The organism is Rhodococcus sp. NPDC127527, from assembly GCF_042672245.1.
GTDB lineage: Bacteria > Actinomycetota > Actinomycetes > Mycobacteriales > Mycobacteriaceae > Rhodococcus_G.
Window position 1 is genome coordinate 1 of sequence record NZ_JBHXVP010000012.1, and the last position, 114,623, is coordinate 114,623.

Sequence of the window (114,623 nt, forward strand, 5' to 3'; positions counted from 1 at the left end):
ACGCCCGGCCCCATTCCGAACCCGGAAGCTAAGCCCTCCAGCGCCGATGGTACTGCACTCGACAGGGTGTGGGAGAGTAGGACACCGCCGAACATACGTTGCGAATGCCTCGCACCACGATCTCGAAAGAGATTGCGGTGCGAGGCATTTCGCATTTCCGGGGCAGACGCATCGCCGGCCCGAGTGTGGGGCGTCCGTCGAGTGCGCCGAGTCGCCGGGGCGCCGGGTGGCCCACGCCACTGACCGATCATGGCCTCGGGGGCTATAGTTGCGTAATGCAACACGATCGGAGCGGGGCCGTTGCTCGGGTACACGAGGAGATGGTCAACCTGCTCCGCGAAGTGATGACCGGCGAACGGCCCTCGGACGGAGTGCCCACCTTCGCCCAGCACTCGGTGCTGTCGTTCATCGCCCGCCACCCCGGCTGCCGCGCGACCGACATCTCGGACGCGTTCGGCGTGCATCGCTCGACGGTGTCGAGGCAACTGCGTCAGTGCGTCGACGGGGGCTGGGTGCACGCGGAGCCGGGACCGGTCCGCCAGGGCCACCCGCTCACCCTCACCGACGTCGGGACCGGCGTGCTGGCCGACGCGGACCGGCATCGCCGCGCGGAGGTGGACGCGCGCGTTCGCGACTGGCCGACCGATGAGGTCGAGGAGTTCGCCGCCCTCCTGCATCACTTCCGTTCCAGTACCACTCCTGCCCGCAGGGACGCCGAGACCACCGGAGATGACCACAGTGCGTGAGTACGCGACCAACGCAACCTTCACCATCGCCGCCGACGACGCCCTCGTCCGCTCGGTGTACCGCCACGCTCGCGAGACACCGGAACTGGTGCTGTTCTCCCGGCCCGACGGGGACGGCTGGCGCGACGTCACGGCCACCGAGTTCGCCGAGTTGGTGTCCGGGGTGGCCAAGGGCCTGATCCGGCGCGGTGTCCGGACGGGGGATCGGGTGGTCCTGCTGTCCGCGACCCGTTTCGAGTGGACCCTCTTCGACTTCGCGATCTGGGCCGCCGGCGCGGTGTCGGTGCCGATCTACGACTCCTCGTCCCCGGACCAGATCCGTTGGATCGTCGAGGATTCCGGAGCCGTGCTGGCGATCGTGGAATCCGCCGGCCATGCCTCGTCGTTCGCGGACCTCGGTGTCGAGGCGCTGGCGATCGAGGTCGACGCCGTCGATGCGCTGCTCGCCGAAGGGCACGATCTCGACGACAGCGCGGTCCAGGACCGGATCGCCGACATCCGGGCCGACGAGCTCGCCTCGCTGGTGTACACCTCGGGTACCACCGGTCGTCCGAAGGGCTGTCGCCTCACCCACCGGAACTTCCTGTCCGAGGTCCGTGGGATCCTCACCGCCAGCATCGGCGACGTGGCCCGGCCCGGAAATCGCATGCTGACCTTCCTGCCGCTCGCCCACGTGCTGGCGCGGGCGGTGTCCCTGGCGATGTTCGAGGCCGGCGGGACCCAGGCGCACTGGTCGAACTTCGGCACCATCGTCGGCCAGTTCGAGCGGTTCCGGCCGCACACCATCCTCGGCGTGCCCCGCGTGTTCGAGAAGGTCCGCGACTCGGCCGCCCATTCCGCCGCACAGGGCGGGACCGTCCCGAAGGCCGTGTTCGGGTTCGCCGAGAGGACCGCGATCCGCTACAGCGAGTCGCTCGACGAGGGTGGTCCCTCGCCGATCCTGCGACTGAAGCGCTGGGTGGCGGACCGGCTCGTGTACTCGAAGCTGCGGACCGCACTCGGTGGCGAGTGCTGGTGGGCGATCTCCGGTGGTGGCGCCCTGATGCCGCGGCTTGGACACTTCTTCCGCGGTGTCGGCGTCCCGATCTACGAGGGCTACGGTCTGACGGAGTCGACCGCGGCGCACTGTGTCAACGTTCCGGGCGCGCAACGGATCGGCAGCGTCGGGCAGCCGATGGGCGGCAACACCGTGCGCATCGCAGAGGACGGGGAGATCGAACTGTCCGGTGGTGTCGTGTTCGACGGTTACTGGCACAACGAGCAGGCCACCGCCGACGCGTTCGACGGAACCTGGTTCCGCACCGGTGATCTCGGCGCCCTCGACGAGGACGGCTACCTGACCATCACCGGCCGGAAGAAGGACCTGCTCATCACCGCGGGCGGCAAGAACGTCTCGCCCGGCCCGCTCGAGGACCGGATGCGCTCGCATCCGCTGGTGTCGCAGGCGGTTGTCGTCGGCGACGGGCGTCCGTTCATCGGCGCGCTGCTCACGGTGGATCCGGAGGTGCTGGCGCACTGGAGTTCCGAGCACGGCAAGAACGGATCGTCGATCGCCGACCTGCGAGACGACCCCGACCTGCGCGCGGCGCTGCAGGAGGTCGTCGACGACGCGAACACCACGGTCTCGCACGCCGAGGCCGTGAAGCGGTTCGCGATCCTCGGCCGAGACCTCACGGAGGAAGACGGCGAGCTCACCGCGACCCTGAAGATCAAGCGGAACGTGGTGGCGGAACGGTTCGCCGACGAGATCGACGCCTTGTACCACTGAACGTTGCGGTGTGCCGGGAAGTGAGCACGACGACCTGCGCGCGGTGGCCTGCACGTAGTGTGGACCGCAGAGCCGAGTCGTGTCTGCGTCACCCGTCGCCCACTGCTCTCCCATTTGTACGGGTCGAGCGCAACGGACGGTCACGCACACCATGGACAACACCGCCAGCCTGGGCATTCAGGCATTCATCACCGAGGTCGCCCAGCGGGGCGGTCGAGCAGTCCGGTTGACCCATTCCCGACGGAACCCGGTGCAGGTGCGGGGCGTCGACGGCTCCCTGCACGTCGTGCGGGTGCGGACCAAACTGGAGGGGGACTGGCGGGCGCGACGGCAGGACGGGTCGCTCGAGACCGACGACACCGGTTCGCAGTTCTGGGTCTTCGTCGACCTGGCCGGCAGTCAGCCCGAGTTCTTCGTCCTCCCGTCCGATGAGGTCGCAGCCGACATCCGGGGAGAGGTCGATCTGTGGGTGCGCGAGGTGCCGGGGCGCACGCGAACCGGCGCGCACACCATCGCGGTCGAACGGGTCGCGCACGGACGGCTGCGGTGGGACCTGCTCGGGCTGTCGGCGACCAGGGACCCGAGCCGCATCCCGGAGGTCGGTGCGGTCGAGGAGGCCGTCGTGCGCAGGCGACCGGTCCCGGTGAAGCAAGCGGTCGGCGAGGTGGACGACGCGCGCCTCCGCGTCGTCGCCGACTTCGAGGGCTATCGCCTGGTCGGACGGTACGACGAGGCGACGCGTCGGCTCGAGGTCACCCGTGGGCCGATGGAGGGCAGGCGTTTCGACGACCCGACTGCGGCCGCGGTCGCGGTGGCCAGCCACATCAGCGGCGACGTCGAGGTGGCGGACGGCTGGAGCTTCTGGCGCGTCGACTGCCCGGAGCGGACCCCGCTCGGTGAGCGGGCCGGGACGAGCTGACGGGCGAGGGCCGGCCGGCTACCAGAGTCGGAAGGCGTTGTCCGAGACGGTGAATCCGTGTCCGGCGGTCTCGCAGGTGACACCGGTGCGTTCGTCGACCGTGCAGGTGAATCCCTGAACCCGCAACGGAGAACCGTAGGGTAGGACCTTCGCGGTGCCGTCGAACCGGTGGAACGCCGGGTCGCCCGCGGAGAAGAATTCACCGGGCCTGTCCGCTGCCACCCTGATCGAATTCGGAGTCACGGGACCGGGAGCCCCGGAACCTTTCACCTGAGGGGCGTTGGGAGGGAACGCGCCGTGGCAGCCCGCCACCGGTTGCCGTGCGGTGACGATCGCGCACTCGAACTTCGAGCTGGGGCTGGTGAAGTAGTACGAACCCGCCTGGGTACCGGCGTAGTCCGCGACCTGTGCGGCGGGGACGGCCTTCGTCGTGGTGGGCGCTGCGGTCCGCGTCGGCGGTGTGGCCGGAGGGGTGCTCGTCGCCATCGGCTCGGCGGTCGGAGAGGCGTTGCCACCGACGGTGGTGCCGCACGCGGCCGTGAGCACGACGGCACCGCACGCGACGAGCATCAGACCCCAACGCGGAACTCCCATGCCCGTCATCGTAGGGAGCCGGGTCGGTGTGGCCGGTACTGCCCGGGTGCGAGCCACCGGGGTGCGGTCGGATTCGCGTCCCGGAGCGGCGGGGCCAGCCTTGGTACCGTGGCGAAGGACGTGTGCCCAGGCAGTAGGAGGCTTCCGTGCAGAGCGAGCAGGACGTGATCGCGAGCCCGCCGGAGACGCTCCGCGTCGACACACCCGACGGTGCCGTCCGTGGCTACGCCGACGGCGGGGTGTTCGTGTGGAAGGGAATCCCGTACGCCACCGCCGGCCGGCAACGCCGGTTCCGCTCGCCGCTGCCGCCGACACCGTGGGACGGCGAGCGCGACTGCCGCGAGTTCGGGCCGATCGCACCCCAGGCCAAGGCGATGCAGGTGCCGATGGACCCGGGCATGGTCGCCGACGAGGACTGCCTGTCGGCGAACGTGTGGGCGCCGCGCCCGGGCGGCGAGCCGCGACCGGTGATGGTGTGGGTGCACGGCGGCGCGTACTGCGTCGGGTCGTCCTCGCAGACGGTGTACGACGGCAGGCGGCTGGCCGAACTGGGTGACGTCGTGGTGGTCACCGTCAACTACCGGCTCGGGGTCCTGGGTTTCCTCGACCTCTCGTCCTGCGGGGACGGGTTCGAGGCGAACGTCGGGCTGCGGGACCTGATCGCGGCGCTCGAATGGGTGCGGCGCGGCATCGCGGCGTTCGGCGGCGACCCCGGGAACGTCACCGTGTTCGGTGAGTCCTCCGGGGCCGGATCGATCACCACCCTGATGACCTCGCCGCGGGCCGAGGGGCTCTTCCACCGCGCCATCGCGCAGAGCGCCCCCGCGACGTCCGTCTACGGCGCCGAACGCGCGGCCACGGTCGCCGCCCGCTTCCTCGAACTGGTCGGGGTCGCCGCGGGGGAGCCGGACCGGCTGCTGGAGTTGCCGATCGAGAAGCTGACGGAGGCCGGCGACGAGCTGCTCGACGAGGTGACCACGACCGTCCCCGGAACGCTGGCGATGGCCCCGGTGGTGGACGGCGACCTGGTGCCGCGGTACCCGGTGGCGGCTTTCCAGAAGGGCCATGCGCATCGCATCCCGTTGATCATCGGGACCAACCGGGACGAGGCGTCGATCTTCCGGTTGACCCGCTCGCCGATCCTGCCCGTCACCGCCGACACCGTGAACCAGATGTTCACCGCGATCGCCTCGGACCACCCGAACCTGTCCGCGGCCCGCGTCGCGGAGATCATCTCCGCCTATCCCGACTGGTCGAAATCGACTGGTGCGATGGCTGTGTCGAGAGACGCCGCATTCCGGATGCCCTGTCTGTGGATCGCGGACGCGCACAGCAGGCACTCGCCGACCTGGGTGTACCGCTTCGACCACGCGACACCGATGCTCAAGGCGGCCAGGGTCGGTGCGAGCCATGCCACCGAGTTGCCGTACGTGTTCGGCAATTTCGGCACCCTCAACGTGGACCCGACGTTCTGGCTCGGCGGCCGCAAGACCGCGCTGGAGGTCTCGGGCCGGGTGCAGCGGCGCTGGCTGGCGTTCGCCCGCTACGGGGTGCCCGCGGCGCTGGACGCGTCGAAGCACTGGGCGCCCTACCTCGAGGACACGCGGTCGACGCTGTTCATCGACAAGACGGACACGCTCGCCCCCGATCCGGACCGGGACCTGCGGGCGGCGTGGGGCGACGAGGTTATGGGCTTCAGCTGATCGGTCTGTAGCGTCAGGCGCATGAGCAAGCTGGACGAGGTCGGCGAACGGGAATCGTGGCGCTGCTGGTTGTGCGACGAGCCGGTCGACCCGGACATGTCGGTCAACGACCCGCGGGGCCCGAGCATCGACAGCATCTTCGCCGCGAAGAAGGGCAAGGGCGGACCGGAGCGGCTCGCCCACCGGGCGTGCAACACCAAGAAGGGCGCGATCAAGCCGGTCGTGCCGTGGTCGGACGCGCTGTTCGTGATCGACCCCGCCCCGATCATCGGGGTGGTCGAACAGCTCACCCGCAAGCCGGGGCGGGTCGCGGTCGCGCGGTGCCCGTCGAAGCCCGACGCCGAGGACGCGGCGGCCTGGCTGCTGGACCGGTTGTCGCGGCTGGCGCCCGAGCTGAGCCTGGACACCAAGATCGAGCCGGGCGGCGGCGGATTCCTCCTGGTCCTCGTGCGCTGACTCCCGCGAGGCCGCCTCAGGCCAGGGCGTCGAGGCGTCCGCGCAGGAAGCGGCGTTCGGCCGCGTTGTCCGTCACGGCCAGGGCGGCCTCGTATGCGTGTCCGGCCTCGGATTCGCGGCCGAGGCGCCGGAGCAGGTCTGCCCGCACGGCGTGGAAGACGCGGTAGCGGTCGAGGCCGAGCGCGTCGACGAGCTCGAGCGCCGGACCGGGACCGTCCACCTCCGCCACCGCGACGGCCCGGTTGAGCGCGACCACGGGACTCGGGGCGACCGCGAGCAGGTGGTCGTACAGCACGACGATCTGTGGCCAGTCGGTCGCGGCCGCGGTGGGTGCTTCGCTGTGCACGGCGCCGATGGCGGCCTGAATCTGGTAGGGCCCCGGACGGTTTCGCCGCAGGCATCGGCGCACCAACCCCTGCGCCTCGGCCTTCCGGTCGCGGTCCCAGCACGACCGGTCCTGATCGGCGAGCAGCACCGGCTCGCCGTCCGCGCCGACGCGCGCCGCTCGTCGCGACTCGGCGAACAGCATCAACGCGAGCAGCCCCAGCGTCTCCGGTTCGTCCGGCATCAGCTCGGCCAGCAGCCGGCCGAGCCGGACCGCATCGGTGCACAGGTCCTCGCGGACCAGCGTCTCGCCCGCGCTGGCGGCGTAGCCCTCGTTGAAGATCAGGTAGACCACGGCGAGTGCCCCGCGGAGCCGGTCCGGCAGGTCGGCCTCGCTCGGGACGCGGTAGGGGATCCGCGCGTCCCGGATCTTGCCCTTGGCGCGGACCAGTCGCTGCGCCATCGTCGCCTCCGGGACGAGAAATGCGCGGGCGATCTCCGCGGTGGTCAGGCCGCCGAGCAGTCGCAGGGTCAGCGCGACCTGAGCTGCGTCGGACAGCGCGGGATGGCAGCAGGTGAAGACGAGGCGCAGCCGGTCGTCCGGCACGACGACCTCCTCTCGGGCGGTGCCTGCGTCGGTCTCGTCGAGCAACGCGCGCTCGGACACGGCGCGGGCCTGCCGGTCCGCCCGCGACGACTCCCGGCGCAGCCGGTCGATCGCCCGATTGCGGGCGGTGGTGACGATCCAGCCGGCCGGGCTCGGGGGCAGTCCCGTCGCCGGCCACCTCGCCGTTGCCTCGGCGAACGCGTCCTGAACGGCCTCCTCGGCGAGGTCGATGTCGCCGAAGCGGCCGACCAGGACCGCGACCGCTCGGCCGTACTCGCGGCGGAAGACCGCATCGATCTGTGCGCCGGTCGCGGTCATCGGCGTCAGCCCTGGAAGGGGCGGACCTCGATCGGGAGGGTGGTGGCCCGATTGAGCTTTCGGCCCCACTCGAGCGCGTCGTCGAGGTCGGCGGCATCGACGATGGTGAAGCCGCCGAGATGCTCCTTGCCCTCGACGAACGGTCCGTCCGTCGTCAGGACGTCGTCGCCGCGGGCGCGCAGCACCGTGGCGGTGCTGGGCGGATGCAGCCCGCCGGCGAACACCCACGCGCCCGCCGCCCGCATCTCCTCGTTGAGGGCGTCGAGGTTCTCGGTGATCGCGGCCAGTTCCGCCGGCTCCGGCACGGGACCGTCGGGCTGGTACACGCTGAGCAGGTAGTGCGGCATGGTCTTCCTCCTGTGACGACGTCCCGGCTCGGCGCGGGGACTCTCACCCTGTAAACGAACGAGCCTCCTCCGGATCGACATCGCGGGTGTCCAGTTCCCGCAGGGCGGGCAGCCCGAAACAGACCGCGGCGATCACGCACACCGGGATCGCCAGCACGAAGAACGTGGTCTCGATGCCGACGGCGTCGATCAGCGGTCCCGCCAGCAGGTAGCCGAGCGGGCCGGCGGCGTACGCGGTGGAGGTCATCACCCCGACCACCCGTCCGCGCATGTGCTCGGGGCTGCGGGTCTGCATGGCGTAGTTCGCGATCGGTCCGACCGGGCCGAACACCAGCCCGACCATCAGCGCGAGAGTGAGCGTCACCCACAGCGGCGGCAGGAATGCCATCCCGACCATGCATGCGCCGAGCGCCGACATCGCCAGCAGCATCAGCGTCCGGCGTCGCACGCGCGCGGCGAGCGCGCCGTAGGCCAGCGCACCGACGACTCCACCCACGGCCATCGCCATCAGCACCCACCCGAGCTGTGCCGGCTGGCCGAGCTCGGTGAAGTAGGTGGGGAACAGGACGCTCTCGACGGGCATGTACAGCGCGACGACGGCCATGTCGACGAGGGCGAGAGTGCGCAGCAATCGGTTGTGCCACACGAACTTCAGGCCCTCGAGTGTGCCGGACCACATGGACTCGGGCCGGGTCCGGCGGTCGGGCACGCCCGCGCCCTCGAGTCGCAGGAACGCGATCGTGACGATCGAGGCGGCGAAGCAGGCCGAGGTCACCCACAGGGTGTTCACCGCGCCGACCGTCGCGATCAGGACGCCGCCGACGCCGGGACCGATCAGGTACGCGACGTTGTAGTTCGCCTCGTACAGGCTGTTGGCCCGGTCCAGGGACCAGCCGGCGTCCTTCGTCGCGGCGGGCAGCATCGACTCGCGGGCCGAGATGCCGGCCGGGTCGAAGGCGGCTCCGAGCGCGGCCAGCACCGCGAGCAGCGGTACCGACAACCCGGCCGTCGCCGCCATCACCGGAATCAGCGCCACCGAGATCCCGGACAACGCGTCCGAGACCAGGGAGGTGCGACGACGGCCGAACCGGTCGACCACCGTGCCGGAGAACAGGCTCGACAGCAGCAACGGCAGGGTGGCGGCACCGGCGACGATGGCCGCGTCGGTGGCCTTGCCGGTCTGCTGCAGCACCAGCCAGGGCAGCGCGACGACGGTGATGCCGTTGCCGGTCGCCGACAGCAGGGTGGCCAGGTTGATCAGGACCAGCGGGCCTCGGCGTCGGTCCGGGGCTACCGTCGGCGCGGTCACGGTTTCGGTCCTTCGGTTCGGCGGGGCAGTCATTCGACGCTAACAGCGCACTTCGGTCGGGCGCGAGCGAATTTCCGGCAGCGATGAGTTCGGGGCGTCGGGGAGGTCGACACTGAGAACAGTCGTGCATGTCCGCCCGAAGAAGGAGAACGCGATGCTCGATCTCGAACCGGCCGCGCGCCAGATGATTCGACTGCTCGAGGGTGTCACCGACGACCAACTGTCGGCGCCGACACCGTGCGAGGAGACCACCCTCGGTGCGCTCGTCGACCACGTCGGCGGGCTGTCGACCGCGTTCACCGCCGCCGCACGAAAGAATCTGGGCCCCGAGACCGCCGCGGCGCCCGCCCTGGACGGAAGCCGGCTGCCCGCCGACTGGCGGCTGTCGATTCCGGCCCGGGTCGCCGTCCTCGCCGAGGCGTGGCGCGACGGTGCCGCGTGGACGGGAACGACCCAGGTCGGGGGCGTCGACCTGCCCGCGGACGCCGCCGGGGCGTTCGCGCTCGACGAACTGGTGATTCACGGATGGGACATCGCCCGCGCCAGCGGACAGCCGTTCGACTGCGACGACGCGGCGCTGTCGGCGTGCCTCGAGTTGGTCGCTGCCACGCCGGACGCGGCCCGGGACTCGGGGGGATTGTTCGGACCGGCGGTCGCGGTGCCCGACGCGGCACCCGCCCTCGACCGGCTGATCGGGCTCGCCGGCCGGGATCCTCGGTGGGCGCCGCGGGCGAGTCGCTAGCCGGGCGCCGGGCCCGTGCCGGCCAGCGCCGCCAGCGTCTCCGACAGGGCGGTCATCGCCGCTAGCGCGCGCGACAACTCCTCGCGCCCCATCGCGTCGGCGAGCCGTCGGGCGAAGGCGGCGTGCCCGGGGTTGATCTCGGCGATCGTGGCCAGTCCGAGTTCGGTCGGGGCGACCAGCTTGGCGCGTCGGTGCGCCGGGTTCTCGCGGTACTCGGCCAGCCCGCGCTCGACCAGCAGGTCGGCGATGCGCTGCACGCTCTGCCGGGTGATGCCCATCTCGCGGGCGATCCCGGCGACCGGCAGCGGGGTGTGCAGCACCGCGCCGAGCACCTGCCACCATGCGGCGGTGATCCCGGCTGGCCGGGCCAGTTGGGCGGCGACGTCGAGGAACTGGCCGTTGAGCTTGAACGCGGTCAGGGCCGCGCCGCTGAGCAGGTCCGGGTCGGTGTCCATCAGGACGTCGTCAACTCGTAGAAGCCGGCCGGATCCTGGTTGCGGTAGAGCTTGAACCACGACTCGAGCACGCTCGGTTCGAACACCTCGAGACGCGCGAGGATCGCGCGGGCGAACTCGACCGGTGCCGTCCCGCTCGCGGTGATCAGGCCGCGGTCGTCGACGGCGGGCTCGTCGCGGTAGCGCTCGCCGCCCGCATAGCCCGTCCCGGCCAGGAACTCGGCCGCGTTGCTGGTGTGCGCCCGGTCGTCGAGCAGCCCGGCGAGGGCGAGCCCGCCGGTGGAGCCGCAGATCGCGGCGACCGGCACGCCCGCGGCCAGGAACTCGCGCGCCTTGTCGGTCCAGGGCACGAACTGCTCGGTGTGCCAGATCTCGTTGCCCGGCAGGATCAGCATCGCGCTGTCGCGCGGGTCCAGGTCGGCGAGCGCGAGGTCGGGCAGCACCTTCATGCCGCCCATCGTCGTGATCGGCGCGGTGCTCGCCCCGACCGTCGCGGTGGCGAAGCGGCCGGGGGTCTTGTGCCAGAGCGGGTTGTTGATGTGGGCGGTGGCGTAGCCCATCTCCCAGTCCGCGAGGGTGTCGTATGCGGCGACGTGCACTGTTTCAGTCATAGACAGCACACTGTCATATCGACAGTGTGCTGTCAATGAACTATCGGGTTCGGCGCATCACCGTTCGGGTCGGCACGGCGATGGCCAGGACACCCAGCAGCACGGTGATGCCGATGATCGCGCAGTAGACGACCGGCGAGATCGTCGGCACGGGCCGGCCGGAGACTCCGATGCTCACCCCCACCAGGGGCGGTAGGGCGATCAGGGTGCCGACCACCGCCGCGATCGTCACCACGATCACCGACTCGGCGCGCATCATCGCCCGCACCTGTCGCGGACCGGCACCGATCAGGCGCAGCAGCGAGAACTCGCGAGCCCGGTCGGCGGTGGCCATCACCAGCGTGTTCACCACCGCGACGGCCAGGTAGCCGAGCAGCACGGACAGTGCGATCAGGCTGGTCCACGACTGTGCGTCGCGTTCGTCCTCGCCCGCGGCACCCAGGGCGGCGCGATCCGCGGCGACGAGCCCGGCCGCCGCCAGTTGCTCTCCGACCTCGCCCGCGCGGCCGGGCCGGGCCCGTACCAGGATCGAGTCGTCGAGCCCGCTGGTGGTGTGTGCCCGCACCGCCTCGTTCGACATGGTGACGTCGCCGAAACCGAGCCCGCGTCCGTACGTGGCGACGACGGTCGCGGTGACCGGGGTGCCGTCGCCGAGGTGCAGGTCGACGGACCCGCCGACGCGGGACCCCGTGGTCTGCGCGGCGTCGGTGCTCAGCGCCACGGTGTTCGGCGCCGCGAGCCCGTCGAGGCTGCCGGCGACGACGTCCAGGTCCAGCGTGTCCGGCGCCGCCGCAGGATCCACGCCCTGCAGGGCGTACGTCTCGGTCGTCGCACCGTCGCCGGTCGAGCGGGTGAACAACGCCTGGCTGCGGGCCACCGGGTTCGCCGCGCGCACACCGGGAAGCGAGGAGAGCGACTCCGCCAGGGTGGGAGACAGGCCGGAACCCGGTGCGGTGACCAGGAAGTCGGCCGTGACGCCCTGCCGGGACTGGTGGGTGGCCTCGGCGGCGACGGTGGACTGCGCGAAGATCTGCACCGAGCCGAGCCCGATCGCGAGCGCCAGCGGCGTGATCGCCGAAGCCAGCCGGCGGGCGTTGCCGCTCGTGTTGGCGGCGGCCAGGAACAGGGATGCGCGCCCCGAGCGGCGCAGCGGGGCGCCGATCGCCGACACCGCACCCGCGACCAGTCGCGGTCCGAGAAGTCCAACCGAGATCATCAGCAGCACAGCAGAACTCGCCGCTCCGGCGACCGCGGCCGGGCCGTGCAGGAACACCGGCACCATCGACGCGCCGAACCCGAGGGCGCCCAACGCCACGCCGGTGACCGTCCGGCCGCGACCGAGCGTCGACGGCGTGGTGGCCGCCTCCTGCAGGGCCTCGACCGGGTTGATTCGCGCCGGGCGCCGCGCCGCGATCGCGGCGGCGATCCGGGCGGTGAACAGGCTCGCCGCCACGGCGACGACGGCCGGCAGCGGGCTGTAGGCGAGCGCGAAGTCGTGCGGCAGTAGTCCGACCGCGGCGAAGCGCGCCCGCAGCACACCGGCGAGCAGGTACCCGGGGATCGTTCCCACCAGGGCGGCGACGCCGCCGACCAGCAGTACCTCCCGGCCCACCAGGCGATGGATCTGCGCCGGGGTGGCGCCGACCGCGCGTAGCAGGGCGAACTCGCGTCGGCGCTGCGCGATCGTCAGCGACAGCGTGGTCGCGACGACGAACATCGCGATCAGCACCGCGGTGCCGGCGAAGGCGATGCCGATCTGCGCCAGTTCGTTTCGGGCGCCGCCGGAGTCGAGGAACTCGGCGTCGCCGCGGGCAGATCCGGTGTACACGTCGAGGCCGGGGAAGGCGCGCCGGATCTGGTCGACCAGCGCCGCTGCGGTCGTGCCGTCTGCCGCGTCGACCCCGACCGCGTCCACGGTGTCCGGGTGCGGCGACAACGCCGCGGCCCGCGCATCGGTGAGGAAGACGTGCGCCGACCGGTCCGGGGTGGCCCCGTCCCGGGCCGCTGCGATGCCCACGACGACGTAGTCGTCGCCGATTCCGCCGTGTGCCAGCGGGATTCGATCCCCGATCCGGGCAGGCTGATGCGCGTCGACGACCACCTCTCCCGGGCCGGCCGGCGCCCGGCCCTCGCGGACCTCGTACGGAGTCAACGTCGCCGAGGTCCATCCGTGCGCCTCGACCGGGCGGCCCGACCAGGTGAGCGGCACCGTCCGATCGGGCACCGCGCCCGCGACGCCCGGCAGGGCGGCCAGTTCGGCGACCGTTCCCGCGGGCAGGAGTGCCCGCTCCGGGAAGGGGCGGTCGAAGTCCTCCTCGACGTCGAGACTCTGGCGGGCGCCCACGATGACGTCGGCACCGGCGTAGCGCTGCGGTCCGACGCCGCCGCGGACGCCGGACTCGATCAGCACTCCCAGGCCGGTCACCAACATCGCGGCACACAGCACCGCGACGAACATGCCGACGAAGCCGCCGCGGTGCTCACGAATGCCTGCCCTGGCAAGTGATCTCATGCTCACCACTCCCCGAGATGAGTCATGTGGTCGGCGACCTGCTGCGGCGTCGGGCGGTCGAGGTGACCGACGAAGGCGCCGTCGGCGACGAACACCACCCGATCCGCGTGCGCGGCGGCCACCGGGTCGTGGGTGACCATCACCACGGTCTGCTCGAGTTCCACCGCGGTCCGCCGCAGCAGGTCGAGGACCTGTCGGCCGGTCCGGGAGTCGAGCGCGCCGGTCGGCTCGTCCGCGAAGACGGCGTCGGGCCTGGTCACCAGGGCGCGGGCGATGGCGACTCGTTGCTGCTGGCCGCCCGACATCTCCGCCGGCTTGCGTCCACGCAGGTCCGCCAGGCCGACCGCGCCGACGACGAATTCGAGCCAGCCGCGGTCGACCTCCCGGCCGCCCAGCAGCAGCGGCAGTGTGACGTTCTGTTCCACCGTCAGCGCGGGCAGCAGGTTGTAGGCCTGGAAGACGAAGCCCACGTGGTCGCGCCGGAACGTCGTGAGCGCCTTCGGTTTCAGTCGCGAGATGTCGGTCCCGCCGAGCCACACCGACCCGCTCGTCGGGCGGTCGAGGCCGGCCGCGCAGTGCAGGAAGGTGCTCTTGCCGGATCCGGAGGGGCCCATCACCGCGGTGAACGAGCCGCGAGCAAGGGTGAGGTCGACCCCGCGTAGGGCCGTGACGCGGGCGGCGCCGGAACCGTAGGTCTTGGTGACGGAGTCGAGGCGGACGGCGGTGGCCGGGGGACTGAGGGTGGGGACCGCGGTTCGTGTCTGCATGCCGTCGAACGCTATGGACGCCGGCGCGGCGCGACGATCCAGTGCGCTACCCGATTCGGGGTATAGCTGGCTGTATCCCGCGGTCGCCCGGTCGTGCGGCATGCTGTGGGGCATGACGCTCAGGAGGAGGATCGGCGCGTGGTGGCGCGCCGTCGTGTTCCTGGTCGTCGAGGGCGTTGCGGGCCTGGTGTCGATGGCGCTGTTGCCTGTCGGCATCCTGCTGGTCGCCTTCACCGTGCTCGGACCCGGCTTGTTCGTCGCGCCGTGGGCGGTGCGGGTGCTGCGGTGGTGGACCGGCCGGGCCCGGACGCACGTCGGCAGATACCTGGGCGAGTCAGTGCCCGAACGCTATCCGCCGCTACCGGCCACCCCGACGTTCGGCGACCTGCGTCGACTGGTGACCGCGCACTCGACCCGCCGCGACGCGGGGTGGGTCGGCCTGCACGCCCTGCTGGCGCCGTCGGCGGGAGTACTCGCGGTCGGGCTGCCTGCTGCGGCGGTGAACGCGCTGTTGGTCCCCGCGTACTGGCAGGCGATGCCGGCCGACCAGCCGGTGACCAACCCGTTCCCGGTGACGTCCTGGTGGACCGCGGCGGCGATGCCGCTCGTCGGGGTCGGGTACGCGGCGCTCGCGCTGTGGCTCACCCCGGCGATGGCGCGCGCCGAGTCGTCCGTTGCGAGAAGGCTCCTCGCTCCCGCCCGGGAATCGGAACTGGCCGTGCGGGTGAGCGAACTGACCGCCAGCCGCGCCGCCGCCCTGGACGCGCACGCGGCGGAGTTGCGCCGCATCGAACGTGATCTGCACGACGGTGCGCAGAATCGGCTCGTCGGGGTGGTGATGATGCTCGGACTGGCCGAGCGGTCGCTGACGGTGAACCCGGAACAGGCACTGCCGCAGGTGCTTCGGGCGCAGGAGGCGGCCTCCGACGCGCTCGCGAGCCTGCGCACCGTGGTGCACGACATCTATCCGCCGATCCTCGACGAACTCGGTCTCGACGGCGCACTGTCCGCACTGGCCGGCCGGTGCCCGGTGCCGTGTGTGCTGGACGCCGAGGGGTTGGTGCGGGCACCCGCAGCGGTGGAGTCCGCGGCCTACTTCGTGGTCGCGGAAGCGCTGACCAACGTGGTCAAGCACAGCGGCGCGACGCACGTCACCATCGCGGTGCGCAGTGCCGCGGCGAGCGTCGGTCAGGTGCTCGGCATCGAGATCGTCGATGACGGCAGCGGCGGAGCGCTCGAGCGGGACGGCGGCGGACTGTCCGGGATACGCCGTCGCACACAGGCGTTCGAGGGAACGGTCACATTGCGGAGCCCGGTCGGCGGGCCGACGACGTTGAGAGTGGAGCTGCCGTGCGGGTCGTGATCGCGGAGGACGATGCGCTGCTGCGCGAGGGCCTCGCGCTGCTGCTGCGAGGGGAGGGGTTCGACGTCGTCGCCGCGGTGGACAACGCGGAGGCCTTCCTCGAGATCCTCGACTCCGTCGACGCCGCGGTTCTCGACGTCAGGATGCCGCCCACCTTCAGCAACGAGGGTCTGCGCGCGGCGGCGGAGGCGCGCCGCCGTCGGCCCGGGTTCCCGGTGCTCGTGCTCTCGGCGTACGTGGAGGACCGGTACGCCAGCGGGCTGCTCGCGGACGGTGCGAACGGCCTCGGCTACCTGCTCAAGGAACGCGTCGGGCGGGTCGCCGAGTTCACCGACGCGTTGCGCCGGGTCGCCGCGGGCGGCACCGTGATGGACCCCGAGGTGATCTCTCAGCTGATGAGCAGGCGTCGGGCCGACGACCCGGTCCGGTCGCTCACCCCGCGCGAGTCGGAGGTGCTCGGTCTGATGGCGGAGGGCCTCGACAACGCGACGATCGCCGCCCGCCTGGTGGTGAGCGAGACCGCGGTGAGCAAGCACATCGGCAACATCTTCGCCAAGCTCGGGCTGTCGGCGTCGGACGCGGGCCATCGGCGGGTGCTCGCCGTGCTTGCCTACCTACGGGCGTGACGGCACCTACTGTGGAGCCATGTCCGAGCACAGCGATGCACGTTCGTACGGGGTCGGTCACGGCAGCACCCGGTGGGCGCGGCTGCGTCACGAATGGCATGCCCGGCTCGACCCGAGCGAGCAGTCGGCGGTGATCTCGTGGGGTGCCTTCACCACCACCTTCGTGGCGGTCCGCGCCCTCACCCACTGGATCCGAGCGGGGCACGGGCCGAAGGGCGGTGGGATGAGCCTGGGCGGGAGGCACTTTCACCACTACAACATCGGGATCGCGCTACTGACCGCGGTCGGAGCCGTCGCGATCAGGGGTTCGGAGAAGAATCGTCGACATCCCGCCGTCGCACTCGCGTACGGGTCCGGCGGCGCGCTGATCGTGGACGAACTAGCGCTGCTGCTGGACCTCGAGGACGTGTACTGGGCGAAGCAGGGTCGCACCAGCGTGGACGCGGCGGTCGGCGTCATCGCCGCCGGTGCAACCTTCTTCGCGGGTCTGCCGTTCTGGCCGGCGGCGATGCGGCTGCGCCGCAGTGGTGCGGTTGTGGAGTGCGGACCCTCCACAACCGCACCACTGCGCGTCAGCGCATGACGGTGGCGATCTCGCGGGCCGTCACCTTGGCCAGTTCGACGAAGAACGGGATCCGCTCGTCGATCATCAGATCCACCGGCCCGCGCAGGCCGAGCGCGAACCGGGCGCATCCGCCCGCACCGAGCACCGGCACCCCGATGGTGCGGAAACCGGGCGCGAGCTCCTCGTCGTTGAAGGCGTAGCCGCGCTCGCGGGTCAGCGCCAGCTCCTTGCCGAGCTCCTCGGGCCCGGGAACCGAACGCGCCGTACCCGTTTCGTAGGGCAGTCGGCCCAGCTCGTCGTCGGTGGCCTCCGACCAGGCGAGCAGCGCCTTGCCCAGTGCGCTCGCGTGCAGCGGCAGCCGGACACCCTGCAGCTGGTGCCCCTCGGCCTCGCGCCAGCGGCTGGTGCCGAGCAGCACCGCGTCGTTGCCGTACCGGGTGGCGATGGAGGCGCTGGCGCCGGTGGTGGTGGCGAGCTGCTCGAGATGCGGTTCGGCGAGGTAGATCCGGTGCTGCCGGTACGCGATCTGGCCGTACTCGGCGAGCGCGCCACCGAGCCGGTACCGGCTGGACTCGGCGTCCTTGTCGAGGAATCCCGCCTCGACGAGTGCGCTGAGCAGCCGGTGGGTGGTGCTCACCGCGAGACCCTGCCGGCGGGCGACCTCCGAGACGCCGAGTTCGTCGCCGCCGCGGAAGCAGCCGAGCACCGACAGTGCTCGGGCGACGGTCTGCACGCCTGGGGAGTCCACGCGAGCGACGCTAACACAACCGAAGCAGTGCGTTGCTACAGTCGCTTTCCATTATTTGGAAAGGTGGCGCCCGGAGTGGGAGTGGCAATGACTGAGAACGTGGGCTGGCTCCGAAGGCTCGCCCCCTACCTGCGGCCCTATGCCGGCGCGACCTGGTGGGCGCTGGGGCTGGCCCTCGCCGGACAGGGCGTGCTGGCGCTCATCCCGCTGATGCAGCAGGTCATCGTGGACGACGCGATCGTCGCCGGTACGAGACCTCTGACGCCGTGGGTGATCGCGCTGGTCGCGGTCGGTGCGGTCACCTTCGTCGCGCACGCCGTGCGCCGGTACCTCGGCAGCCGCGTGGCCGTCGACGTCGAGCACGACCTGCGCGTGCAGGTGCATCGGCACGTGCACCTGCTGGACGCGCGCAGTCACGACCGGATCGCCCCGGGGGACGTCCTGTCCCGCGCCGTGTCGGACCTGAATCTGGTGCAGCTGTTCCTGTCCCAGGTGCCGCTGCTGGTGGCGAACGTCAGCCTGCTGGCCGTCGCGCTCACCGTCATGTTCTGGCTCTCGCCCGCACTGTTCGCGGTGGTCGCGGTGTGTGTGCCGGTGCTCGGCTACCTGACGCACCGGCTGCGCGCGCGACTGTTCCCGGCCTCGTTCAGCGACCAACTGCTGGCCGGGCAGGTCGCCAGCGCGGCCGAGGAGAACATCGCCGGGGTGCGGGTGGTGAAGGCCTTCGGGCAGGAGGGTGCGCAGCAGGATCGGTTCGCCGCCCGGGCCCGTGCCCTGTTCCGGTCGCGGCTGCGCACCGCGCGGATCTCGGCGCGAGGCGGTGCCGCGATGGCCGCCGTTCCGATGTTCGGGCAGCTCGCCGTCCTCGCCCTCGGCGGCGCCCTCGCCCTGCGCGGCGACATCACCGTCGGGGTGTTCCTGGCGTTCGCGTCGTACCTGATCCAGCTGATCGTCCCGATCCGGTTGCTGGCCGGGATGATCGCCACGACCCAGGCCGCCCGCGCGGGGGCCGAGCGGGTGTTCGCGCTGCTCGACATGCAACCGGCGCTCGTCGACGCACCGGGCGCCCCCGACCTCCCGACGCCGGTCGGCGCCGTCGAGCTGCGCGGGGTCGGCTTCGGCTACGGCGACCACCCGGTCCTGCGCGGGGTCGACCTGCGCATCGAGCCCGGCGAGCGGGTCGCGCTGGTCGGACCGTCCGGTTCCGGGAAGACCGCCCTGGCGATGCTGCTCGGCCGGTTCTACGACCCGGACACCGGGTCGGTCGCGCTCGGCGGCCACGACCTGCGCGGGGTGAGCCTGCGGTCGGTGCGCGCGGCGGTGACCCTCGTCTTCGACGACAGCTACCTGTTCTCCGGAACCATCCGCGACAACATCGCCTTCGCCCGGCCCGACGCCACCGACGCCGAGGTGATCGCGGCGGCGACCGCGGCCTGCGCCCACGAGTTCGTCGTCGGCCTGCCCGACGGCTACGACACCCCCGCCGGCGAGCGAGGGCTGAGCCTGTCCGGCGGCCAGCGTCAGCGGATCGCCCTGGCCAGGGCCTTCCTCGCGGACCCGCAGGTGCTGATCCTCGACGACGCGACCTCCGCCGTCGACGCCCGCACCGAGTCCGACATCTACGCGGGCCTCGAGACGCTGATGCGCGGACGCACCACGATCCTGGTCGCACACCGGCCCTCGACCGTGCGCCTCGCCGACCGGGTGGTCGTGCTCGACCGCGGCGCGGTGGTCGCCGACGGCACGCAGGCCGAGCTGCTCGACGGCGCGCCGATGTTCCGCGAGCTGATGCTCGGCCCGGACTCGGAGCGGGTGCGTGCCCCGGGCCGGTCGATCGAGGCCGTCGACCCGGCGGCCTGGCCGCTCTCGCAGGAGTACGGCGACGGGGACCCGGCGTTGCAGGCCCGGATCGGGGCCGCGGACGGGATGAGCGGACGGCAGCTCGACGCGCTCGCGGGCCAGCTGCGCGACGGCATCCGGGCCCTGCCCGCGCTGCGCGGCGAGCCCGACGCGGCCCGTCCCGACGATCCCCGGCCGTTCACGTTCGGCAGGCTGCTGGCCCCGTTCGCGGCGGCACTCGCGGTGTGTGCGGTGCTGGTCGGGATCGACGCGGGCGGCGCGCTCGTCGGCCCGCTGATCTTCCGGTTCGGCCTCGACGACGGCGTCACCGCGGGTTCCGCGGCGGCGCTGACGCTCGCGTGCGCCGGCTACCTGGTGGTGCAGGTGGTGTCCTGGGTCAACGCCTGGGCCATGGAGTTCCAGACGACCCGGACCGCCGAGCGGATCCTGTACGGCCTGCGGCTGCGGGTGTTCGAGCACCTGCAGAAGCTCTCCCTCGACTACTACGAGCGGACCGCGTCCGGGCGCACACTCACCCGCCTGACCACGGACGTCGAGGCGCTGAACCAGCTGCTGCAGCAGGGGCTGGTGACCTCGCTGGTGAGCCTGACCACCTGCGCCGGTGTGCTCGTCGTGCTGGTGGCGGTGGACTGGCGGCTCGCCGGCGCGGTGCTGGTGGTGCTGCCGGTGCTGGCGATCGCCGTCTGGGTGTTCGTGCGGGCCTCGCGCTCGGCGTATCTCGAGGCCCGCGCGAACGTGTCCGCGCTCAGCGCGCAGCTGGCCGAGCACATCACCGGCATCCGGATCACGCAGGCGCACGGCAGGCAGGAGCGCAACCAGCAGTCGTTCGCGGAGGGTTCTGTGCGCTACCGAGATTCACGCCGCCGATCGATGCTCTACATCTGCGTGTTCTTCCCGTTCATGAACTTGCTGGCGACGATCGCCAAGGCGGCGGTGCTGGTGCTCGGTGCGCGACTGCTCGGCGCGGGCAGTCTGACCACCGGGGTGCTGGTCGCCGCGCTGCTGTACGTCGACCAGTTCTTCGCGCCGATGCAGCAGCTGTCCATCGCGGCGGACCAGTGGATCCAGGCCCAGGTCTCGCTGCGCCGCATCGGCGAGTTCCTGCGTGCGCGGCCGTCCGTGCCGCCACCCGCGTCCCCGCGCCGGCTCGAGCGACTCGACGGCGAATTGCGTTTCGAGGACGTGCGATTCGGCTATCCGGGCGGCACCCCGGCGGTGCGCGGGGTGAACCTGACCATCGCGCCGGGCGAGACCGTCGCGCTGGTCGGCACCACCGGCGCAGGCAAGTCCACGTTCGCGAAGCTCGCGTTGCGGTTCTACGACCCGACCGAGGGTGCGATCGCCGTCGACGGGCACCGGCTCGACGGCCTCGACCTGCACGACTACCGCTCCCGGGTGGGCTACGTGCCGCAGGAGCCGTTCCTGTTCGCCGGCACGATCGCCTCGAACATCGCGCTCGGCAGGCCCGGTGCCGCGGACCTCGACGTCGAGCGGGCGGCGCGGGCGGTGGGGGCGCACGAGGCGATCGCGGCGCTGCCGCTGGGCTACCGGACCCCGGTGGCAGTGGGTGCGCGGTCGCTCTCGGCGGGCCAGCGTCAGCTGGTGTGCCTGGCCCGGGCCGAGCTGATCGGCCCGGCGATGCTGGTGCTCGACGAGGCCACCGCGAACGTGGACCTGGCCGCGGAACGGCAGGTGCAGGCGGCGCTCGAGCTGCTCGCCCGCGGGCGGACGACGCTGCTGATCGCGCACCGGCTCCGGACCGCGGCGCGGGCCGACCGGATCGTCGTGATGGGTGAGGGCCGAATTCTCGAGGCCGGCCCTCACACCGAACTGCTGATGCGCGGCGGTCACTACGCCCGGCTGTGGGACGCGCACGGGCGATCTGTCAACCTTTCCAATCAACGGAAAACTATAGCTAGTCGGTAGGAATTGCGGACTCTAGGTTTGGGGCACTGAACGTCACGTCCCTCGACAGGAGTCCCGAACATGTCCCGCATCCGCCGACTGCCCCGAGCGCGCGCCGCGCTCGCGATCCTCCCCGTCGTCGCGCTGGTTGCCGCATGCGGCTCCGGCGGAGACGACGCGAGCGCGGCCGCACCCGGCGGCGAACCCACCTTCGTCCTCAAGGTCACCGACGGCGGCAACGCCGGACCGCTCGCGGTCGCCAAGCGGGACGGCACCTTCGACGAGGCGCTCGCCCCGCTCGGCGCGAAGGTCGAGTGGGTCAACGCCCCGCCGGCGTTCAGCGCGAACCTCAAGCTGTTCAACGCCGGTCAGCTCGACGTCTCCGGCGGCGCCTACAGCCCGGTCGTCGGCGCACTGTCCAAGGACGTCGGCGTGCGGATCATCGCGGTCGCCGACCCGGTCGACCAGGACCAGTCCGGCATCCTCGCCTCGCCCGGCTCGGGGGTGAAGGAGGTCAAGGACCTCGTCGGCAAGCGCATCGCGGTCAACCCGGCGGGCAAGGGGGAGTACATCACCCTCAAGGCGCTGCGGAAGGCCGGCGTTCCGTTCGACAAGGTCGAGCGGGTGCCGCTGCAGCCGTCGGACGCGGCCTCGGCCTTCTCCACCGGCCAGGTCGACGCGTGGGCCTCGTTCAACGACCCCTACCAGGAGGCGAAGGCGCGCGGTGGCGTCGAGATCGCCACCGAGGCGAGCATCGACTCGAAGGACAACACCATCGTCGCCTTCCGCACGGAGGTCCTCGACAAACGGCCCGACGTCGCGGCGAAGTACCTCGAGACGCTGCAGCAGCTGACCGAGCGTCAGCGCAGCACCCCGGAGGACTTCCAGAACGTCTTCGAGAAGGCCGGTCCGCGAGCGCTGTCCGGTGACCGGCTGGCGCGCGCGGTCGACCTCGGCCGCCGCGCGTCGGTGCCGCACTACCCGACCGACGCCGACGCCGCCGACCTGCAGGAGGTCGCCGACCTCTTCTTCCAGAACGGGGTGACCACCCGCGCGCTCACCGCGCAGGACGTCTTCTACCCGCTGCAGTCGAAGCTGAACACGACGGGCCAGGTCCAGTCGGCGCCCACTCGGGGGAACTGACGTGGCCCTGCTGGCCCCGCCCCGGAGGCGGGACACCCGCTCCGCCGGAACCGAGACCCTCGAGCTCGAGGAGCCGCGCTACCGGGCGGGCCGTCGTCGGCCGCGCTGGGTCTCGGTGCCGCTGCGGTTCCTGGTGCCGGCGCTGATCGTCGCGGCGTGGTGGATCGGCTCGGCCACCGGACTGATCCCCGAGGAGATCCTCGCCGGACCGCCGAAGGTGTGGAGTGCGTTCGCCGAGCTGTACCAGACCGGGCAGCTCGTCGACTTCTCCATCGCCTCGTTCAAGCGGGCGGCGCTCGGGGTGCTGTTCGGCGTGCTGATCGGACTGCTCCTCGGTGTGCTCTCCGGACTGTCCAGCCTCGGTGAGGAACTCATCGACTCGACCATGCAGATCAACCGGGCCATCCCGTTCCTCGCGCTGGTGCCGCTGTTCATCGCCTGGTTCGGCATCGACGAGACCTTCAAGGTGCTGCTCATCACGGTCGCCACCGTCGGCCCGATGTACGCGTACACCTACCTCGGCGTGCGCAACGTGGACCGCAAGATGGTCGAGGCCGCACAGAGTTTCGGCCTCCGGGGCTGGCGCCTGGTGTTCGGGGCGATCCTGCCCGCGGCGCTGCCGGGCGTGCTGATGGCGCTGCGGATCTGCCTCTCGATCTCCATCACCGGACTGATCGCGGCCGAACAGGTCGGCACCCGCGAGGGCATCGGATACCTCGTCACCCTCGCGCAGGAGTACAACCGTACCGACTACATGGTGCTGTGCGTGGTGCTCTACGCGGTGCTCGGCCTGATCTTCGACGGCGTCGTGCGGATCATCGAGAAGTTCGCGATGCCCTGGCGGGCGCAGGCGGCGGTCCGGTGAGCGCCCCGCTGCCGCCCCTGGACAGCCGGGAGCGGACCGCGACGACCGCCAGCGCCCGTCGCGCCGGGGAGCCGGTCGCCGTCTCGATCACGGGACTGCGCAAGTCCTTCGGCGACAAGACGGTGCTCGACGGGGTGGACCTCGAAATCCACCGAGGCGAGTTCGTGGTGCTGCTCGGGCCGAGCGGCACCGGCAAGACGACGCTGCTGCGACTGCTCACCGGGCTCGAGAAGGCCGACGCCGGAACGGTTCTGGTGCCCGGTCAGCGGACGACGGTCTACCAGGAGCCGCGGCTGATCCCGTCCAAGCGGGTGCTCGCCAACGTGACGGTCGGGCAGCGGCGCACCGCGGAGACCAAGGCCCGTGCCGCGGAGGCGTTGGCGGAGGTGAACCTCGAGGCCAAGGCCCGGCAGTGGCCGGCCACCCTGTCCGGCGGCGAGGCACAGCGCGTCGCGTTGGCCAGGGCGCTGGTCCGCGAGCCGGAACTGCTGCTGCTCGACGAGCCGTTCGCCGCGCTCGACGCGCTGACCCGCCTGCAGATGCAGGACCTGGTCGGCGACCTGGTGGCCCGGCACCGCCCCGCGGTGCTGCTGGTCACCCACGACGTCGACGAGGCGGTGCGGCTGGCCGACCGGGTGCTGATCCTCAACGAGGGCCGCTTCGCCGTCGACGTGGACATCGACCTGGCCCGTCCCCGCGACCGGACCGATCCCGCCTCACTGCGCTACCGCGCTGCCTTCCTCGCCGAACTCGGCGTCGGCCGAACCAGTTCTTCCACAACCACCCAGGAGTCCCGATGACTGTCACGTCCGAGACCGCACTCGACACCCTCTGGTACACCCGCTGCCCGGTGCCCACCGCGAGCGGCCTCGCCCTCAGCCTCGGCTGGCTCGGCGAGGCAGCCGAGGGTGCGGGCGTCAGCCTCGGCGTGCTGCAGGACGCCGGCCCCGAGCTGGCCGTGCGCCACTTCGACCACCAGCTGCTCGGCCTCGTCCGCGAGGGCGGCAACGTGCCCGCGATCGCGGCCCGGGCCCAGGGTTCGCCGACCCGGCTGATCGGGCTGACCTGGATCGACGAGGCGCAGGCCATCCTCGTCGGACCCGACAGCGCGGTCGCCGGCGCCGCCGACCTGGCGGGCCTGCGGATCGGCGTCCCCGCCTGGGCACAGGACCAGGCGCGCAGCTTCCCGCGCGCCATGGCCCTGCACGGCTTCGCCGCCGCGCTGCGCCTCGGCGGGCTCACCCTCGCCGACGTCACCGCGGTCGAGGTCGAGGTCGAGCGGAACCCGCAGGTGCGCAACGCCGTTCGCGACAACCCGCGCGTCACGACCTGGGGCGTGGACGAGTTGCTGCGCGGCGAGGTGGACGCGATCTACGTCAAGGGCGCCCGCGCCCAGGAGGTGGCCCGCGAGCACGGCCTGCGGGTCGCGGTGGACCTGGACGCCACCGACGCCAAGCGGTTGCGGGTCAACAACGGCACCCCGCGTCCGATCACCGTGCACGCGGACCTGCTCGAGTCGCGGCCGGACCTGGTCGTGAACTTCCTCGCGCAGTCCCTGCGCGCGGCGGACTGGGCGGCGGGAAATCTCGACCAGGTGCGCGAGGTGCTGCAGCGGGAGACCCTGTCCGGTCCCGACGGTGTCGTCGCCGCCTACGGCGCGGACTTCCACAAGGACCTGCACCCGTCGCTGTCGGACGAGCGGGTCGAGCTGATCGGGATCCAGAAGCAGTTCCTCTACACGCACGGCTTCCTCGCCGCGGACTTCGACCTGGAGTCGTGGGTGGCCCGCGAGCCGCTCGAGCGGGCGCGGGAACTGGTGGCGAAGAACGGGGGCGCGTCATGACCGAGTTCGTCTGGCGGCTGCCCTCCCGCGGTGACGGCAGGCACGCGGCGCCGGGTGCGCGCAACCGCGGCGGCTTCGGCGGCCCGCGGGTGCCCACCCCGGCAACGGACCTGCGGCCCGGCAACTTCGGGCCGTTCGACGAGTTGTCGCAGGTGGTGCTCGCCGCCGAACTGTCCGGGCTCGACGGGGTGCTCGCGCCCTACGACCCGCTCGGCGAGGAGTCCTGGATCGTGGCGGGCGGCGCGCTGCGGGAGACCCGGCACGCCGGGGTGATCGTGGAGTTCCATCCCGCGTTCGGCACCCCGGTGTACGCGGCGAAGGTGTCCGCGACGCTGCAGCGACTCTCGGCCGGCCGGTTGTCGTGGCGACTGCACGTCGAGGCCGACGAGGCCGACGCCCGCTCACGCGGCGACCGCGTCACCGGGGTCGACCGCTACGCCCGCGCGGCGGAGTTCCTGTCGGTCGCCCGCGGCGTCTGGAACGAGGCGCCGGTCGCCGGGGCGGGGTTCGCCGGCACCGACTTCCAGTTCGCGGGGGAGTACTTCGACGTCATCGACGGCGGATTCCGCGGCATCCTGTCCGGGTTGCCGTTCCCGACCGTCCACCTCTCCGGATCCTCGGAGGAGGCGCTGGACCTGTCGGCGCGACACGCGGACGTGCACGTGTTCACCGAGACGGTCGACGGTGTCGCGGCGTCGATCGACTCGCTGCGTCGGCGCGCGGCCGCGGCCGGCCGCACCGTCCGGGCCGGGCTGGAACTGCCGATCATCGCCCGCGAGAGCGAGGACGAGGCCTGGGCGCGGGCGCAGCGGCAGTGGCAGGAGGTGCACTCCGGCGGCGTCGGCGCGCGCTCCCTCGACCTCGGCGACGGCCGCTGGGCCGGCTTCGCCGAGATCGGCTACGACCAGCCGATCGGCCTGGTCGGCAGCTACGAGCAGGTGGCGGGGCAGCTCTCGGGCTACATCGAGGCCGGCATCGAGACCGTCGTGCTGTCCGGCCACCCGCACATCGAGGAGGCGCACCGCGCCGGCGAGCACCTGCTGCACCTCGTCGACCCCGCCGGCCGCACCCTCGGCCACGCGCCCCGTCACGGTCAGGAGGCCACCGCATGAGCATCGACTTCTACTGGCGCGTCGGGATGGAGGGCGACCACGCGTCGCTGCGCACGCCCCGTCGCTACAACCGCGGCAACGCGAACGGCTACGGCCCCGGCAACATCGCCCCCGCGATCCGCGGCGGCGAACTCGACGGCTACAGCTACGTCGACCACGTCGCGGCGGTGGTGCGGGCGTCGGAGTCGGCGGGGTTCGTCGGTGGTCTGCTGCCCTCGTTCCCGGTCACCGAGGACCCGTGGGCGCTCGCGTCGGCACTGGCCCGCGAGACCAGCACCTACCGGTTCATGGTGGCCTTCCAGCCCGGCTTCCTGCATCCCGTGCAGGCCGCCCGGATGTCGGCGAGCCTGCAGCGGGCCACCGGCGGCCGGCTGGTCTACAACATCATCAGCGGCGGCGGGGGACCGGCGCAGCTGTGGTGGGGCGACAAGGTCGACCACGACGACCGCTACGCGCGCACCAGCGAGTTCCTGGACGTGCTGCGCGGGGTGTGGGACGGCGACCCGTACGACCACGACGGCCGGTTCTTCCGGACCGACGGGGCCGCGCTGCCGCCCGGACTGGCCGGTCAGCCGTTCCCGGAGGTGTACTTCTCCGGCTCGTCGGCCGCCGCGGTGAACGCGGCCGGGCTGCACAGCGACTACTACCTGTCCTGGCTCGAGCCGTTCGCGGACCTGCGGGCGAAGTTCGACGGCGTCCGCGCGCACGCCGAGAAGCTGGGGCGGACACCGAAATTCGCGGTCCGCATCGACGTCGTCGCCCGGCACACCGAGGAGGCGGCCTGGGCGGAGATCGAGAAGGGCTGGGCGTTCGTGGACCGCGAGGCCGCCAACCGCGCCGCCCAGGGCGACTCCGTCGGCGCCGCGCGGATCGCGGGCTGGGTGCCCGAGACCATCACCGGCTACCGCGACCTCGAGGTCCAGCCGAACGTGTGGTGCGGATTCAGCCTGATCCGCGGCGGTCCGGCCTTCGGGCTGGTCGGCAGCTACGAGCAGGTCGCGCAGCGCCTCGACGAGCTGCGCGCGCTCGGCGTCGACTCCTTCATCCTCGCCGGCAACCCGCACCTCGAGGAGGCCTACCGCGTCGGCGAGGAGGTCCTCCCCCTACTCCAGGCGGCTCCGCCGCCCGTGCGCGCTTCCCGGGTCCAGGGACTCGACAACCGCGCACGGCTCCTCGTTCCCTGACCCACATTCGACATCACCAGGAGAGACACCATGACCACCACCGAATCCCGTATCAGCGAGACCATTTCCGCCTTCGTCGACGCCACCGCCCTGGACGCACAGAAGGCGTTCCGGGTGTTCCGGGAGACCGGCACGGTCTCCGCGAACGGCACCGTCAACTTCGTCGAGCGGGTGCCCGGCGAGGAGATCGCCGTCGCACTCAACGAGCCCGGCCCGTGGGCCGACGACCCGATCGCGCGGCCCGTGGTCGCGACCTTCGACGGCGAGGTGCTCGCCGGCACCGGCTCGGCGGGCTTCGTCACCGCCTACGCCGACCTGTTCCGCCGCCACCCCGAGATCACCTCGGTGGTGCACGTGCACACCCCGTGGCTGGGCGGGTTCGCGCAGACCCACCAGTCGCTGCCGATCCGGTACGCGGCCTCGCAGCGGCTCACGCTGTCCCGCTCGATCCCGCCGCACATCGATCGCAGCATCGGCGCGGGCGAGTTCATCCTCGGCGAGCTGCAGCGCGATCCCGACCTGGTCGCGATCTTCGAGGCCAACGGCGGCGTGAACGTCATCGGCCGCCACGGACTGCTCGAGCTGGCCAAGTTCGTCGTGCTGCTCGAGGAGGGTGCCCAATACCAGGCGATCGGTGAGTCCGTCGGCGGCACCGTCGAATTCGACCCGACCAACCTCGTCGCCCAGTGGGGCCGCAGCGGCCTGCTCGAGCGGGCCCGCGAGCGCGGCCTGGTCTAGGCGGCTCCGCCACCCGTGCGCGGTAGACGAGTCCCTGCACTCGCCAACCGCGCACGGGCGCGTAGCGCCTCCACCCGACAACTTTCGAAGGAGACTCCCGACAATGAGCATTCGCATCGGCTACTTCCCGCACAACAACTCGCTGTTCGTGCTGCGCCACCGCGGCATCCTCGAGCGAGCCCTCCCCGACGTGGAATGGGTCGACCTGCGCGCACTTCCGGAGGCCGAACCGGTGGACGTGACGGCCGCGCTGCCGAGCTTCCACTCCGACTGGCTGTTCACCGACGGCGGCTACGACGTCATCGGCACCGGCTTCACCCCGCCGATCACCGCGCTCGCCGAGGGCCACGACGTGGTCTACCTCGGCGTCTCGGGTCCGCGCATCGAGAACGGTCGTCTGGTGGCTCTCGCCGACTCAGGCATCGAGACCGTCGCGGACCTGAAGGGCAGGCGGGTCGGCATCGCGCACGGCTCCTGGCAGACCAGCCTGCTGCTGATCGCCCTGGACCAGGTCGGACTGACCTGGGCGGACGTCGAGCCGATCGACACCGGCGTGCGCGAGGGCGGCGCGGCGCTGCTCGCGGGCGAGCTCGACGCCTGGGTCGGCTCGTACCCCGGACTCTACGCGCTCGAGACCGACCACGACGTGCGCACCCTCGTCGACACCGAGTCGCTGTTCAGCCACCCGTCGTTGTGGTTCACCAGCCGGGAGTTCGCCGAGACCAACCGCGAGGCCATCGAGGCGGTCGTCGCCGCGCTGCAGGAATCCGACGCGTGGGTCGATGCGAACCCTCGGGAGGCCGCGCAGTACTTCGTCGACGACACGCTCGCCCGCGGCGGGAAGGCCGACCTGGACCAGTGGGAGAACGCGCTGCGAGGCCGGCCGTGGGGAGTCGACCCCGTCGGCGAGTCGTTCCTCGACGAGCAGCAGCACACCGCGGACCTGTTGGCCGCCAACGGTTTGCTGGCGCGCACGGTCGACGTGCGCTCGGCCGTCCTGCCGTGGATCGGTGAGGTCGTCGAGGCGAGCAGGTCGGGCGCGAGCGCCTAGCTCTGCCAGCCCTGTTCGCGCGGAACGGGAGCCTGGCAGTATCGAGGCATGGACGAGGTGAAGTACGCCGAGGACCTGACGGTCGGTGACGTGATCGATTTGGGCTCCCATACGGTCACCGAGGCCGAGCTGGTGGACTTCGCGACCGCGTGGGACCCGCAGGACTTCCACACCGACAGTGCCGCGGCCGAGCAGGGCTACTTCGGCGGTCTGATCGCCAGCGGCATGCACACCCTGGCAGTGTTCCAGCGACTGTCGGTGCTCGGCGCCTACCGGCACTGGAGCGTGATCGGTGGCCGCGGGCTGCGCGACGTCCGGTTCCTGCGGCCCGTTCGTCCCGGCGACGTGCTGACCGGGCTGATGGTTCTCGACAGCGTCGAACTGGACGATCGCGGCCGCGGCCTGGTGACCACGACCGGTGAGCTGGTGGACGCGCAGGGCCGGACGGTGTTCAGCCTGCTCACGGAGTCGTACCTGCGCCGCCGACCGTGACCGGTGCGCCGCGCGTCTGCCCGTCCGGACTGCGGGGCCGCGTGTGATCCGCGACGATTGCCGGAGGTGACGGGCACGGGAGGTTGGTATGCCGGGAGACGAGCCTGGGGCGATGCGGCCGCGGGTCGGCACCGTGGCGACGGCGGCCGTGACGGCCGTGGTCGTGGGTGCGCTCGCCCGGCGGTGGTCCGCGACCGGGCCCGGCGGGGCCCGCGCGCCTCTGCTCACTCCCACTCCGACCGCGTCCGTCCCGACACCTCCGCGCGTGGAACCGCTCGACCAGGAGCTACCGGACGCGGCCGAGGTGCAGGTCGCCTACCTCGGGGTGCGCAGGCAGTTGTGGTCCGGACTGCTGACCATCCCGTTCGTCGGTTTCTGGATCGCCGCGCTGGTCGTGTGGGTGGCCACGCCGCCCGGTGAGATCGCGAACGAGGACTCGACTCGGGCGATCGTCCTGGAATGGCGATCGGGCGTTTCCGGGCTGATCACTCCCGCCGACTCCCTGACGTTCGCCGTGGCCCTGCTCGCAGTCATCGCCACCGTGAACATCGCGGTGAGCTTTCCGGCGCCGCGCAGTTCGGTGATCGACCAGGTCGCGACCATGTTCTGGAGCAATGCGCTGCGGGTGTTCACGTTCTGCGCGGCCGCGGTGGCCGTCGCGTTGGCGCTCGTGAACTGGGCGTCGACACCGCATGCGCGGTCGTCCGTCGGCGTGCTGGTCGCCGTGAGCGTGATTGCCGCCGGATGCGTCGTGTTGTCCGCGACGATCGGGATCGGCAGTGAGAACGCGGCCCAGCGACGTCGTTCGTTGAGCCAGATCGAGGGCAGGCTCGAGCAGGTCGACGCGCGCCTGGAGCGGGCACTCGGATTCCGTTCCACCGCAGCGCATGTGGTCGCCGCGCCGGCCCGTGGGTGGGCGCCGCTGCGCCACGCCGGACACGTCCTCGTGGCGGCGGTGGGGGCCGCCGTGATCACGGTCGCGATCAGCGCGACGGGCACGGGCGTGCTCGGCGCGGGGGAGGGCTGGCGGTCGCTCGTGATCCCGTCGGTGATCTGGATGGTGCTGGTCACCTCGGTCGTGTGGTACTTCGGCTACCTGCGCTGGACCGGGTACCACCGGCGCGAGCAGTGGAGCCTGCGAGTGAGTCCGTGGATCTTCCGGGCGCTGTGGCTCGGGCTGGCGCTGATGCTCGCGATCGTGGCGGGCGACGGCGCGGACTCGAAATCCTTCGACGCAGGCGTCGTCCTCACCGCGCTGACCCCCGCGATTCCCATCGCCCTGTTCGCGCTCGGCAGGCCCGACCGGCACGCCCCTGTGCTCGGATGGGCGGCCCGGCCGGTGTGGGGCGCCGTCGTTCGGTCGCTCGAGTCGAGGCGAGCGGAGCTGACCGAACGACGGCGCGAGAAGCTGCAGGGCCTGCGATCGGACTGACCGTGCTGTCGGGTCGCTCGAGGGCTGGAGCCCGGCGATTCCCTCAGCGCTGTCCCGCCATGATCAGCCTGGCGGTGACGTCGAGACGCTCGGCGATCTGCGCGTAGGACTCGTAACCCATGCCCGCACGAACGAGCGCCCCCGACCAGGCGATCTCGAGCGCCTCGAGCACGTCGGGATCCTGCCGGGGGCCGAGCGCCTCGTTCAGGCGGGCTCGGATGTCCCGCCCGATCCGGATCCGGAGGTGTTCGACGTCCGGGTCGTCGCCCATCATGGCGGTGGTGACGGCCGCGGCGAGTTCCGGCTCGTCCGAGACGAGCAGCGCGACCTCGCGGAGCACCGTGCAGACACGGTCGGCGGGGTCGCTGTCCTCGGGGGCCTCCCGCGGAATCGCGTCCAGGCGCCGCCAGAACACCTCCGCGACGAGGTGGCTCTTGGATGAGAAGTAGGTGTACGCGGTCGCCGCGGCCACGCCCGCCTCGGTGGCCACCAGGCGCACGGTCAGACCCGAGAAACCGTGTGTGCGCAGCACCGCTACCGCCGCCGTCGTCAGTCGGTCGACCGTCTCGGCCTGCTGCTCGGACAGTCGCCTGCGGGTGGACTCGAACTTGGCTTTGGTGGACACGTGTCCAGACACTACGGGAATCGGCAGATGCGGGCAAAGCGGGGAAGCCGGCTCAGCGGGTGAGTCGCCGATCTGCTGCCCGGAGATCCGGGGCAGCCCGACGAGTGGAATCTCCCCGTTTCGCCCGCTGCGACCGCTAGCATTCGTCGAACTGAACGGTGGGCTCTCGAACAGGAGATTCAGATGGGTGCAGGCAGGACGTTCCGTCGCCGGATCGGCTGGGGTGCATCGGGTTTGATGTTGGCGGCCGCGGCGGTCGGCATGTCCGTCCCGTCCGCGTCGGCGGTCACCTCCCCCGACGGCATGTTGTCCCTGGATGCCTCCCCGCCGCCCGGCGGATACGTCGTGGGCGTGCAGGCGGCCATCGGTGGGATGGTGGTCGGCTCACTGTTCGACACCCCTCAGGCGCGGGTGGTCTTCAGCGACAACGGAACCTGCTTCAACTCCCACTACCCGGGCATGGATGCGGCAGGACTCAGCGTCTGGTGGACGCCGACCACGGCCGGTACCCACACGATCAGTCTCACCCAGTACGGCAAGACGGTGTCGGAGACCGTCACGGTCAACCCGGCTCCTGACGGCACCCCGGTGCCGACTCCGGAGACCCCGGGGTGCCAGGGTGGCGGCAGCATCGACAGCGGCAGCCTCGGGTTCTGACCGTCCGGGCGGCGAACAGGTGCCCCGCCCGACCGTCAAACCGCTGCGCTGCAACGAGTCCGGGCTCGGTGACGCCCGTCGGGACGGGGATTCTCCGGCTCCAGGGCCCCGCGAACCGATGCGGGTGGGTGTTGCGGGTGCGGTAGGCTGGCGCGACCAGGGCGATCGATAGGTAGGCGCAGATGACCTCGTCAGCGTTGGACGCGTCCGTGGCCGCGGCGCCGGACTGGCGTGAACTCCGGCCGCTGGAACTGACCCCCATCCTGTCGGCAGCGCTCGACGCGTTCTACGAGAACGGCTTCCACGGCGCATCGGTGCGCGACATCGCCAAGCGCGTCGGCGTGACGGTCCCTGCCCTCTACTACCACCACGAGAACAAAGAGGGACTCCTGCTGGCGTTGCTGGAACTGAGCACCCGGGACGTGCTCGCCAGGGCCGACGCCGCCGATGCCGCGGGCGGTGACGATCCCGTGCAGCGGCTGGCCAACGTCATCTACTCCATCGTGTTGAGGATGACGAACCGTGCGCGCATGGTGTCGCTCGAGAGCGAGGTCCGGTACCTGAGCGCCGACAATCGGCAGCATCACAGCGCGGTGCGCAAGAACATCGAAGAGTTGGTCCTGGCCATCGTCAAGGACGGCGTCCGCGCCGGGGTGTTCTCGGCGGACGATGCGGCGGAGACGACGCGTGCGGTCCTGGGTATGTGTCAGTCCATTCCGCGCTGGTACCACGCCGAGGGCAAGTTGTCGCCGGAGTCGGTGTCGAACAAGTACGTCACCATCGCACTGAAGGCCGTGGGCTGCAACGCAACGGTCCGGCCGATTCGGGCGCCGCGCCGCAGGAAAACCGAAGCCGGCTAGGAATCGCTGCTCGGACCGGCTGAGCTGTTGACCCCTCGGTGTCCGCCGTGTTACACAATTTAGCGATCGTTAGGTAAGCCGATCGAAGGGAATTGCATGACCAACGCCGTCATCGTCGACGCGGTCCGCCTCGCCTCCGGCAAGGGCAAGCCCGGTGGGGCCCTCTCCGGTACCCATCCCGTGGAGCTGCTCGCGCACGTGCTCCGGTCCATCACCTCACGCAACGGCATCGACCCGGCCCAGGTCGACGACGTGATCGGCGGCTGCGTGCAGCAGGTCGGCGAGCAGGCGCTCAACATCTCCCGCACCGCGCTGCTCTCGGCCGGCTTCCCGGACTCGGTGCCCGCGACCACCATCGACCGGCAGTGCGGCTCGAGCCAGCAGGCCGCGCACTTCGCCGCGCAGGGCGTCATCGCCGGCGCGTACGACATCGTGATCGCGTGCGGCGTGGAGTCGATGAGCCGCATCCCGATGGGTACCTCGCCGATGGGCCAGGACACCGGCGGTCCGGGCATCGCCGCCAGGTACCCGGAGGGCCTGGTCCACCAGGGCATCTCCGCGGAACTGATCTCCGCGAAGTGGAAGCTCGACCGCGACACCCTCGACGCCTTCTCCGCGCAGTCGCATCAGCGGGCCGCCGCCGCGATCGCGAACGGCGCCTTCGACCGCGAGATCGTGCCGATCGACGTCGTGAACGCCGACGGGCAGACCGTCGCGCACACCGTCGACGAGACGGTGCGCGCGTCGACCACGGCCGAGGGGCTGTCGGGTCTGCGTCCCTCGTTCCGCACCGACGCGTTCGCGGCCCGCTTCCCGGAGGCGCCCTGGCAGATCACCCCGGGCAACTCCTCGCCGCTGACCGACGGCGCCTCCGCCGTGCTGATCATGAGCGAGGAGGCGGCGACCAGGCTGGGCCTGACGCCGCGGGCCCGCTTCCACTCGTTCTCCGTCGCCGGCGACGACCCGCTCTTCATGCTCACCGCGCCGATCCCGGCCACCCGCAAGGTGCTCGCCCGGGCCGGCCTGAGCATCGACGACATCGACGCCTACGAGGTCAACGAGGCCTTCGCGCCGGTGCCGCTGGCCTGGGCGCACGAGTTCAACGCCGATCCGGCCAAGCTCAACCCGCGCGGTGGCGCGATCGCGCTCGGGCACGCGCTCGGCTCGTCCGGCACCCGACTGCTCGCCACGCTGGTCAACCACCTGGAGACCACCGGCGGCCGCTACGGCCTGCAGACCATGTGTGAGGGCGCGGGCATGGCCAACGCCACCATCATCGAACGTCTCTGACCCACAACCCCATTCGAAAGGCATTCAGACATGCAGATCAACGACAGCGTCGCCCTCGTCACCGGCGGCGCGTCCGGCCTCGGCCTGGCCACGACCAAGGCCCTGCTCGCCGAGGGCGCCAGCGTCGTCATCCTCGACCTGCCGTCGTCCAACGGCGAGGTCGTCGCGAAAGAACTCGGCGACCAGGTCCGTTTCGCGGCGGGTGACGTCACCGACGAGGCGTCCGTCGTCGCGGCACTCGATCTCGCCGAGTCCCTCGGCCCCCTGCGCGTCACGGTGAACTGCGCCGGCATCGGCAACGCGATCAAGACCGTCGGCAAGAACGGTGCGTTCCCGCTCGCGGACTTCAACCGCGTCATCAACATCAACCTCGTCGGCACCTTCAACGTGCTGCGGCTGGCCGCCGAGCGGATCGCCAAGACCGAACCGGTCGACGGCGAGCGCGGCGTCATCATCAACACCGCCTCCGTCGCCGCGTTCGACGGCCAGATCGGTCAGGCTGCCTACTCCGCATCCAAGGGTGGCGTCGTCGGCATGACCCTGCCGATCGCCCGCGACCTGGCGTCGCTGCTGATCCGCGTCGTCACCATCGCGCCGGGCCTGTTCAAGACCCCGCTGCTCGCCGGGCTGCCGGAGGCGGCGCAGGCTTCCCTCGGCCAGCAGGTGCCGCACCCGAGCCGCCTCGGCGACCCCGCCGAGTACGGCGCCCTCGCCGCGCACATCGTCTCCAACCCGATGCTCAACGGCGAGACCATCCGTCTCGACGGCGCCATTCGCATGGCGCCGCGCTGACCCGAGTGCCGGTGGGGGAGGGGCGATGCGGGCGCGGCCCGCTCGCCCCTCCTCGGCATCTGGACCAATACTTGGACGTCCTATAATATTGTCGGACCGGCGCCGAGTCAGCGTGCTCGCGCGCGTCTGACCCCAACGGCCGCAAGCGTTCTCGAATCGCGGGCGGTGCGGGCCGACCACCCCTGTTCACGACAAGAGGATGACCATGGCGAGCAAGCACGTACCGAGCTGGTTCGACGACGAGGTCGCGGCGGTGTCCGAGCTCGCCGCCGGCTTCTTCGAGCGGGAGGTGGTCGCGCACAACGAGAAGTGGGACGCCCAGCATCGCATCGACCGGGAGGTGTGGCTCAAGGCCGGCGAGCTCGGGCTGTTGTGCTGCTCGATCCCGGAGGAGTACGGCGGCGGTGGCGGCACGTTCGCGCACGACCTGGCCGTGTTCGAGGCCCAGGGTTACGCGGGTGACCTCTCGTTCGGGGTGTCCGTGCACTCCGGCATCGTCGCGCACTACATCGCCGAGTACGGCTCCGAGGAGCAGAAGCGAACGTGGTTGCCGGGCATGGCGACCGGCGAGATCCTCGGTGCCATCGGGATGACCGAACCCGGCGCCGGGTCGGACCTCAAGGCGATCAAGACGTCCGCGATCCGTGACGGCGAGGAGTACGTGGTCAACGGGTCGAAGACGTTCATCACCAACGGGTCGTCCGCCGACGTCATCGTGCTCGCCGTCAAGACCGACCCGAAGGCGGGCGCCAAGGGCGTGTCGCTGCTGATCGTGGACCTGCGCGAGTGCCCCGGTTTCGCGGTGGGGCGGGTACTGGACAAGGTGGGCCAGCAGGGCGCCGACACCTCGGAGCTCTCGTTCACCGACGTGCGGGTGCCGGTGTCGAACCTGCTCGGTGACGCCGAGGGGCAGGGCTTCGGGCAGTTGATGGCGCAGCTCGTGCAGGAGCGCCTGATCATCGGGGCCCAGGCGTCGGGCGCGATGAAGCGGGCGGTGGCCGACACGGTCGCGTACACGAAGTCGCGGCAGGCGTTCGGGCACAGCCTGTTCGAGTTCCAGAACACGGCGTTCGAGCTGGCCGAGTGCCAGACCATCGCACGCACCTGCGAGGTGTTCCTCGACCACTGCATCCAGGCGCACCTGCGCGGCGAGCTGGACCCGTCGGAGGCGGCGATGGTCAAGTACTGGCTCACCGACAAGCAGTGCGAGGTGATCGACCGGTGCGTGCAGGTGCACGGCGGGTACGGCTACATGCGCGAGTACCTGATCGCGCGGATGTACGAGGACGCGCGCGTGCAGCGGATCTACGCCGGCGCCAACGAGGTGATGAAGGGGATCATCGCGAGGGCGCTGTAACCCCAGCGCGGCACCGCCGTTCGCTCAGTTCGACGCCGCGATCAGGTCGGCCGCCCTCTCTCCGATCACCACGCAGGGCGCGTGGGTGTGCCCGCGGATGATCGTCGGCATGATCGACGCGTCCGCCACGCGCAGCCGGTCCACCCCGCGCACCCGCAGCTGCGGATCGACGACGCTCGCCGCGTCCTTGCCCATGCGGCAGGTTCCCGTGGGGTGGTAGAGGGTGTGCGAGGTGCGCTCGAGGGCGGCCTCGAGCACCTCGTCCAGCGGCGGCCGGGAGGTCAGGGCGGGTCGGACCAGCTCGCCGAGCAGCGACTTCAGTGCAGGGGCGGAGGCGAGGGAATCGCACACCCGCAGGCCCTCGAGCATGGCGCGGCGGTCCACGCCCGCAGCGTCGCTGAGGTAGCGCGGATCGATGACCGGCTTGTCCGTGTGGTCCGCCGATCGGAGCGTGATCTCGCCTCGGCTCTCCGGCTTGAGCAGGATCGTGCCGAGGATCACGGCGTGCTCGGTGGCGGGCACGAGGCCCTCGTCGAAGAACGGGGCGGGCGCGAAGATCATCTCCAGGTCGGGGAGCGCGAGTTCCTCACGGCTGCGGGTGAATCCGTAGGCCTCACCGACGTTCGACGTGAGCATCCCGCGGCGCCGGACCAGGTAGTTGGCGAGCTCGGGGAGCTTCTCGGCGGTGAGGAGCGTGTCCGATTCGACGCGATAGCCGAGCATCGACACCAGGTGATCGGACAGATTGCGGCCCACCTCGGGAAGGTGGCGTTGCACCGCGATGCCGTGGGCACGCAGCTGCTGCTCGTCGCCGATCCCGGACAGCATCAGCAGCTGCGGGGTGTTGATCGCGCCGCCGGCGAGCACCACCTCCTTGCGGGCGCGGACCGTGCGGCGCACGCCTGCCCGCACGTACTCGACGCCGACGGCGGCCGATCCCTCGAACAGCACCCGGGTCGCGGCGGCCTCGGTGAGCACCGTCAGGTTGGCGCGCTTGCGCGCGGGCACGAGGTAGGCGTCGGCCGTGCTCCAGCGGGCGCCGCGCCTCTGGGTGACCATCGTCTGCGAGAAGCCCTCGGGCTGGGCGGTGTTCGCCCGCTCCACCGGGAATCCCGTCTCGCGCGCCGCCTCCAGGTAGGCGCCGGTCAGGGATCGGGGGGAGCGTTGCCGGCTGACTGTCAGCGGGCCGGTGGTGCCGGCGTCCTCCGTGGCGGCGCCCTCCACGTTCTCGATCCTGCGGAAGTACTCCACCACCTTGCCGAAGGACCAGGAGTCGTCGGCGAGCTCGGCCCACTCGTCGTAGTCGGCGGCGAAGCCACGCACCCACATCATGGCGTTCATCGACGACGATCCGCCGAGCATCTTCCCCCGGGGCCAGTAGATGCTGCGGCCGCCGAGTCCCGGCTGCGGCTCGGTCAGGTAGTCCCAGTCGAGCTCGCTGCGGAACAGCTTGGAGAAGGCCGCGGGAATGTGGACGAACTTGTCCTTGTCCTTCGGGCCGGCCTCGAGCAGGACCACCTCGTTGCGCGGGTTCTCGCTGAGCCGGCCGGCCAGTGCGGCGCCGGACGATCCCGCGCCCACGATGACGTAGTCGGCCGTTGACGATTCTTCGATCATGCGTTCATCTCCACATCGGGAAGAGTTGGGTGGGCGTGCTTCTCGCGGTCGGTGTCAGCCGCGCAGGGCGGAGGCGAAGATCGCGGGCAGTCGCGTCCAGGACGGCTTGCCCGCGAACTCGGTCAGCAGCCGTCCGGTGCCCGCCGCGGTCTTGTTCGTGAGGAACCACGGCGGCTTCGGCGAGATCGACCACTCCCGGTGGACCAGCGAGCGCGGGGACGGCCGGAACGGGCCGCGCACCACGGTGCGCTCGGGCCGGTCGATCAGCAGGGCGTTGTGGACGACGCCGATTCCGCTCTGCACGTCGCCGAGCGTGTGGCCGGGGAACGCGCCCCAGGGCGCCGCGGCGGTGAGGAATCCGAACGCGGTCCACGCGTTCACGGCGATGGTCCCGTACCGCAGGGATTCGAGCAGCGTGTCGAAACGACCGCCCATCGCGTCGATGGTGCCGGGTTCGGCGATGATGTTGACCCCGAGCGTGCCGACGAACTGGTCGTTGACCACCTCGGCGGCCCGGGTCGCGAAATCCGTTCCCTCGTGCGGCAGTTCGATCACACCCAACACCGGCCCGAAGTACTCGGTCTGCAGCAGCGGGGCGAACTCGTCGGGTCGCAGGCCCGACACCAGCACCCGGCCACCCTGCTCGCCCAGCCGTTCGGCCTTCGGGTACGTCTGCGCGGCCGCGGCGACCCGGTCGTCGCTGCCCGGGTAGTAGGCGGGCCGGGCCGGGGCGCGGTCGACGGCGGCGCGCAACGCCGCGACGAACTCGTCGCGCTGCGGCCACTGCGAGGACAGCACGACCACCTGCGAGGCGATGCAGTTGTAGCCGCCGTTGTGCAGGCGCTGCGTCGCGATGTGCTCGGCCTGGAACTCGATGTCCGCGCGGCTCCAGGTGCCGGGCAGCACGATGGTCGGCGACACCCCACCCAGTTCGCTGGTCATCCCCTTGTCGAGAACCGGCTCGCCCGCGGCCTTGCGGCGGGCGCCGTCCTCGCCGGTGCCGAAGACGATCGCGTCGTGGGTGAGCGCGCTGCCGGTCATGTGCACGTGGTCGACCAGGCGGTGCCGGGTCAGGTACGCGCCGACCTCCGCGCCGCCGGTGAGCAACCGGACCGCCCCGATCTCGATGAACGGCGCGAGCACCTCGGTGAGGACCGGCAGCATCCGGTCCATGATCGGGTTGAGCTTGAGGGCGACGACGCGGTTGTGCGCGAACAGTTCGTACAGCGCGTCGAGCGGCGCGATGGACGTGATGTTGCCGGCGCCCAGGACCACCCCGACGCCCTGCGTCCGGGTCGGGTCGAGTTGGGCGAGGCCCGCCTCACGCTGTGCCGTCGCACGATCGACGCCCGGCTGCAGCCAGACGTCGGCGCTGAACCCGCTCAGCAGCAGCCTGTCGAAGACGTTCATCGGCAGCGCCCGCACCGTGGTGCGGCCGCCGGGGGCGGTGCCGAAGGTCGCCCCGGCGAGCGGGCTGGTACCCGATTCGAGCTTCTCGAGGCTGGCGGACAGCGCGGTCGTGGCCGTGGCCATCGGGTAGGGCCCGGACAGCCACTCCTCGCCGACCAGGGGCGAGTCGGGGTCGAGTCGCTTGATCTCGACCGCCGCCGCGACCCATTCGGCCGCGTGTTGCACCGTGAGCTCGCCGACCCGCTCGAGCAGTCGTCGGCGTTCGCCCAGGGACAGGCCCGCCCAGACCTTCTCTCCCTCGACGAGGTCGGCGAGTGCCTCGTCGACGGCAGGGTGGCTGCTGGCGGCGTCGTGATCGGACATTGGGCAACTCCGTTCGATTCGGGGCAGGCGCGGGCCGGACCCGCCGGGTCTTCTACTGTGATCCTCGTCGCATCGAGGGGTGGTGCGCCATGGGCGAGCGGCGCCGATGTGGGCGAGCCGTTTGTGCCGTCGCACAAACGGCTGTGGCGTGGATCACCTCCGGGTGGCTATCCTGGGTGGATGGTCGTCAGCCCCGACATCGCTCCTCCCACGCCCGCCGACCTGCTCTGCGAGATGCGCGCCTCGGTGGACGAACTCACCGACGAGCTCGTCGCCCGCATCGTGGCGGCCGAGCAGGACTACGCCGACGCCTCACTGCTGACGCCGGAGCAGCTGCGGTCCGCGTGCCGGGACAACCTGTCGTCGATGCTCGCGAACCTCGACGGCACCGCGCCGGTCCGGCTGGAGTCGGCTCGGGCGGCGGGGCGGATGAAGGCCGAGCAGGGGGTGTCCTTAGCCGCGCTGCTGCACGCCTTCCGGCTCGGTGGCCGGCTGATCTGGGAGGAGCTGATGGCTCGCTCGGACGGTCGCGCGAGCAGGTGGCTGCTGGACATGGCCGCGCAGGTGTGGGCTCTGGTCGACGTCTACTCCGACGCCGCCTCCGATGCCTACCGGGTGGCGGCCGACGTGCGCGCGCGGGAGGACGCGGAGGCGCGGCGCCTGCTGGTCCGGACGCTGTTCGCCGACCACGGCGCCAACCCGGCCGGCGCCGCGGACGCGGTGCGAGCGTTCCGGATTCCCGACCGGGCCGCCTTCGCGGTGGTGTCCGTCGAGGACGCGCCGTCGTGTCCCTCGGCGGAGGCGCTGCAGTCCGAGCTGCGCACGGCCGGCGTGGACTCGGTGTGGGACACCGAGGTCGACGGCCGCATCGGACTGCTGTGGGCCGGGACGGCGGCCACGCTCGACGCGGGCGTCCGTGCGCTGGGCCGGCTCGGGGCGGGGCGTGTCGGTGTGAGCCTGGACTTCGGCAGGCCGGGCGGCATCGGCGAGGCGGTGGACCAGGCCCGGCAGGCCCGCCGGTGTGTGCTCGACGGCGCGGCGGCGACGCGATACGACTCGGTTCCGGTGCCGCTGTTGATGATTCGGCAGCCCGATGCGGGTCAGCTCGTCGCGCGGCAGGTACTCGGGCCGGTGCTCGCGCTGCCGTCCGGCGACCGCGAGAGCCTGCTGACGACCCTCGAGGCCTGGTTTGCCGCGCGCGGGTCCACCACCGCGGCGGCGGCGAGGCTGCACTACCACCGCAACACGGTGCTCTACCGGTTGCGCCGGATCCAGGAGCTGACGGGACGCGACTTCGCCGACCCGGTCCACGCCGCCGAGCTGTACGTCGGCCTGTGCGCCCACCGGCTGCTCGGGGCCGGCCGGGACTGACCGCGGCAGCGACGGTGGGGCGACACGGCCGCGCTTACCCGCGTGCCGCCGGTTGCTCGGCCCGCAGCTCACGCTTGAGGAGCTTGCCGCTCTGATTGCGCGGCAGCGCCTCCACGAACCGAATCTGCTTGGGCACCTTGAACGGCGCGATCCGCTCCTTCACGTACCCGATCAGTGCCTCGGCCGTCACCGGGTCGTGGTCCTCGCGCAGCACGACGACCGCGGTGACCGCCTCGATCCACTTCTCGTCCGGGGTGCCGACGACCGCGACCTCGGCGACCGCCGGATGGGTGTAGATGGCGTCCTCGACCTCGCGTGAGGCGACGAGGATGCCGCCGGTGTTGATGACGTCCTTGATGCGGTCGACCACGGTGATGAAGCCCTCGGCGTCGCGGGTGACGAGGTCGCCGGAGTGGAACCAGCCGTCGCGGAAGGCCTCCGCGGTCGCCTCGGGGTTCTCCCAGTAGCCCTGGCACAGCTGCGGCGACCGGTACAGCACCTCGCCGGCCTCGCCGTCCGGGACGTCGTTGCCCTCGGCGTCGACCACCCGGGTCTCGACGAAGAACACCGCGCGCCCGCACGACGACGGTCGGGCCTCGTGCTCCTCCGGCTGCAGCACGGTGGCGAGCGGCCCGATCTCGGACTGGCCGAAGCAGTTGTAGAAGCCGAGATCCGGGTACCGCTCGCGCAGTCGGTTGAGCACGGTGACCGGCATGATGGACGCGCCGTACTGCGCCTTCTTCAGCGACGACAGGTCGCGGGTCTCGAGATCGGGATGGGCGGCCAGCGGCACCCAGACGGTCGGCGCGAGGAACAGCGAGCCGATCCGGTCGGCCTCGACGCGGCGCAGGATCTCCGGGATGTCCGGTGTCGCCATCAGATTCACGGTCGCGCCCACGGAGAGGTAGGGGAGGGTGAACACGTGCATGCCCGCGGAGTGGTACAGCGGCATGCAGATCAGCGGGTTGTCCGCAGCGGCCAGGCCCAGTGCGATCACCGAGGAGACGTACTCGTGCACGAGTGCGCCGTGGGTCATCATGGCGCCCTTGGGCTTCGAGGTGGTGCCCGAGGTGTACAGCAACTGGGCGAGGTCGGTCGAGGCGGGCGCGGGCGGCAGTGCGGGAACGGGACCGGCGGCCGCGCGGTCGAGCAGGGAGCGGTCGGCGTCGCGCAGGGGCAGCACGTGCTCGACGGTGAGGTCGGGCAGCACCGAGTCCAGGGTGGCCGCGAGCGCCGGGTCGACCAGCACCGCCCGCGCGCCCGACTGCGAGACCAGGTACCGCAGCTCGTCGCCCTTGAGGGCGTAGTTCACCGGGACGTGCACCAAACCCGCTCGGGCGCAGGCGAGGAAGGCGATCGCGTACGCGTCGGAGTTGGTGCCGTACGCGACGACGCGATCGCCCGCCCCGAGCCCCAGCGCCAGCAGGTGTCCGGCGGCGCGGGTGACCGCGTCGTCGAGCCGTTGGTAGGTCCAGTCGCGACCGTCGAAGGTCAGCGCGGTGCGGGTGGGGTACTTGGCGGCCGAGCGGCGGAGCACTCCGTCGACTGTGTTGGTGCGCGGATCCTGACTCATGGACGTCAGGTTATCGGACGTCCAACTATTGCGGTAGGGGTTGCTTTTCCGCGCCGATTGTGACCCAGGTCACGCCGCCGTGGCCGTTCATTCCGGTCGCCGGCCGAACCGCTCGTACTCGGCCCGCAGCGCCGAGAACGCCTCGGCGTCGGCGAGGACGTAGTCGGTCGACTTCGCATCGCCGAGATAGATCGGGTCCGCGACGAGCCAGGAGTCGCGCCGCAGCGCCGGCTTGTCGATCTTGCGGGTGGCGGTCACCGGCAGGGTCTCGGTGATGCGGACGATCCGCGGCGCCCACTTGACGCCGAGATCGGGCTGCTCGGCGAGGAACCGCCCGAAGGCGGCCGGATCGAAGTCCGCTCCCTCGTCCATCTGGATGGTGGCCATCACCCGGTCGCCGGTGCGCGGGTCGGGCACCGGGTACACCGCCACCAGGCGGATACCGGGGAAGCGGGCCAGGATTCGTTCCACCGGTGCGGCGGAGAAGTTCTCGCTGTCGACCCGGATCCGGTCGCCCGACCGGCCCGCGAAGTAGAAGAAGCCGTCCTCGTCCCGGTAGCCGAGGTCGCCGGTGCGGTAGGCCGCGCCGTCGATCCGCTCCGCGGTCGCCTCGGGGTTGTTGTAGTACCCCTCGAACATGGCGGCGCCGGTGGTGTTCACGATCTCGCCGATCGCCTCGCCCGCGTTGACGAGCGCGCCGTTCTCGTCGAACACGGCGCGCGGGCATTCGCGTCCGCCCCCGTCGTGGATCTCGACACCCATGAACTCGGGTGCCCGGCCGAGCGCCTGCGGCGGCGAGTCCGGGGTCAGGCTGATGATCACCGCGCCCTCGCTCGAGCCGTAGCTCTCGACCGGCCGAACGCCGAATCGCCGCTCGAACTCGTCCCGGTCGCGCGGTGCGGCCTCGGTGCCGAACACCGTGCGCAGCCGGGTGTCTCGCTCCAGCGGCGACTCGGGTGCGCTGAGCAGGTAGGCGAGGGACCGGCCGACGTAGTTGAAGAACGTCACGCCGAACCGCCGGACGTCGGGCAGGAACCCGGAGACCGAGAACCGGCGCTGCATGGTGAAGGTGGCGCCGGTGAACACCGAGGGCGCCCAGCAGGCCATGATCGCGTTGCCGTGGAACAGCGGCATCGCGTTGTAGGTGACGTCCGCGCGGGTCAGCGAACTGTGGTTGATCGCGCCGAGTGCCGCGAGCCGGCCGGTCGTGCAGATCACGGCCTTCGGCGCGCCGGTGGACCCGGAGGTGAACGTGAGCAGCAGCCGGGTCGACGGATCCGTCGCCTCGGGTGCGACGGTGATCGGATCATCCAGCGCAGCTTCCACTTTCGTGGTCCACGCCGGATCGTCCACCGAGATGATCCGCTCCGGGGCCACCCCGGTGTGGAGGCCGTCGAGCAGGGGGCGTTGCTGCGGATCGGTGAGGACGAGGTCGCAGTCGACGCCGCGGATGTCGGCGGCCAGCTCCGCGCCCCGCCGCGTCGAATTGATGCCGATCAGGGTGGCCCCGGACAGCGCGGCGGCCCCGATCAGGAAGATGTACTCGGGCACGTTCTCGAGCAGCACCCCGACGTGGAACTGCTCGCCCGGCCGACGCAGGGCGGACAGCGCCGACGCCCGGGCGTTGCACTCGCGCACCACCTCCCGCCACGTCCAGCGCTCGTCCTCGAACAGCAGTCCGGGGTGGTCGTCCTCGGCACGCATCAGCAGGATGTCCGCGAAGGTCATGCGGCGTGCCGCCACGACATCGGGTGTCAGCCGGGGGATCTCGGAATCGGAGTGTGGCGTTGCAGTGTCGGGCACGGTTGCTCTCCTCGGGGGTCGTTGCCGAATCCTGCTCCAGGACGTGGCGGTGTCGCACCCGACACGCGTCGACTCTTCGGCGCGCCGTGCCCGACGAACGTATCCGGACCGGGCTCGCGGTCGGCGGTGACATAGTTCGTCCGGGGGAGTGAGATCCTGCTCGGTACCGGGTCGCGGCACGCCCCGGTGCCGAGCAGAACACGACGAAACGGTGGACCACCATTGAGCAACGAGCAGCTGAGAATGTCCGGTCTGGGGTCGGACTCGGTGTCGGTGCTGCGGATCATCTCGTACTTCGACGCGTTGGGTGAGTCCGCGGCGAACGCGGACACCATCGTCCGGTCGGCAGCCCTGCTCGCCGAGTGCCCGGTCGGTGCGCGATGGGCGGCCGGCTCGGTCATCAGGTACGACGCGCTGGGCGCGCCGCTGGACGAGTCGCGTCCCGGGTCCTCGGCCGGCTCCGATCCCGAGGTGTGGCTCGAGCGGGCCGGTGCGGAGCGTCCGCTGGACTCGGTCCTGCTGGACCGGCTGCGGCACACCCTGCGGGTGGCCGCCGCCCAGTCCGCGGGGGTGCGGACGGTGTCGCAGATGGGCGATCCCGCGCTGCTCGAGGTCGTGCTCTCGGACAAGGAGCGGCGTGAGGACCGGCTGCGCGCGGTGCAGTTGCTAGGGCTCGATCCGGCGCAGCACGTCCGGGTGCTCGCCGTGTCGGCGGTGTCGATCGGTCCAGCAATGGAACTGGTCTCGCAGGCCTGCCCGGGGCGGCTGGTCCGCTCGGTCGCGGCGGGGAACCTGACCGCCGTGCTGCTGCAGGACGCGTCGGACAGCCGCACCCTCGCGACGGAACTGCACGCCGCGATCGCCGCCCGGTACCCGTCGCCGTCGCCGTCGACCATCCGCGCCGATCGCGGGCCGTGGGTGGGGATCGGCGAGCGCATGAGCGTCTACGCGGCGCCCGCGTCGTGGAAGCAGGCGCGGCGCGCGCTCCGCTTCGCGTCGTCCACGCTCTACGGCCGCCGGGCGGTCGCGTACGCCCCGTTGAGTTCGCTCCACCTGCTGGCCGAGCTCCCGCTCGAGCGTCTGCTCAACGATCCGGATGTCGCCCGGCTCAACGCGTTGGCGACCTCGGCCACCGGCGAGCAGGAGGTCGCCACCCTCGAGGCGTTCTGCGTGTTCGGGTCGCTGCGCCGCACCGCGGCCGAACTGCACGTCCACCACAGCACGGTCGCGGCGAGGCTGGCGCACCTCGAGGCCGAGATGGGCTGGAACCTGGAGGAGGCCGTCGACCGGTTCATGGCGACCCTGGTGCTGATGATTCGTCGGATGGCGCTGACCTCGACGGAGTTGGCGGCATCCGAGGTCTTCGGGCCACAGGGCTGAGGCGTGCTCCCGACGGTCGGCGGGAGAACTCGCGGAAATGGTCGACGCTTGTCGGGTGAGACCGCGGTGTGTCCTGGGTCACCATCTGAGGGACCTCGATTTCCCCCTGCAGACAGGACACCGGACATGGCCGTCATCGACCCCACCCGCACGTGGGAGCTGCTCGAGCAGCGCCTCGCCGTCACCACCAGCGAGCGTCAGCGGGTGGTACTCAACGCCGTGATCACGCACATGAAGGCGGAGGCCGAGCCCGACCTGGACGGTCTGATGGCGACGCTGAGCCCGACGCCCGACTACCACTTCTGGAATGACGGCCAGGACGTCGGTCCCAAGGGGACCGATGTCGTGCGGGCGTACTACGCGGCCTTCGTCGAGTCGCGCTCGAACGTCCTCGAGTACGCCATCGACCGGCTCGTGGTCGACGACGACTGCCTGGTGACGGAGGGTTTCCTCAAGCAGATCTACCCGGGTTCGTACGCGGCGCAGATCGGGATACCGGTCGACGACGAGTCGGCCGACTACCTCATCGTGTTCCGGCAGCTGATCCTGTGGCCGGTGGACGAGAACGGGCTCATTCAGGGCGAGGACTCGTACCACTCGGGTCCGAGCAGCATCACCAAGCTGTCCTTCGACGAGCTTCCGCAGGAGTACATCGACCTGGTCCACACGCCCGCGACCTGATCGCCGAACCCCGGTCCGTGGCCGGTCGTTCCTGTGGAACGGCCGGCCACGGTTCGGCTAGCGCCGCGCGAACACCGCCGGCTCGTGGCCCGGCACCTGGGCGACCTGCTCGCGCGCGACGAGGTGGCGCAGATGCGCGGCCGCCTCGGACAGCGCCATGCCCTTGGCCATCGGGTGGAAGTTCTCCCACGGCCGGTACCACTTCATCCGCTGCGCGACCTCCCACACGGTGATCCGATCGTCGCCGAACGCGTCGAGCAGGTGGGTGAGCCGCTCCTCGTGGTGGTCGATCAGCTCGCCCGCGCGGCCGGCGACGTCGTCGATGGGCAGCCCGTGCGCGCCGAGGCCGCGGGTCACCTCCATCGACTGCACACGTCGCAGCGAGTCCAGGAACTCGGCGAGCGCGTCGCGTTCCTCCAGCGGGTAGACGAAGTTACCGACGTGCGGGGTGGTCTTCTGCAGCACGTGGTCGCCGGTGAACATCACGTCCGCGTCCTCGAGGTAGAAGCAGGCGTGCCCGGGGGTGTGGCCGGGAGTGAAGACGACCCGCAGCCCGCGGCCGGTCAGCGCGATCACCTCGTCGTCGGTGAGGATTCGATCGGGAGTCGACTCCGGGCCGGCCGGGGCCTTGCCCTTCGCGACGGCCTCGAATGCGTCGAGGTCCGCCTGCGCGGCGCCCGCGCGGATCAGGTTTTCCTTCTGGTCCGCGAGCCAGGCGTCGTCGCGGCTGGTGGACATCTTCGCGAACATGTCCATGTCGTCGGCATGCATCGCGATCCATGCCCCGGACGCCTCGCGCACCCGCCCGCACAGGCCGGTGTGATCGGGATGGAAGTGGGTGAGGACGACGCCCTCGACGTCGGAGATCGAGTGCCCGACGGACTCGAGTCCGCCGGTCAGGCCCTCCCAGCCCTCGTCGCCGTCCCAGCCGGCGTCGACGAGGACCAGCCCGCCAGGCGATTCCATCGCGTAGACCAGCGTGCTGCCCAGGGGGTTGTGCGTCATGGGAACGGAAATCTGGAAGATGCCATCACCGATGGCTGCCGCGTCGACCATCTGACTACCTCGAAACTAGTGAAATTGGTTTCAACTCTTTGAGAACATCCTTACCGGACGTCCTCGAGGCGGTCGACACCCGGTCCCGGGCAGCGGAACCGATCGCGGTCGCGGCCGTCGTCAGGCCGAGGTCACCCCCGGTTGCGTTCGACGACCCATGCGGCGACCTGCGCGCGCGACGTGAACCCGAGTTTGGTGAGGATGTGCTCGACGTGTCCCTCGGCGGTGCGCCGCGAGATGACCAGTTTCGCGGCGATCGCGCTGTTCGTCAGCCCCTGCGCGACGAGATCGGCGACCTGCGTCTCGCGCCTGGTCAGGCTCACCGCACTCGCGTCGGTCGACGGCCGGGCGGGTTCGGAGGACTCCGACAGCGCGTAGGCGACGGCCTTTCCGAAGCTCATCGACAAGCCCTTCCGGTACGCCGCGTCGTATGCCTTCGACCCGAGCGTGCGCCGGACCCGCGGTTCGAACTCGTCGTGGTTCGCCTGCATGGTGGGCAGTGCCATCTGCGGGAGGCGCCCGACGTGCCGCATCGCCTGCGCGGCGCCGAACAGCACCGCGCACCGGGTGGCGTCGCCGTCTGACGCGGCGATCCAGGCCATGCATTCGAGGGCCGGAGCGGACCCGTAGGCGTCGCCGATCGTGCGGAGCAGCGTCAGCGCCTGCTTCAACAACAGTGCTGCCCGCACGCGGTCGGCGGACCAGACCGACACTCCCTGGTTGCGCAGGGACAGGGCGCGGAAGACGAGTTCGCCGCGCGACTCGGTGATGCGCAGGACCTGGTCGAGGCATTCTGCAGCTCGCTCGGCGTGTCCCAGCAGTCCGTGTGCGAGCTCGGCGCCGATCAGGTTGATCGTGCGGAGCAGGGTGGCATCGGGCGGGCAGAGGGCGAGTGCCTCGTCGAAATATGCTGCTGCCGCGGACATGTCGGTGTACATCGCACGGTTGCCGGCGGCGTAGAGGACCAGTACGTCCGAGACCGTGTCGTCGACCTCGGCCACCGCCTCGCGTGCCTGCTCGAGCAGTGAGTCGGCCCGGTCGCCGTGGCCCTGGATGCCGATGAGGACGATGCCGAGGGACGTCGCCTTGATCCACTCCCTGCCCCGGGGCACGCCGTCGACGGCGAGCGCGCGTGCGATCCAGAGCGCACCCTCGTCGACCCAGCCGCTGGCGAGCCAGAACGGGTACAGCGCGCCCGACAGTCGCAACCCCGCGACCGCCTTTCCGGTCACGGTCACGCAGGTGTTCAGTGCTGCGCGCAGGTTCTGCTGGTCCAGCTTCAGACGGGTCATCCAGTCCAGCTGGCGGGGCCCGATGAACTCCTCCTCCGCCCGCACCGCGAGCCTCACGTACCAGTCCCGGTGCCGCAGCCGGATCCGTGAGTGCTCGCCACGTTCCTCGAGCTTCTCGAGGCCGTACTCGCGCAGGGTCTCGAGGATCCGGTACCGCGATTCCTCCCGGATCAGGATCGACTTCTCCACCAGCGACGCGATCAGGTCGAGCAGCGCTCCCGGGGCCAGGCCCTCGCCGCAGACGTGTTCGACCGCGGAGAGTTCGAACGTGCCGGCGAAGACCGACAGCCGTGCCCACAGTTGCTGTTCCTCCGGTGTGCACAGGTCGTAGCTCCAGTCGATGCACAGCCGGAGCGTCTGCTGGCGGGACGGGGCGATGCGGCTGCCGCGGGTCAGGAGGGTGTACCGGTCGGTGAGTCGCTGCAGGATCTGTTGGGGTGACAACGCCTGCAGTCGCGCGGCCGCCAGCTCGATCGGCAGCGGCAACCCCTCGAGTCGATGGCAGATCCCGGCCACGGCGGCCATGTTCTCCTCGGTCACGGCGAATCCGGGAAGTACGGTCGCGGCGCGTTCGGCGAACAGGGTCACCGCGGCGAAACTGGGCAGACCGTCGAGGGTGAGATCGCGGTCGGGACTCGGGACGTCGAGTGACGGAACGCGCAGTGTCGCTTCCCCTCCGATGCCGAGCGGCTCCCGACTGGTCGCGAGGATTCGTACCTCGGGACACCCCCGCAGCAGGGTCGCGGTGAGTTCGGCCACCGCGTCGATCACGTGCTCGCAGTTGTCCAGGACGAGCAGCACCTGTCGGGTCGCGAGGTACTCGGCGAGGATGGTCTCGGCCGGGTCGGGCGAGAACGCTCTGATCCCGAGCGTGGTGGCCACGACGTGAGCGAGCAGCGATTCGTCGTGTAGTTCACCCAACTCGATCAGCCACGTGCCGTCCCGGAACGCGCGTTGGACACGGGTGGCGATCCTGATCGCGAGGCGCGTCTTCCCGACGCCCCCGATGCCGGTCAGTGTCACCAGCCGGGCGGTCGAGAGCAGCTCCTTCGCCTCGGCCAGTTCGGTGCGGCGGTTGATGAAGCTCGTCAGCTCCGAGGGCAGGTTTCCCCTCGTGCCGAGCGTGGACGAGCCGGTGTCCGGCGGGCGCTCCCGCGCGGCGGCATCCGACTTGGACGGCGCCCGGTTTCGCAGCGCCATGTCGTCGACCGGCAAGCCGTGACGGAACTGGATCTCGCGCAGGCTCTCGCCCAGGCGTGCGGCGGACTGCCGGTTGCCGGGGTCGCTGGACATCGCGTTCTCGATCGCGGCCGCGACATCGTCGGGTATGTCCAGTTCGCGCAGGTTCGGAATGGGTTCGTTGGTGATGCGCAGGAACTGCGCCACCACCTGCTCGCCGCTGCGCCGCGCGAACGCCGCGTGGCCGGTCAGTGCGCAGAACAGCGTGGCCCCGATGCCGTAGACGTCCGCGGCGGGAGTGGGTGGTTCGCCGCTGAGGATCTCGGGTGCGGTGAAGGCGGGGGTCGCGGTGAAGGCGCCGGCCGTGGTCTGGAATCCGCCGGAGACGTGGGCGATGCCGAAGTCGGACAGTGCGGGCTCGCCGTAGTCGGTGAGCAGGACGTTCGCGGGTTTGATGTCGCGATGCAGGATGCCGAGCCGGTGCGCCGACTCGACCGCGCCGGCCAGCTTCACCCCGAGCTGCAGCGTCTCCTCGAGCGGCAGGGGGCCGTGGTCACGGATGCGGACGTCGAGCGAACCGTGTTCGCAGTAGGGCATCACGAGATACGGGTGACCGCCGGCGGTGGTGCCGACCTGCAGGACGTTCACGATGTTGGGGTGCCCGGTGAGCCGACCCATCGCTTGTTGTTCCCGGACGAACCGCTCGCGGTTCTCCTCGTCGAACGCGGCCGTCAGCACCTTCACGGCCACGGTTCGGTCCAGGACGTCCTCCGTGCAGCGGTAGACGACGCCGAAGCCGCCCCGCCCGATCTCACTCGCGTCGGTGAAGCCGGCGGCATCCAGTTCCGATGTCACCGACGGGGGAACCCCGCGCTGAGTCACGAACGGATCGTCATCGACCATCGGTCATGCCGATCCGTCGCGGTGGTCGCGTCCTTGGCGATTGCGGCACGGCACTCACCTCACAGGCAGATCCCGAAACGTCGTGGCCAACCGGGACCCCGCCGGTCAGGTTCTGGACCTCCATACTGCCACCCGGCGGTTCGGTGTGCGCACCACCGAGCGGTTCGACCGGGGGGATCAGGCCGCGTCCGGGGTGGCCCGGCAGGCGACGTGTATCTCTCGGCGAATTCGTTCAGTGGCCCCGCGGCCGGTGCGACAATATCCGCTATGGCGATCGCCGGATTCGTCCCGAAGCGCCTTCGATCGTCGCGGGGCGCCCGCCGCCCGCGAATGGGCGGGTTCTCCCTCGCATTGACTGTTGCGCTGGTGTGTTCGGCCTGCGGTGGGCTCGGTTCTCCGGGCGATCCGACATCGGCGACGACCGCCATGCATCCGCCGGCGCAGTTTGTGGAGGGTCCGTGCCCACCCACGCCGGAGCCGGTGCCGATGCTGGAGAAGGCCCGCTGTGGGCAGCTGGTCGTGCCCGAGAATCGGAGCACGGCCGGCGGGCGGTCGCTTCGCTTGGCGGTCGCGATCATTCCTTCGGAAGCGCAGCCTCCCGCCGCCGATCCGATCGTGTTCCTCACCGGTGGCCCGGGAAGCGATGCGATCCTGGCGCCTCCCGTCCCGAGCGATGTGGGCCTCAACCGCAACCGTGATCTGATCCTGCTGACGCAGCGCGGGGACCATTCGTCACAGCCGGCGCTGACCTGTCCTGAGATCGAGGAGTTCTACGCGCGCCGGGTCGGTTTGGTGTACGGCGCAGCATCCACCGGCGATCTGTACGTGCAGGCGGCGAAGGCGTGCCGCGACCGCCTCGCTCCCGTCGCCGATCTCGCGGCGTTCAACTCGACCGAGAGTGCCTACGATCTCGTCGACCTGCGGAAAGCGCTGGGTATCGAGCAGTGGAATGTGTATTCGCACTCCTACGGCACCGACCTGGCGCTGATATACATGCGTCAGGACGCCCAGGCGATCCGGTCGGTGACTCTCGACGGGGTCACGCCGCCGTCGGTCGCCAGTCCGGGCTGGACGTGGAGCAGTGCGAAGGAAGCCTTCGACGCCATGACGCAAGCCTGCGCCGCCCAAGCCGAATGTCAGGCGCGTTATCCCGATCTGGCGGGGACATTCACGAAGCTGGTCAATCGGCTCGAGCAGCACCCGGTCACGACCACGGTGGATGTGCCCGGAGTCGGAGACACCACGGTGGTGCTCGACGGCAATGCGCTGCTGAACTGGTTCGTCCCCGTGGCCACGCACCTTCCGGCCGAGTTTCCAGCCGCGGTAGACGAACTGGCGCACGGCAATCCGCAGCGGATCGCACAACAGTGGGCCGCAGCCTGGGTGCATCCCGCCACGGTCGGAATGTTCGGGTGGGGTCTGGCACTGAGCGTGTGGTGCAGCGAATGGGTCCCGTTCGAGTCGACCGACGACCAACTCCGCAAGGCGCAGGAGGCATTCCCCGCGTTTCCCGATTCCGTCCGGGCCCATGCGCCGCAATTGCCGTTCCTGCGCGAAGCCTGCGCCGCATGGGACGTGCCCAAAGCCCCCGAGTCCATCCGATCGGTCACCGAGAGCGCCGTTCCGACGCTCGCCCTGTCGGGCAGCTTCGACGGACAGACCGGGGCGCAATGGGGAAGTTATGTGGCGCAAACGCTTCCGCGAGCCACCGTGGTGTCCGTTCCCGGCGTCGCGCATGGGGCGTACACGGATCCGTGCGCAGCCCGGGTGGTCGCGTCGTTCTACGACGATCCGGAGGCTCCCGACACCAGTTGCGTCAGCTCGACACAGCCACCGCCCTTCGACATCATCCCGCCCTTCCCGTGAGCGTCGAGTACCGTTCGCCGGACGCCCGAGGGGTGTCGCGTCGCGCCGTGCTCGGCGGGGCCGTGGCCGGTGTTGCGGTGCTCGCGTTGGAGGGGTGCTCGCCCCGGCCCTCGTCCGTGCCCGGAACGACCGGTCCGGCGACCGCGAGCGGCGCGGCGTTCGACGAACTCGATGCCAAGATCGACGCCGGCATGAAGTCCTACGGGATTCCCGGGGTCGCGGTCGGCGTTCTGGCGAACGGTCAGGAGTACGTCAAGGGGTACGGGGTCACCAATGTCGACCATCCCGCGCCTGTCGACGGCGACACCGTGTTTCGGATCGGATCCACCACCAAGACCTTCACCGGCACGGCGATCATGCGATTGGTGGATCAGGGCAAGGTGGACCTGGACGCGCCGGTGCGCCGTTACCTGCCCGACTTCGCCGTCGCCGACCCGGGAGCGAGCGCCACGGTCACAGTGCGCCAACTCCTGAACCACACATCGGGCTGGTTGGGCGATGACCTGCAGGACTTCGGGCGCGGCGACGACGCGCTGGGCCGCTACGTCGCGTCGATGGCCCGATTGTCGCAGCTGACTGCCCCGGGCTGCGTCTTCGCCTACAACAACGCCGGTCTGGTCGCGGCCGGCCATGTCATCGAGGTCGTCACCGGTTCGTCCTACGAGGCAGCGGTGCAGGACCTGTTGCTGGATCCACTCGAACTGAGTCACACGCGGTTCTTCTCCGACCAGATCATCGGCCTGAACGTTGCCGCGTCCCACAATGTGGTCGACGGCAAACCCGTTGTCGACACCGGGTTCTGGCCGTTCCCGCGCAGCTGCAACCCGACCGGTTCGTTGATCTCCAGCGTGCGGGATCAACTGCGTTACGCACGCTTCCACCTCGGCGACGGTACCGCGCCGAACGGCACCCGGCTGTTGAGTCCGCCGGCGCTCCTGGCCATGCGCTCCAACCCCGGCGCGGGCGGCACGCTGCAGGTGGAACTCACGGGCATGGGCGTGGCGTGGATGCTGCGCCCCTCCGCCGAAAACGAAACGATCGTCCAGCACGGTGGAACGTGGCAGGGCCAACGCTCGGGGTTCTTCATGGTGCCCAGCCGCAACTTCGCCATGACCCTGCTCACCAACTCCGAGGGCGGCGCGAAGCTGACCACCGACCTCTTCGCCGACGACTGGGCCCTACGCCGATTCGCGGGTGTCAGCAACCTCCCCGCGACAGCCCAACGTCTCGACGCCGCCGATCTCGCACCCTACGAGGGGCGATACGTGGCCGAGCAGATCACCGAATCCGGCGGCCTGGACAAGGCAGTCATCGACTTTCGCGGCAGCAATGGTCAACTGCGCGGCATCGTCAGCGACGCGGCCGATGCCGGCACCAACCCCGACGAGGACACGAGCCCACGACTGGGCCTCGCGTTCTACCGGCACGACTTCGGGTTGGACCTCGGCCCGGACGGCGCACCGGTCGGCACCCGATCCGACTTCGTCCGCGACCCGGACGGGAACGTGGCGTGGTTTCGCAGCCACGGGCGCTTGTACAAGCGACAGTAGACGGAGGCGTCCGTCCACGCCGCGGTGCCGTCGGAGCGCTGTGGTAAGCCTGTCGCACGTCGACCTCCGCCGGTCGGCGCCCACGCACGGCGACAGGGGGAACTGGGTTGCTGACGCTGCACCGGGCCGAACGCACCGACACGCTCGCGACCGCGCTCGCCGGCGTGCTCGCGACCCCGCTGGCGGACCCCTTCGCGCGCGAGGTGATCGCGGTACCCGCCAAGGGCGTCGAACGCTGGCTCACCCAACGCCTCTCGCACACGCTCGGTGCGGCCGTCCCCCGCGACCGGGAGGTACCCCCAGGGGACGGGGTGGCGGCGAACATCGAGTTCCCCTCGCCGTCCCGGCTGGTGGCCGAGGCGCTCGCCGCCGCAACGGGGGTGAGCGCGGACGACGACCCGTGGGAGACCGGCCGGGTGCTCTGGACGCTGCTGGCGGTCGTCGACGAGAGTCTCGACGAGCCCTGGTGCGCGGTGCTGGCCCGGCATCTCGGGCACGGCGCCGACGACTACCGCGCCGGTCGCCGCTACGGCACCGCCGCGCACCTGACCGAGTTGTTCCGCAGTTACGGGGTGCAACGTCCGGCGATGCTGGTGGACTGGGCGGCCGGACGCGACACCGACGGGGCCGGCGGACCGCTCGACGACGACCTGCTCTGGCAGGCGCGGTTGTGGCGTCGGCTGCGGGAGCGGATCGGCGGCCCCAGCCCGGCGGAGCGGCTCGCGGGTGCCTGCGACCGGCTGCGCGCCGAACCGGCACTCGTCGACCTGCCCGCCCGGCTGTCGCTGTTCGGGCCCACCCGGCTGACCACCGACCAGCTCGCCGTGCTGGCCGCGCTCGGCGCGAACCGCGATGTGCACCTGTGGGTTCCGCACCCCAGCCCGGCGATGTGGTCGACCCTCGAGGGCGTCGATCCGCCCGCGACCCGGGCGCTGGACGAGAGCGCGCTGTCGGTGCGAAACCCGCTGCTGGCCAGCCTGTCCCGTGACGTCCGTGAGCTGCAGGCGCGGCTCGCCGGGCTGGGGGTCGAGGACGTCCGTCACGACGGACCGCCGGCTCCGACGACCCTGCTCGGGCGGCTGCAGGCCGACATCGCCGCCGACCGCGTGCCCACGGAGGCCGCGGCGCCGGACGGCTCCGTGCAGGTGCACTCCTGCCACGGCCCGGCCCGCCAGGTGGAGGTGCTGCGCGAGTGCCTGCTGCACCTGTTCGCCGACGATCCGACCCTCGAACCCCGCGACATCCTGGTGATGTGCCCGGACGTCGAGACCTACGCCCCGCTGATCCGGGCCGCGTTCGGTCAGGACGTCCTCGGACATCCCGGCCACCGGCTGCGGGTCCGCCTCGCCGATCGCGCTCTGCACCAGACCAATCCGGTGCTCGCGGTCGTCGGGACGCTGCTGCGGCTGGCCGACGCGCGCCTGACCGCGACGCAGGTGCTGGACCTGGCCGCCGCCGACCCGGTGCGCCGCCGGTTCCGGCTGCGCGACGACGACATCGAGCGCATCCGTGGCTGGGCGGTCGCGGCGGGCGCCCGTTGGGGCATCGGACCCCGTCAGCGCGGCGCCTACGGGCTCGACGGGTTCAAGCAGAACACGCTGGGCGCGGCGATGGACCGGATCCTGCTCGGCGCGGCCGCGGACGAGTCGGAGGGCTGGCTGAACCTGGCGCTGCCGCTCGACGACGTGGACAGCAACGACATCGACCTCACCGGCCGGCTCGCCGAGTTCGTGGACCGGCTGGACGTGGCGCTGCGCGGGCTCGCCGGGCCGCAGCCCGCGACCGAGTGGGCCGCGAACCTGGCCCGCGCCCTCGACCTGCTCACCGACGTCGCCGCGGCCGATGCCTGGCAGTCGGCGCAGGCGCACCGCGAGCTGGCCGAGGCGCTCGAGCACGGCGACCGGGCGGTGCTGCGGCTCGCCGACGTCCGGTCGATGCTCGCGACCCGCCTCGCCGGGCGCCCGACCCGCGCGAACTTCCGCACCGGGGAGCTGACCGTCTGCACCATGGTGCCGATGCGGTCGGTGCCGCACCGGGTGGTGGTGCTGCTCGGCCTCGACGACGAGGTGTTCCCGCGCGGCTCCGGCGTCGACGGCGACAACGTGCTCGCCCGCACACCCCTTCTCGGGGAACGCGATCCGCGCAGCGAGGACCGCCAGCTGCTGCTCGACGCCGTCATGTCCGCGGGCGAGAAGCTGCTGCTGCTCTACACCGGGAAGGACCCGGTGAACGGCTCGCACCGGGCGCCGGCGATCCCGCTGGTGGAGCTGCTCGACGCGGTCCGGGCCACCACCGGTGCGGCCTCGTACGCCGAGGTGGTGACCGAGCATCCGCTGCAGCCGTTCGCCGCCGAGAACTTCCGGCCGGCCGCGCCGTTCAGCTTCGACCGGGCCGCGCTCGCCGGCGCGCGGTCGCTGCGGCGCCCACCCGTCGCGGTGCCTGCCCTGCGGGATGCGACGTTCGAGCCCCTCCCGTCCGGGCCGGTGCAGCTGGCGGACCTGATCGCCTACCTGGCCAACCCCACCCAGGGTTTCCTCAAACAGCGTCTGGGACTGCGGATCCCGGAGCTGGACGAGGACATCGCCGACGCCCTCGACCTCGAGCTCGACCCGCTCGTGACGTGGGGCGTCGGGCAGCGGATGCTCGACGCCCGGCTCGCGGGCGCGGACCCGAACGCGGTCCGGGACGCCGAGTGGCGCCGCGGCACCCTGCCGCCGTTCGAACTGGGCAAGAACGTGATGAACCGGGTCGTCAACCAGGTGGAGGCGCTGGTCGCGGCTGGGCGGGAGGTGCACGCGGGCCCCGCCACCACCGTCGACGTGGACGTCGACCTCGGCGGACGCCGGCTGACCGGCACCGTCGGCGGCGTGCGCGGCGCGGTGATCGCGAGCACCGGCTACTCGAAACTCGCCGCCAAGCACCGGCTCACCGCGTGGGTGCACCTGCTCGCGGCCGCCGCATCGGACACGACTGATCGAGACTGGCGAGCCGTCACCATCGGCCGCGGGTCGGGCCGGGACCCGGTGGCACGCTCCACCCTGATCGCCCCCGCCGACGCCCGCGACCAGCTCGCGCGCCTGGTCGAGCTGCGCGAGCGCGGACTGTGCGCCCCGCTGCCCATCGGCACCAAGGCATCCGCGCGCTATGCCGCGGTCCGGGCCGGTGGCCGACCCGTCGAGCAGGCGCTCGCCTACGCGGAGAAGGAGTGGGGCGGCGAGTTCGGTGAGTGCCACGACCGGCACATCGGCTTCGTGTACGGCCCCGCGTCCGGCCTGTCGGTCCTCACGCGCGAGGCCGCGGACGGCGAGGAGCCGACCCGGTTCGGCGCGCTCGCGCGGGAGATCTGGGATCCGCTGCTCGCCGCCGAGACCCTGGAGAGGCAGTGACGATGACGAAGCCGATCACCGCGTTCGAGCTGCTCGGCCCGCTCCCGAAGGGCACCACGGTGCTCGAGGCCAGTGCCGGCACCGGCAAGACGTACGCCATCGTCGGGCTGGCGGTCCGCTTCGTCGCCGAGGTCGGCGTCGACCCGTCGGACCTGCTGCTCGTCACGTTCAGCCGGGCCGCGACCAAGGAGCTGCGCGAGCGGACCCGGGACCGGTTCGCCTCCGTCGCACGGGCATTGACCGACCCGTCCGTCGTCGACACGGACCCGCTGGTCGCCCACCTCGCGGCCGGCAGCGCCGAGGAGGTCGCGACACGGATCCGGCGGCTGCGCCAGGCCCTGTCCGACTTCGACGCCGTCACCATCGCGACCACGCACAGCTTCTGTCAGCGGGTGCTCGACGGCCTCGGCTTCGCGGGCGAACGCGACCCGGACACGGAGATGCTGGAGGAGGCCACCGACATCCGGGACGAGGCGATCGGCGACCTGTACCTGCGCACCTTCGCCCGCGACGCCACCACGCCGATGACGCCGCCGCTCGCGCGCGCCGCCGCCCGCAGCGCCGTCTTCGACCCGCACGCCGCCCTCGCCCCGCAGAACGACGAGGGCACCGAGGCCGGCGAGGCCGTCGCGTTCGCCGCCGCGGTCCGCGCGGAGATGGTGCGCCGCAAGCGCTCCGCCGGGATCCGCGACTTCGACGACCTGCCCGCGCTGCTGCACGGGGTGCTGGCCGACCCGGTGCACGGCGAGGCCGCCTGCCGTCGGGTGCGCGATCAGTTCGCGGTGGTGCTGGTCGACGAGTTCCAGGACACCGACCCGCTGCAGTGGGGCATCCTCGCCCGCGCCTTCCACGGACACTCGACGCTGGTGTTGGTCGGGGACCCGAAGCAGGCCATCTACGCGTTCCGCGGCGCCGAGGTGCTCAGCTACATCGACGCGGTCGGCGCCGCCGACAGCTACCAGGAACTGATCACCAACTGGCGCAGCGACGCCGGGCTGCTCGACGCCCTCGCGCACCTGCAGGTCGGGGCCAGGCTGGGACACCACCAGATCGTCGTCAACCCCGTCGACGCCGCCGCCCGCGACCCGGAGCGGCGGCTGGCGGGCACGCCGCCGATGCGGCTGCGGGTGCTGCCCCGGTACGGGGCGGGGCGGCTGAACCAGAGCGGGATGCCCGCGGTGGGGCAGCTGCGGTCCCGGGTCGCGCGGGACGTGGCCGCGGACATCGTCGCGCTGCTCGACGGCGACGCGCGCCTGACCCTCGGCGACGGTGGGCCGCGGCCCGTGGCACCCGGGGACGTCGCGGTGCTCGTCAAGGTCAACAACCAGGCGCTGAGCGTGCACGCCGCCCTGACCGCCGCCGGCATCCCGTGCGTGCTCGCCGGGGGCACAAGCGTTTTCGTGACGCCCGCGGCGCGGGACTGGCTGTGGCTGCTGCAGGCTGTCGAGCAGCCGCACCGAGTGGACCGGGTGCGGCTGGCCGCGCTGACCCCGCTGCTCGGTTACACCGCCGCCGACCTCGACGCCCGCGGCGAGGAGATCGTCGGGACGGTCGGCGGTCAGCTGCGCGACCTCGCCGCGACCCTCGCGCGGTCGGGGTTCGCGGCGCTGTTCGAGCGGCTCGCCGCGATCGGGTCGCTGGAGTCGCGGCTGCTGTCCCGGCCGGCGGGGGAGCGCACCCTGACCGACCTGCGGCACATCGCGCAGCTGCTCAACGCCGCCGCCGTCGAGCAGTCCCTCGGCCTGGCGTCGATCACCCGCTGGCTCGCCGACCGGATCCAGGACCCTACGTCGGGTGGCCTCGACCGCAGTCGCCGGCTCGACAGCGATTCCGCGGCCGTGCAGATCTCCACCGTGCACGCCAGCAAGGGGCTCGAGTACCCGATCGTCTACCTACCGTTCGGCTGGGATCCCGGTCGCAGGCCGAGCCCGGACACCCTGCTGCTGCACGACGACAGGGGCGGGCGGATCCGCGACGTCGGCGGCCCGAGCGGCAACGGCTACGCCGAGCGGCTGCGCCGGCACCGGGAGGAGGAGGCCGGCGAGGAGCTGCGGCTGCTGTACGTCGCGCTGACCCGGGCCAAGTGCCAGGTGGTCGCGTGGTGGGCGCCCGGCTTCACCACGGCAGGCTCGCCGCTGCACCGAATGCTGCTGGGCCGCAGCCCCGGCGGCGCGGAGGTCCCGGCCACTGCCGCGGTGCCCGACGACTCGGTGATCGCGTCGAGGCTGACGGACTGGGCCGCCGCCACGAACGGCCGGATCGGGGTGGAGTTCGTCGGCCCGGACCCGATCCCGGACGCGATGTGGGCCAGGGCGGGCGAGGCCGAGGGCGAGCTGGACGCCGCGCGGTTCGAGCGGCAGCTGGACGCGGCGTGGCGGCGGACGTCGTACTCGGCGCTCACCGCGTCCGCGCACGACGCGCCCGGGGTGGGCAGCGAGGTGGAGGACGAGGGCAAGACCGACGAGCCCGCCGAGCCGCCGCCGTTGGCCGTCGTCGAGTCGGCCGGGCCCGGGCTGCCGTCGCCGATGAACGGGCTGCCGGCCGGCGCGATCTTCGGCACCCTCGTGCACGCGGTGCTCGAGGTGGTCGACACCGCCGCGGGCGATCTGGAGGCGGAGCTGCTGCGCTGCTGCGAGCAGGAGGTGGGGGTCCGGCTGTCGGAGGTGGATCCGGCGGCGCTGGCGGCCGCGCTGCTGCCGGTGCTGCGCACGCCGCTGGCCGACACCGGCCGCACCCTCGCCGCGATCGCGCCGTCGGACCGGCTGCCGGAGTTGGAGTTCGAGATCCCGCTGGCGGGCGGGGACACCCCCGCGGCGGCGACGGTGATGCTCGACGGGCTGGCCGGGCTGCTGCGCGAACACCTGCCCGAGGGCGACGCGCTGGCCTCCTACGTCGATCACCTGGCGACGCTGGAACCGACGCCGCTGCGCGGGTACCTGACCGGCAGCATCGACGCGGTCCTGCGGCTGCCAGGCCCGCGGTTCGTGGTGGTGGACTACAAGACCAACCGGCTCGCGCCCGGCGACCTGACCACCGACAACTTCACCCGCGAGGCGATGGCCGCGGAGATGATGCGGGCGCACTACCCGCTGCAGGCGCTGCTGTATTCCGTTGCCCTGCACCGGTACCTGCGCTGGCGGCTGCCCGGCTACGACCCGGCCGTGCACCTCGGCGGCGCGCAGTACCTGTTCGTGCGCGGCATGGTCGGCGCGGACACCCCGGCCGGCTGCGGCGTCTTCGACTGGAATCCGCCCGCCGCGCTGGTGACCGGGCTGTCGGACCTGCTGGCCGGGATCGGGACGGACGAGACGACGGGGGTGACGGCGTGACGGACGTGCGGGTTGCGCAGCGAGGCAAGGGCGCGCTGCGCGAGTTCAACGAGGCCGGGGTGCTCGTCGCGGCGGACGTGCATGTGGCGCTGCGGCTTTCGATGCTGGCCGGGGAACAGTCGGAGGCGGTGCAGCTGGCGACGGCGCTGGCGGTGCGGGCGGTGCGGCTCGGCTCGGTGTGCCTGGACCTGGCGCGGATCCGGGAGGTGCACCTGGACGAGGCCCGACTCGACGACAGCGGCGGCGACGACGGTGCGGCGGTGGACCTGGCGACGCTGCCCTGGCCGCGGGACGAGGACGTCGCGGCCGCGCTGCGGGCGAGCCCGCTGATCGTCGGCGGCGTCGCCGGGCCGCTGCGACCGCTGCGGCTCGTCGAGTTCGACGACGGCGGGGGCGACCTGCTGTACCTGGAGCGGTACTTCCGGCAGGAGGAGACGATCCGGCGGGTGCTCGACGAGCGCGCCGGCCTGCACCCGGTGGTGGACGAGGACGCGCTGTCGCGGGGTCTGGCGGAGCTTTTCGTGGACCGCGACGGCAGTCCGACCGCGGCCCCGGACCGGCAACGCGTCGCCGCGGCGGTCGCCGCCACCCACGCGACGTCGGTGATCGTCGGCGGTCCGGGCACCGGCAAGACGCACACGGTGGCGCGGGTGCTCGCGCTGCTCACGCGTCAGCCGGGACCCGCGCCGCGGATCGGGCTGGCCGCACCGACCGGCAAGGCCGCGGCGCGGCTGCAGGAGTCGGTGCTCGATCAGGCGGACGAGCTGGGCCTGCCGCGGGACGTCGGCGCGATGACGCTGCACCGGATGCTCGGCTCGATGGGCGGATCGCGATTCCGGTTCAACGCGTCGAACCACCTGCCGTACGACGTGATCGTGGTCGACGAGACGTCGATGGTGTCGCTGACCATGATGTGCCGGCTGCTCGAGGCGCTGCGCCCGGACACCCGGCTGGTGCTGGTCGGCGACCCCGACCAGTTGACCTCGGTGGACGCAGGCGCGGTGCTCGCCGACCTGGTGAAGCGCCCGGTGACAGGGGCGCAGAACCCGGCGCTGGCCCGGGTCGTGGGTCCGGACCTCGAGGCCGTCGGCGGGCCGGCCGAGGAGTCGTTGAGCGATGGTGATCGGGACAGCCTGCGGGGTGGGGTGATTCGGCTCAGCCGCGGTCGGCGGTTCGGCGGGACGATCGCCCGGTTGGCGGATGCCGTGCGCGACGACGACGTGAACGAGGTGCTGGCGATCCTGCGGGACGGGTCGGACGAGGTGTCGTTCGTCGGCCCCGACGAGCTGGCCGCCCTGCGAGCCGACGTGGTGAGCACCGCCGCCGCCGTCACCGAGGCCGCGGTCGCGGGCGATGCACGTGCGGCGCTGCGCCATTCGGAGACGCACCGGCTGCTGTGCGCGCACCGCGCCGGGCCGCACGGCGTGCAGAGGTGGGCGCGGCAGGCGATGGACTGGATCGGCGACGCCACCGCGACCCGCCTGGACCCGGAGCGCTGGTACCCCGGGCAGCCGCTGCTGGTGACCGCGAACGATCACGAGGCGGGAATCTACAACGGCGACACCGGCGTCGTGGTGCACCGCGAGGACGGGACCTTGGCCGCCGCGTTCGCCCGCGGGCAGGAATCGTTCCTGCTGAACCTGAGCTATCTGTCCGCGGTGCAGACCGTGTACGCGATGACGATCCACCGCAGTCAGGGCAGTCAGTACGACACGGTGTCCGTCGTGCTGCCGGGGGAGGAGTCGGCGCTGCTGACGCGGGAGCTGCTGTACACCGCGATCACCCGGGCCCGGAAGCGTGTGCGGATCATCGGAAGTGAGGACGCGGTGCGGGCCGGGGTGGAGCGGCAGGTGTTGCGGGCGAGCGGGCTGCAGCGGGGGTAGGGACCGGCGAGGCCGTCAGTTCGACGCGGTCGCGCGCAGTTGCCGGAGCGACTCGGCGGAGGTGCCGAGTTCGGCGACGATCGCGCTCCACGAGTGGCCGGCGTCCCGCGCCGCGGCGAGGCTGGCCGCGAGGTCCTTCTCGGCCTGGGCGTGGGCGCGCGCGGCGGCGCGGAGCACGGCGAGCGGCGTGGGCTCCAGGTCCTCGGGCTCTACCTCTGCCTCGGGCTCTACCTCTGCCTCGGTCTCGGGCGGTGATTCTGGCTCGGACTCGGACTCGGACTCGGATTCGGGCTCTGGCTCGGCCTGGCCGTCGGCGACGGCGTCGGCCTGTGCGTCCGCATCCGCGTCCGTGGCGTCGGTGGTGTCGGCCGCCTGGTCGGCGTTGTCGGCGTTGTCGGCCTTGGCCTCGTCGGCCTCGTTGGCCGCGGTGGTGTCGGGCAGGTCGTCGGCCTCGATCAGCTCGCTCCAGTCGGCCGGAACGTCACTCTCGAACCGCTGGGCGAACTCCGCGGCGCGGTCGAAGATTTCTTGGGTCGATCGGTTCAACTGGGGGCACCTCGGGAGTACGGGTCGGCAACGTCGCGGGGAGAGAAGGCGCATTCGTGCCGCGTTGACCACGGTGCCGACGTCCTGTTCGGTGGCGCGATCGCGATGACCGTCCCCGACCCCCGCCGCAAAGTTACCCTGCCCCCGCGTCAGAACAGCGTGGGCTCCGCCAGCGCCCCCTGCCGGGCCTCGCGCAGTCGCGCGCTCCACCGCTGCACGAGCCACATCTCGATCAGTTCGGGGCGGGTGTTCGCCTGCGCCGCCCAGTCGCCCAGCAGGGTGACGTACCGGTCGTAGCGGCGGAGGGTGAAGCCGCTGACCGACGGATCCTCGAGCCAGCCCTCGTGGATCAGGGTGGAGACGCCGTACTGGTCGATCAGCTGGGCCCGGCCGCTCGACGTGCCCGCCTCCACCGCCCACAGGTACGACGCCAGCAGCGACACCCCGACGCCCGGCGTCTCGGGCCAGCCGGACCACGATCCACTCGCGGCGTTCGGGAGGGAGCGCTCGCGCGCGCAGTGCTTCAGGACGGCCCGGATCCGGGCCAGCGGGTCCTCCCCGACGCGGGCGTGCGGGTTGACCACGTCGGGGAAGCGGCGCTTGAAGCGGCGGTGAGGGTGCGCGCCCTGCCAGGCGGCGCAGAGGAACAACAGCCCCAGGCTGTCGTCGTCCGAGTCGACGAGGTCGCTGCCGCGGCGAAGGTCGTTGCGCTGCACCACCGCGATGCCCTCGGTGACGATGCGTCCGTCGAGATCGCGTCCGCGCAGCCGAATCTCGTGCCGGGCCTGTGCGAGGTGCCCGTTCCACCAGTCCAGGTCGACCTGGGCGCCGTCGTCGAGGACGTGCAGAGGGTAAGACCGGGTGCGGCACCACTGCACGCACGCCTCGGGCGGCTCGAAACCCTCGTCACTCAGGTGCATGAGGGGAAGGATGCCAGGCCGCACCGACAGCTTGGTGACACGTATGACGGGCGTGTCACGCCAGTGGCTGCCGGAGTGGTGAATTGACCTGCGTTGCAACAAGGCCGGGCCGCCTCGTATTGGGGCGACCCGGCCTGGTCCTGTTACCTGGGGTTACTTGGCGGTGATGCCGAGGTCGCCGTCGGCCGGCTCGGCGTCGTGCCCGCAGGCGCAGTCGTCGCCGCAGCCGCCGCCACCGCACTCGCCGGCGTAGCTGTCGTCGTCGGCGTCGCAGTCGAGGCTGCCGCCGAAGCGGGCCGCGAAGTCGTCGTCGAGGTCGTGGGTGAGGTCGTGCACCTCGTCGATCAGGTTGAGCAGGTGCTGCGGCGCGAACGGGTCCGCGTCGAGGAGGGTGGAGACCAGCAGGTGCTCCTCGCTGAGCGTGAAGCGCAGCCGCGGCCACTCCTCCGACAGCTCGACCAGCTGGGTGGTGGCCTGCGCGCGGTCGCTGATGCCGGTGAGAATGGAGGACCACACGTGCAGCTGCGGTCCGTCGTCGGCGACCGTCACGTAGACGGCGAAGCCGTGCACGGGGATCGCGATGTCGCCGTCCTCGTCGGTGTCCGGCTCGGAGCCGAGCAGCTCGGCGAGAGTGCGCACGCACAGCGAGTGCAGCTGGTCGCGCTCGTCGGTGACCACGGCGAGGGCGCCGTCGATCCGAAGCGGCTGGTCGTCGGTGGTGTCGTGGTCGGTCATCGGGTCCTCTGTCCTGCGCGGGGATGTGTGCGGGTCCACGGTAGCGCGGGGGAGTGACAGGGGGTTGTCGGGCGGGTGATTGACCGGTGACAACGGAGGCGTGAATCCCGGGAGGGTGGTGCTGTCGGTCGACACGGCCGGAACGGGCTTGTCAGCCCAGTGCTCGTCGGTTGGATACACCGATATCGCGAGCATCGACAGGTAAGGATCTTCTCGCATTCAACGAGTAGTGGGCTCGGTTCCCGGCGATATCGGTCGCCCGATGGGATATGGATGACCGTGGTTTGTTGAGGTGACTCGGCGGATTGTTCGCCGGACGGCTTCGGATAGCCTGCCATTTGTCGAGTGGTGAGCGTGAGGAGTGCGAGTGGCGGCGATGTCGAACGGCAGTGGGGCAGACGATTTCGACACCCGACTGCGGCGCGAAGCAATGGCTTGGCTGACCGTGCGTACAAACGACGGAATCGACTCCATCAACAGGCAGGAGCTGCTGGATTTCACCATCGACGCTGGCATGTTCCGACTGATGGATCCGACGCGCGGAATCCGCAAGCCGCGTCAGCTGACATCCGCACTGTCGATCAGCACGACGTACCGCCCTGCCGGCGCGGAGCGTCCCTACGAAGACGAGGTCGGTGCGGACGGCTTCCTGCGCTACAAGTGGTCCGGCACGGACCCCGACCACATGGACAACCGCGGCTTGCGCGCCGCGATGGAACAGGGAGTGCCGCTGATCTGGTTCTACGGGGTCGGGCCCAGCCGATTTCAGCCGATCTTTCCCGTGTACATCGTTGCCGAGGAACCCGACAAGCATCAGTTCGTAGTCGCGACGGACGTGGCGCGTGACCTGCACCGTCCCGACTCCCCGGCCGAATCGCAGCTCCGACGCTACGTGATCGCGGAGACGAAGCGCCGGCTGCACCAACCCGTTTTCCGGGCAACCGTCATGCGCGCATACGGGACCCGGTGCGCAGTCTGCGCTTTGGCTCACGGAGAGCTCCTCGACGCTGCGCACATAGTTGCGGACTCGGAAGAGGCCGGGATCGCGTCGGTGACCAACGGTCTGGCGATGTGCAAGATCCACCATGCCGCCTACGACGCACACATCCTCGGTGTCACTCCGGATCTTGTGGTCGAGATCAGGGCGGACATGCTCGAGGAGATCGACGGGCCGATGCTCGAGTACGGGCTCAAGGAGCGGCACGGGCAGAAGCTGATGACGGTGCCGAAAGCACGAGCGGAGCGTCCCGATCCGGGCCTGCTCGAGATCAGCTACAAGAAGTTCCAGGCGGTGGGGTAGCCGAGTACGGCGTTGGCCATACCTCTTGCCATCGACTGCTTCCATGACCGTCGTCGCGATGGCCCTATGTCCACTCACAGGACTGTCGGTGACGCGTGAGTGCATCGAGGTCTGGGTGACTGCTTGGATCGTGCGGTAGTTGGAGTCCCTTCCCGTGCAATAGTTTGTATTCGCTGTCCAAGAGCCAGGGGCGAGTAGGACAGTCAGTGCGCCGGAGACGGTTAGGTGCCTGAGGTCGAACAGTGTGTGGATATCGGACCGCGGGAGCAGCCCGTTGGTGACGTGGTTGGTGTGGTCGCCGTAGTAACGGTCGATGTGCGCGGCTTCGAGAACCGATGTGACCGTCGATCCGGTGACGGCGCACAGCCCGCCGTAGGCTTCGATCAGGCGGTTCCGGAATCGTGCCTGACCTCGCCGCAACGTGATCTGGCGTTCGGCACGTTCCCGCATGTCGACACCGGGCGTGTACGACACTGGAACGTCGACGAAGGCGACGTCCGTCTGTTCGCCGAACTGCGCACGCAAGAACACCTCGGCATTCGGCTCGACAATCTCGTTCGCTGGAGACTGCGCCGCATACTTCTTGCCTCCGGCTGTTCGGAGCTCTTCCCATGCCGCGAGGTGGGGAACATCTTCGCTGACTACTTCGATCTCGAAGCGATGCGTGTAATGACCGAGGTGGTTGTCCACCCAGCGAGCAGGCCGGGAATGGGGGCCGATCGGGTACAGCGATGATGTCGCCCGCACCCACGACACAAAACCGGTCTTCGAGAGCCAGAAATAGATGTCGTCGCCGGGTTCGATTCTGGTGAAGAATCCGGGCCCCCGAACGTCCCATAGTCTGTCGTCTCGCGCGAAGTCCCAATGTTGTGGGGTGTCTTCGCCAATCTTGACAATCCAACTTGTCAACGCCCATGCGCCTATCCGGTATCGCACCGGGTGGAGGCGTGTCCTGTCGCGGAAGCCTGTCGGGCTGTGCTCGTTTGGTGTGTTGGTCGGTCCCGCTAATCGATCAGCGGGATTCGTCGATCAATGCGCGGAGCACATCCCTTGTCTGCTTGTCCGTCGAGTAGATGAGGGTGCCGACCATGCCTCGGGTCAACAGGACCTTGTAGACGTTGCGGACCAGCTTGTCGAAGCGGGCGTCGCTGATCTTCTTCGAGTTCTTGAAGTCGGGATCTCGGTTGGCGCCGCGGACCGTGGTGAAGCGGCCGTCGCGCCACACCAAGTCGGGGCCGAGGATGACGCCATTCCAGTCGTACTCGAAGCCCTGCGCGGTGTAGACACAGCCGACCTGGTCGAAGCCGCCGTCCTCGGTGGCCCATAGCGGTGCCGGGGGAGCATCGCCGATACGCCTGTCGCTCTTGCTGTTCCACGGACGTGCCCAGTCGTCGATAACGACGTCGGGGACGAGCGTGCCGTCTTTGCGGGCATCGCTCCACGGCCAGCAGTAGCCGGCGGTGATGCGCGCGCCGTAGCCGCGGTCGATCTGTTGGCTCAGTACGTGTTCGAGTTCCTGCGGGGTGTCGGCGACGCGGACGTCGAACTGAGGATCGCCCTTCCACGGCACCGGTCCGCCTTCTTCGAGGCCGAGGAGGCGCTTGACCCAGAGCACGTACTCTTCGCTGCCTCCGCACCGGAACTGTTCGCCGAGATGCACGTGCTGGACGTCGAGTCCGAGGGACTGGGCGTGCTGCTGGAGCTGCTCGAGCGAGCCCATCTCGCCGGGGCGCACGATTTGATGTTCGTCGAGCAGGAACACCGGCACGCGCGCGGCGGCGATCAGCTCGTCGATCTGCGGCCGGTCGGTGCGGAGCTCGGCCTTGGTGTAGCGGTCGACGGAGGTCTCGCGGATGCGATGGGCCTCGTCCAGCACCAGGACGTCGAGACCGTTGCGTTCCGCCGTCATGAATTGGTTGAAGTACTTGAACATCTTCTGCACCCGCGGCGCTCGGTAACCGGCGACCTTGCGGAGCGTCTGCGTGAAGGAGCGGGAGCCGGTGGCGTGCAGCACGGTTCGGCCTCTGCGGGCGAGCTCGCCGACGAGGGACAGGGCGATGACGCTCTTGCCGCTGCCCGGGCCTCCGGTGACGACCACGATCCGCTTGCTGTCGGAAGATCGTGCCTGCTCGACCGAATGCAAGACGAGGTCGACTGCCAGCTGCTGGTTCCCGAGCAGGTGGAACTGGGGACGGTCCCGGACCTCCGCCGCGGCAACTTTGAGCAGCTGCTGGGACGGCGCAACCGCGGACCGCATCAGGGTGTCCCCGGCCGCGTGGCCGGCGGAGTCGCAGGACAGCCGCGCCTGAAGGAACGCGAACATGTCCGCACGGTCGGCGCCCGTGAACAGCCGACCGGTGACACTGGTCGGGAAGCCACGAAGGTCGGACACCATGGATGGATCCGTGGCGTTGTGCAGGTATGCCATGCCTGCCAGCGCATCCGGTTGATTCTCGATCGCTCTCGCGAAGTCAGCGAGGTAGTCGCAGTACCCCTTGACCTGGGCAACGGGGTGCAGCTTCGGTCCGCCGGGCATGCCGGGAACCTCGACGAGCTCTTGGCTGCCCTCGAAACGGTAGGCCGATGACCACTGTTTGAGCTCGACCACCACGTACGACGGGGCGCCGGTGTTGGGGTGGACCCCGGCGAGCACCACGTCGGCACGCTGAGACGTCAACGGCAGGTGGTATTCGATGAGCATCTCGACGTCGCCGAGGCCCGCATCGACGAGATCTCGAGCGAAGACGGGGAGGCTCCGGCCCCACGACTTCTGCTCAGCTTCGCTCGGTCGGCGTCCGGTAGTGAACAGCATCTGCTCCAGAAGTTGCTCGACCAGCGAATCAGAGTGAGCGATGCCGGCGACGCGTTTCGCCGACGTACGAAGCAAGGTCACAGTGGGGTCCCCCGGGCAGCACGAATCCAGTCGTGCGGGTGGGGGCATGTCCGTGGCTGTGAATCACAGCGGAAGTCCGTCGGGCCGCGTTCAGCAGAGTATCGGAGACGGCCGACAGTCCATCGTCACGGTCACTTCGTGGCGAGCAGTTCTAGGACGTCGAAACGCTGACGATCCGTGCCTGGGCCCGGATCACGGTCTCGGCCCCCGGAACGTTGACCGACCGTGCGGCCAGCGAGCGACGCGCCAGCGCTTCGGGAAGCGCAGCCGAGAACTTCAGGCCCTGGAGAGCCTTCTTGTCGATGGCGGGCGTCGGGCGGTCCCGGCCGTCGCTTCGGAGGGCGGCCAGTCCGTTTCGAATGTCTTCGACCTACAGATCGCTGTGCAGGCGGATGGATTCCGCTCCGATGCGCTGCCGGGCGGGGATGAGGCCCTGAGCCCGGGCAGCGAGAGTCCGGTTGGCCTTCGCGCCAGCCCATGTCCACCAGCGCCAGTCGTCACAATAGTCCGACCAATTTCCTTGGCGGCCTCTGAATCGGTGATTGCTGAACTCACGCGTATCGGGCTCAAGCAGGCAGGCGACACGCCGTTGTCGTCAGCCCAACGGATGACGGTGGGGCGTGTGCTTCACATGACGGGTAACTCGGCCCTGAGGCACAATTTCCGGATGCGAGTGACCGTTCGCCCCGCGGCGAGGTCCCGCAACTCCGTCCGCATGCGGCCACGTTGGATGCCCTGCGCCGTGACACCCAGCTCCTCCAACGGCACGACGGTCAGGTCTTGCGGTACGAGGCAGGGAACGTGCGGTTGACACACTGCAATCGTCCAGTCCTAGACACATGCCCATTACTTCAGAGTCGCAGCAGCGCGTGAGTGCCTGCCAACGGCATCCCATGGGGCGGTTAGAGTTCGCATCGTGACGTCCTCGGTGAATCTCGCCTCCGTGACCCGTTCCGCCGTGCTGCAGGCCATCTCCGAGTTCGACAACCTGGGCCAGTCGGAGTTCCTGCGGCGGAGAGGATTCGCCGAGGCACGCAACTTCCGCCTGGTATACGAGGGCCGCTTCTACGACTCGAAGGCGATCGTCGGTGTCGCCCACGGGTATGCCACCGGCCGGTTCGTCGACAGCTCAGAGTTCTCGGGAGGGCTTGCGACCGTGGCTGACTGCCTCCGCGGCTTTGGGTTCGTCGTCGACCACGGCGGCAAACATGCACGGGGCGGACTGCTGTGGGATCTGGAGAACACCAAGGTGTTCACCCGTGGGAGCAAGAGTGCGGCATACAAGTTCGTGGTACTACGGTGGGCGGTCGATGGCCCCGACTCGCAGTGTGGCCCGGTTCCGCTGTCCAAGGTCCGCGCCGAACTCGCCGACTTGCTCGCGCCGTTCGCGGTCGCCGACTCCGCACCGAATCCTGCCGATCCGTGGGTGGCCTTGCGGCACAGCGGATGGTGGACGCTGGAACTACCGGACGGAGTCGACGGCGGTGCGCTCAACCATCAGCAACTCCGCACCCTCGCGACGGGGGAGGACCTCGCGGCCGGCCTGAACGATGCCGTGCGCGCGCAACTTCGCGATCTCGATTGGCGCGACGAGGCCATCGCCGTGCTCACCCGCCGCATCGCTGAACTGTCGCATGGAGTCGGCCCGGCGCCGCAGGCATGAGGTGACCGGCTCGCCCGCTCCGCCCGGCGATCGTCAGTGCACTTGAGCCAGCGACTGCGCCAACTGCTTGCGCGCCCGATGGATTCGCGTCTTCACGGTGGCGACGCTGACCTGCTGGTGCTCGGCGATGTCGGCGTAGGGCAGGTCGGCGTACTCGGCGAGGACGATGGCGACTCGGAAGTCCTCGGGGAGTTGACGGAGTGCGTGCTGGACGGCGTCGGAGGTCACGACCTGCTCGTCGAAACCGCTGCCGTGGTCGGTGAGGTCGATGCCGGGGGAGTCGTCGTCGGTGTCGTCGAGGCTGGTGGTGAGCTTGCGGCGGCGGACCACCTTGAGGGCGGCGTTCGTCGCGATGCGGTGCAGCCACGTGTTGAAGCGGGCCTCGCCGCGGAACCGGTGCAGGTTCTGCCACGCCGCGGTCAACGCGTCCTGCAGCGCGTCCTCGGCGTCGTGGGCGTTGCCGGTGATCTGCAGGCACACATGCCAGGCGTTGGTGCGGTACCGCCCCACGAGCTCGGCGAACGCGTGCTGGTCACCCCCACGGCACGCGGCCAACAGTTCCGCGTCGTCCATCGACTTCCCCCACGCTCCTTGCGTTTTCACCCAACCCCCACACGGCCGTGGGGGATGCTACCCCCAGCCCGCGCACGGCACGTCACCGTGGGGTCCGGGGCGCCGGTCACAGCAGGTCGTCGCCAGGAAAGGGGTCGACGGCGTCGTGGTGGAGGTCCGGCCCGGGGTCGTGCACCCCGACGTCCGTGGCGCCTCCGAGGTCGCCGAGTCCCGGGTCGGCGTCGTCGTCGAGTCGCAGGGGCTCGTCGTGGTCGACCGGGTGGTCCGCGGTGTGGTCGCCGGGCAGCAGGTGCTCGTCGGCCGATAACTCGTCGTCGACGAGGACGATGTCGTCGTCGGGAACGATGTCGTCGTCGGGAACGATCGGATCGTCGTCCATCTCGGGCACGAGATCCGCGTCGACCGCCGGCGTGTCCGGGTCGAGCGCGACCGACAGGGCCCGCTCCCACACGTCTGCGGGCAGCGGCGGCAGCGCGCCCGCCCCCGACTCCGCGAAGAGCGACTCGTCATCGTTCATCGGTCACCTCGTCGACTCCCTCGTATCCGTCACCGCCGACGCCGCGCGTCGGCACCACCGTCACCATTGTGCGTCCTCCGCTCCCGAATCCCGCGATCACAGCGCGATGATCGCCGACCGACGCTCACCCGGCGTCTCCGCCGGGGCGAGCAGCGCGTCGTCGGGGGCGTCGGTCACGACCATCTGGAAGCCCGAGTCGGCCCAGGCCGCCTCGAACTGTTCGATCGGGACCTCGAGCTGATTGCCGTACGGCACACCGGGATCCGACAGGATCACCACCCCGCGGGCGTCGTCGATACCGGCGACGACCAGGACGTGATCGGGGGAGTCGTCCTCGTCGGCCTCGTCCTCCGGTGTCCAGATCTCCCCGGAGTCGACCATCGCGATCACCCCGTACCCGGCGTCGAGTCGGCCGCGCAGGTCGTCGAGGGAACCGTCGGTGCGGGTGCACGGCACCCCCTGATCCTCGAGCAACGCCGCCACGGCGGGCAGGGTCATCCCCGCGCTCGGGTCGTCCATCAGCCCGAGCTCGACGGCGCGGTCCACCAGCTGCTGCGGGTCGGTGATCGTCGCCCCGGTGTACTGGGCGACGACCTGCGCCACCACCGACGGCCCGCAGTACCCGTCGAACTGCTGGTAGAACCAGTCCAGCGTCCATGCGACCGGGTTGCCGTGCACCGCACCGTCGTCGGTGAGGTCGGGACCCTCGTCGACGGACGCCGCCACGTCACCGGCGGCGCCCACCGACACCCCGTCCACCCCGTCCACCTCGTCCGGCTCCGCCGCGATCGCGGGCTGCGGGTCGGCGGGCGGGATCGGCTCCGGCGCGGCCTCGTCCACCGCGGGCGCCTCCGCGACGGCCACGTCGGCACCGGACCACGCGTCGCCCGCGCCGTCGTCGAAGTCGTCCATCGTCGATCCTTCCGGGGAGGTCGGTCAGGCCAGGTCGGCGGGCAGCTCGTCGACGACCGGCGGCTCGTAGGTGTCGGCGCCGGCCTGGGTGTGGTAGCTGTCGTCGGCGGGGATCAGCGATTCGTAGGTGCTGATGTCGCCGAGCGATCCGACCCCGTTCTCGCCGGAGGTGAGGTACGACTCCTGGCTGCCGTCGTTGTCGTTGTCGGAGGTGACCAGGTCGAACTTGCCGTCGCCGTCGGTGTCGATGAGGGTCGCGTTGACGACGCCGTCGCCGTCGGTGTCGACGGCCACGGTGTCGAAGCGGCCGTCGCCGTTGCTGTCGACCAGGTGCACGTCCGGTCGGCCGTCGCCGTCGGTGTCGAACTGGCTGGCGGTGATTCGGGCGCCGTCGATCTCGTCCTGACGGACCGGCTGACCGGTGGCCGGGGCGTGGTAGGTCACCAGGTCGACGTCGCCGTCGTCGTCCGTGTCCTCGGCGATCCGGACGGTGCCGTCGGCGCGGACAGCGGTGGCCGTCTCGTAGGTGCCGTTGTGATCGGTGTCCTGCTCGACGAGGGTGACGTTGCCCTCGTCGTCGACGTGGGCGATGGTGTCGACGCCGTCGACGCGGGCGTGGATGACGTCGACGTTGCCGTCCCGGTCGACGTCGCGGGGGGAGTAGTAGTCGACGTTGCCCTCCAGGCCGGTCGGGGTCGATGCCGGCTGGGTGGTGGCGGCGGCAGGTTCGGAGACGGGCTCCGCGACTGCGTCAGGGGTGGCGGTGCCGTAGGACGCGGTCGCGGGGTCGCCGACCACATCGGATCCCGCGGGCGCGTCGGCGCCGACGCTGTTGAGGTCCTCGACGGTGGCGGTCGGTTCGGTCACGGTGGTCTCCTCGGGTGCGGTGTCTGCGGTGTCAGCGGATTCGGTGTCGGTGGACGCGGTGTTCGTGGTGGACGACGGCGTGGAGGTGGGGGCGGCGCCCATGATCTCGTCGATCTCCGCGCTGACGGCGTCCTCGATCGCGTCCAGCTTCTCGTCGGGGCTCAGGTTCGGATCGGCCGCGATGTCGGTGAGCTCGGCCTCGTACTCGGCGAGGTCGGCGTCGGTGTATGCGTCGGGGTTGCTCATCGTGTCGTCCTCGCTCGCTCTCGTGTGCGTTGTCGAGAGTTGGATGCGGTGGGACACCGGAAAGGTTCCCGACGGTTTCGAGGAATCCTCGCGGCCCCGGCCGACACGCGAAAGGGGCTGCCGAACACGGTGGTTCGGCAGCCCCTCGTCATGCGTCCGCGATCAGTTCATGAGCCCCGAGCGGGCCAGGAAGGTCTTGGCGCCGTCGAGGCCCTGGGCGCCGCCGTACGACGCCATCACGCCGGTCGACGAGTTGGCGTACCAGATCTTGAAGGTGTTGTTGTAGCCCGGGCCGTCGATGTGCGCGGCCGCCACCCTGCCGGTGTCCTCGACCGTCTCGTTGGTGGCGACGGCGGAGTTGTTCTGGAATCCCTGCCGGATCCCGAGCACCCGCTTCTTCGCGTCCTTGACGTCGACCGAGACGATGATCGACTGGTAGTCGCCGGTGGTGATGCCCGCGGTCAACGCGCTGCCCTTGCGGATCACGCACTGCAACTGCAGGCCACCGTTCTCGGTCTCCCCGGACGTCTTGCAGTTCTCCACCTCGGTGCGCAGCGCCGCCGGCAGTCCGGCGATCACCGCCTCCTTCGACGCAGGCGCGGTCGCGCCGCCCGCACCGTCACCGCCGGAACCCGCGGCCGCACCGGAATCCGCGGCGGCACCGGACGATCCGCCCGCGACCAGCGCCGGGGCCGGCTCGGCCGGGGCGTCCTCGCCGCCGAGCGCGTACACGCCGACCCCGACACCGACGGCCACCACCGCGACGGCCGCGGCGACCAGCGCCCACGTCTTCCCGCGACCCGCGGTGCCCGACCCGCCCGCCGGCACCTCGGGGGGAAGGGCCGAAAACTGTTGCGTGGGCGGATCGTACGACTGGGTCGCCGGCGTCGACTGCGGTGGTACGGGCGGGGCGTACGGCTGAGGGGCGGGCGCGGGGGTCACCGGCGCGGCACCGGGCGGCGGACCGCCGAGACCGCGGACGATCGGCGCGGCGGCCGCGATCGCGCCCTGCGCCACGACGGTCTTCGGGTCGTCGAGGGTCGCGATCGGGCCGAGCTCGGCGAGCCGATCGTGCACGATCGGGATCCGCGAGGAGCCGCCGGTCAGGTACAGCGCCTCGAGCTGGCTCGGGTCGGTGACCCGGGCGTCGGCCAGGGTCGCCCGGGTGAGGTGGACCGCCCTGTCCAGGGCTGGGGCGATCAGTTCCTCGAACTCCTCGCGGGTGATCTGGAACCGTTCGCTGCCGCTGCCGCGGCCGTCGCCGCCGGTGACGGTGATCGTCGCGGACGGGGCCTCCGACAGCAGCTCCTTGGCGCGGCGGATGGAGTCGTCGAGGGCGTACCGGACGTCCATCGGCGCCTCACGACGCAGGTAGTCGAGCAGGTCCGGGTCGCGGGCCTCGAGCTGCTGGTCCACCCAGCGACGGACGAACGCGTCGAAGTTCTTGCCGCCGAGCCCGTTGTCGCCGCGGGCGGCGACGACGTCGAAGGTGCCCGCGTCGTTGGCCTCGAGCACGGCGATGTCGAGGGTGCCGCCGCCGAAGTCGAACACCGCTATCTTCGTTCCCGGGGCGAGGGTGTTCGCGCGCGAGTAGTAGTGCGCGGCGGCGCGCGGTTCGGACACCGTGCGGATCTTCGACGCGTCGAGCCCGAGCCGCCCCGCGGCGTCGAGGAGCACCTGGATCTCCCGCGGCGACCACGCCTCCGGGTGGGTGAGCACCAGCTCCGACGGCGCGGACCCGCCGTGCGCGCCGACCGCACGGGCCATCACCGACTCGAGCACCGCCGCGACCGGCACCGACGCCGGCAGGTCGTACCCGTTGACGTTCACCACGCCCTGCGCGACCACACGCTTCGGGGAGGGCATGAACGCGGCGGGGTTGGACTCGGCCCGGTCGGCGGCGACGTCCCCGACCGCGATGCGGTCCGGCGACTCGACGAACACCGACGACGACATCGTGGTGCGGTTGTGGCTCAGCTGCAGAGCTTCCACGGACCCGGACACCGGGCCGGTGTGCGCGGCCGCGGTGTTGGAGGTACCGAAGTCGATACCGAGCACCCATTCTCGGGCGGACATCAGCGGATTCCCTTCTCGTCGCCGGCTGCCCGGGCGCACTGGTTCATCGGTTCGGTCCTTCCTGTGTCCGCAGCGGAGCTGGGACGTTCGTGTCGTCTCCCAGTTGGATCGCGGGCACCGGCGAAAGGTTCCCGGTGGTGTCGACGACCCTGGTCAGCCCCGGCCGGCGGGCCGCACGGTGACCTGGTTCGGCTGGTATCCGGCGGCCGTCGCGGCGTCGCGCAACCCGCCGACCTGACCACGGGTCCAGTCCGCGGGATGCGTCAACACCAGCGCGTCCGGTCCGGCGATGATCCCGGCCAGCTGCGCCGACGCGACGGCGGCGGCCGAGGTGGCGGCGGGCACGACCAGCTCCGGCCGCGACCGGGCGTCCGGCTCGCCCAGCGAAAGCCGCTGCGCGAGACCCGTTCCGGTGTCGAGCAGGCCCGCGGACACCGACCCGTCCGCGAAGTCGATCGTCAACACCAGCGTCCCGCCCATCGTGCCCCCTGCGCCTCGTCGCCGTCCCACGGTCGGGACGGCCGGGCGGCATCATTGCACGACGCCGCCCGGGCCGTGCACCGCCGCCCCGATCGGAGTCGAAAGAATCTCAGTGGCGCGCATCACAATTCGGCGGAGTGTTCGAGGTCGGTGCGGCAGACGCCCGCCGGGGCCGACACCGGGCGGCGGAGACATGCCCTAGGGTACGGACGGTACCGACGGCAGGTGGCACGGAAGGAGATGCGTGGACGGGTCCGGAGAGCACGATCGCCGGACGGCGACACCCCCGCGTCAACGGGCCGACGCCCTGCTCGCGTCGATCACCGGAAAGATCCTGCGCCCGTTCGGTCACGACGATCTCAGCGACCTCGCCGAGCAGCGGGCGTCCGGCGCGGACCAGGTCCGATCCGTCGTGGTCGTCGGCGAGGTGGGGCGTGGCAAGAGTTCCCTGATCAACGCCCTCGTCGGCAGGCGGGACGCCAGCCCCGTCGGGGTCGACGTGACCACCTCGACGACCCTCGCGGTCGGGGAGGCGTCCGGCGAGTACCCCGACGGCACCGCGCACCTGCTCTTCCCCGGCCGCAGCGAACGGATCCCGCACGCGGACCTCGCGGACTGGGTGACCTGCGAGGGCCGCCGCGTCACCGACGCCCGGATCGACGAGCTGCCGACCCGGGCGATCGTCCCGGTCGCGGGCAGTCGCCTCGGGGACGTCACGGTGGTCGACACCCCCGGCGTGGGCGGACTGGACCCCGGCTACGCGGCGCTGGCGACGGCGTCCGCGGCGCGGGCGTGCGTGCTGGTGATGGTGTGTGACGCCGGCAGCCCGATCACGGCGCCGGAGATGGCGTTCGTCCGGGACGCCGGTGCCGGCGTCGAGGCGCTGGTCGTCGTGGTCACCAAGACCGACAAGAACGTCCGGCGCTGGAAGCCGATCGTCGCGGAGAACCGGGCGCTGCTGCGCGAACACCTCGGTCGGGACGTGCCGGTGCTCGCGGTGTCGAGCCTGCGGGCGCTGCTCGCCGCGGAGTCGCCGCCCGGACCCGAGCGGGACCGCGCCGAGCAGCGGGCCGGCATCGCCGGTCTGCGCTCCACCATCCACGCGAAACTGGCGGCGGCGGAGGACCTTCCGGCGGCGAACGGGCTGCGGACGGTGGTCGGGGGACTGCGGTCCCTTGACGCCGACATGGGCGCACAGATCGACGCCCTCACCCGAGGCGACCAGGTCATCCCGGGCCTGACCGAGCAACTCGCGGAACTGCAGGACCTCAAGGACCACTCCCAGCAGTGGGAGCAGTACCTGCAGCGGGACCTGACCCTGATCCGGCAGGACGCGACCGACGAACTCGACCGCCGGCTGGACGCGATCCGGGACAAGTGGACGACCCGGATCAACAAGAGCGGAATGGCGGTGCTGCGGAAGAACCCGCAGCACTTCACCGCCGAGATGGAGAGCGACTTCCAGGGCGCGATGGCGGCGTCGATCACCGTGTTCCTGGACCGGTTGCACGGCACCATCGTGGCGCCCCGATTCGATTCGGAATTGGTGTGGAACGAGATTCAGCACCAGGTCACCGCCGCCCTGGCCAACCGCTCCCTCGAGACGCACCGCGTCGCCGGGAAACGCCAGGGCCTGCTGGACCCGTCGATGCTCACGATGGGCGTGATGGGCTCGTCGATGCTCGGCGGCCTGATCGGAGTGACCACGGTCGTCGGTGTCGGCGCCGTGGTCGGCGTCGCGTGGGTCGGATTCAACCTCGGGTTCCGGGCGATGCGGGCCGGCAAGACGAACCTGCTGTCCTGGATGCGGGAGACGACCGCCACCACCAAGACCACCACCGCGCGGATGCTCGAATCCGCACTCGCGCTGGCCCGCCCGGAGATCGTCATCCGGTACCGCGACCACCTCAAGACCTCGATCGAGCATCTGCAGAAGCAGATCAAGGAGGCCGAGGACCTCGCCCGCACCGACAAGGCGACGCGCGAGAAGAAGCTCTCCCGCCTCGAGGGCAACCGGAAGGTCGTCGTGAACAACATCGCCCGGGCCGAGGCGCTGATCGCGGAACTCACCGGCGCCGACGACGGCGGTGCGCGGTGACCGCTCCGCCGATCGATCCGGTCCGCGCCAGCCTGGACCGGGCCCTGCACGCGCTCGCCGCCCTCGGGCCCGAACTCGCCGCGGAGGCCAACCGGATCGGCGCGATCCTGTGGTCGCCGCCGCGGATCGTGGTCGTCGGGCGCCTGAAGGCGGGCAAGTCCACCCTGGTCAACGCGCTGGTCGGGGCCGCGGTCGCGGAGACCGCGGCGCTCGAGGCCACCAGCGTCGTCTCCGTCTACCAGGACGGCGCGCCGGCCCGGGTCGAGGCGGTGCTGCTCGACGGCACCCGCAACCCGGTCGACACCGTCCGCGGGCAGATCGCCGCACTGCCGGTGCCCGCCGACGAGATCGCGTACCTGCACCGGTGGCTGCCGTCGGCCGCCATCCGCGACCACACCCTCGTCGACACGCCCGGACTGGCGACCCTGACCGCCGAGAACGAGGCCCGAACCCGCCGCGCGCTGATCGACGGGTTCGAGCAGACCCGCACCGCGTCCGTCGACGCCGACGCGGCGGTGTTCCTGTTCGACTCCACCCCGCGCGCCGACGAGGTCGATTTCCTGCGGCAGCTCGGCTTCACGCCGCTCACGACGCTCGGGGTGCTCTCGCGCGCGGACGGGTTCGGGGAGGGTGCGCTCGGCAACCGGGATCCGCTCGAGCACGCCGCCGAGCACGCGGTCACCCTCGCGCAGCGGCTGCGCGGCACCGTGATGACGGTGCTGCCGATCGCCGGGCTGCTGGCCGAGACCTCGCACACCGGCGCGCTGACCGAGGCCGATGCCCGCGCCCTCGCGGACCTCGGGGCGATGTCGCCGCTGGACCTGATCGACCTGCTCGACTCCGACGACCCGGCCGAGCCGCACGTCCGCGACCGGCTGCTCGACCTGCTCGGCGAGTACGGGATGATCCACGGTCGTGCGATCGCGGGCCGGGGTGCGGCCGCGCTCAACGACTGGCTCGTCGCGAAATCCGGTGTCCCGCAGTTGCGGCGCGTCCTCGGTCGGCATCTCGGTGCGTTCGCCGCGGTGCACCGGGCCGGCCGGATCGTGCGGGAACTGGACCAGCTCGCCTACACCCATCCCGCCCGCGACCGGATCCGCGACATCGCCGCCGCCCTGCGGGCGGACCCCGCGCTGCGCACCGTGGTCCTGTTCGAACACCTCGGGGCGATGCTCGACGCCGACCCGGCCTCGCCGGTGACCGACGAACTGCGTCGACTGATCGAACACCCCACCGACGCAGGCAGACTCGGGCTCCCGCCGGACGCCACCGCAGATCAGGTCCGGGCCGAGGCGCACCGCAAGCTGTCCTGGGCGCAGGCGCAGCAGCTGTCGACCATGACCGCCGCGGAGGACGCGGCCCTGGTCCCGCTGATCCACACGTACGGACTGCTCGCGCGCGGCGTGTGAGCCGCGACACGATCGCCTCGGTCGGGAACCTTGCCCGCCGCGCCGGGCATCCAACCCCCGACACCATCCCGACGGCCCGAGCGCGGCGCGGGAGCGACGAAAGGACCACCGAAGTGCGTGGGACGAATGTGATGCCGACGAATGCGATGTCGAGGAAATGGATTCCGCGGGCCGCGGCCGTGCTGTGCGCGGGCGTGCTGGTCGCCGGCTGCGGCGGCACCGACAGCGAGCCGAAGGCCGGGTCCGGCGGCGCCGCCGCCCCGACCGTCGACGCCGCCGCACTGGACACCGGCAGCTACCCGACCAGCCCGGCCCCCGAATTCGGAGTCGCCACCACCGAGAACATCATCGAGGTCGAGGGGCAGCGACTCGCCGAGTTCACCGTCGCGCCGTTCGAGATCGACCCCGAGCTGACCGCGGGGAAGATGCCGACGATGGTGATGCGCAGCGGCAAGAACCTCGGTGTCGTCATCAGCGGCAGGGCCGGCGACATCGCCCACGAGAACCAGATGCTCTACGGCTACGTCTCCACCGCCGCCACGAACACCCCGAACGTCACCGACCCGTCCCGGTCGGTGGTCAACGCGGTGCTGCGGTTCGGCAACCCGGAGATCGCCGCCAAGGTCGCCCGCGCGATCCAGACCGAGCTCACCACCGTCGACGACGGCGCCGGGATCGCGACCGCCCAGACCGTCGACGTGCTGCCGAACACCCTCGTCTCGACCCGCGAGACGAACTCCAGTGCGGGCCGGACCATTTCGGTGAACGCACTGACCCCGCACGGCGACTACCTGCTCTACACCTGGGCGCAGGCGCCGGTCGGCCAGAAGGACTGGACCGCGAAGGCGGTCGCGAAGGCCGTCAGCCTGCAGGGCCCGCTGATCGACAAGTTCCCGGCGCAGCCGACCAAGGAGCAGAACGGCGGCAAGTCCGCCGAGTTCCCGAAGGTAGACCAGGACAAGATCCTGATCTACGCGGTCCCCGAGAAGGACAAGCAGGCGAAGCTCGGCGACGACATGGCCGTGTACGGCCCGCGCGGCATGTCGCACAGGTCGACGAACCCGCCGCTGACCTACCGGGTCCTCACCGAGACCGGGGCCGACCACAGCGCCGTGGCCAAGACCACCGTCTACCGGGCCTCGGACGGCGCCGGTGCCCGCACGATCGCCGACGAGTTCGCGAAAGATCTCGCCGCGCAGGGCTTCGCCGCGGCGCCGTCCCCGCAGGGGCTGCCGGACGCGAAGTGCGTCACCAAGGACACGGTGCGCGGCACCGAGATCTACTGCACGGTGGTCAACGGCCGCTACGTCGGCGAGGCCTCCGGTCTGGACGACAAGAAGGACGTGGACCAGCAGATCTCCGCGCAGTACCTGATCCTCGAGCAGGCCGACCAGAACGTCTGACCTTCCACCGTCGAGCCGGTGGCCCCGTGTCGTGGGCCACCGGCGTCAGGCACGGTCGGGCTCGACCCAACATCGGAAGCTAGGCGACGAGGTCCTGGTACTCCGCGTTCTGCGCGACGAACTTCTCCACGTACGAGCACGAGGTGGCGATCCGCGCGCCGTCGGCGCGGGTGGCGTCCAGGGCGGCGGCGACGAGCTTGCCCGCCAGGCCCTGACCACGGAATGCCGGATCGGTGACGGTGTGGTCGAAGTCGCGGACGTCGCCGATCACCGTGTAGTCGGCGTGCCCGGCGAGGGTGCCGTCGACGAGGATCTCGAAACGGTTCTGCTCCGGCTTGTGCTCGATGGTGTGCGCCACGGCCTGGTCCCTTCGTCGTCGGTGGTCGCCTCGCACGCTACCCAGAGGGCGTACACGGGGCACTGAAGGGGTCAACCGCCCTGCCGTGCCCGCGTATTCCGGCGACCCGATTCAGCCCAGCAGCTCCCGGATGTCCTCGGCCGACAGCCCGGCGTTGAACGCCCCGCCCTCGTCCACCACGGACGTGAACAGTTCCGACTTGCGGGCCTGCAGCGCCAGCACCTTCTCCTCGATGGTGTCCTTGGCGATCAGCCGGTACACCATGACGTTGCGGGTCTGCCCGATCCGGTGTGTGCGGTCCACGGCCTGCGCCTCGGACGCCGGGTTCCACCACGGGTCGAGCAGGAAGCAGTAGTCGGCCTCGGTGAGGTTCAGGCCGAACCCGCCGGCCTTGAGACTGATCAGGAACACCGGCGCGTCCCCGGACTTGAACTCGCCCAACACCTTCGCCCGGTCCCGGGTGCGGCCGTCGAGGTAGGTGTAGCCGACGCCCTCGGCGTCGAGTCGCGCCCGCACCCGGTCGAGGAAGCCGGTGAACTGGCTGAACACCAGCGCCCGGTGGCCGCCGTCGATCACGTCCGCCAGCTGCTCGAGCAGCGCGTCGATCTTCGCCGACCCGACCGACGCGTGCGCCTCGTCGACCAGCGCCGCGTCCAGGCACAGCCGGCGCAGCAGGGTCAGCGACTGCAGGATGGTGAACCGGTTGGCGTCCACGTCCTCGACCAGCCCGAGGATCTTCTGCCGCTCGCGCTGCAGCTGGGTGTCGTAGAGCTGACGGTGCCGCGGCGTCAGCTCCACCTCGAGCACCTGCTCCTGCTTCGCGGGCAGGTCCGAGGCGACCTGCTCCTTGGTGCGACGCAGGATCAGCGGCCGGATCCGGCGCCGCAGCCGCGCGAGCAGCTCGGCGTCGCCGCCGGTCTCGATCGGCTTGCGGTAGAACTCGCCGAACTTCGTGGGGTTCGGGAACAGGCCCGGTGCGGCGATCGACAGCAGCGACCACAGCTCCATCAGATTGTTCTCCATCGGCGTGCCGGTGATCGCGACCTTCGTCGGCGCCTCGATCCGCCGCATGCACTGGTACGCCTTGGACCGGTGGTTCTTGACGAACTGCGCCTCGTCGAGCAGCAGCATCGACCACCGGTGCGCCGCGTACTCCTCGTCGTCGAGCCGGGCGAGGGTGTAGGAGGTGACCACCACGTCGGCGCCGTCGATCGAGTCCGACAGCGCCGCACCGCGTTTGGTTCCGGTCTCGGACACCGCGACCACCCTCAGGTGCGGGGCGAACCGCGCCGCCTCCGCCGCCCAGTTCGCGACCACCGACGTCGGCGCCACGATGAGCACCGGCGGGTCGGCCGGATTCTGCTGGCGCGCATGGCAGATCAGCGCCAGCGACTGCACCGTCTTGCCGAGGCCCATGTCGTCGGCGAGGATGGCGCCGAGCCCGTTGGTCCACAGGAACGCCAGCCAGCGGAACCCGTCGAGCTGGTAGGGCCGCAGCGTCGCCCGCAGCGACGCCGGCGCGTCGAGGGTGGACACCGTCGTCACGTCCAGCAGCCCCTGCACCTGCTCGCGCCAGCGGGCGGCCTGCCGCTCGACCACCCCGAGCGCGGCCAGCTCCTCCCACATCCCGGCCTGGAACCGGCTCAGCCGCAACCGGTCCGGCTCCTGCTCGTGCAGGTCGCGGGCCTCGGTGATGAGCTCCCGCAGCCGCTGCAGCTCCGGCCGGTCCAGCGACAGGTACGCCCCGTCCGGCAGCAGCAGGTGCGACTGGCCCGCGGTGAGCGCGGCGAACACGTCCCGGAACGGCACCGGGGCGTCCTCGACGCGGACGGTGATCGACAGGTCGAACCAGTCGCCGTCGTCGGTGGCCTCGGTGCCGACCCCGATCTGCACGCTGTCGCCGGCGTCCCGGTAGTCGGCGGCGGCGCCCTCGACGCGGACCTCGACGTCGCCGCGCGCGTCCAGCAGCGGCAGCAGTTCGGTGGTGACCCGGGCGGTGTCGAGTCCGTCGAGGTGCACCCGCGCCAGCAGCGTCCCGCCGGGACCGAGCAGCCGGTACTTCTCCAGCGGCAGGTCGAGGCCGGCGAGCACGGCGCGTTCGCGGCCGGCGTCGCGGAAGGACTCGTCGCCGGCGCGCAGATCCACCGCCCGCTCGGCGCCGCCGACCGCGTACCGGAACTGCCAGTGCAGCGCGACCCGGTGCCCGGCCGCGTAGGCGACGTGCAGCAGCAGCGTGGGGCCCTCGATGGTCGGCGCGGTGAACGACCCGTCGGTCGAGCGGACCGTCGCGGACCGCTGCAGCCGCGGGTAGTACTCGGCGGAGAAGCGGTCCACGTCCCGCGCCGGCACCACGATCGAGGCGCTGCAGACCACCAGTTCCTGCATCGCCCGCGGCGCCGTCCCGGACAGCCGGGCGATCCGGAACGGCCACTCCGCGGGGTTGGCGCCGCGCGGGTCGCCGGGGCGCAGGTAGAGCACCCCGTGCGCCTCCTCGCCCAGGAAGCCGAGCACGATCACCGGCAACTCGGAGTCGTCCGTGCGCACGGTGGGGGTGACCTCGAGGTCGCCGCCGGACTGGTCGACGTCCACGCAGAGTTCGGCGCCCGCCGGGGTGGGCAGGGCGCCCATGCCCTTGCGGCCGTAGAGCAGTTCGACGCCCGCGTCGGCGGCCTCGTCGAGCAGCGTCCACAGTCGCGGGCTGGTGACGGTGGTCAGGTCGAGGTCCTTCTCGCCGGACCCGTAGGTGCGCCGGGCGCGCCCGGCGGCCTGGTGCATGGCGTGCAGCTCGGACAGCACCTCGCGGTGCGCGGGCAGCACGTCGGTCATGTGCGGCAGGCCCGACCACGTCATGTTCGCGTTGGCCCAGCCGGACCGGCCGGGCCGGGCCAGCCGGGCGCTCAGCCGCCAGAACTGCGAGCGCGGGCCGGGGGTGAGGGTCAGCTGCACCGCGAGCGGGACCGTCCCGGCGGGCCGGTCGGTGCCGCCGAGCGCCGCGCCGAGCAGGTCCTCCCAGGACGGGGGAGCCGGTTCGGCGGTGTCCGACTGGTCGAGCAGCGCGACCGTCACCGCGACCGCGTGCTTGCAGTTGAGCCGGACCGGGCAGCTGCACTCGCCGCGGGTGAACTCGAGCCGGTCGGTGTGCGGGGCGAACAGCACGCTGGTGCGGTACAACTCGGTGCCGTCCACCAGGCCCACCGCGCGGCGCTCGGCGGCGATCCAGTCCAGTTCGAGCACCGAGCCGGCGCGGGCGTAGCGCACGCCGCGGTCGTAGGTGGTCTGCCCGACCGCTCGCACCAGGGTGGAGAGGGTGTGGTCGTGGTCGGAGGGGAACGGCATGGGTCGACGGTAGTCGGTGGGAGGGACGGTGCAGCTCGCGTGCTCGCGAACGTCCGGTCGTCGTTCCCATGTTGTCGGGTCTGCGGGGAGTAGCGTCGGCCGAGGAAAGACACGCGTACGTCGATGGGGGCGGTCGTGGCTGAACGCATCGGGCTTGTCGTGGCGGGAGCGGGCGCACGGGGTGCGTTCGAGGCCGGGGCGATGGCGTCGCTGGTGGGACGGATGGACGAGGACGGCACCCCGCCGTCGATCCTGGTCGGCACCAGCGCGGGCGCCCTGAACGTGGTCGGGCTGGGCGGATTCGCCGACCGGGGACTTGCCGATGCGGCCGAGGACGTCGTCGACCTGTGGGGTTCGATCGAGCTTGACGACGTCGTCGAACCGGTGAACAGCGTCGTCGGGAGCGGGCTGCGCTACCTGGGGCAACTCGCCGGACTGCCGGTGCGGCTACCGAGCCTGTTGGACACCGAGCGGCTGCGCGCCACGCTGTCGACCCGCCTGCCGTGGGACAGGCTGCACGAGAACATCGCCGCGGGACGGGTCGACGCCGTCGCGGTGGCCGCGACGTCCGTGGCGACGCGTGGGACGGTCGTGTTCGTGGAGAAGCACCGGTCCGTGCCCCTCCCGCCGCACGACTCGCACCGCAACATCACGTACGTGGAGACGGAACTCGGGGTCGACCACGTGCGCGCGTCCGCCGCCGTGCCGGGTCTCTTCCGCCCGGTGCACGTCCGCGAACCGGCGGACTGGGCCGGGTGGTACGTCGACGGCGGGTTGCTGCTGAACACGCCCGTCAAGCCCGCCATCGCGTTCGGTGCGGACCGGTTGGGCGTCGTCGCGACGCATCCCCGGACCTGGCCGACCGGGTTGCCGTCCGACCAACTCACCCACACCGGGAAACCGGACGTGTTCGGGGCCGCGGCGCTCGCCCTGCGCGCCATGCTCGCCGACCGCATGATCGAGGATCTGCACGCGATCGAACGCCGCAACAAGCGGGCGCACCCATACCCGAGGAAGCCCTACCGGGTCGGCTTCACGTTTGCCGGTCCCGCCCCGGACCGGGCCGGTGACATCGCCGCGCTCGCGGACGAGGTCTTCCGCGACGAGTTCGGCGGCCTGCGATGCGGGCGGGACCCGTCGCTGTGGGCGCTGGCCCGGCTGATCGGGGGCGAGGCGGCGGATCGAGGCGATCTGCTCAGCTACCTCTACTTCGACCCCGCCTTCACCCGGCGAGCGGCGGCCCTCGGGCGCGGCGTCGACCTGGTCGAGTCCGGGTAGGAGTGCCGTCGGGTCAGCCGATCGCGACCGGGTGGTAGTACAGCGCGGTGTCGGTCTCCTCGACCCGGACGTCGACGGTGTCGCCGACCTCGAGGTAGTCGTCGACGTTGATCCGGGCGCTCGACCCGACGATCCGGCGGACCGAACGCGCGGGGATCAGGCCCTGCCTGCCGTCCGCGCCGACGGCGAGGGCGTACCGCGGGCCGGTGCGGGTGATTCGCGCGTAGACCGTCGGCTCGTCCGATCCGTTCGCCGGCGTGCCGTCGGGGCCGGCGTCGAGTTGCGCGGTCTGCCGGTCGAGTTCGGCGGCGAGCAGGTCGGCCATGGTGTCCACGCTGTCCAGGAGCTCGGCCATCTTCCGGGCCACGTCGCGGTGGAAGTCGTTCGGCTTCAAGGCCTTACCCGGCTTGTACATGTCCTCGTGGGTGAGCTCGCCCCACGCGTCCTGCAGCAGCGTCTTCACCTGCACCTCGACCTTGACGCCCAGGTCGCCCTCGTGGGTGGCGACCTTGACCAGCAGGATCGCGTGGTACGCCCGGTAGCCGCTGTCCTTCGGGCGGGTGACGTAGTCGTTGGGTGGCACCGCCAGACGCACCGAGCAGGCCGGCGAGGTGCAGGCCTCGTTCAGCTTCACGGTGAACGCGGCGAGGTCCCGCGGCGTCTTGCACAACACCTTGATGCCGATCAGGTCGTGCAGCGACGCCGAGATGTCGTCGGGTGTGGTGGGGCGCTTGATCTTTCCCTCGGCGACCTGACGGCGGATCTTGTCGGCGGTGCGCTGACGATCCTTGATCCGTGCGGTCCTCGCGTTCAGCCGGTCGCGGTCCAGGTCCTCGAGGACGTCGTCGGCGAGCGTCTCGAGGAACGTCTGGGTGGTGACCAGCGCCGCGGCCCACGCGCGTTCGTGCTGGTTGTAGAGCTCGTTGACCAGTGCCTCGACGTTGTCGGGCTTCTTCCGGGTGCGCATGTGTTCCTTGTCCGTGCTCCCCGCGGTGGCGGGTGAGCGGGGTCGGTCAGTTCGGCTCGTCGAAGAGGGTCTGTTCACCGGGGTCGGTGAACAGCTCCATCTGGCGTACCGGTTTCGTCGTCGGCGGGGTGGTCAGCTCGCCGTGGTCGACCTCCATCGGCGCCGGGTCCGGCTCGGCGGCACCTTCGAGGCGCCCGCCGAACCGGTCCGCGAACGCGTCGTCGATGGTCCGAGCGAACGCGAAGAGCTGCTCGAGCATGTCGATCAGGTGCTGCGGGACATACGGATTCGCGAGCACCGACGCCCACGCCTCCACCCGGTCGGTGGACAGGGTGAACTTCAGGTGCGGCCACCGGCGGTTCAGGTCGGAGATCAGTTCGCTCGCCCGGGTCCGGTCGCTGACGTCGCAGACGAGCGGCACCCGCACCTGCACCTCGCCGCCGTCGAGGTGCGGGCCGACGAACCCGACCACCCGGCCGAGCGCGAGCAGGAAGTCGCTGTGGCCGTCGTCGCCGGGCGGCTCGTCGAACAGTCGCGCCAGGGTCAGCGCGACGAGCTCGTAGAGGTGTTCCTCGTCGCGCGGCACTACGGCCGCGCTCAGGTCCAGTTCGAACACGTCCTCGTCGTCGAGTTCGGCGGGTTCGATCGCCATCGCCTCGATGGTCCCGACCGCCTCGACCCGCAGGAAGCTCGGGTGCGGCACGCTCCACGTCTCCCGGAACACCGTGACCGCCATCGCGGCGAGCTGGTCGGCCCAGTTCGCCGGCTTGTCGACGAAGAACGCGGGCGACCCGGCGTCCGGCTCGTCGTCGGGCTGGCGGGTGGGCCGGTGCCAGCCCAGCTCGACCAGCCGGTCCTCGTCGTCGACCGACAGCCGGTGTCGCGGGTCGAGGTAGGCGTTCGACGGCACCTCGCAGCGCACCTCGCCGGCTCCCCAGGCCAGGAACTGCACGCACGGCACGAAACCCTCGACCGACGACTCCTCGCCGAGCTCCAGCGCGAGCAGGTCGTCCTCGCGCATGGCGGCGATGATGTCGGCCAGCCGCACCTGGAACTCGGTCCAGGCGCGCTCGACGCTGGTGTCGAACCCTTCGAACCCGGCCATGATTCCCCCTCATGTCTCGCGTCACGTGTCGACCGCCGATCTGCTTGACGTGCCGACAAGACAACGCTAGCGCGGACCTCGGACAGATTGCCGGAGGCGGCGCGGACGGTCGGCGTCGGTGTGGCGAGTCGAACTCGGGCGTGGTGTGGCGGGTGTTGCCGGTGAGGCTGGAGGGCCGCGTGATCCCGGTGAACGTGCAGGTGGCGGGGATATTTCGTTTCCCGCTGACGTGATTGCCGCGTCGCGACCGTGCAGTGGCATCGAAACGTCGGGAACGGGGCGGGCGCGCGCTGCGTCTGTTTAGGTGGATCGGTCTGGAATCTCGAGGGGGTGTCGGGTGCGGGGGAGGCTCGTGATCGGGGTCGTCGGCGCCGGCCTGCTGTTGGCCGGGTGCGGGTCGGGTGCCACCGACGGAAAGGCGGATGCGGTCGGGGCGGCGGCGGGGGAGCCGGTGTTCAGTCCGTGTGACGACATTCCTGATGAAGCGTTGCGGGCGGTGGAGGTGGACCCGGCGACGGAATCGCGCGACATTGCTGGGGTCAAGCAGCCGGGGTGGAACATCTGCAAATGGCAGGGTGAAGGTTCGGCTTTGAGTGTGTTCGCTACGACTCATTCGCTTGACGATGTGCGTGTCAATCCGAAAAACACTGACTTCGTTCCGATCAGTATCATTGGTAGGCAGTCGTTTTCGTACCACGAATTGGCGGACCAGGCGCGCCGAAACTGCGACGTTGCAATCGCGTCCAAAGGCGGCGCCGTGCTGGTGGCGGTTGCTTATCTCGGTACCGACCCGGTCGCCGAGGATCCCTGTGTGGTTGCAGAGCACCGGGCCCGCGTTCTTGTCACTTACATGCCGCAATAGTTGGCGCGACGCCAAATGTGTCGGAGGGTGATCGATGGGTGAGGCAGTTGAGAGTTGGGTCCAGCTGGCTAATTCGGTTGAGTCGGGCCAGCTCTACCTTGAGCGCGGAGTGGCCCAGCTCTGCTCTCGACGCTGTGCTGAGTTGGTCGCGAACCTGAAGGACATTCAACTGGACGTACAAGGACTGAACAAGGTCGTGGGTTTGGGTCCACTTCCTTCCGGCGTCGCGCTATCCGTGAAATTCGAGAAGAAGGCAATCGGCGGTGACTACTCGCTCGACCAGGCAATCGCGGACCACATCAGGACCGTCGAGCAGATGCAGCACGTCTTCGAGCAGATCGAGGCCAGGTACGCGGCGACGGACACCGCGGCCGCACGGGGGATCGAATCGTCCGGCGCAGGTCTGACCGACAGGGGGAACTGACATGGGAATTCCGAGTCTCGACGACCTGAGGGACGGTCTCGGCGATCTGGTTGCCGAGGTCGGCGAACTCGCGCACCACCCCGGCAACAAGATCGTCGACATCGTGTCGGGCTACGACCTCAACGAGCGCAGCCGCGTCCGCGACGAGCAGGCGGCGGGCAACTCCGAGCGCTCGGACATCTACGGCACCCAGTCGGACCTGCGCGGGCGATTCGGCGGCGCATACGACCCGCCCTCGATCACCGCTCCGGAGAGCTTCGACTCGATGTCGCACGCCGAGATCAAGGCCGCGGTCGACGAGATGGCGGTCGGACCGATCCGCGCGAGCGCTCAGGGCTGGACCCAGATCGGGGACTCGCTCGAGCAGGCGCTCACCGGTTTCCGGCACGACATCACGACCCTGATCGGCGCCGGCTGGGAGGGGCTCGGCGCAGACAAGGCGAACGAGGCCTCCGCGAAGTACAGCGAGGCGTCGAAGAACCTGGCGGTCGCCGGCAAGCTGATCGGCACCAAGGTCGCCGAGGCCGCGACCGGCATCGCGCAGGTCAAGGCGACGTTCCCGCCCGTCGAGCAGGGTTCGGTGCTCGGAGCAGTCTTCAACATGGCCCTCCCGCAGGTCGGCCTGATCAAGGCCCTGCTGCACGAGCGGGACGAGGCGCACCAGCAGGCCATCCAGGTGATGAAGACCGTCTACACTCCGGTGATGCGGCAGGCCGACACGAACGTGCCGGTGCTGCCGACCCCGTTGAACGTCGTCGACGACGTCGACCCGTCGCAGGTCCCGCAGCCGGGCACGGGCGGCGGTGCAGGGGCGGCGCCGTCGGCAGGCCCGGCCGGCCCCGCCGGCACTTCCGGCGGCGCTTGGCTGCCACTCGAGAACCACGGCGATCACCAGCCCGCGACGACGATCACGCCGGGCGCACCCAGCGATACGACGACGACCGGCACCGGCAGCAACCCGCTCGGCGACGGTAGCGCCACCATCGCGGGGCAGCCCGCAGCGAACCCGAATTCGCCACTCGCCCAGCATGACCCGTCTTCCATCTCGACCAGGCCCGCATCCACGCCCGCCACCGACGGTGCCGGATCCGGAACGGGATTCACCGGCGGGTACGGGCCGGGCACCGGACCGACCGCGGGCGGCAACTCGGGATCGCACGCCGGTGGGGGCACAGGCGCGGGCACGGGCACCGGGTTCGGTGGCGGCGCGCGATCGGCGGCGGGTCTAGGCGGCGGAGGGGCGGGGTCGGGCGGAGTCGGCGGCAGGAGCCCGGGCGGAACGGTCGGCGGCGGCGTCGCGGGCGCTCCCGCGTCGGCCGGGGCCGGTGCAGCGGCGGGTACCGCGGCGGCGGGGAAGCCGGGCGCGCCCGGCGCGGGCATGATGCCCGGTGCCGCGGCCCGCGGCCGCGGCGACGAGGACACCGAGCACAAGACGCCCGGCTACCTCGTCAACGTCGACAACGGCAACGAGATCGTCGGCAGCCTGCCGAAGGTCGCGCCGCCGGTGCTCGGCGCCTGAACTGCTACTTCAGGATCGCGCCGGGATTGAGGATCCCGTCCGGGTCCAGCGCCGTCTTGATCCGCCGGGTCAGCTCCATCACGTCCTCGCCCAGCTGATTCGGCAGCCAGTCCCGCTTGAGCCGACCGACGCCGTGCTCGCCGGTGATCGTCCCGCCCAGCCCGACGGCCAGGTCCATCACTCGGCCGAACGCCAGCTGCGCCCGATCCACCTCTTCGGGATCGGAGGGGTCGAACACGATCAGCGGATGGGTGTTGCCGTCTCCCGCGTGCGCGACCACGCAGATCAGCACGTCGCAGTCCTCGGCGATGGCCTCGACACCGGTGATCAGCCGGGGCAGCGCGTCCATCGGAACCCCGACGTCCTCGAGCAGCAGGCTGCCCAGCGCCTGCACCGCCGGGAACACGGCCCGCCGCGCCGCCGTGAACGCCTCGCCCTCCTCCGGATCGTCGGTGGCGAACACCTCTGTCGCGCCGTGACTTTCGCAGGCCGCCACCATCGTCGCGATCTCCTGCGCCGCCGCGGCGCCCGGTGCGTCCGACTGGGCGAGGAGCAGGGCCCGGGCGTTGCGGTCCAGGCCCATCCGCACCGAGTCCTCGACCGCGTTGATGCTGGCGTGGTCCATGAACTCGAGCATCGCCGGCCGCATCGTGCGGGTGATCGCGAGTACCGCGTCCGCGGCGTCCTGCACCGACTGGAACGACGCGACGAGGGTCGACGCCGGCGACTGTGCGGGGATCAGCCGCAGCGTGACCTCGGTGATGATGCCGAGGGTGCCCTCGCTGCCGACGAACAACTTGGTCAGCGACAGTCCCGCGACGTCCTTGAGTCGCGGGCCGCCCAGCTGCACCGCGGTGCCGTCGGCCAGCACCACCTGCAGGCCCAGCACGTAGTCGGTGGTGACGCCGTACTTCACGCAGCACAGCCCGCCGGCGTTGGTCGCCGCGTTGCCGCCGATCGAGCAGATCTCGAACGACGACGGATCCGGCGGATACCAGAGCCCGTGCTCGGCGGCGGCGCGCTTGACCTCCGCGTTGAGCAGTCCGGGCTGGACCACCGCGACCCGGGTGACCGGGTCGACGGTGATGGCCCGCATCTTCTCGGTGGTGAGCACGATGCCGCCGTCCACCGCGGACGACCCGCCGGACAATCCCGACCCGGCGCCGCGCGGGACCACGGGAACGTGATGCGCGGTGGCCCACCGCATCACCGCCTGCACGTCCTCGGTGCAGGTCGCGCGGACCACCGCCAGCGGGGTGCCCGCGTTCGGGTCGGCGGCCCAGTCCTGGCGGTAGCCGGCCGTCAGGTCCGGGTCCGTGACCAGGGCGCGGTCGGGGAGGGTTGCGGCCAGGTCGTCGAGCGCAGCGGGATCAACCGTCGTCATGACTCCATCATGCCGCCTGGGAGCGGGCGCGCCAGAGGGCCATCCGGTGGCCGGGAGGCGGCGGCGACCACGCGGCAGACGGTCACCCGCGCTGCGCGGCCAGCAGGGCGGCGATCCGCTCGATCAGCTCGTACGGAATCGGCTTGCCGAGTGGGAACTTGGCCGTCCCCGGACCGGACTTGTACGGCGCCAACTCCCGCTCGAACTCCGGGTCGCCTGCGGGCAGCGGGTACACGCTGACGTGGTGTTTCCAACCCGCGAAGTACACCAACGACTTGCCGCCGAGTGTGACGGTGGGGATGTCGTAGCTGATCGTCTCGCCCGACCCGGGGACCACCGCGTGGAGCAGCGCGCGGATCTGCTCGAGGATCGCGCGCACGTCGTCGGGGAAGGACGCGATGTACTCGTCCACGGTCGCGAATTTCTCTGCCACGGGCCACCTCTCGTCGATGCGGGCGCTCAGCCCGGGACCACTGCCGTCACCTCGAGCTGATGCACCCCGGGCTGGGTGCAGCCGGTCCCGCTGTGCGGCAGGTACAGCGAGTCGTACGCGTTCGGCGGGAACACCCGCAGCCCGCCGACGGCGCCGGGGACGCACTGTTGCGACGGGTAGTTCAGTACCTGCACGGCCCGCACGTTCGCGGTCGCGCTCGCCCCGGGCGCCAACGGCACCGGCCCGCTGCCGGCACCAGCGCGGGTCGCGGCGGCGCCGACCTGGGTGCCGCCTTGCCCGGTGACGTAGGAGACCCCCGGGAAGCCGTCCAGGGTGCACGTGCGACCGCCCGTGTTGGTGAACACCAGTGGGATCATCACCGACCCGGCCGCGCCCTCGGACCGGCCCGCGGTCAACCGCAGTTCCGTTGCTGTGCAGGCATTCGGGTCGATCGCGGGGTGATCGGTCGCGGTGGGCGCGCTGCTCTCGCCCGGCCCGACGCCGCCGGTGGGGCCGCCTCCGGTGCCCGCGGGGGCGGTCTCGGAGCCGGCGGGCGGCGCCGCCGTCACCGACGCCGTGTCGTTCGAGGTGCCGGAACTGCAGCCCGCCAGGACGAGCGCGAGCGCCGCGGTGAGCACCGACGCGGCCTTCCGAGTGCGCATGGTCGCACCGTCCTCTCTCGGCCGCCCGACCGTCGAGTCGAACCTAGGGCATGTCTCCCAATCCCCATTTCGGCGCCCCTGGCGTCCAATCGCCGCCCTGCGGCGTTGTCGTCGGCGCCGATACAACCCCGGTATCGGCTTCTCCTCCGCCTTGCCGGACGACGATTGTCTCGCCAGGTGCATCCGAGAGGGATTAGGAGACATGCCCTACCCCCGCTCAGCGATGCCCGGCGTGCAGGCAGGCCTCGAACATCGCCCGCACCTCGTCGACGTGCCCGTCCAGGTTCTCCACGGTCCAGCCCTCGGTCGACACCGGCGGCAGCACCTCGACGTGCACCGTCCCCGGATGCGCGACAAGAGAATTGCGCCACATCAGCTCGCCGGCGTCGTGGATGACGATCGGCACGATCGGCACGCCCGCCTGGATGGCCAGGTGGAAGCCGCCCTTCTTGAACCTGCCCAACCGCGGTGTGGGGGAGCGGGTGCCCTCCGGCGCGATCGCGATCGAGATGCCCGAGCGCAGCTTGTCCACCGCGGGCGCGAGCGCCGCCTTCGCCTTGGTGGTGTCCGACCGGTCGATGTACGCGACGTCCAGCAGCGCTCCGACCGGGACGAACCGCGGGTCGTGCGCGGCCTCCTTCTTCGCCACCCCGGTCACGTCGCGGCGGATCACGCTGCCGATCACCAGCATGTCCAGCGAGGACTGGTGGTTGAACATGAACACCGCGGGCCGCTCGCTCCAGGCGTTCTCGCGCCCGGTGAGCTGCAGCGTGATCCCGCAGATGGTCAGCGCCACGTCCGGGCCGAAGGTGCCGACCAGGTTCGCGGCCATCTGACGGTTGCGGGTGAGCAGGCCGGCGGACGCCCCGACCGCGGCGGTGGTCATCAGTGCCCCGATCGCGGCGGCGGTGCGCGCCGTCGACAGCGGTGTCGCCCCCCGCTGCGGCTTGCGCAGCGTCACGCTCGACCAGCCCCGTTCCCGGGCGACCCGGGTCAGGCCGCGGTCGGGGTTCAGGGCGACGGGCCGCCCGACCGACTCGAGCATCGGAACGTCCTCGGCGCCATTGGAGTAGGCGAACGCGTCGGCGAGGTCCGCCCCGCGAGCCTCCGCGTAGGCGGCCAGGGCCTTGGCCTTCTCCGGGCCCCACAGCGGCGGGGCGGCGAGTGCACCGGTCAGCATCCCGTCCACGACCTCCGGCTCGCTGCACAGCACGTCCGCGATGTCGAGGTCCGCGGCGACGTACTGCGCCTGGTAGGGCGTGGCGGAGGTGGCCATCACCACGGTGTGCCCGGCCCGCCGGTGCGCGGCGAGCAGGCCGCGGGCCTCGGGGTAGATCATCCCCGCGATCTCCTGGACGAACAGCCGCTGCCCCCATTCCCGCAGTTCGTCGTCCTGGCGGCCGGCCAGCGCCTGGACCGCGATCTGCATCAGCCCGTCCACGTCGGCGCCGCGGAACTGGGTGTCGATCGCGGCGCCCGTGGTGCGCAGCAACTCCTCGAGGCTGATGTCGAAGCGGCGCAACCGGTCCCGGTACACCACGCTCGCGGAGTAGCCGGCGATCAGGGTGCCGTCGAGGTCGAACGCGGCCAGCGTGCCGGGGCCGGGCGGGGCCGCCGCGATCGCCCGGTGCAGGTCCCCGAGGGCGCTCACCGGTCCGGGTCCTCGGTCAGGTAGCCGGGCTCCTGGGGCAGGTGACCGTGCTCCTGCAGCTGGTTCAGGCGGGCGTGGGCGAGGGTGCGGATGTGCCGGACCCGTCCGACGAGGGTGTTGATCTCCTCCGCGAACGCCAGTCGGCGCGCTGTGAGGTCGGCCCCGCTCTCGCCCTCGGCCGGCGTCATCAGCCCGCGGTTGCGGGCCAGTTTCAGCGCGGTGGCGAACAGCTCGCCGGAGATCGACTCGCTGCTGGCGATCTGCTGGCGCAGTCGACGCTTCTTGGCCAGGGACAGGCACTCGGTGACGAAGGCCTTCTCGTCGAACTTCGCCGCCACCGGGGTGTCGACGAGGTGGTCGGCCACCACCTCGTACGCCTCCAGGAACGGCTGCAGGACACGGTGCGCGAGATACGGTTTCGCCCCCGTGAGCATCTTCTGCGTGTGCTGGGGTTCGCTGAGGTCGAGCTCCCACCGCGGGTCGATCAGGTCGAGCTCGGTGCGCATCTCCCGCTCGAAGGTGTTGCGGTCACTGAAGAAGAACTCGAACTTGAGCAGGTCCCGGATGCGTTTGGCCTCGGTCCACCCGTCTCCGATCGGGTCGGCGAAGCGCTCGTCGACCGCGGCCTGCAGCACGAGTTCCGCGATCGCTCGGACCACCAGGAAGTGGATGGTCGTGTTGCGGTAGAACGCGGCCACGAGGTGCTGGTCCTTGCCCAGGTAGAACACCCGGTCGTCGCCCTCGCCGTGGCTGCGCAGCACCCCCGAGTCGAGGTGGGTGCGCAGCGCCCGGCGGATCACCTGCGGGTTGGTCAGGTCCACGTCACCCGCGGTCGGCAGCTCGCGCGCGTTGATGTACGCGACGAGCGGGGTGAGGATGAAGGTCAGCTCGGGGATCGTCAGGGCGCGGTCCTCGATGCCGAGGAAGGCCAGCATCACCAGCGAGGAGGCCGTCACCGGGGTCACCTCGTTGATCCGGTGGCATACCTCGAACGCCGTCTTCTGGATGGCCAGGCGTGAATCCTCCTCCTGACTCAGCGATTCCGCGAGCGAGAGTGGCCGTCCGATGGTGACGTGGGCGACGCCGTTGCGCTGACCCTGGGCGCGGACGTACCCGAACAACCAGCGCAGGCTCTCCTTCTGCTTGGCCGCGCCGTGCGCCTCGTCGGCCATCGCGCTGACCTCGTAGAGCTGGTCGTAGGTCAGCGACACCGGCACCAGGTAGACGTCGGAGGCCACCGAGGACTGGAAGGCCTTGGCCAGGTAGGTGAGCAGGCCGAAGCGCGGCGGCCGGAGCTTGCCGGTGCGGCTGCGTCCGCCCTCGATGTACCACTCGAGGTTGAACCGTTTGGTCAGCAGGTACCGCATGTACTCGCGCAGGGTCCACTTGTAGACCTCGTCGTCGCCGAACTTGCGGCGGATGAAGACCGTGCCACTGCGCTTGCTGATCGGACCGATCGGCCAGAAGCTGACGTTGAGCCCGCCCATCACGTGGTTGAGCGGCAGACCGCCCCCGACCAGGGCGGGCCGCAGCACCAGCGGGTCGAGGTAGGAGCGGTGACTGGGCAGGAACACCAGCGAGTGCTGCCGGTTCAGCTCGCGCAGCTCCTCGAAACGCGAGGTGTCCACGTCCAGTCGGTAGGCGCGGGAGAAGTAGCGCCCCAACCGGTCCCACAGTGCGACGGCCCGGCGGCTCTGCGTCGCGACCAGCTCGCCCAGCGCCTCGCGGGACCGTTTGTCGACCTCGGCGACGCTGATGTCCAGTCGCTCGGCGAGCTCGCGCACGCCGGTGTGGAAGCGGGTGGTGTCGGTGATCTCGTCCACCACGAACCGGGACACCTTGTACTGCGAGCCGAGCAGTCCGCGCTCGGCGCGCTCCAACGCCAGCGCCGCCTGCCGACGGATGAACTCCGGCAGGGACCCGCCGCCGGAGTCGGCGAGCCTGCGCTCGAGGTCGCTCAGCGGCGCGGGTTCGCCCTGGACCACCCGGCAGCGCTCCGGGGTGCTGCGCAGCACCCGCCGCTGTGCGCCGCGGCCGGGATGCAGCGGGTCCCGCGGGGACAGCGCCTCGCGCAGCCTGTGCGAGCTCGACTCCTCCGACGACCGCGGCAGCCACACCACACGCACGGGCGTGAGCAGCGGGTCGTCCTCGCGCCGGGTCAGGTCCCTGAGGCTCTGGTCGGTGATGGCGACGGTCGTCGGGGCGCCGCCGGTCGGGTCCTCCTGCATGCGGAGCCAGGTGCGCAGCACGCCCGACTCGGTCTCGGTCATCGACTCGGTGAGATAGACCCGCGGTCGTTCCATGTGCGCAGTCATCGCCGTTCTCCTCTCATGACCTACGCCCCTTCCTCTCGTCCCAGTGCCACGATCTCGTCGAGGCTCTCCTGCAGACAGTCCATGAAGAGTGCGGGTTTGGTGACCGCGGCCGTGTCGAGGTTGACGCCGATGCAGCAGGTGCCCGCGTGTGAGACCAGGGTCGCCATCACCGCGCAGCCCGGCGCCGGGCCGAACGGGAACATCCGCTCGATCCGCGCGCCCGCCAGGTACACCGGGACCGGAACCCCGGCGACGTTGCTGGCCTGCAGGTCCAGGCCGGTCGACTGGGAGAGGTACCAGTTCGCCAGCAGCGAGGTGGGCAGCCGCGACAGCAGCGGGGCGGCGAGATCGAGCGCGTCGAGCGCGGGTTCCTCGCGCAGCCCGAGGACGATCGCGCGCACCCGTGCGATCCGCTTCACCGGGTCCGCCTCGGTAGCGGGTCCGGCGAAACGCACGGCCGCGAACCGGTTGCCGCCGGACGGGTCAGAGGCCCGGCGCATGTTCACCGGCATCCCCATCGGGACCTGGCCCACCGTCACGCCGAGCTTGTCGTGGTAGCGGGCGAAGCCGCCGAGCAGCGCCGCGACGTACGCGTCGTTGACGGACCCGCGGGCGACGTGGGCCGCCGACTTGAGCTCCGGCAGCCCCACCTCGAGAACCCCGAACCACCGGCCGAGGCCACGGTTGCGCAGCAGCGGTGAGCCGGTCGCGGGCGGTGGGGTGACGATGCGGCGCAACGAATTCGCGTACCCCACCACTTCGGTCGCCGCACCGACCGGGTCGGTGGCGGTCGCGACGGCCGCCCGGACGGCGCCGCCGACGAGGTCGCCGATGCGGCCGGGCGTCTTCTGGATCTCCGAGACCACGTCCTGGCGCATGGCCGTGAGGGTGGACAGGTGCTCCGGCGGCGCGGGCAGACGGTCCGGCTTGTCGGGGGTGGGCTCGGCGCGGCGACTGTGCAGCAGCGTCATCAACCCGATGCCGCCCATCCCGTCGGTCATGCTGTGGTGGGTCTTGACGACGTACACCGCGCGGCCCTCGGGCAGGCCCTCGATGAGCATCGCCGTCCAGGGCGGCCGGGCCTTGTCGAACGGCTCGGTGGCCAGGTGCCGGCACATCCGCAGCGCGTGGTCGAAGTCGGCGGGCTCGGGCAGTCGGACCCGACGCAGGTGGTAGTCGAGGTCGAACTCCGGGTCCACCGACCACACCGGATTGCCGAGCCCGAACGCCGGCTCCACCGCCCGCATCCGGATCCGCGGCACGATGTGCGACGCCCACTCGTGCGCCTTGACCAGTCGGCCCCAGTCGGGCGAGCGGTCCAGGACGTCGACCGCGACGATCGGGGTGCGCAGCTGCGGCTGCGCCTCCTCCATCCGCCACATGCCGGTCTCGAAGTCGGACATGGTGCGGTTCCAGCCGGACGCGACGGCGGAGAGGTCGACGTCGACCGCGCTCGGTGGAATCAGCGGATCGCCATCGGCCATGGTCGCACTCCCTCGGTGGTCAAGTCCTGTCCGCGGTCGTCGACCTCAGTCTGTACCCGACCGGGCGGACGCGTCACGCTTTCGGGCCCCGGGTGTGGCGCGGCTACTCGGCGATGCCGATGTCCTCGTTCCACAGCTCCGGCTGCTCGGCGATGAAGCGGGCCATCATCTCGATGCAGCGCGGGTCGTCGAGGACCGTCACCGCGACCCCGTGGTGGGCGAGCCAGGCGTGGCCGCCGGCGAAGGTGACGGCGTCGCCGACGACGAGTGCGCCGATGTTGAACTGGCGGACCAGGCCGCTGCAGTACAGGCACGGCGAGAGGGTGGTGACCATGATCGTCGAGCGGTAGTCGCGCTGGCGGCCCGCGGCGCGGAAGGCCGCCGTCTCGGCGTGCATCGACGGGTCGTCGTCCTGCACCCGCCGGTTCCGTCCGCGGCCGAGAAGGGTGCCGTCGGCGGCGAACAGCGCGGCGCCCACGGGGATGCCGCCCTCCGCGCGTCCGGCCACGGCCTCGGCGAGCGCGGTCTCGAGGAGCAGGTCGGGGGAGGTCGTGGTGTCCATGACCCACCTTCGGCCGACCGGTTCGGCGATGTCAACGTCCGGTGTGAGTGCGACTGTGCGAGGGGAGGATTCGTGTCCGGTATGCGTAGTCGACGCGCACGGTCGCGGCCTGTCGGTTAGCGTCTGAGGGACTTCGATCCTTGCCCCGGCGAAAGGATGTCGTCATTCCCCTCTATCAGTTCCGGTGTGCCGCCTGCGGCCCCTTCGACCGGACCTTCCCGATGGCCGACGTCCCGGACGCGGCCGACTGCCCGACCTGCGCGAGCGGCGCGCGCCGACAGATCACCGGCCCCCGACTCGCGCACGGGGCCACCACCGCGATGTGCCTGCTCGACGCGACGAAACGGTCCGCGAGCGAACCGGCGGTGGTCACCGGTCCCCGCCCCGGCGTCGCCCGCAATCCGACACCGATCAGCGCGAACCCGCTGCACCGTCGGTTGCCGCGCCCGTAGATCCGGCCGTCACCTCGACCCGAAAGTCCACGTCCGAGAAGGAGACTCGCATGCCCGAGCTGCTGTTCCCGTTGGATTCGTCGAAGAAGTTCACCGACCAGGAGAAGGTCGGGCACAACCGCTGGCACCCGGACATCCCGGCCGCGGTCACCGTCAAACCCGGCGACGAGTTCCGGGTGCACTGCCGCGAGTGGTTCGACGGCGCCATCCACAACGACGACTCGGCCGACGACATCCTGCACGCCCCGCTGACCACCGTGCACACCCTGTCGGGTCCGTTCGCGATCGAGGGCGCGCAGCCGGGCGACCTGCTGATCGTGGACATCCTCGACATCGGGCCCATCCCGCAAGAGGACGCGGGTCCGCTCGCCGGCCAGGGCTGGGGGTACACCGGCATCTTCTCCAAGTCCACCGCGGGCGGGTTCCTCACCGACCAGTTCCCCGACGCCTACAAGGCGATCTGGGACTTCTCCGGCCAGACCGCGACCTCCCGGCACGTGCCGCACGTGAGGTTCACCGGCATCGTGCACCCCGGCCTGATGGGGACCGCCCCGTCGGCGGAGCTGTTGTCGCGCTGGAATGCTCGCGAGGGCGCGTTGATCGCCACCGACCCGGACCGGGTTCCCGCGCTGGCGTTGCCGCCGGAACCACGCGACGCGATCCTCGGCACGCTCAGCGGGGCGGAGTTCGACCGGGTCGCCGCCGAGGCGGCCCGTACCGCCCCACCCCGGGAGAACGGCGGCAACCAGGACATCAAGAACCTGACCAAGGGCTCCCGCGTGTTCTATCCGGTGTTCGTCGACGGCGGTCACCTGTCGGTGGGGGATCTGCACTTCTCGCAGGGGGACGGCGAGATCACCTTCTGCGGGGCGATCGAGATGGGCGGTTTCGTCGACCTGCGGGTGGACCTGATCAAGGGTGGCATGGAGACCTACGGTGTCTCGGAGAACGCCATCTTCATGCCGGGCAACACCGATCCGCAGTACTCGCAGTGGCTGGCCTTCTCGGGAACCTCGGTGACCCTGGACGGGGAGCAGCGGTACCTCGACTCGCACCTGGCCTACCAGCGGGCCTGCCTGCACGCGATCGACTACCTGACGAAGTTCGGCTACAGCCCGGAGCAGGCGTACCTGTTGCTCGGCGCGGCGCCGATCGAGGGACGCTTGTCGGGTGTGGTGGACATCCCGAACTCGTGCGCGACGGTGTACCTGCCGACGGCGATCTTCGACTTCGACGTCACCCCGTCCGCGGCCGGTCCGGTACGGATCGACCCCGGCGTGGGAGCGCCGCGCGCGGCGGGCTGAGCGGGTGACGCACCTTACAGTGTCAGATCGCTCACGCGGGAGCCACGAGCGCCTCCGTTAACTAAGTGTTTATTTCGTAGCTATACAAACTTCCCCGTTCAACGGATAGATTGCCCCTTATCGCTCGACGGCGTGCCAGCGTTACAGGTCGAGCGAAACGTCCTCCGAATGGAGGACGGGAGCCGTTTCGAAGGAGTGGCGGAATGAGAGATCTGTCCAGCGGCGTCGGCGACATGGTTCGAGCCATCCTCGCGTACGAGTTCGAGGATCTCGACACCGTCGATATCGGGACCATCGACGACATCCGCGCCGGATTCGTCGACGACTGGGTGCTGTCCATCTCGGCCTCCGGGATGCTCTCCGAGCGGATCGTCGCCGAGGTCGAGCGGGCGTGGCGGTTCGACCCCGAACTGCTCGTCGATGCGCTGCTCGACGGCACCGACGAGGTCACTCGCCGCCGGTTCAAGGGATCGCGGGGGCGCCACACGGGGGCCGTGCCCGCGGTCTCCGCGCTCGGCTGATGCGAGTCCTCATTCGTCACATCCGTCGCAGTGGACACTCTGTTATCGGATCGTGGCGCGGCACCCTCGCCATGGCGACGAATCGGGGTTAGCGTGTCCCCAATCGCTCGAGAGCGCCACAGTGTTACAGCAGTACGCGAAGTCGCATCCGACGGAGGGACCACCACGATGAGAGTTCTAGGATCCCCGACATACGACCTGGTCAACGCCGTTCTGTCGTACGAGTACGACGGCGGAGAGGTCGACGTCCACGCCATTGACCGGGTGCGCCGCGGCGAGACCGACGAGTGGATGATCGCGCTGTCCGACAGTGGCCTGTTCTCCGACGACGCCCTCGTCTCCGTCCTCGGTGCTTGGCACCGGGATCCCGAACTGCTCGTCGACGCCCTGCTCGGCGGCGCCGACGAGGTGTCCCGTCGCCGCCTCAAGGCTGCGCGGCGCACCGCCCTGTTGCCCGCGGTGCGGCCACGACAGCACATCGTCGGGATCGGCTAGCGCCCACCCCCGACCCCGCAGCTACACGAGACTCCGCAACTACACGAACGGGCCGCGACCGACGACGATCACCTCGTCGTCGGTCAACGTTCGCAACGAGGTCCCCGACCGCCGATAGTTGTCCGCGACCTCCTCGATCAGCGCCGACTCCGCCGGCTCGTACCCCGGTGACCGGTAGTGCGGGACGATCGCGTGGTCGACGAGTCCGAGCCCGTCCCACACCACCGGAATCCCGCACGTCGGCTCGACCTCGGCCGGATCGTCGAGCAGTTCGAGACCCCGCAGGCTCGGCGACATCACGCACGCGCCCGCGCTGTATCCCGCGTAGACCAGGGCGTCGGCGCGCAGCAGATCGGTGAGCACGACGTCCGCGCCGCTGCGCGCGAACTGGGCCCGCAGCACGAACGTGTTGCCGCCGCGCACCCACACCAACTTCACCCGCGACAGCGCGGCGCGCAGCGCGTCCGGTCGGCCGACGTACTCGCGCAGGTCGAGTTCCTCCGGCTCGAACCCGAGCCGGCGCAGCGGCACCAGGTCCGAGACCACCGCCGAGTCGCGAGCGCTGCCCCACGCGTCGGCCGCATTCGCGATCACCGCGGCCCGGCCCGGCTCGCCGACCAGCTCGAGCAGGCGGCCGGGATCGGCGCCGAAGCGGTAGGAGGACAGGAACAGTCGCATCAGATGGTGAACGGGAGGTTGGTCGCCACCCGCCGACCGAGCTCCTCGTCGCCGCTGAAGTCGATCTCGCCGAGATGATCGGCCGGATTCACGCGACCACCGCACAGCCGGGTGAACAGGCGCGAATCCATGCCCAATGTCGCGGTCGCCGGCCCGTCCAGCGACGGCACGACGGTCGCGCGACCGTCGACCGACACGTGGATCCGGCGGGCGAGCGGGCCGGAGAGGTCGAAGGTCACCGACGACCCCTGCGGCGCGCGACCCTTCTTCCCGACCGCGAACCCGAGTCCCGCGACGAGCTCGGCGAGCGCGTACTCGCCGCGCGGTCCGCCCTCGTCGCCGGGCAGGCCGACCGCGTCGCGGATGTCGTGTTCGTGGAACCAGCAGTCGAACAGCCGGGTACGCATGAAGCGGCCGTAGCTGTCGGGCCCGACCGGCGTCATCGCAGGCGCGTCGAAGTCGTCCTGCGTCATGGCGTCGAGCGCCTCGGCCCGCGCCATGGTGATCTCGCGGAACGCGGCGAGCATCTCGGTCGGGGTGCGGTCGCGCAGGCCGATCACCCAGCGCTCGTTGTACGACCCGATCGGGTTCTGCACGTGCGCGGCGGCGGGCACGGCGTCCTCGGCGACCGGCGGTTCGACGCCGCTGAGCAGCGATTCGGTGCCGATCAGGTGGGACACGACGTCGTGCACCGACCAGCCGGGTAGCGGCGACGGCCGGGACCACTGCTCCGGCGACAGACCGTCGAGCACGAATCCGATCTTGTCCCATTCCTCGATCAGCGCCGCGGTCAGCGGTGCCTTGTCGACCAGCGTCGGCTCTCTCGCGTCGCTCATCGGGCCAACTCTAGGGCCGGAGGGTCCGAGCGTCCGGGGTATCGGTATCGGTGTGGGCGTGTTCGGGTGCCGCGGGCAGCGCGCATCGCGGGCAGCCGTGGTCGGGGCCGTCCGGGAGGAAGGCGCCGCAGTCCGGGCACACCCGGTCCAGCCAGCACGCCGCATCGCCGCCGAGGTCGTGCTCGTGGTCTGGTCGCTCCGCAGGCTCCGCTCCTGCCTTCACGCGATCTCCTGGAGGAACTCGGCGAGCACGTCGGCGTTGCTGTGCTCGACGTCGCGGGTCGCGGTCAGCAGCACGATGGCCCGGCCGTGGGCGAGGGCCAGCACCCGCGCGAGCGCCTCGCGGCCCGCGTCGGACTCGAGTTCCGCGCGGTAGCGGGCCCGGAACTCCCGGAACTGGGAGACGTCGTGGCTGTACCAGTGCCGCAGTTCGGTCGACGGAGCCAGGTCCTTCGCCCAGTCGTCGTAGTGGAAGTCGTCCTTGCGGACCCCGCGCGGCCACAGTCGGTCGACGAAGATCCGGGCGGTCCCGGGCTCGGACTCGGGATGGTCGTAGACGCGTTCGACCGTGATCGTCGGGGTGGTCTGGCTACTCATCAGCACCTCCGCTCCGTCGCTGTTCTCAGGCTACGTGATGTGACGCAGGTCATGTTTCGTTGCCGGATTCGCCCGATAGGTCCCTGTTCGGATTCGATTCAGAGAGCGTTCAGTGGGATTGTGCTTCCCTTCGGAGCCGTAGGTCTGGCTAGCATTGGCTACCTCGTGCGTGCTGGGTCATCTTCCGCTTGTCGCACGCGGGCTGCCATCCGTCGCGGCCCGGTCACCGTCTACCTCAGGAAGTAAACAGTTGGACACAACGCAGAGTTCGCCACAGGCGCGCCCGACCGTCGGCGTCGTTCGGGAAACGAACGACGGCGAGCGGCGGGTCGCGCTCGTCCCGAAAACCGTCGCCACCCTCGTCGGCAAGGGCGTCGACGTCGTCGTCGAGTCCGGTGCGGGGCTCGGGGCGCTGATCCCCGACGACCTGTACAAGGAGGCGGGCGCGACCATCGGTGACGCCTGGTCTGCGGACGTCGTCCTCAAGGTCGCGGCCCCGAACGCCGAGGAGACCGCCCGGCTGCGCTCCGGCCAGAAGCTGATCGGGTTCCTCGCTCCGCGCACCAACGAGTCCGGCATCGCCGCGCTCGCGGACGCCGGTGTGGAGGCGTACGCCGTAGAGGCGATCCCGCGGATCTCCCGCGCCCAGGTGATGGACGCGTTGTCGTCGCAGGCCAACGTCGCCGGCTACAAGTCCGTCGTGCTGGCCGCGTCGGAGTCCACCCGGTACTTCCCGATGCTCACCACCGCCGCGGGCACCGTGAAGCCGGCCACCGTGCTGGTCCTCGGTGTCGGTGTCGCCGGCCTGCAGGCCCTGGCCACGGCCAAGCGGCTCGGTGGCCGGACCACCGGCTACGACGTGCGTCCCGAGGTCGCCGACCAGGTCCGCTCGGTCGGTGCCCAGTGGCTCGACCTCGGCATCGACGCCGCCGGTGAGGGCGGCTACGCCCGCGAACTCACCGACGACGAGCGGGCGCAGCAGCAGCAGGCGCTCGAGGACGCGATCAAGGGCTTCGACGTGGTCATCACGACCGCGCTGGTTCCGGGCCGTCCGGCGCCGCGCCTGGTCACCGCCGCCGCCGTGCAGGGCATGAAGCCCGGCAGTGTGGTCGTGGACCTCGCCGGCGAGACCGGTGGCAACTGCGAGCTGACCGAGCCCGGCCGGAACGTCGTCAAGCACGGCGTGACGATCTGCTCCCCGCTGAACCTGCCCGCGACGATGCCGGAGCACGCCTCCGAGCTGTACTCGAAGAACCTGCAGGCCGTCATCGAGCTGATGATCGACGACAACGGAGCGCTCGCGCCCGATTTCGACGACGAGATCCTCGCTGCCGCCTGCGTGACCCGTGCGGAGGCGAACGCCTGATGTACAACGAACTGCTGGCGAACATCGCGATCCTGGTCCTGGCCGGGTTCGTCGGCTTCGCCGTCATCTCCAAGGTCCCCAACACGCTGCACACGCCGCTGATGTCGGGCACCAACGCCATCCACGGCATCGTCGTGCTCGGTGCGCTCGTCGTCCTCGGGCACCTGCCGGGCGACGCGCCGTGGAGCATCAAGATCATCCTGTTCGTCGCGCTGGTGTTCGGCACCCTGAACGTCGTCGGCGGCTTCGTCGTCACCGACCGCATGCTCGCGATGTTCAAGCCCAAGAAGGACGCCCAGAAGGTCGTCGAGAAGAAGGGGGCTGACGCCTGATGGGCTACCTCGTCACGATCCTGTACATCGTCGCGTTCTCGATGTTCATCTACGGTCTGTCCGGCCTGACCGGCCCGAAGACCGCGGTGCGCGGCAACTACATCGCCGCGATGGGCATGCTCGTCGCCGTGATCGCGGTGCTCATCGACATCCGCGACACCGACAACTGGGGCCTGATCGTCGGCGGCCTGCTCGTCGGCGTCGTGCTCGGTGTGCCGCCGGCGCTGAAGACGAAGATGACGGCGATGCCGCAGCTGGTCGCGCTGTTCAACGGCGTCGGCGGTGGCACCGTCGCGCTCATCGCGTGGGCCGAGTTCCTCAACTCCGACGGCTTCACCACGGTTGAGGCGGTGCCCTCGGTGCCGTTCATCGTCGGCTCGCTGTTCGCGGCGATCATCGGTTCCGTCTCGTTCTGGGGTTCGCTGGTGGCGTTCTCCAAGCTGCAGGAACTGCTGAACAAGAACTTCGAGAAGAAGGTCGTCGCCTCCGCGAAGCTGTTCCAGCTCGCGAACATCATTCTCGCGATCGCCGCCATCGGCATCGCCGTCTACATCGGTATCAAGGCGGACCCGGTCAACGAGCCGACCTCGGCGATCTGGATCGTCGCGCTGCTCGTCGTCGCCGGTCTGATGGGCCTGTTCGTGGTGCTGCCGATCGGCGGCGCCGACATGCCCGTCGTCATCTCGCTGCTCAACGCGCTCACCGGCCTGTCTGCCGCGGCCGCCGGTCTGGCGCTCAACAACCAGGCGATGATCGTGGCCGGCATGATCGTCGGCGCGTCCGGCACCATCCTGACCAACCTGATGGCCAAGGCGATGAACCGGTCCATCCCGGCGATCGTGTTCGGCTCGTTCGGCGGCGGCGACGCCGGTGGCGCGGCCAGCACCGCCGCGGGCGGCACCGTCAAGGCCACTTCCGCCTCCGATGCGGCGATTCAGATGGCGTACGCCAACCAGGTGATCGTCGTGCCGGGCTACGGTCTGGCCGTCGCGCAGGCGCAGCACGCGGTCAAGGAGATGGCGAGCATGCTCGAGGAGCGTGGTGTCGAGGTCAAGTACGCGATCCACCCGGTCGCCGGCCGCATGCCCGGGCACATGAACGTGCTGCTCGCCGAGGCCGACGTCGAATACGACGCGATGAAGGAGATGGACGACATCAACGGCGAGTTCTCTCGCACCGATGTCACCATCGTCATCGGCGCCAACGACGTCACCAACCCGGCCGCGCGTCAGGATTCGTCCAGCCCGATCTACGGCATGCCGATCCTCAACGTCGACCAGTCGAAGTCCGTCATCGTGCTCAAGCGGTCCATGTCCTCCGGCTACGCCGGCATCGACAACCCGCTGTTCACCGCCGACCAGACCTCGATGCTGTTCGGCGACGCCAAGAAGATGGTCTCCGAGGTCACCGAGGAACTCAAGGCCCTCTAGCGTCAGCGGACGAAGGCGCCCTTCCCGGATTCGAACGGGGAAGGGCGCCTTCGTCGTCTCGTGCCTCGCTAGGTGATGACGCTGCCGGTCGGGATCAACGCGGTGGTGATCAGTGCGATCAACCTGGCGACGGGATCGATTTCGTAGATACTGCCCACGCTGCGGCTCCTCTGTGTGATGAATGCTCTTGTGCGCGGCACGAAGCTACCCCGGTGCGGAGCCCGGGAGATCGAATTGCCTGAGATCGCCGGTGCTCAGTCGAGTTCACCGGATTCGGCGGGGCGCACCACGCCGGCACAGCGTGACGCCACCAGCACCAAGGCCAACGGCACCACCAGTGTCGCGGTGAGCGGCATCAGGCTCGTCAACCAGCCGAGCAGGGCCGGACCGGCGAGCAGTCCGACGTAGCCCATCCCGACCACCCGCGACATGTTGACCCCGGGCGCACCGACCGCGAGGTTGCCGGCGGCGGTGAAGATCTGCGGGATGCAACCCGACAGCCCGAGCCCGAACACCGCCCACCCGACCAGCGTCAACCCCACCCAGCTCGACCCGATCACCGTCGCCAGTCCGGCCGCCGCGATCAGGGTGCCGTAGCGCACCACCGCGACCGGACCGAAGGCCGCACTGATCGGGTCCGCGGCGAACCGCCCGACCGTCATCATCACCGCGAAGGCGCCGAACGCGAGCGCCGCGGTCGCGTCCGAGGTGCCCAGATGCTCCTTGACCTGCAGCGTGCTCCAGTCGTTCGCCGCGCCCTCGGCGAGGAACAGGGCGAACGCGATCGCGCCGAGCGTGAGCACCGTGCGGACACCGGCGCGGCCCCCGCGACCGGACGACTCGGACCTCGCGTCGTGCTCGTGCGCCCGGTGCGGCAGCAGTGCCGGGCCGCACCCCGCGACCGTCACGAAGCCGATCGCCGATGCTCCCGCCAGCGCGGTCAGCGGCGACCACCCGGCGGCCAGCGTCGCGGCGCCGAGCAGCGACCCGACCACCCCGCCGACGGAGAACAGGGCGTGGAACGCCGACATGATCGGCCGTCCGTACGCCCGCTCGGCGTGCACCGCCTGCGAGTTCATCGACACGTCGAGGGCGCCGTTGCCGAGGCCGAACACGGCCAGGGCCGCCGCGAGACCGACGGCATCGGTCGCGAGGGCCGGCCCGATCACCCCCGCCGAGATGAGCGCACCCGCGGCCAGCACCATCCGGCGGCTGCCCCAGCGGTCGGCGAGCGGTCCCGCGATCTGCATGCCGACGAGGGCGGCGGCGGCCAGGACCAGGAGCAGCCAGCCGAGGGTGGCGTGGCTGATGCCGGTGCGGTCGGAGATCGACGGGATGTGCACGACCCAGGCCGCCAGCAGGAACCCGTTGACCGCGAAGATGCCGAAGACGGCGGCGCGTGCTCGGCGGAGACGGACGGGTTCGACAACAGTGGAAACGGACACCCGTCCTTCCTATCGGCTTCGCCGACTGTGCGCGAATTCCACCCCGACCGGGATACCGATCGCGCACGGGCGGCGGAGCCGCGTCAGGCCCGGGCGAGGAGAGTGAGCGGGTCGGTGAGTATCGCCGCGACGTCGGCGAGGAATCGCGAGGCCTGCTCGCCGTCGACCAGCCGGTGGTCGAAGGACAGGCCGAGGGTGGTCACCCAGCGGGCCACGACCTCGTCGTCGACGATCCAGGGCCGGCGAGCGACCGCGCCGAGGCAGACGATCGCCGCCTCCCCGGGCGTGAGGATCGGTGTCCCGGCATCCACCCCGAACATCCCGACGTTGGTGATCGTGACGGTGCCGCCGGACAGGTCGGACGGGGTGGCCCGGCCCGACCGCGCGACCTCGGTGACCTCGTCGATGGCCCGGGTCAGTTCGACCAGGCTCATCAGGTGCGCGTCCCGGACGGTCGGGACGAGCAGGCCGCGGTCGCTGGCGGTGGCGATGCCGAGGTTCACGTAGTGCTTGACGACGATCTCCTGCCGGTCCTCGTCCCAGCTCGAGTTCAGGTCGGGGTGCGCGCGCAACGCGACCAGCACCACCTTCGCGACCAGCGGCAGCGGCGACCGCCCGAGCGCGGCGAACTCGGGGCCGGCGTGCAGCCGGGCCAGCAGGTCCATCGAGGCGGTCACGTCGGCGGTGACGAACTCGGTGACGTGCGGTGCGGTGAACGCGCTGCGGGTGACCGCGGCGGCGGTCTGCTTGCGGACGCCGCGAATGGGCGTTCGGGTCTCGCGGTCCGACGGCGCGACGCTCGCGCGCACGTCGTCGACGGTGACCGCGCCTGCCGCCCCGGTGCCCGGCACCACGTCGAGGTCGACGCCCAGTTCGCGGGCCAGCTTGCGGGCGGCCGGCTTCGCGTCGGGCCGACGGGCGGCGCGCCTGCTCTCCGGCGCGGCCGACGGGCCGTACCCGACCAGCACCGAACCGTGCTCGGGCGCACCGGCGTCCGGTGTCGCCGGGGCGCCGGACTCCGGGGCGGCGGCGGACCCCGGTCCGCCGATCCGGATGAGCGGCGCCCCCACCGCGACCGCCTCGCCGGGCTCGGCGAGCAGCGCCAGGACGGTGCCGGCGTACGGCGACGGCAGCTCGACGACCGCCTTCGCAGTCTCGACCTCGGCGATCACCTGATTCAGCGCGACCGCCTCACCCACCGCTACCGACCAGGAGACGAGTTCCGCCTCGGTCAGGCCCTCACCGAGGTCGGGCAGCCGGAACTCGTGCACCTCGTCGTCGGTCACGTCCGGCCTCCTTCAGGCGGCGAGTGTCTTGTCGACCGCGTCGAGGATGCGGTCCGGGTCGGGCAGGAAGTACTTCTCCAGCTTGGCGGCGGGGTAGGGGGTGGCGAAACCGCCGACCCGCAGGACCGGCGCCTCGAGTTGGTAGAAGCAGCGCTCGGTGATGCGAGCGGCGATCTCGGCGCCCAGTCCGAGGAACACCGGCGCCTCGTGCGCGACGACCAGCCGTCCGGTCTTTCGCACGGATTCCTCGATGGTGTCGAAGTCGACGGGGGAGAGCGAGCGCAGGTCGATCACCTCGACCGAATGCCCCTCCCGTTCGGCCACCGTGGCGGCGGTCAGCGCGGTGGCGACCATCGGGCCGTAGGCCACCACCGTGGCGTCGGTGCCCGTCGTCACCACCCGGGCCCGGTGCAGGTCGAGGTCGGGTGGCGCGTCGAGGTCCACCTCGCCGCGATCCCAGTACCGGCGCTTCGGCTCGAAGAACAGCACCGGGTCGTCCGCGGCGATGGCCTGCTGGATCATGTGGAACGCGTCGGTGGGGGAGGACGGGCTGACCACCCGCAGCCCCGCGGTGTGCGCGAAGTAGGCCTCCGGGGACTCCGAATGATGTTCGACCGCACCGATTCCGCCGCCGAACGGCACCCGGATGGTCATCGGCACGTGGACCCGCCCCTGGGTGCGGTAGTGCATCTTCGCGACCTGGGAGACGATCTGGTCGAACGCCGGGTAGACGAATCCGTCGAACTGGATCTCGCACACCGGCCGGTAGCCGCGCAGCGCGAGCCCGAACGCGGTGCCGACGATGCCGGACTCGGCGAGCGGGGTGTCGACGACGCGGGCGCCCCCGAAGTCCTTCTGCAGGGTGTCGGTGACGCGGAAGACACCGCCGAGCGCGCCGATGTCCTCGCCCATCAGCACCACCTTCGGATCGTGTTCGAGGGCCCGCCGCAGTCCCGCGTTGAGCGCGCCGCCGAGTGTCAGGGTGGTCATGGCCGCGCCTCCTCGAAGGTTCGCAGATACCGCGCGAAGTCCGCACGCTCCTCGTCGAGCAGCGGATGCTCGCGGGTGTACACGTGCTCGAACAGGCTGAGTGGCTCCGGGTCGGGGATGGCGAGGGTGCCGGCCCGGAACGCCGCCGCCGCGTCCTCGGCCTTGTCGTTCACCTGCGACTCGAACGCGGCGTCGAAGTGGTCCTCGCGCTCGAGCAGTCGCCGCAGGCGGTCGATGGGGTCGCGGGTCCGCCACAGCTCGAGCTCGGCGCCGGTCCGGTAGCGGGTCGGGTCGTCGGAGGTGGTGTGCGGACCCATCCGATAGGTGATCGCCTCGACGAAGCTGGGACCGCTGCCCTCGCGGGCGCGGCGGGCGGCGGTACGGGTCACCGCGAGCACGGCGAGGGCGTCGTTGCCGTCCACCTGGACACCCGGGATGCCGTATCCGGTGGCACGTCCGGCCAGCGGATACGGGCTCTGCAGCTGCACCGGTTCGCTGATCGCCCAGTGGTTGTTCTGGCAGAAGAACACCACGCCCGCGTTGTAGGTCGCCGCGAAGCCGAGCGCCTCCGACAGGTCGCCCTCGCTGGTGGCGCCGTCCCCGAAGAAGGCGAAGGTCGCGATCTCGGCGCCGTCCATGTGCGCCCCGATCGCGTAGCCGGTGGCGTGCAGTCCCTGGGAGCCCACGATGATCGCCGGATTGGTCAGCCCCACCTCGTACGGGTCCCAGCTGGACAACGCCGCACCGCGCCACATCCGCGGCCACTGCGCGAGGTCCACGCCGCGGCAGTAGGCCAGGCCGTGCTCGCGGTAGCTGGTGAAGACGAAGTCGTCGGGCCGCATCGCCCAGGCGGAGCCGATCTGCGCGGCCTCCTGGCCCAGGCTGGGCACCCAGATCCCGATCTGGCCCTGCCGTTGCAGGGCGGTGGCCTCGGCGTCGATGCGCCGGACCACGACCATGTCCTCGTACATCCCCCGCAGTTGCTGCGCCCCGACGTCGGCGACCGCGTCGGCGTGCTCGGACCCGTGCACGCGTCGGCCGTCCGGCTGGACGAGCTGGACCGGGTAGGCAATTTTGTCGGCCACCGCGACCTCCTCGAAACCGCGCCGGGCGCAGGCCTTCGTGGGGCCGCGGGCGGCGCTGGGTGGTGCCTGTGAAGTTCACAGGATCCAACTCCAAGGGTACTGCGTGAGCAGGCCGTTCGGATGTGCCCGCGTCGGTCACCGACGGACCAGCCCGAGCCGCAGGTTCGCCGGCTTGAGGGTGAACTCCTCGGCCACCTCGAGCTGGTAGCCGGGCTCGGGCACGAGGTCGTAGCGGCGCAGGATCAGCGCGAGCGCGAGCACGGTCTCGTGCAGCGCGAGTTGCCGGCCGATGCACGAGCGCAGGCCGGTGCCGAACGGCTTGTAGATCCCGGGCGGACGGGTGCGGGCACGCTCGGGCACGAAACGGTCGGGATCGAACGTCTCCGGATCGGCACCCCACACCGGATCCCGCTGCACCGCCAGGGTGAGCGCGAGGATCGCTTGCCCGCGCCGGACCGGGTACCCGCCGAGGGTGGTGTCCCGCTTCGGCTCCCGGAAGTAGCCCGGCGCGATCGGCCACAGTCGCAGGGTCTCGTCGACGACTCGGCGAAGGTACCTGAGCTTGTGGACGTCGCCGAACGGCGGGTCGGGATCGGTTCCGGCGGGCCAGATTGCGTCGAGTTCGGCACGGGCCCGGGCCGCGACCTCGGGATGGGTGGCGAGCAGGTGCAGCGCGAACGACAGGGTCCCCGAGGTGGTCTCGTGACCGGCGTTGAGGAAGGTGATCACCTGATTGCGCACGTTCTCGTCGCTCAGCCGTCGCCCCGACTCCGGGTCGGCGGTGGTGAGCATGAGCGCGAGCAGATCCTCGTGCCGGTCATCCGGATCGGCCCGGCGGGCGCGGACGACGTCGTCGACCACCTGCCGGATGTAGGCGACGTCCGCTTCGTTCTGCCGGACCTCCCGAAAGTGGACGATGCTGTTCAGCCAGCGCACCGGGATCCGGAAGCCACCGCGTCCGACGAAGGCGAACGCCCGGGTGACCGCGGTGGCGTAGGGGTCGGGTGCGGCCGAGGTGAACGAACCGAAGTGGTAGCCGAATCCGATCCGGGCGATGGTCTCGAGGGTCAGCTTGCTGGTGTCGGCGTGCACGTCGACGGGGCCGAGTGCGGACCGTTCGTCCCAGTACGCGAGCAGTTCGCGGTCGGTCTCGAGCATCGTCGCGTGGTAGTTCTTCATCGCGGCCAGCGTGAAGGCGGGCATCAGGATGTTGTGCGCGGCCGTCCAGTTCGGCTCGGTGGTGTAGGCACTGAAGAGGGCGTCGCCGACTCGTTCCCGGATGGCGGCGATGCTGAAACCCACGTGCTTGTCGAAGCGCTTGTCGTCGCCGAGTTCGGCGTACACGTCGGTGCCGGACGCGACGATCAGATGCTGGTTGAAGATCTTCGTCTCGAAGAGCGGACCGAGGGTGCGGGACTGCGCGGTCAGGTTCTGGGCGGGTCTCGACGGATCTGCCGCTATCAGGTCGCCGAGCACCGGCAGTCGGTGCGGCGGATGCGG

95 protein-coding genes, 1 rRNA gene and 1 pseudogene (1 of these 97 running past the window's edge) are annotated in these 114,623 nt (G+C 70.9%); 50 read left to right on the top strand and 47 right to left on the bottom strand.

Features of this window, described 5'->3' with window-relative positions; genetic code table 11:
* From rrf to ACFVH2_RS18925, 4 genes are all read left to right on the top strand, one after another.
* Window positions 1–93: ribosomal RNA gene (gene rrf, locus ACFVH2_RS18910) — 5S ribosomal RNA — on the top strand; the annotation flags it as partial.
* A 182-nt stretch (window positions 94–275) separates the two neighbouring features.
* Window positions 276–746 carry a MarR family winged helix-turn-helix transcriptional regulator gene (locus tag ACFVH2_RS18915; RefSeq protein ID WP_378428535.1) on the top strand — a complete coding sequence of 157 codons (471 nt, stop codon included), beginning with the start codon at window positions 276–278 and terminating at the stop codon, window positions 744–746.
* Window positions 739–2,514, top strand: a complete 1,776-nt coding sequence (locus ACFVH2_RS18920) for an AMP-dependent synthetase/ligase (protein ID WP_378428562.1) — start codon at window positions 739–741, stop codon at window positions 2,512–2,514. Before ACFVH2_RS18915 ends, ACFVH2_RS18920 begins: the two co-directional genes overlap by 8 nt.
* 151 nt (window positions 2,515–2,665) lie before the next feature.
* Window positions 2,666–3,433, top strand: coding sequence for a hypothetical protein (locus tag ACFVH2_RS18925; protein WP_378428537.1), 768 nt, complete (start codon window positions 2,666–2,668; stop codon window positions 3,431–3,433).
* A gap of 18 nt (window positions 3,434–3,451) precedes the next feature.
* On the opposite strand, the gene ACFVH2_RS18930 is transcribed toward ACFVH2_RS18925, so the two are convergent.
* Window positions 3,452–4,027 (bottom strand): hypothetical protein, encoded by a 576-nt coding sequence (locus ACFVH2_RS18930; RefSeq protein WP_378428538.1) that lies wholly within the window; start codon window positions 4,025–4,027, stop codon window positions 3,452–3,454.
* Between the two features lie 146 nt (window positions 4,028–4,173).
* Here ACFVH2_RS18930 and ACFVH2_RS18935 point away from each other — a divergent pair, with 146 nt between their 5' ends.
* The gene (locus ACFVH2_RS18935; protein WP_378428540.1) at window positions 4,174–5,730 is read left to right on the top strand and encodes a carboxylesterase/lipase family protein; all 1,557 of its coding nucleotides are present in this window, start codon (window positions 4,174–4,176) and stop codon (window positions 5,728–5,730) included.
* 21 nt (window positions 5,731–5,751) lie between these two features.
* Complete coding sequence (locus ACFVH2_RS18940) at window positions 5,752–6,186, top strand: hypothetical protein (protein ID WP_378428542.1); 435 nt, start codon at window positions 5,752–5,754, stop codon at window positions 6,184–6,186.
* Window positions 6,187–6,202: 16 nt separating this feature from the next.
* Here the strand turns inward: ACFVH2_RS18940 and ACFVH2_RS18945 are convergent, their stop codons facing one another.
* From ACFVH2_RS18945 to ACFVH2_RS18955, 3 genes are read right to left on the bottom strand one after another with little or no spacing between them, the layout of a single operon-like run.
* Complete coding sequence (locus ACFVH2_RS18945; RefSeq protein ID WP_378428543.1) at window positions 6,203–7,435, bottom strand: RNA polymerase sigma factor; 1,233 nt, start codon at window positions 7,433–7,435, stop codon at window positions 6,203–6,205.
* Window positions 7,436–7,440: 5 nt separating this feature from the next.
* Window positions 7,441–7,782 (bottom strand): YciI family protein, encoded by a 342-nt coding sequence (locus ACFVH2_RS18950; protein ID WP_378428545.1) that lies wholly within the window; start codon window positions 7,780–7,782, stop codon window positions 7,441–7,443.
* Window positions 7,783–7,825: 43 nt separating this feature from the next.
* Complete coding sequence (locus ACFVH2_RS18955) at window positions 7,826–9,124, bottom strand: MFS transporter (protein ID WP_378428546.1); 1,299 nt, start codon at window positions 9,122–9,124, stop codon at window positions 7,826–7,828.
* A 121-nt stretch (window positions 9,125–9,245) separates the two neighbouring features.
* On the opposite strand from ACFVH2_RS18955, the gene ACFVH2_RS18960 reads away from it, so the two are divergent.
* Window positions 9,246–9,833, top strand: a complete 588-nt coding sequence (locus tag ACFVH2_RS18960) for a TIGR03086 family metal-binding protein (protein ID WP_378428548.1) — start codon at window positions 9,246–9,248, stop codon at window positions 9,831–9,833.
* Here the strand turns inward: ACFVH2_RS18960 and ACFVH2_RS18965 are convergent.
* From ACFVH2_RS18965 to ACFVH2_RS18980, 4 genes are read right to left on the bottom strand one after another with little or no spacing between them, the layout of a single operon-like run.
* Window positions 9,830–10,288: a MarR family winged helix-turn-helix transcriptional regulator gene (locus ACFVH2_RS18965; protein ID WP_378428550.1), complete on the bottom strand. Its 459-nt coding sequence runs from the start codon at window positions 10,286–10,288 to the stop codon at window positions 9,830–9,832. The genes ACFVH2_RS18960 and ACFVH2_RS18965 overlap by 4 nt on opposite strands.
* Window positions 10,288–10,899 carry a DJ-1/PfpI family protein gene (locus tag ACFVH2_RS18970; protein ID WP_378428551.1) on the bottom strand — a complete coding sequence of 204 codons (612 nt, stop codon included), beginning with the start codon at window positions 10,897–10,899 and terminating at the stop codon, window positions 10,288–10,290. The genes ACFVH2_RS18965 and ACFVH2_RS18970 overlap by 1 nt, the downstream gene beginning before the upstream one ends.
* 40 nt (window positions 10,900–10,939) lie before the next feature.
* Window positions 10,940–13,411 (bottom strand): ABC transporter permease, encoded by a 2,472-nt coding sequence (locus tag ACFVH2_RS18975; RefSeq protein ID WP_378428553.1) that lies wholly within the window; start codon window positions 13,409–13,411, stop codon window positions 10,940–10,942.
* A 2-nt stretch (window positions 13,412–13,413) separates the two neighbouring features.
* Complete coding sequence (locus ACFVH2_RS18980) at window positions 13,414–14,178, bottom strand: ABC transporter ATP-binding protein (RefSeq protein WP_378428555.1); 765 nt, start codon at window positions 14,176–14,178, stop codon at window positions 13,414–13,416.
* A 112-nt stretch (window positions 14,179–14,290) separates the two neighbouring features.
* Between ACFVH2_RS18980 and ACFVH2_RS18985 the strand changes: the two genes are divergently transcribed.
* The 3 genes from ACFVH2_RS18985 to ACFVH2_RS18995 are packed head-to-tail and all read left to right on the top strand — an operon-like array spanning window position 14,291 to window position 16,750.
* Window positions 14,291–15,541, top strand: coding sequence for a sensor histidine kinase (locus ACFVH2_RS18985; protein ID WP_378428557.1), 1,251 nt, complete (start codon window positions 14,291–14,293; stop codon window positions 15,539–15,541).
* Window positions 15,529–16,167: a LuxR C-terminal-related transcriptional regulator gene (locus ACFVH2_RS18990; RefSeq protein WP_378428559.1), complete on the top strand. Its 639-nt coding sequence runs from the start codon at window positions 15,529–15,531 to the stop codon at window positions 16,165–16,167. Before ACFVH2_RS18985 ends, ACFVH2_RS18990 begins: the two co-directional genes overlap by 13 nt.
* Before the next feature lie 19 nt (window positions 16,168–16,186).
* Window positions 16,187–16,750: a hypothetical protein gene (locus ACFVH2_RS18995; protein ID WP_378475718.1), complete on the top strand. Its 564-nt coding sequence runs from the start codon at window positions 16,187–16,189 to the stop codon at window positions 16,748–16,750.
* Here ACFVH2_RS18995 and ACFVH2_RS19000 read toward each other — a convergent pair.
* Window positions 16,740–17,480, bottom strand: coding sequence for an IclR family transcriptional regulator (locus ACFVH2_RS19000; protein WP_378428395.1), 741 nt, complete (start codon window positions 17,478–17,480; stop codon window positions 16,740–16,742). The genes ACFVH2_RS18995 and ACFVH2_RS19000 overlap by 11 nt on opposite strands.
* An 87-nt stretch (window positions 17,481–17,567) precedes the next feature.
* Between ACFVH2_RS19000 and ACFVH2_RS19005 the strand changes: the two genes are divergently transcribed.
* From ACFVH2_RS19005 to ACFVH2_RS19055, 11 genes are all read left to right on the top strand, one after another.
* Window positions 17,568–21,266 carry an ABC transporter ATP-binding protein gene (locus ACFVH2_RS19005; RefSeq protein ID WP_378428394.1) on the top strand — a complete coding sequence of 1,233 codons (3,699 nt, stop codon included), beginning with the start codon at window positions 17,568–17,570 and terminating at the stop codon, window positions 21,264–21,266.
* A gap of 60 nt (window positions 21,267–21,326) precedes the next feature.
* Window positions 21,327–22,388: an NrtA/SsuA/CpmA family ABC transporter substrate-binding protein gene (locus ACFVH2_RS19010; RefSeq protein ID WP_378428392.1), complete on the top strand. Its 1,062-nt coding sequence runs from the start codon at window positions 21,327–21,329 to the stop codon at window positions 22,386–22,388.
* 7 nt (window positions 22,389–22,395) lie between these two features.
* Window positions 22,396–23,253 (top strand): ABC transporter permease, encoded by an 858-nt coding sequence (locus ACFVH2_RS19015; protein WP_378428403.1) that lies wholly within the window; start codon window positions 22,396–22,398, stop codon window positions 23,251–23,253.
* Entirely contained in the window at window positions 23,226–24,053 is an 828-nt protein-coding gene (locus tag ACFVH2_RS19020) for an ABC transporter ATP-binding protein (RefSeq protein ID WP_378428401.1), read from the top strand. The genes ACFVH2_RS19015 and ACFVH2_RS19020 overlap by 28 nt, the downstream gene beginning before the upstream one ends.
* Window positions 24,050–25,096 (top strand): ABC transporter substrate-binding protein, encoded by a 1,047-nt coding sequence (locus ACFVH2_RS19025; RefSeq protein WP_378428390.1) that lies wholly within the window; start codon window positions 24,050–24,052, stop codon window positions 25,094–25,096. Before ACFVH2_RS19020 ends, ACFVH2_RS19025 begins: the two co-directional genes overlap by 4 nt.
* Window positions 25,093–26,208, top strand: a complete 1,116-nt coding sequence (locus ACFVH2_RS19030; RefSeq protein WP_378428388.1) for an LLM class flavin-dependent oxidoreductase — start codon at window positions 25,093–25,095, stop codon at window positions 26,206–26,208. The genes ACFVH2_RS19025 and ACFVH2_RS19030 overlap by 4 nt, the downstream gene beginning before the upstream one ends.
* The gene (locus ACFVH2_RS19035) at window positions 26,205–27,392 is read left to right on the top strand and encodes an LLM class flavin-dependent oxidoreductase (RefSeq protein WP_378428386.1); all 1,188 of its coding nucleotides are present in this window, start codon (window positions 26,205–26,207) and stop codon (window positions 27,390–27,392) included. The genes ACFVH2_RS19030 and ACFVH2_RS19035 overlap by 4 nt, the downstream gene beginning before the upstream one ends.
* A gap of 30 nt (window positions 27,393–27,422) precedes the next feature.
* On the top strand, window positions 27,423–28,130 hold the full coding sequence (locus ACFVH2_RS19040; protein WP_378428384.1) for a class II aldolase/adducin family protein: 708 nt from the start codon (window positions 27,423–27,425) through the stop codon (window positions 28,128–28,130).
* A 103-nt stretch (window positions 28,131–28,233) separates the two neighbouring features.
* Window positions 28,234–29,181, top strand: a complete 948-nt coding sequence (locus tag ACFVH2_RS19045) for an ABC transporter substrate-binding protein (protein ID WP_378428382.1) — start codon at window positions 28,234–28,236, stop codon at window positions 29,179–29,181.
* Between the two features lie 48 nt (window positions 29,182–29,229).
* The gene (locus ACFVH2_RS19050) at window positions 29,230–29,673 is read left to right on the top strand and encodes a MaoC/PaaZ C-terminal domain-containing protein (RefSeq protein WP_378428380.1); all 444 of its coding nucleotides are present in this window, start codon (window positions 29,230–29,232) and stop codon (window positions 29,671–29,673) included.
* Window positions 29,674–29,785: 112 nt separating this feature from the next.
* Window positions 29,786–31,105 (top strand): hypothetical protein, encoded by a 1,320-nt coding sequence (locus ACFVH2_RS19055; RefSeq protein ID WP_378428378.1) that lies wholly within the window; start codon window positions 29,786–29,788, stop codon window positions 31,103–31,105.
* Between the two features lie 43 nt (window positions 31,106–31,148).
* Here the strand turns inward: ACFVH2_RS19055 and ACFVH2_RS19060 are convergent, their stop codons facing one another.
* Complete coding sequence (locus tag ACFVH2_RS19060; protein WP_378428376.1) at window positions 31,149–31,730, bottom strand: TetR/AcrR family transcriptional regulator; 582 nt, start codon at window positions 31,728–31,730, stop codon at window positions 31,149–31,151.
* 183 nt (window positions 31,731–31,913) lie between these two features.
* On the opposite strand from ACFVH2_RS19060, the gene ACFVH2_RS19065 reads away from it, so the two are divergent.
* From ACFVH2_RS19065 to ACFVH2_RS19085, 5 genes are all read left to right on the top strand, one after another.
* Window positions 31,914–32,387: a hypothetical protein gene (locus tag ACFVH2_RS19065; protein ID WP_378428374.1), complete on the top strand. Its 474-nt coding sequence runs from the start codon at window positions 31,914–31,916 to the stop codon at window positions 32,385–32,387.
* A gap of 182 nt (window positions 32,388–32,569) precedes the next feature.
* Entirely contained in the window at window positions 32,570–33,247 is a 678-nt protein-coding gene (locus ACFVH2_RS19070; RefSeq protein WP_378428372.1) for a TetR/AcrR family transcriptional regulator, read from the top strand.
* A gap of 96 nt (window positions 33,248–33,343) precedes the next feature.
* Window positions 33,344–34,537, top strand: a complete 1,194-nt coding sequence (locus ACFVH2_RS19075) for a thiolase family protein (RefSeq protein ID WP_378428370.1) — start codon at window positions 33,344–33,346, stop codon at window positions 34,535–34,537.
* A 30-nt stretch (window positions 34,538–34,567) separates the two neighbouring features.
* Window positions 34,568–35,329, top strand: coding sequence for a 3-hydroxyacyl-CoA dehydrogenase (locus ACFVH2_RS19080; protein ID WP_378428369.1), 762 nt, complete (start codon window positions 34,568–34,570; stop codon window positions 35,327–35,329).
* A 205-nt stretch (window positions 35,330–35,534) separates the two neighbouring features.
* Entirely contained in the window at window positions 35,535–36,686 is a 1,152-nt protein-coding gene (locus ACFVH2_RS19085; protein ID WP_378428367.1) for an acyl-CoA dehydrogenase family protein, read from the top strand.
* Between the two features lie 24 nt (window positions 36,687–36,710).
* Here ACFVH2_RS19085 and ACFVH2_RS19090 read toward each other — a convergent pair whose 3' ends face one another.
* Window positions 36,711–38,303 carry a GMC family oxidoreductase gene (locus ACFVH2_RS19090; RefSeq protein WP_378428365.1) on the bottom strand — a complete coding sequence of 531 codons (1,593 nt, stop codon included), beginning with the start codon at window positions 38,301–38,303 and terminating at the stop codon, window positions 36,711–36,713.
* Window positions 38,304–38,357: 54 nt separating this feature from the next.
* Complete coding sequence (locus ACFVH2_RS19095) at window positions 38,358–40,076, bottom strand: aldehyde dehydrogenase family protein (protein ID WP_378428363.1); 1,719 nt, start codon at window positions 40,074–40,076, stop codon at window positions 38,358–38,360.
* A 180-nt stretch (window positions 40,077–40,256) separates the two neighbouring features.
* On the opposite strand from ACFVH2_RS19095, the gene ACFVH2_RS19100 reads away from it, so the two are divergent.
* Window positions 40,257–41,447, top strand: a complete 1,191-nt coding sequence (locus ACFVH2_RS19100; protein ID WP_378428361.1) for a PucR family transcriptional regulator — start codon at window positions 40,257–40,259, stop codon at window positions 41,445–41,447.
* Between the two features lie 34 nt (window positions 41,448–41,481).
* Here the strand turns inward: ACFVH2_RS19100 and ACFVH2_RS19105 are convergent, their stop codons facing one another.
* Both ACFVH2_RS19105 and ACFVH2_RS19110 read right to left on the bottom strand, forming a co-directional pair.
* Window positions 41,482–43,020: an acyl-CoA synthetase gene (locus tag ACFVH2_RS19105; protein ID WP_378428359.1), complete on the bottom strand. Its 1,539-nt coding sequence runs from the start codon at window positions 43,018–43,020 to the stop codon at window positions 41,482–41,484.
* A gap of 87 nt (window positions 43,021–43,107) precedes the next feature.
* The gene (locus tag ACFVH2_RS19110) at window positions 43,108–44,724 is read right to left on the bottom strand and encodes an AMP-binding protein (protein ID WP_378428399.1); all 1,617 of its coding nucleotides are present in this window, start codon (window positions 44,722–44,724) and stop codon (window positions 43,108–43,110) included.
* Window positions 44,725–45,066: 342 nt separating this feature from the next.
* On the opposite strand from ACFVH2_RS19110, the gene ACFVH2_RS19115 reads away from it, so the two are divergent.
* Window positions 45,067–46,203 carry a PucR family transcriptional regulator gene (locus ACFVH2_RS19115; RefSeq protein ID WP_378428397.1) on the top strand — a complete coding sequence of 379 codons (1,137 nt, stop codon included), beginning with the start codon at window positions 45,067–45,069 and terminating at the stop codon, window positions 46,201–46,203.
* Between the two features lie 126 nt (window positions 46,204–46,329).
* Window positions 46,330–46,884, top strand: coding sequence for a nuclear transport factor 2 family protein (locus ACFVH2_RS19120; RefSeq protein WP_378428356.1), 555 nt, complete (start codon window positions 46,330–46,332; stop codon window positions 46,882–46,884).
* 57 nt (window positions 46,885–46,941) lie between these two features.
* Here ACFVH2_RS19120 and ACFVH2_RS19125 read toward each other — a convergent pair whose 3' ends face one another.
* Both ACFVH2_RS19125 and ACFVH2_RS19130 read right to left on the bottom strand, forming a co-directional pair.
* Window positions 46,942–47,940 carry an MBL fold metallo-hydrolase gene (locus tag ACFVH2_RS19125; protein ID WP_378427273.1) on the bottom strand — a complete coding sequence of 333 codons (999 nt, stop codon included), beginning with the start codon at window positions 47,938–47,940 and terminating at the stop codon, window positions 46,942–46,944.
* Between the two features lie 131 nt (window positions 47,941–48,071).
* Window positions 48,072–51,314, bottom strand: coding sequence for a protein kinase (locus tag ACFVH2_RS19130; RefSeq protein WP_378427271.1), 3,243 nt, complete (start codon window positions 51,312–51,314; stop codon window positions 48,072–48,074).
* 267 nt (window positions 51,315–51,581) lie between these two features.
* Here ACFVH2_RS19130 and ACFVH2_RS19135 point away from each other — a divergent pair, with 267 nt between their 5' ends.
* The 5 genes from ACFVH2_RS19135 to recD all read left to right on the top strand — a co-directional run bounded on the left by ACFVH2_RS19135 (window position 51,582) and on the right by recD (window position 63,328).
* Window positions 51,582–53,180, top strand: coding sequence for an alpha/beta hydrolase (locus ACFVH2_RS19135; RefSeq protein ID WP_378427269.1), 1,599 nt, complete (start codon window positions 51,582–51,584; stop codon window positions 53,178–53,180).
* A complete protein-coding gene (locus tag ACFVH2_RS19140) occupies window positions 53,177–54,730 on the top strand; it encodes a serine hydrolase domain-containing protein (RefSeq protein WP_378427267.1) in 1,554 nt (517 codons plus the stop codon). The genes ACFVH2_RS19135 and ACFVH2_RS19140 overlap by 4 nt, the downstream gene beginning before the upstream one ends.
* 107 nt (window positions 54,731–54,837) lie before the next feature.
* The gene (gene recC / locus ACFVH2_RS19145; RefSeq protein ID WP_378427265.1) at window positions 54,838–58,116 is read left to right on the top strand and encodes an exodeoxyribonuclease V subunit gamma; all 3,279 of its coding nucleotides are present in this window, start codon (window positions 54,838–54,840) and stop codon (window positions 58,114–58,116) included.
* 2 nt (window positions 58,117–58,118) lie between these two features.
* The gene (locus ACFVH2_RS19150; protein ID WP_378427263.1) at window positions 58,119–61,445 is read left to right on the top strand and encodes a UvrD-helicase domain-containing protein; all 3,327 of its coding nucleotides are present in this window, start codon (window positions 58,119–58,121) and stop codon (window positions 61,443–61,445) included.
* Complete coding sequence (gene recD / locus ACFVH2_RS19155) at window positions 61,442–63,328, top strand: exodeoxyribonuclease V subunit alpha (protein WP_378427261.1); 1,887 nt, start codon at window positions 61,442–61,444, stop codon at window positions 63,326–63,328. Before ACFVH2_RS19150 ends, recD begins: the two co-directional genes overlap by 4 nt.
* Before the next feature lie 15 nt (window positions 63,329–63,343).
* Here the strand turns inward: recD and ACFVH2_RS19160 are convergent, their stop codons facing one another.
* The 3 genes from ACFVH2_RS19160 to ACFVH2_RS19170 all read right to left on the bottom strand — a co-directional run bounded on the left by ACFVH2_RS19160 (window position 63,344) and on the right by ACFVH2_RS19170 (window position 65,529).
* On the bottom strand, window positions 63,344–63,874 hold the full coding sequence (locus ACFVH2_RS19160) for a hypothetical protein (RefSeq protein WP_378427259.1): 531 nt from the start codon (window positions 63,872–63,874) through the stop codon (window positions 63,344–63,346).
* A gap of 149 nt (window positions 63,875–64,023) precedes the next feature.
* Window positions 64,024–64,794: a hypothetical protein gene (locus ACFVH2_RS19165; RefSeq protein ID WP_378427257.1), complete on the bottom strand. Its 771-nt coding sequence runs from the start codon at window positions 64,792–64,794 to the stop codon at window positions 64,024–64,026.
* Between the two features lie 153 nt (window positions 64,795–64,947).
* Window positions 64,948–65,529, bottom strand: coding sequence for a hypothetical protein (locus ACFVH2_RS19170; protein WP_378427255.1), 582 nt, complete (start codon window positions 65,527–65,529; stop codon window positions 64,948–64,950).
* Between the two features lie 376 nt (window positions 65,530–65,905).
* Here ACFVH2_RS19170 and ACFVH2_RS19175 point away from each other — a divergent pair, with 376 nt between their 5' ends.
* Window positions 65,906–66,829 carry an HNH endonuclease gene (locus ACFVH2_RS19175; RefSeq protein ID WP_378427277.1) on the top strand — a complete coding sequence of 308 codons (924 nt, stop codon included), beginning with the start codon at window positions 65,906–65,908 and terminating at the stop codon, window positions 66,827–66,829.
* 276 nt (window positions 66,830–67,105) lie between these two features.
* Here ACFVH2_RS19175 and ACFVH2_RS19180 read toward each other — a convergent pair.
* Both ACFVH2_RS19180 and ACFVH2_RS19185 read right to left on the bottom strand, forming a co-directional pair.
* Window positions 67,106–67,279 (bottom strand): annotated as a pseudogene (locus tag ACFVH2_RS19180) (HNH endonuclease); the annotation flags it as partial.
* Between the two features lie 562 nt (window positions 67,280–67,841).
* On the bottom strand, window positions 67,842–69,722 hold the full coding sequence (locus ACFVH2_RS19185) for a DNA/RNA helicase domain-containing protein (RefSeq protein WP_378427253.1): 1,881 nt from the start codon (window positions 69,720–69,722) through the stop codon (window positions 67,842–67,844).
* Between the two features lie 916 nt (window positions 69,723–70,638).
* On the opposite strand from ACFVH2_RS19185, the gene ACFVH2_RS19190 reads away from it, so the two are divergent.
* Window positions 70,639–71,385, top strand: coding sequence for a hypothetical protein (locus tag ACFVH2_RS19190; RefSeq protein WP_378427251.1), 747 nt, complete (start codon window positions 70,639–70,641; stop codon window positions 71,383–71,385).
* A gap of 33 nt (window positions 71,386–71,418) precedes the next feature.
* On the opposite strand, the gene ACFVH2_RS19195 is transcribed toward ACFVH2_RS19190, so the two are convergent.
* From ACFVH2_RS19195 to ACFVH2_RS19220, 6 genes are all read right to left on the bottom strand, one after another.
* Window positions 71,419–71,958, bottom strand: coding sequence for an RNA polymerase sigma factor (locus ACFVH2_RS19195; RefSeq protein WP_378427249.1), 540 nt, complete (start codon window positions 71,956–71,958; stop codon window positions 71,419–71,421).
* A 106-nt stretch (window positions 71,959–72,064) separates the two neighbouring features.
* Complete coding sequence (locus tag ACFVH2_RS19200; protein ID WP_378427247.1) at window positions 72,065–72,475, bottom strand: hypothetical protein; 411 nt, start codon at window positions 72,473–72,475, stop codon at window positions 72,065–72,067.
* A 96-nt stretch (window positions 72,476–72,571) separates the two neighbouring features.
* A complete protein-coding gene (locus ACFVH2_RS19205; protein ID WP_378427245.1) occupies window positions 72,572–73,387 on the bottom strand; it encodes a C39 family peptidase in 816 nt (271 codons plus the stop codon).
* Between the two features lie 24 nt (window positions 73,388–73,411).
* On the bottom strand, window positions 73,412–74,500 hold the full coding sequence (locus ACFVH2_RS19210) for an FG-GAP repeat domain-containing protein (protein ID WP_378427244.1): 1,089 nt from the start codon (window positions 74,498–74,500) through the stop codon (window positions 73,412–73,414).
* A gap of 162 nt (window positions 74,501–74,662) precedes the next feature.
* Window positions 74,663–76,576, bottom strand: coding sequence for an Hsp70 family protein (locus tag ACFVH2_RS19215; protein WP_378427242.1), 1,914 nt, complete (start codon window positions 76,574–76,576; stop codon window positions 74,663–74,665).
* Window positions 76,577–76,729: 153 nt separating this feature from the next.
* On the bottom strand, window positions 76,730–77,056 hold the full coding sequence (locus ACFVH2_RS19220) for a hypothetical protein (RefSeq protein ID WP_378427240.1): 327 nt from the start codon (window positions 77,054–77,056) through the stop codon (window positions 76,730–76,732).
* 244 nt (window positions 77,057–77,300) lie between these two features.
* Here ACFVH2_RS19220 and ACFVH2_RS19225 point away from each other — a divergent pair, with 244 nt between their 5' ends.
* The 3 genes from ACFVH2_RS19225 (at window position 77,301) to ACFVH2_RS19235 (ending at window position 81,966) form a co-directional block, all read left to right on the top strand.
* Window positions 77,301–79,154 carry a dynamin family protein gene (locus ACFVH2_RS19225; RefSeq protein ID WP_378427238.1) on the top strand — a complete coding sequence of 618 codons (1,854 nt, stop codon included), beginning with the start codon at window positions 77,301–77,303 and terminating at the stop codon, window positions 79,152–79,154.
* Complete coding sequence (locus tag ACFVH2_RS19230) at window positions 79,151–80,563, top strand: GTPase (protein WP_378427236.1); 1,413 nt, start codon at window positions 79,151–79,153, stop codon at window positions 80,561–80,563. Before ACFVH2_RS19225 ends, ACFVH2_RS19230 begins: the two co-directional genes overlap by 4 nt.
* Before the next feature lie 113 nt (window positions 80,564–80,676).
* Window positions 80,677–81,966 (top strand): hypothetical protein, encoded by a 1,290-nt coding sequence (locus tag ACFVH2_RS19235; protein WP_378427235.1) that lies wholly within the window; start codon window positions 80,677–80,679, stop codon window positions 81,964–81,966.
* A gap of 79 nt (window positions 81,967–82,045) precedes the next feature.
* On the opposite strand, the gene ACFVH2_RS19240 is transcribed toward ACFVH2_RS19235, so the two are convergent.
* Both ACFVH2_RS19240 and ACFVH2_RS19245 read right to left on the bottom strand, forming a co-directional pair.
* On the bottom strand, window positions 82,046–82,324 hold the full coding sequence (locus ACFVH2_RS19240; RefSeq protein ID WP_378427233.1) for a GNAT family N-acetyltransferase: 279 nt from the start codon (window positions 82,322–82,324) through the stop codon (window positions 82,046–82,048).
* A gap of 111 nt (window positions 82,325–82,435) precedes the next feature.
* Window positions 82,436–85,660 carry an SNF2-related protein gene (locus ACFVH2_RS19245; protein ID WP_378427231.1) on the bottom strand — a complete coding sequence of 1,075 codons (3,225 nt, stop codon included), beginning with the start codon at window positions 85,658–85,660 and terminating at the stop codon, window positions 82,436–82,438.
* Between the two features lie 135 nt (window positions 85,661–85,795).
* On the opposite strand from ACFVH2_RS19245, the gene ACFVH2_RS19250 reads away from it, so the two are divergent.
* Window positions 85,796–86,938 (top strand): patatin-like phospholipase family protein, encoded by a 1,143-nt coding sequence (locus tag ACFVH2_RS19250; RefSeq protein ID WP_378427229.1) that lies wholly within the window; start codon window positions 85,796–85,798, stop codon window positions 86,936–86,938.
* A gap of 13 nt (window positions 86,939–86,951) precedes the next feature.
* On the opposite strand, the gene ACFVH2_RS19255 is transcribed toward ACFVH2_RS19250, so the two are convergent.
* Together ACFVH2_RS19255 and ACFVH2_RS19260 are read right to left on the bottom strand one after the other, a co-directional pair.
* Entirely contained in the window at window positions 86,952–87,905 is a 954-nt protein-coding gene (locus ACFVH2_RS19255; RefSeq protein ID WP_378427227.1) for a GTP pyrophosphokinase family protein, read from the bottom strand.
* 46 nt (window positions 87,906–87,951) lie between these two features.
* A complete protein-coding gene (locus tag ACFVH2_RS19260) occupies window positions 87,952–89,010 on the bottom strand; it encodes a hypothetical protein (protein ID WP_378427225.1) in 1,059 nt (352 codons plus the stop codon).
* A 352-nt stretch (window positions 89,011–89,362) separates the two neighbouring features.
* Between ACFVH2_RS19260 and ACFVH2_RS19265 the strand changes: the two genes are divergently transcribed.
* The 3 genes from ACFVH2_RS19265 to ACFVH2_RS19275 are packed head-to-tail and all read left to right on the top strand — an operon-like array spanning window position 89,363 to window position 91,815.
* On the top strand, window positions 89,363–89,872 hold the full coding sequence (locus ACFVH2_RS19265; RefSeq protein ID WP_378427223.1) for a DUF3558 domain-containing protein: 510 nt from the start codon (window positions 89,363–89,365) through the stop codon (window positions 89,870–89,872).
* Window positions 89,873–89,906: 34 nt separating this feature from the next.
* The gene (locus tag ACFVH2_RS19270; RefSeq protein WP_378427221.1) at window positions 89,907–90,296 is read left to right on the top strand and encodes a hypothetical protein; all 390 of its coding nucleotides are present in this window, start codon (window positions 89,907–89,909) and stop codon (window positions 90,294–90,296) included.
* A 1-nt stretch (window position 90,297) separates the two neighbouring features.
* Window positions 90,298–91,815, top strand: coding sequence for a hypothetical protein (locus ACFVH2_RS19275; protein ID WP_378427219.1), 1,518 nt, complete (start codon window positions 90,298–90,300; stop codon window positions 91,813–91,815).
* A gap of 4 nt (window positions 91,816–91,819) precedes the next feature.
* Here ACFVH2_RS19275 and ACFVH2_RS19280 read toward each other — a convergent pair whose 3' ends face one another.
* From ACFVH2_RS19280 to ACFVH2_RS19310, 7 genes are all read right to left on the bottom strand, one after another.
* Complete coding sequence (locus ACFVH2_RS19280) at window positions 91,820–93,199, bottom strand: FAD-binding oxidoreductase (RefSeq protein WP_378427217.1); 1,380 nt, start codon at window positions 93,197–93,199, stop codon at window positions 91,820–91,822.
* Window positions 93,200–93,281: 82 nt separating this feature from the next.
* Window positions 93,282–93,632 (bottom strand): iron chaperone, encoded by a 351-nt coding sequence (locus ACFVH2_RS19285; RefSeq protein WP_378427215.1) that lies wholly within the window; start codon window positions 93,630–93,632, stop codon window positions 93,282–93,284.
* 26 nt (window positions 93,633–93,658) lie between these two features.
* Window positions 93,659–94,294, bottom strand: a complete 636-nt coding sequence (locus ACFVH2_RS19290; protein ID WP_378427213.1) for a DUF4232 domain-containing protein — start codon at window positions 94,292–94,294, stop codon at window positions 93,659–93,661.
* A gap of 217 nt (window positions 94,295–94,511) precedes the next feature.
* Entirely contained in the window at window positions 94,512–95,945 is a 1,434-nt protein-coding gene (locus ACFVH2_RS19295) for an HAD-IB family hydrolase (protein ID WP_378427211.1), read from the bottom strand.
* On the bottom strand, window positions 95,942–98,260 hold the full coding sequence (locus tag ACFVH2_RS19300; RefSeq protein ID WP_378427209.1) for a glycerol-3-phosphate 1-O-acyltransferase: 2,319 nt from the start codon (window positions 98,258–98,260) through the stop codon (window positions 95,942–95,944). Before ACFVH2_RS19300 ends, ACFVH2_RS19295 begins: the two co-directional genes overlap by 4 nt.
* A gap of 20 nt (window positions 98,261–98,280) precedes the next feature.
* Complete coding sequence (locus tag ACFVH2_RS19305; RefSeq protein ID WP_378427207.1) at window positions 98,281–99,744, bottom strand: wax ester/triacylglycerol synthase domain-containing protein; 1,464 nt, start codon at window positions 99,742–99,744, stop codon at window positions 98,281–98,283.
* Window positions 99,745–99,847: 103 nt separating this feature from the next.
* Window positions 99,848–100,306 (bottom strand): nucleoside deaminase, encoded by a 459-nt coding sequence (locus tag ACFVH2_RS19310; RefSeq protein WP_378427205.1) that lies wholly within the window; start codon window positions 100,304–100,306, stop codon window positions 99,848–99,850.
* 140 nt (window positions 100,307–100,446) lie between these two features.
* Between ACFVH2_RS19310 and ACFVH2_RS19315 the strand changes: the two genes are divergently transcribed.
* The 4 genes from ACFVH2_RS19315 (at window position 100,447) to ACFVH2_RS19330 (ending at window position 103,078) form a co-directional block, all read left to right on the top strand.
* On the top strand, window positions 100,447–100,758 hold the full coding sequence (locus ACFVH2_RS19315) for an FmdB family zinc ribbon protein (protein WP_378427203.1): 312 nt from the start codon (window positions 100,447–100,449) through the stop codon (window positions 100,756–100,758).
* 50 nt (window positions 100,759–100,808) lie between these two features.
* Window positions 100,809–102,062: a formamidase gene (gene fmdA, locus ACFVH2_RS19320; protein ID WP_378427201.1), complete on the top strand. Its 1,254-nt coding sequence runs from the start codon at window positions 100,809–100,811 to the stop codon at window positions 102,060–102,062.
* Between the two features lie 203 nt (window positions 102,063–102,265).
* Window positions 102,266–102,583 carry a hypothetical protein gene (locus ACFVH2_RS19325; protein WP_378427199.1) on the top strand — a complete coding sequence of 106 codons (318 nt, stop codon included), beginning with the start codon at window positions 102,266–102,268 and terminating at the stop codon, window positions 102,581–102,583.
* Window positions 102,584–102,751: 168 nt separating this feature from the next.
* On the top strand, window positions 102,752–103,078 hold the full coding sequence (locus ACFVH2_RS19330; RefSeq protein WP_378427197.1) for a hypothetical protein: 327 nt from the start codon (window positions 102,752–102,754) through the stop codon (window positions 103,076–103,078).
* 39 nt (window positions 103,079–103,117) lie between these two features.
* Here ACFVH2_RS19330 and ACFVH2_RS19335 read toward each other — a convergent pair whose 3' ends face one another.
* From ACFVH2_RS19335 to ACFVH2_RS19350, 4 genes are read right to left on the bottom strand one after another with little or no spacing between them, the layout of a single operon-like run.
* Complete coding sequence (locus tag ACFVH2_RS19335; RefSeq protein ID WP_378427195.1) at window positions 103,118–103,756, bottom strand: Type 1 glutamine amidotransferase-like domain-containing protein; 639 nt, start codon at window positions 103,754–103,756, stop codon at window positions 103,118–103,120.
* Window positions 103,756–104,592, bottom strand: a complete 837-nt coding sequence (locus ACFVH2_RS19340) for a maleylpyruvate isomerase family mycothiol-dependent enzyme (protein WP_378427193.1) — start codon at window positions 104,590–104,592, stop codon at window positions 103,756–103,758. Before ACFVH2_RS19340 ends, ACFVH2_RS19335 begins: the two co-directional genes overlap by 1 nt.
* 10 nt (window positions 104,593–104,602) lie before the next feature.
* Complete coding sequence (locus ACFVH2_RS19345) at window positions 104,603–104,815, bottom strand: hypothetical protein (RefSeq protein ID WP_378427191.1); 213 nt, start codon at window positions 104,813–104,815, stop codon at window positions 104,603–104,605.
* Window positions 104,812–105,189 carry a DUF488 domain-containing protein gene (locus ACFVH2_RS19350; RefSeq protein WP_378427189.1) on the bottom strand — a complete coding sequence of 126 codons (378 nt, stop codon included), beginning with the start codon at window positions 105,187–105,189 and terminating at the stop codon, window positions 104,812–104,814. The genes ACFVH2_RS19345 and ACFVH2_RS19350 overlap by 4 nt, the downstream gene beginning before the upstream one ends.
* A gap of 250 nt (window positions 105,190–105,439) precedes the next feature.
* On the opposite strand from ACFVH2_RS19350, the gene ACFVH2_RS19355 reads away from it, so the two are divergent.
* From ACFVH2_RS19355 to ACFVH2_RS19365, 3 genes are read left to right on the top strand one after another with little or no spacing between them, the layout of a single operon-like run.
* A complete protein-coding gene (locus tag ACFVH2_RS19355; protein ID WP_378427187.1) occupies window positions 105,440–106,555 on the top strand; it encodes a Re/Si-specific NAD(P)(+) transhydrogenase subunit alpha in 1,116 nt (371 codons plus the stop codon).
* A complete protein-coding gene (locus ACFVH2_RS19360; RefSeq protein WP_378427185.1) occupies window positions 106,555–106,887 on the top strand; it encodes an NAD(P) transhydrogenase subunit alpha in 333 nt (110 codons plus the stop codon). Before ACFVH2_RS19355 ends, ACFVH2_RS19360 begins: the two co-directional genes overlap by 1 nt.
* Complete coding sequence (locus ACFVH2_RS19365) at window positions 106,887–108,317, top strand: NAD(P)(+) transhydrogenase (Re/Si-specific) subunit beta (RefSeq protein ID WP_378427183.1); 1,431 nt, start codon at window positions 106,887–106,889, stop codon at window positions 108,315–108,317. Before ACFVH2_RS19360 ends, ACFVH2_RS19365 begins: the two co-directional genes overlap by 1 nt.
* Before the next feature lie 254 nt (window positions 108,318–108,571).
* Here the strand turns inward: ACFVH2_RS19365 and ACFVH2_RS19370 are convergent, their stop codons facing one another.
* From ACFVH2_RS19370 to ACFVH2_RS19390, 5 genes are all read right to left on the bottom strand, one after another.
* On the bottom strand, window positions 108,572–109,762 hold the full coding sequence (locus tag ACFVH2_RS19370; RefSeq protein WP_378427181.1) for an MFS transporter: 1,191 nt from the start codon (window positions 109,760–109,762) through the stop codon (window positions 108,572–108,574).
* 83 nt (window positions 109,763–109,845) lie between these two features.
* Window positions 109,846–111,048: a dihydrolipoamide acetyltransferase family protein gene (locus ACFVH2_RS19375; protein WP_378427179.1), complete on the bottom strand. Its 1,203-nt coding sequence runs from the start codon at window positions 111,046–111,048 to the stop codon at window positions 109,846–109,848.
* A 12-nt stretch (window positions 111,049–111,060) separates the two neighbouring features.
* Window positions 111,061–112,038 carry an alpha-ketoacid dehydrogenase subunit beta gene (locus ACFVH2_RS19380; protein WP_378427177.1) on the bottom strand — a complete coding sequence of 326 codons (978 nt, stop codon included), beginning with the start codon at window positions 112,036–112,038 and terminating at the stop codon, window positions 111,061–111,063.
* Window positions 112,035–113,123: a pyruvate dehydrogenase (acetyl-transferring) E1 component subunit alpha gene (pdhA, locus tag ACFVH2_RS19385; protein ID WP_378427175.1), complete on the bottom strand. Its 1,089-nt coding sequence runs from the start codon at window positions 113,121–113,123 to the stop codon at window positions 112,035–112,037. The genes ACFVH2_RS19380 and pdhA overlap by 4 nt, the downstream gene beginning before the upstream one ends.
* A gap of 135 nt (window positions 113,124–113,258) precedes the next feature.
* On the bottom strand, window positions 113,259–114,623 hold the 3' portion of the coding sequence (locus tag ACFVH2_RS19390; protein WP_378427174.1) for a cytochrome P450. 36 nt of this gene lie beyond the right edge of the window; the window shows 1,365 of its 1,401 coding nt (coding positions 37–1,401); the start codon falls outside the window, past its right edge; it ends in the stop codon at window positions 113,259–113,261.

What these genes read in the sequence shown, in the direction of transcription:
- ACFVH2_RS19280 (WP_378427217.1), bottom strand. Translation starts at nt 93,199, where the DNA reads ATGACGACGGTTGATCCCGCTGCGCTCGACGACCTGGCCGCAACCCTC.
- ACFVH2_RS19360 (WP_378427185.1), top strand. Translation starts at nt 106,555, where the DNA reads ATGTACAACGAACTGCTGGCGAACATCGCGATCCTGGTCCTGGCCGGG.
- ACFVH2_RS19365 (WP_378427183.1), top strand. Translation starts at nt 106,887, where the DNA reads ATGGGCTACCTCGTCACGATCCTGTACATCGTCGCGTTCTCGATGTTC.
- ACFVH2_RS19090 (WP_378428365.1), bottom strand. Translation starts at nt 38,303, where the DNA reads ATGATCGAAGAATCGTCAACGGCCGACTACGTCATCGTGGGCGCGGGA.
- ACFVH2_RS19350 (WP_378427189.1), bottom strand. Translation starts at nt 105,189, where the DNA reads ATGAGTAGCCAGACCACCCCGACGATCACGGTCGAACGCGTCTACGAC.
- ACFVH2_RS19260 (WP_378427225.1), bottom strand. Translation starts at nt 89,010, where the DNA reads ATGGCCGGGTTCGAAGGGTTCGACACCAGCGTCGAGCGCGCCTGGACC.
- ACFVH2_RS18970 (WP_378428551.1), bottom strand. Translation starts at nt 10,899, where the DNA reads ATGACTGAAACAGTGCACGTCGCCGCATACGACACCCTCGCGGACTGG.
- ACFVH2_RS19330 (WP_378427197.1), top strand. Translation starts at nt 102,752, where the DNA reads ATGAGAGTTCTAGGATCCCCGACATACGACCTGGTCAACGCCGTTCTG.
- ACFVH2_RS18995 (WP_378475718.1), top strand. Translation starts at nt 16,187, where the DNA reads ATGTCCGAGCACAGCGATGCACGTTCGTACGGGGTCGGTCACGGCAGC.
- ACFVH2_RS19210 (WP_378427244.1), bottom strand. Translation starts at nt 74,500, where the DNA reads ATGAGCAACCCCGACGCATACACCGACGCCGACCTCGCCGAGTACGAG.
- ACFVH2_RS19305 (WP_378427207.1), bottom strand. Translation starts at nt 99,744, where the DNA reads ATGGCCGATGGCGATCCGCTGATTCCACCGAGCGCGGTCGACGTCGAC.
- ACFVH2_RS19040 (WP_378428384.1), top strand. Translation starts at nt 27,423, where the DNA reads ATGACCACCACCGAATCCCGTATCAGCGAGACCATTTCCGCCTTCGTC.
- ACFVH2_RS19030 (WP_378428388.1), top strand. Translation starts at nt 25,093, where the DNA reads ATGACCGAGTTCGTCTGGCGGCTGCCCTCCCGCGGTGACGGCAGGCAC.
- ACFVH2_RS19255 (WP_378427227.1), bottom strand. Translation starts at nt 87,905, where the DNA reads ATGCGCACCCGGAAGAAGCCCGACAACGTCGAGGCACTGGTCAACGAG.
- ACFVH2_RS18925 (WP_378428537.1), top strand. Translation starts at nt 2,666, where the DNA reads ATGGACAACACCGCCAGCCTGGGCATTCAGGCATTCATCACCGAGGTC.
- ACFVH2_RS19380 (WP_378427177.1), bottom strand. Translation starts at nt 112,038, where the DNA reads ATGACCACCCTGACACTCGGCGGCGCGCTCAACGCGGGACTGCGGCGG.
- ACFVH2_RS19215 (WP_378427242.1), bottom strand. Translation starts at nt 76,576, where the DNA reads ATGTCCGCCCGAGAATGGGTGCTCGGTATCGACTTCGGTACCTCCAAC.
- ACFVH2_RS19170 (WP_378427255.1), bottom strand. Translation starts at nt 65,529, where the DNA reads ATGACCGACCACGACACCACCGACGACCAGCCGCTTCGGATCGACGGC.
- ACFVH2_RS19085 (WP_378428367.1), top strand. Translation starts at nt 35,535, where the DNA reads ATGGCGAGCAAGCACGTACCGAGCTGGTTCGACGACGAGGTCGCGGCG.
- ACFVH2_RS19165 (WP_378427257.1), bottom strand. Translation starts at nt 64,794, where the DNA reads ATGCACCTGAGTGACGAGGGTTTCGAGCCGCCCGAGGCGTGCGTGCAG.
- ACFVH2_RS18915 (WP_378428535.1), top strand. Translation starts at nt 276, where the DNA reads ATGCAACACGATCGGAGCGGGGCCGTTGCTCGGGTACACGAGGAGATG.
- ACFVH2_RS19300 (WP_378427209.1), bottom strand. Translation starts at nt 98,260, where the DNA reads ATGACTGCGCACATGGAACGACCGCGGGTCTATCTCACCGAGTCGATG.
- ACFVH2_RS19080 (WP_378428369.1), top strand. Translation starts at nt 34,568, where the DNA reads ATGCAGATCAACGACAGCGTCGCCCTCGTCACCGGCGGCGCGTCCGGC.
- ACFVH2_RS19335 (WP_378427195.1), bottom strand. Translation starts at nt 103,756, where the DNA reads ATGCGACTGTTCCTGTCCTCCTACCGCTTCGGCGCCGATCCCGGCCGC.
- ACFVH2_RS18955 (WP_378428546.1), bottom strand. Translation starts at nt 9,124, where the DNA reads ATGACTGCCCCGCCGAACCGAAGGACCGAAACCGTGACCGCGCCGACG.
- ACFVH2_RS19050 (WP_378428380.1), top strand. Translation starts at nt 29,230, where the DNA reads ATGGACGAGGTGAAGTACGCCGAGGACCTGACGGTCGGTGACGTGATC.
- ACFVH2_RS19290 (WP_378427213.1), bottom strand. Translation starts at nt 94,294, where the DNA reads ATGCGCACTCGGAAGGCCGCGTCGGTGCTCACCGCGGCGCTCGCGCTC.
- ACFVH2_RS19035 (WP_378428386.1), top strand. Translation starts at nt 26,205, where the DNA reads ATGAGCATCGACTTCTACTGGCGCGTCGGGATGGAGGGCGACCACGCG.
- ACFVH2_RS18960 (WP_378428548.1), top strand. Translation starts at nt 9,246, where the DNA reads ATGCTCGATCTCGAACCGGCCGCGCGCCAGATGATTCGACTGCTCGAG.
- ACFVH2_RS19105 (WP_378428359.1), bottom strand. Translation starts at nt 43,020, where the DNA reads ATGAGTCAGGATCCGCGCACCAACACAGTCGACGGAGTGCTCCGCCGC.
- ACFVH2_RS18975 (WP_378428553.1), bottom strand. Translation starts at nt 13,411, where the DNA reads ATGAGATCACTTGCCAGGGCAGGCATTCGTGAGCACCGCGGCGGCTTC.
- ACFVH2_RS19010 (WP_378428392.1), top strand. Translation starts at nt 21,327, where the DNA reads ATGTCCCGCATCCGCCGACTGCCCCGAGCGCGCGCCGCGCTCGCGATC.
- ACFVH2_RS19055 (WP_378428378.1), top strand. Translation starts at nt 29,786, where the DNA reads ATGCGGCCGCGGGTCGGCACCGTGGCGACGGCGGCCGTGACGGCCGTG.
- ACFVH2_RS19325 (WP_378427199.1), top strand. Translation starts at nt 102,266, where the DNA reads ATGAGAGATCTGTCCAGCGGCGTCGGCGACATGGTTCGAGCCATCCTC.
- ACFVH2_RS19270 (WP_378427221.1), top strand. Translation starts at nt 89,907, where the DNA reads ATGGGTGAGGCAGTTGAGAGTTGGGTCCAGCTGGCTAATTCGGTTGAG.
- ACFVH2_RS19070 (WP_378428372.1), top strand. Translation starts at nt 32,570, where the DNA reads ATGACCTCGTCAGCGTTGGACGCGTCCGTGGCCGCGGCGCCGGACTGG.
- ACFVH2_RS19125 (WP_378427273.1), bottom strand. Translation starts at nt 47,940, where the DNA reads ATGGTCGACGCGGCAGCCATCGGTGATGGCATCTTCCAGATTTCCGTT.
- ACFVH2_RS18985 (WP_378428557.1), top strand. Translation starts at nt 14,291, where the DNA reads ATGACGCTCAGGAGGAGGATCGGCGCGTGGTGGCGCGCCGTCGTGTTC.
- ACFVH2_RS19100 (WP_378428361.1), top strand. Translation starts at nt 40,257, where the DNA reads ATGGTCGTCAGCCCCGACATCGCTCCTCCCACGCCCGCCGACCTGCTC.
- ACFVH2_RS19120 (WP_378428356.1), top strand. Translation starts at nt 46,330, where the DNA reads ATGGCCGTCATCGACCCCACCCGCACGTGGGAGCTGCTCGAGCAGCGC.
- ACFVH2_RS19115 (WP_378428397.1), top strand. Translation starts at nt 45,067, where the DNA reads ATGTCCGGTCTGGGGTCGGACTCGGTGTCGGTGCTGCGGATCATCTCG.
- ACFVH2_RS19310 (WP_378427205.1), bottom strand. Translation starts at nt 100,306, where the DNA reads ATGGACACCACGACCTCCCCCGACCTGCTCCTCGAGACCGCGCTCGCC.
- ACFVH2_RS18965 (WP_378428550.1), bottom strand. Translation starts at nt 10,288, where the DNA reads ATGGACACCGACCCGGACCTGCTCAGCGGCGCGGCCCTGACCGCGTTC.
- ACFVH2_RS19340 (WP_378427193.1), bottom strand. Translation starts at nt 104,592, where the DNA reads ATGAGCGACGCGAGAGAGCCGACGCTGGTCGACAAGGCACCGCTGACC.
- fmdA (WP_378427201.1), top strand. Translation starts at nt 100,809, where the DNA reads ATGCCCGAGCTGCTGTTCCCGTTGGATTCGTCGAAGAAGTTCACCGAC.
- ACFVH2_RS19025 (WP_378428390.1), top strand. Translation starts at nt 24,050, where the DNA reads ATGACTGTCACGTCCGAGACCGCACTCGACACCCTCTGGTACACCCGC.
- ACFVH2_RS18980 (WP_378428555.1), bottom strand. Translation starts at nt 14,178, where the DNA reads ATGCAGACACGAACCGCGGTCCCCACCCTCAGTCCCCCGGCCACCGCC.
- ACFVH2_RS19245 (WP_378427231.1), bottom strand. Translation starts at nt 85,660, where the DNA reads ATGCCGTTCCCCTCCGACCACGACCACACCCTCTCCACCCTGGTGCGA.
- ACFVH2_RS19065 (WP_378428374.1), top strand. Translation starts at nt 31,914, where the DNA reads ATGGGTGCAGGCAGGACGTTCCGTCGCCGGATCGGCTGGGGTGCATCG.
- ACFVH2_RS19175 (WP_378427277.1), top strand. Translation starts at nt 65,906, where the DNA reads ATGTCGAACGGCAGTGGGGCAGACGATTTCGACACCCGACTGCGGCGC.
- ACFVH2_RS19005 (WP_378428394.1), top strand. Translation starts at nt 17,568, where the DNA reads ATGACTGAGAACGTGGGCTGGCTCCGAAGGCTCGCCCCCTACCTGCGG.
- ACFVH2_RS19200 (WP_378427247.1), bottom strand. Translation starts at nt 72,475, where the DNA reads ATGAACGATGACGAGTCGCTCTTCGCGGAGTCGGGGGCGGGCGCGCTG.
- ACFVH2_RS19130 (WP_378427271.1), bottom strand. Translation starts at nt 51,314, where the DNA reads ATGGTCGATGACGATCCGTTCGTGACTCAGCGCGGGGTTCCCCCGTCG.
- ACFVH2_RS19110 (WP_378428399.1), bottom strand. Translation starts at nt 44,724, where the DNA reads ATGCGTGCCGAGGACGACCACCCCGGACTGCTGTTCGAGGACGAGCGC.
- ACFVH2_RS19075 (WP_378428370.1), top strand. Translation starts at nt 33,344, where the DNA reads ATGACCAACGCCGTCATCGTCGACGCGGTCCGCCTCGCCTCCGGCAAG.
- ACFVH2_RS18940 (WP_378428542.1), top strand. Translation starts at nt 5,752, where the DNA reads ATGAGCAAGCTGGACGAGGTCGGCGAACGGGAATCGTGGCGCTGCTGG.
- ACFVH2_RS19220 (WP_378427240.1), bottom strand. Translation starts at nt 77,056, where the DNA reads ATGGGCGGGACGCTGGTGTTGACGATCGACTTCGCGGACGGGTCGGTG.
- ACFVH2_RS19275 (WP_378427219.1), top strand. Translation starts at nt 90,298, where the DNA reads ATGGGAATTCCGAGTCTCGACGACCTGAGGGACGGTCTCGGCGATCTG.
- ACFVH2_RS19135 (WP_378427269.1), top strand. Translation starts at nt 51,582, where the DNA reads ATGGCGATCGCCGGATTCGTCCCGAAGCGCCTTCGATCGTCGCGGGGC.
- ACFVH2_RS19045 (WP_378428382.1), top strand. Translation starts at nt 28,234, where the DNA reads ATGAGCATTCGCATCGGCTACTTCCCGCACAACAACTCGCTGTTCGTG.
- ACFVH2_RS18950 (WP_378428545.1), bottom strand. Translation starts at nt 7,782, where the DNA reads ATGCCGCACTACCTGCTCAGCGTGTACCAGCCCGACGGTCCCGTGCCG.
- ACFVH2_RS19195 (WP_378427249.1), bottom strand. Translation starts at nt 71,958, where the DNA reads ATGGACGACGCGGAACTGTTGGCCGCGTGCCGTGGGGGTGACCAGCAC.
- ACFVH2_RS18930 (WP_378428538.1), bottom strand. Translation starts at nt 4,027, where the DNA reads ATGGGAGTTCCGCGTTGGGGTCTGATGCTCGTCGCGTGCGGTGCCGTC.
- ACFVH2_RS19205 (WP_378427245.1), bottom strand. Translation starts at nt 73,387, where the DNA reads ATGGACGACTTCGACGACGGCGCGGGCGACGCGTGGTCCGGTGCCGAC.
- ACFVH2_RS18945 (WP_378428543.1), bottom strand. Translation starts at nt 7,435, where the DNA reads ATGACCGCGACCGGCGCACAGATCGATGCGGTCTTCCGCCGCGAGTAC.
- ACFVH2_RS19095 (WP_378428363.1), bottom strand. Translation starts at nt 40,076, where the DNA reads ATGTCCGATCACGACGCCGCCAGCAGCCACCCTGCCGTCGACGAGGCA.
- ACFVH2_RS19150 (WP_378427263.1), top strand. Translation starts at nt 58,119, where the DNA reads ATGACGAAGCCGATCACCGCGTTCGAGCTGCTCGGCCCGCTCCCGAAG.